This is a genomic window from Nocardia sp. NPDC019395, assembly GCF_040632335.1.
Lineage (GTDB): Bacteria > Actinomycetota > Actinomycetes > Mycobacteriales > Mycobacteriaceae > Nocardia.
This window is the reverse complement of the sequence record NZ_JBEYBT010000018.1, coordinates 1-98,989: the sequence shown is the minus strand read 5'-3', so window position 1 is coordinate 98,989 and position 98,989 is coordinate 1. Positions and strand designations below refer to the sequence as shown.

Below are 98,989 nucleotides of genomic sequence, written 5' to 3'. Positions count from 1 at the left end.
CCACACGGGGGTATGAAGAACCGAAACCAAATAAAATATTTGGCACTGACATTCATCAACACACTATTGAGTTCTCAAAGAACACACGCACACACAATCTCGCAGCATTTCGCTGGTTGATCCGTGAGGCAACTTCCAAAGCTTAGCTCAACCGATTTCCCGATTGCAAATCGGGGTTCCGGTCGAACCAGTGTGATCGCCAGGCGCTCCTCGTACAACCTCGTTGTCCCTGGTCCCTCCGGCTCGGCGTTTCCGCCTCGCTCCGGGCCCCTGGTCGGTGTCCGTGTCGCTCTGACTTGGATAAAGTTACGCGGCAACCAATTCGATGTCAAATCGCCTGGTCACGGTGGGTTCTCGGCGACATTTACTATTGTCCGCACGCACCGGATCCGCCGAGAATCCTCATGCTTCCGTTCCCACGCGCTTCACATCGGCGCCGAGCGCCTGCAGCTTTTCGACGAAGTCGGGATATCCGCGGTCGATGTGGAATACGTCGTGCACTTCGGTAACTCCGTCCGCGACGAGCCCGGCCAGCACCAAACCCGCGCCGGCGCGGATATCGGACGACCAGACCGGTGCACTGGACAACCGCGGAATGCCACGAACAACGGCGTGGTGCCCGTCGGTGCGCGCATCGGCGCCCAGCCGGATCATCTCCTCGACGAAACGGAACCTCGCCTCGAAGACGTTCTCCGTGATCATCGATGTGCCGTCGGCGATCGATGCCAACCCGATGGCCATCGGCTGCAGATCCGTGGGGAACCCGGGAAACGGCAGGGTCGAGAAGTTCACCGCCCGGGGGCGGTCGGGCTGCGTGACCCGGAAACCGTCCTGTTCGAAGGAGATACGCGCGCCGGCGGAACGTAGTTTGTCCAGGACGAGGGCCAGGTGTTGCGGGTTGACCCCGCTCACCCGCACATCGCCCATCGTCATAGCGGCGGCGATACCCCAGGTTGCCGCGACGATCCGGTCGCCGATCACCCGGTGGGTGATCGGCGAGAGCCGCTTCACTCCCTGGATGGTCAGGACCGATGTGCCGGCCCCCCGGATCCGCGCCCCCATCTGGGTGAGCATGGTGCACAGGTCGACGATGTCCGGCTCGCGCGCGGCATTGTCGATCACGGTCTCCCCTTGTGCGAGGACAGCTGCCATAAGGATGTTCTCGGTTGCTCCGACCGAAGGGAAGTCGAGCCGGATACGGGCGCCCTGCAGCTCGTCGGCGCGGGCCACCACACATCCGTGCTCGATCTCGCTCGTCGCACCCAGCAAGCGCAGGCCCGCCTGATGCATATCGAGCGGGCGGGAACCGATCGCGTCCCCGCCGGGCAACGCGACCACCGCACGTTTACAGCGCGCCATGAGCGGGCCCAGCACACAGACCGACGCGCGGAACTGTGTCACCGCCGGGAAGTCCGCGTGGTACTTGGGCTCGGCCGGGGTGTCGATGGTGACGACATCGCCGGTGATGGTGACATCGCAACCGAGTCCGCGCAGCACATCCGCCATCAAGGGAACGTCCAGAATGTCCGGGCAGTTCGTGATGGTGGTGGTGCCTTCGGTGAGTAAGGCCGCGGCCATGAGTTTCAGGACGCTGTTCTTGGCGCCGCCGACCGAGACCTCACCGACCAGCCGGTTGCCGCCAGATACCAAAAACCGTTCCATGCCGCCTCTCCGAGTATTCGGCGCACCAGTGAGTGCAAGGATAGAGCGCAGACGTGCCCGCCAATGCGCCGGTCGTGCGAATACGCCGGGCCGAAACGCCGGACGGTGACCCAACGGCCACAGTGGGCGAAACCGGACCCGCCTCAGTCTCCCGGCGGCCGGCCTCGACCAGAGCCGGCTTCGTCACGACCGTCGTCTCCGGGCTCGGACGGTGCGCCGTTCTCGCGCCCCCCGCCGGGCCGCCAGAGCACATCGCCCTCAGGGTTGGTGTACCGGCTGAGGATGAACAGCAGATCCGAGAGCCGGTTGAGGTACTTCGCCGGCAGGACACTCGTATCGTCGGGGTGGGCCTGTACCGCGGCCCACGCCGAACGTTCGGCACGCCGGACGACCGTACGCGCGGTGTGCAGCAGCGCCGCCAGCGGTGTACCGCCGGGCAGGATGAACGAATGTAGCGGTGCCAGTTCGGAATTGAATTCGTCACACCAGTTTTCCAGGCGTTCGATATACGGCTCGGTGATACGCAACGGCGGGTACTCCGGGTCTTCCACCAGTGGCGTGGACAGGTCGGCGCCGGCATCGAACAGGTCGTTCTGGATATTGCGCAGAACCGTGCGCAGTGCCTCGCCCGGATCACCGAGTGCGATCGCCACACCGAGCGCGGCGTTCGCCTCGTCGCAGTCCGCGTAGGCGACCAGCCTCGGGTCGGTTTTGCCGACCCGGGAGAAGTCGCTGAGACCGGTGGTCCCGTCGTCGCCGGTACGGGTGTAGATCCGCGTCAGATGCACGCTCACACGACCCACCATAAACGCTCGACGGCTCGACGACGGGGTTACCGGGTCTGCACTTTTGCGCCGCCGGACACCCGGCGCCGGGTTTCAGTGACCGCGGAGCCTGCGGGCACGCTCGGAAGGCCGTGATTCGACCCAGGACAGAAAAGCGGTGAGTGCGGCACGATCGAGCGCCAGCTCGTATGCGCCGTCGCGATCGGAGACGCCGATCACCGAGATCCCCTCGCTCATGATGTCGAACTCGTCACCCTGGGGGCTGCGACGGTCACCGATCTCGATTCCGCGGCGCCGGATCACCGAATCGGCGCCGAGCTTGAGGCTGGTGAGCTTGTAGAAGACGAGATGGTCTTCGTCGTAGCGGATGACTCCGTGCCGCCAACGCTCGCCACCTCGTGCCGGGAGGACGCGCAGGATTGCCGCGGTACCGCCACGTCGCAGCATGACCAGGCGATATGTGGAAACGAGAGCCAATGCGACCAGCACAACAACCAGAATGATCGCAAGCACCATTCCGGTCTGCAATGCCGCACATCCCTTCGTTCATCCGAGGCGATCGGCCGATTCGAACCGGCCGATGCACCCGACGCCATTCAACCATGAACCAGTTTACAAATGGCACGCGGATGTCTCGGAAATACGAGGTCATCGAACCGGAGGGGATGCGGTGACGGCGCCCACGCGACAGGCGCGGGCCCGGAAAGACCGACTCCGGCCGGTGACGAACAGCTGTCACCGGCCGGAGCCGAAATATTCTGTTGGATTCCCGTATGGGGATCAGGAGGACGCGGCCCGCTCGACAGCCAGAACCCGGCCCCGTGCGGCGAGTTGGTCCTCCGGCGTAGCCGCACCGTCGGACAGCACCTTGCGCGCCGCGTCGACGTCGACCTCCGAGGAGAACTCGGCGGTCTCGGCCAGGATCCGCACGGTATCCGCGGTCACCGAGAAGAAACCACCGTGCACCGCGGCGACAACCCGCCGGCCCTCGGTATCGACGATGGTCACCGTGCCGCCCTCGGCCAACTGGCCGAGCAAGGGCTCGTGACCGGGCATGATGCCGATCTGGCCCTCGCTGGTCTGGGCGCTGACGAAACTCGCCCGCCCCGACCACAGCCGCCGCTCGACCGCGACGAGATCAACTGACATATCCGCCATCGGTGACTACTTCCCGGCGATCTTCTTCGCGGCCGCCTCGACATCGTCGAGACCACCACAGCTGTTGAACGCCTGCTCCGGCAGGTGGTCGAACTCACCCTTGCAGACCCGGTCGAAGTCGTCGATGGTCTGCTCCAGCGGGACCACCGAGCCCTCGGCGCCGGTGAACTTCTGCGCCACGATGAAGTTCTGGCCCAGGAACTTCTCCAGGCGACGGGCGCGACCGACGAGGACCTTGTCCTCCTCGGAGAGCTCGTCCATACCGAGAATGGCGATGATGTCCTGCAGTTCCTTGTACTTCTGCAGGATCCGCTTGACCTCGTTCGCCACCGCGAAGTGCCGATCGCCGACGATCGAGGCCTCCAGGATGCGGGAGGTCGAGGTCAGCGGGTCGACGGCCGGGTAGATACCCTTCTGCGAAATCGGGCGGGAGAGCTCGGTGGTCGCGTCCAGGTGGGCGAAGGTGGTCGCCGGCGCCGGGTCGGTGTAGTCGTCGGCGGGCACGTAGATGGCCTGCAGCGAGGTGATGGACCGGCCGCGGGTCGAGGTGATCCGCTCCTGCAGTTCACCCATCTCGTCGGCCAGGGTCGGCTGGTAACCGACGGCCGAGGGCATACGACCCAGCAGGGTCGAAACCTCGGAACCGGCCTGGGTGAACCGGAAGATGTTGTCGACGAACAGCAGCACGTCCTGGTGCTTCACATCGCGGAAGTACTCCGCCATGGTCAGCGCCGACAGGGCGACACGCATACGAGTGCCCGGCGGCTCGTCCATCTGGCCGAAGACGAGGGCGGTGTCCTGGAGGACGCCCATCTCTTCCATCTCCAGGTGGAGGTCGGTGCCCTCACGGGTGCGTTCACCGACACCGGCGAACACGGACGTACCGGAGAACTCCCGGGCGATACGGGTGATCATCTCCTGGATCAGCACGGTCTTGCCGACACCGGCGCCACCGAACAGGCCGATCTTGCCGCCCTTCACGTACGGGGTCAGCAGGTCGATGACCTTGATGCCGGTTTCCAGCAGCTCGGTCTTGCCCTCGAGCTGGTCGAAGCTCGGCGGCTTGCGGTGGATACCCCACTGCTCGCCGTCCCGGCCGAGGCCGGGGGTGTCGAGGCAGTCGCCGAGTGCGTTGAACACGTGGCCCTTGACGACATCGCCGACCGGTACCGAGATCGGCTTACCGGAGTCGCGCACCTCGGCACCGCGGACCAGGCCGTCGGTGGGCTGCATCGAGATGGTGCGCACGATGTTGTCACCGAGGTGCTGGGCGACCTCGAGGGTCAGCGTTTTGGCAACCGACTTCAGGGCGATATCGGCGCTCAGCGCGTTGAACAGTTCTGGGATGGAGCCCCGCGGGAATTCGACGTCCACGACGGGGCCGATGACGCGGACCACGCGGCCCGTGGCGGCGCCGGTCCGGCTCGACTCTTCTCGAGTAACAGCTGCGGTCATTGTGTCTGGTTTCTCTTCCTGCGTCTCAGTCGCGTTCCGAGCTGGCCGCCAGGGCGTTCACGCCGCCGACGATTTCGCTGATTTCCTGCGTGATGTTGGCCTGCCGCAACGAGTTGGCCTGCCGGGACAGGGAACTCGCCAACTCGTTGGCGTTATCGGTGGCGGCCTTCATTGCGGTGCGCCGAGCCGCATGCTCGGATGCCGCTGCCTCGAGCAACGATGCGTAGATCCGCGTGTTGACGTACTTGGGCAGCAGCGCCGCCAGCAGCACATCGGCGTCGGGCTCGAATTCGTACTGCGCGTGCACATCGGCCGTGGGCGAATCGGACAGCATGTCCTTGCCCAGGTCGAAGTTCTCGTCGACGAAGTCGATCTGGATCGGCGCCATCCGGCGCACCTCCGGCGTCTGCGTCAACATACTCACGAACCGGGTGTAGACGATATGGAGCTCATCCACCCCTGCGATATCCCCGGTGCCGTCCGGTGCTTCGATCCGCCCGTCCGAGCCGGCCATGAAACTGTTCACCAGGTGCTTGCACGCGGCACCGGCATCCGCGAAATTCGGCTGCTGGGAGAACCCGGTCCAGGAGGCCACCGGCCGACGGTCGCGGAAGGTGTAGTACGTCAGGCCCTTGTTGCCCATGACGTAGAGCACCGGTTCCTTGCCCTCACCGCGCAAAATGGTCATCAGTTCCTCGGCGCGCTTGAGCACGCTCGAGTTGTAACCACCGCACTGACCACTGTCGCTGGTGATCACCAGCACGGCAGCGCGCCGCGGATTCGGACGTTCGGTGAGCAGCGGATGCGACAGATTCTTCGACGCATTCGCGAGCTCGGCAACCGCCTTGGTGATCTCCTCGGCGTACGGCTTGGCGGCCGCGACCCGGGCCTGAGCCTTGGTGATACGCGAAGTCGCGATCAGTTCCTGGGCCTTGGTGATCTTCTTGATCGAATTCACACCACGAATGCGGGAGCGCAATTCACGCAAGTTGGCCATCAGCGGTTCACACTCCCCTCGTTCGCGGCATTACAGGAAAACAGCGCATCGTTCGCCCGGCCTACTTCTCGACGTGCTTGCGGGTGACCGACAGCGACTCGACCTCTTCGTGAGCCAGCTCGCCGGCTCCGGCCTCGTTCACCACGCGGGTGCCGTCGGAGGCCAGGAAGCCCTGCTTGAACTTGTCGGTGGCAGCCTTGATCTGATCGGCGGCCTCGCCCTGGAGCACCTTGCCACCGGCGATGCTGGTGAAGGCGTCGGCAGCGTTGCTGTGCAGATCCTCGAGCAGTTCGGTAGTGAACCGGCGGACATCGCCGACCGGCACCGAGTCGTAGTAGCCACCGTCGACCAGGTAGATCGAGACGATCTGGTCTTCGACCGCGACCGGCGAGTACTGGTTCTGCTTGAGCAGTTCGACCCAGCGGGCGCCGCGCTCCAGCTGTGCGAGCGAAGCGGCGTCCAGATCGGAGGCGAAGGCGGAGAACGCCTCCAGCTCGCGGTACTGGGCCATTTCCAGACGCAGCGAACCGGCGACCTTCTTCATACCCTTGGTCTGCGCGGCACCACCGACACGAGATACCGAGGTACCGACGTTGATCGCCGGCCGCACACCCTTGTTGAAGAGGTCGGACTCCAGGAAGACCTGACCGTCGGTGATGGAGATGACGTTGGTCGGGATGAAGGCCGAGATGTCGTTGGCCTTGGTCTCGATGATCGGCAGACCGGTCATCGAACCGCCGCCCATCTCGTCGGAGAGCTTGGCGCAACGTTCCAGCAGCCGCGAGTGCAAGTAGAAGACGTCACCCGGGTAGGCCTCACGACCCGGCGGGCGGCGCAGCAGCAGCGAGATGGCGCGGTAGGCCTCGGCCTGCTTGGTCAGATCGTCGAACACGATCAGAACGTGCTTGCCCTGGTACATCCAGTGCTGGCCGAGGGCCGAACCGGTGTAGGGGGCCAGCCACTTGAAGCCGGCGGAGTCCGAGGCGGGGGCCGCGACGATGGTGGTGTACTCCAGGGCGCCGTGCTCCTCGAGGGCGGATTTGACGCCCGCGATGGTGGAACCCTTCTGGCCGATCGCGACATAGATGCAGCGCACCTGCTTATCGGGATCGCCCGAGTCCCAGTTCGCCTTCTGGTTCAGGATGGCATCGATGCAGACCGCGGTCTTACCGGTCTTACGGTCGCCGATGATCAGCTGACGCTGGCCGCGGCCGATGGCGGTCAGCGCGTCGATCGCGGTGATACCGGTGGCCAGCGGCTCCTCGACCGGCTGACGCTCCAGCACGGAGGCCGCCTGCAGTTCCAGGACACGGCGGTCGTCGGCCTCGATCTCGCCCAGACCGTCGATCGGCTGGCCGAGCGGGTTGACCACGCGGCCGAGGAATTTGTCGCCGACCGGCACCGAGAGCACATCGCCGGTGCGGCGCACCTGCTGGCCCTCTTCGAGATCGGCGTATTCGCCGAGCACGACGGCACCGATTTCACGGTCCTCGAGGTTCAGCGCGACACCGAGCACACCGCCCGGGAATTCGAGCAGCTCATTGGCCATGGCCGAAGGCAGGCCGCTGACATGAGCGATGCCGTCACTGGTATCGGTGACGACACCTACTTCCTCGATGGAGGTTTCCGGGGTGTAGCTCTGGGTGTAGCTTTCGATCGCGCTACGGATCTCGTCGGAGGAGATCGTCAGCTCCGCCATGTTCTTCCTGCTCTCGGTCTCTGGTCTGGAATGTCGGGGGGTGTGGTGCGGCCGGTGCGCCGGGGTTTCCGGAGGCGTACCGCTAGGTCAGCGAGCGGCGCAGCCGTTCCAGTCGGCCGATCGCACTGCCGTCGATCACATCGTCACCGATGCGTACGACGAGCCCGCTCAGCAACTCGGGTTCGACCTCGATATGCACGGTGACCGCCTTGCCGTAGATGCGGGCCAGGGCGCCGGCCAGCCGCTCCCGCTGGGGATCGGTCAGCGCGATCGCCGACCGCACATGGGCGACGATCTGCTCCCGCCGGGCCGCGGCCAGATCGGACAGTTCGTCGAAGGCCGGACCGATTCCGGAACGCTGCCTGGTCACCACCTGTTCGGCCAGGGCCTGGGTGATGGGCTCGGTTTTTCCGGACAGCAGCCGCTCGATCAGCTCCCGCTTGGCCGCGGGTGAGGCCCCGCGATCGGAAAGTGCCTGTTCGAGCTGCGGGTTGTCGTTGATGATCCGGCCGAACCGGAACAGTTCGTCCTCGACCGCGGTCAACCGGCCCTGTTCGGACGCTGCTTCGAGCAACGCCAGCTGCGCGAGCAGTACCAGGGTATCGACCAGGTCGCGGGAGCGGGACCAATCCTGGGCCACCGCGGTGGTCAGCACCGCCTGCGTGGCAGCACTGACCCGGCTCCCGAAGACCCGCTCACTCAGGTCGGCGCGGGCCGAACCGGGCACCGACACGTCCGCGAGCGCCACACGCAGCGGACGCTGATCGTCCAGTACGTCGACAACGGCGAACAGTTCGGACCCCGTCGTTGCCGCGACACCGTTGCTTCCGGTCAGCGCGGCCCGAAGAGCCTCCTTGGACCGGGAGCTGGCCTCACGGCTTGCTGCGTACATGGTTCTCACGCCTCCGTCGTTACCTTCCGACCCCGATACCGGCATCCGACCGGTCGATCTCATCGAGGAATCGCTCGATCGTCGCGGCCTGCTTGGCCTCGTCCGACACCGATTGCCCGATGACCTTCTCGGCCAGGTCCACCGCGGTGCGGCCGACATCGGCGCGCAGCTCGGTCAGGATCTGCTGACGCTGGGCTTCCAGCTGGGTATGCCCGGCCGCGACGATACGGTCGCTCTCGGCCTGGGCGTCGGCCTTCATCTGGGCGAGGATCTGCTGGCCCTGGGTACGGGCGTCTTCGCGGATCTTCGCGGCTTCCAGGCGGGCGTCGGCCAGCTGCTTCTGGTACTGCTGCAGCGTCTCCTGGGCTTCGGCCTGCGCCGATTCCGCCCGTTCGATGCCACCCTCGATCTTGTCGGCGCGCTCGTCCAGCACCTTCATCAGGCGCGGAACGGCGTACTTGTAGACCACGAAGGCGATAATCGCCACGCAGACCGCCGACCAGACGATGTCGTACGTCGCGGGAATGAGAGGATTCACATCCTCTCCCTCTTCCGCCGCGAGCAGTATGAACTCGTTCATCGGAATCAGAAGATGAAGCCGGCGACGAGACCGATCAGCGCCAGGGCTTCGGTGAACGCGATGCCGAGGAACATGTTGGTCCGGATGGTGCCCTGGAGCTCGGGCTGCCGGGCAATACCCTCGATCGCCTTACCGACGACGATACCGACGCCGATACCCGGGCCGATGGCGGCCAGGCCGTAGCCGACAGCGCCGAGGCCCTTCAGCGTGGATTCGTTGGTGGCAGCTTCCTGGGCCAAGTACGAGAGGCTCATGAGTCTTCCATTCCCTTTCTGTTGCTCACCCGCCGGTCGGCGCGGTGCAGCAGGTTCTTATCGGTTGTTCCGGTCGGTCAGTGATCGTCGGCGTGCTGGGCCAGGCTGATGTACACGGCGGTCAGCAACGCGAACACATAGGCCTGCAGGAAAATGACCAGCAGTTCGAAGAGAGTGAAGGCGAGCCCGCCCAGCAGCGAGAAGGGCGAGAAGACCTTCATCCAGTTGTCCGCGTCGAAGAGGAAGAACTGGGTCGCGCTGAAGAACAACACCAGCATGATGTGACCGGCGAGCATATTGGCCATGAGTCGGACGGTCAGCGTGAACGGGCGCAGGATGAAAGTCGAGACGAACTCGATCGGAATGAGCAGGACGTGCATGGCCGGCGGAACATTCGGAACGACAACGCTGCTGCGCATATAGGTGAAGAAGCCGTACTTCTTGATGCCCACGTAGTTGAACGCGATATACGCGATCGCTGCCAGTACCAGCGGCATGCCGATACGTGCGTTCGACGAGATGTTCAAACCGGGGATCACACCCGAGAAGTTCAGGAACAGGACCGTGAAGAAGATCGTCGCGATGAGCGGGAAGAACTTGCGGCCGGCTTCCTTGCCGAGGATCTCGTCGCAGATCTGCTCCTTGACGAAGACCATGCCCATCTCACCGATGTTCTGCAGCTTCTTCGGCACGATTCGCGGCGAGCGGAAAGCCAGGAAAAGAAAGGCGACCAGCACGGCGGTCATCAAAAGCCGGACCAGCATAAGCCGATCGAGTTCGAAGGGGGTCCCCTCGAACAGCACCGCCGGAGGGAAGAAGTCGGTTAGCGACGGCGCGTGAAACTCCGCGGCCAAAGTAGTGACGCTCAGCGTTCTCTCCCGTGTTCGGGCCGCGGGATGTTTTCGCTCCCGCGGTTCGATCGGACATTGACGATCAATGTGGGTCGACTGAGGTCGGCTCGAAGTTCGTCAGCAGCTGTAGCGGGGATCCGCGCTGGCGTCTGTACGTGTGTCGGCGACATCGTCGACATGCAGAACCGAACTCTCGACGAGCCCGGCACGGCAGTAGCATAGCGGCAGCTTGTGAGACCTGGTCAGGCCCCCTCACCGAGTCGCTTGCTTACCAAGACTTTACCAAGAGAACTACGACAACGTGTAGCGGGGGCGATGTTATCTACGACAGATTGTCGTTGACGCCGGTCAGGCGGTATCGGAATCGCTGTCGGAAACGTGTTCAGGGACGTTTACATACGGCACCTTCTGCCGTAATACGCCGTAAGTCTCCGCGCCCAGCACGATGATCAACGCACCCACAACGGTGAGGAACAACGCGATCCGGTCATAGAACTCGAATTGCTGGAGAATCGCAACGACAATCAGCGCGGCCAGCAGTTTCCCGACCCAACTGGCCAATATGACCAGCTGAGCGGTGGACGGCGGCAGCTTGGCGCCGAACAGCACCACCGCCGCCGTTGTCAGGATGAAACCGCCCCCGATCGCGGCACCGAGCAGCGCACCCCACAATCCCGGAACCCCGGCGGCCAGGGTCGCCACCACGATCGCGAGGACCGTGAGCACGGCCAGACCGATCAATCCGTACCGCAGGGCAGCCCGCAGCGGAGCATCGGGATCATTGGAGGTGCTGGGGGTGAGAGGGCTGCTCGACACGGCCCGAACTCTACCCGGACTCCGCAACGGACCCCGCCGCGTCCCGCCTCGCCTGGCGGCGCCACAACCCCGGCACGGCGGTCACCACCAGCGCGAACAGGAAGCCGGCGGCCATCAGCAGCACCACCACGCGCCGGTCCATCACCGACGTGCCGACCGCGCCGAAGGCGAGAATGCCGACCCACAGGTAGATCACCAGAACGACGCGGCGCTGCGAATGACCGATCTGCAGCAACCGATGATGCAGATGCATCTTGTCCGGCGTCGAGAAGCTCACTCCCGCCCGCACCCGGCGCACGATCGCCAGCAACAGGTCCAGTACCGGGATGAACATCACCGCGCCCACCAGCAGCAGCGGCGACAGCAGGCCGACGATATCGCGCGGGCCGTAACCCTGGAGCGGGATCCGGCCGGAGGCGCTCGTGGACACGGCCGCCAGCACCAAGCCGATCAGCATGGACCCCGAATCCCCCATGAAGATCCGGGCCGGTGAGAAGTTGTGCGGCAAGAATCCCAGGCAGGCACCGGCCATGGCGGCGGCCAGCAGCGCGGGCGGATAACTGTCCACGGATCCGCCCTGCTCGGTGAGCAGGCCGATCGCGAACGCGAACACGGCGACCGAGGCGATCAGGCCCAGACCCGCGGCCAACCCGTCCAGACCGTCCACGAAGTTCATGGCATTGATCAGGGTCACCGCCACGGCGACGGTCACCAGCCCGCCCTGCAAACCGTCCAGCACGACCGTGGTGTTGCTGAACGGGTCGTAGATCAGGTACCAGCCAAGGCCCATCACCGCCATCACACCCGCCGCGGTGACCTGACCAGCGAATTTGGTGAGCGCGTCCAGCCCCCAGCGGTCGTCCACGATACCGACGGCCACGATGATCGTGGCCGCGACCAGGACCGCCGCGATATCCGGCCGATAGTCGAACCCGCGGCGCAGCGCGGGGAGCTGATGGGCGAACAGCACTGCCGCCACGACCCCGATATACATCCCGACCCCGCCCATACGGGGAATCGGCTTCACATGCACATCGCGATCGCGCGGAATGGCCACGGCGCCGAACCCGATGGCCAGCGTCCGGATCCCACCGGTGGCCAGGAAGGTCACCACGGTCGAGATCAACAGGACCAGCAGGAGCTCGCGCAGCGGGACGACCGCACCGGACCCGCTCATCGTGCCGACCTCCCCGGCACCAGAACACGTTCCGTCGGCGAGACGGCATATCGACCGCGGAGGCCCGCGCGAAGCCGAAGATATCGCATCACCGCAGGTACCGCCCGTCCATCCGCACAGACCGGTTCACTCACCGCGCGCCTGATCCGATCAGCGTATCCGGGGTGGTACCGAGAACCTCGGCCACCGCTTCGGTGGCCACCGCACCCGCGCGCAGGATGCGCGGCTGATCACCGGTCAGATCGACGATGGTCGAGGCGGTGGCATGCTGCGCGGGACCGCCGTCGAGGTATGTACCGACCACAGAACCGAGCTGTTCGCGGGCCTCGGCCACATTCCCCGCGGCCGGCCGGCCGGACACATTGGCACTGGACACCGCCAGCGGCCCCACCTCCTGCAGCAACTCCAGCGCGACCGGATGCAGCGGCATCCGCAGCATCACGGTGCCGCGCGCGTCACCGAGGTCCCATGCCAGCGACGGCGCCTGCTGCACCACGATGCTCAACCCGCCGGGCCAGAACGCCCGAATCAGATCGCGCGCCTGCGGCCGCACAGAAAACACGAGCCCGTCGATGGTGTTCCACGACCCCACCAGCACCGGCACCGGCATATCACGCCCCCGCCCCTTGGCCGCCAGCAACGAGGCCACGGCCGCGGAATCGAACGCATCCGCGGCGAGCCCGTAAACCGTATCGGTGGGCACAACAACAAGCCGTCCCGATTTCAGAGCACTGGTGGCCGCGGCCAGGCCGGCGGTACGCGAATCAGGATCGGCGCAGTCGTAGACGGTACTCACGGCCCCAATCGTATGGGCTGTGTCTTTTGGCGTCGCCTCCGGCGCCGCGGGTTCGGGGCCCCTTGGTCTCGTTCTTCACTCCGCCGCTCCTCCGCTTCGCTCCCCCGCTCTGTCGCTCCAGAACGAGACGGGCCCCGAACCACCAACGCCCACCGACCGCATGCCGGGAAACAGGGCGGAGGTCGGAAGCGGACCGACACGGGTTCGCGAGGCAAGATGACCGTCCGTCAAGGTTGCTGTTTTTTTGGCGCCGCCTCCGGCGTCGCGGGGTTCGGGGCCCCCTTGGTCTCGTTCTTCACTCCGCCGCTCCTCCGCTTCGCTCCCCCGCTCTGTCGCTCCAGAACGAAACGGGCCCCGAACCACCAACGCCGACCGACCGCATGCCGGGAAACGGGGTGAGGGGCGGATGCGGACCGGCAGGCGGTAGGAGCATCAAACGCGCCTGGCGGCGACGGTGAGCCCCGCTTGTCACCTCCGCGGACTGGCCCCGCTTGCCACCGAAGAAGGCCCGCCCCGAAAACTACTCCCGCCCCGCCGCCGACACGGCCGCCACAAACCGCGGTTTCCCGGCCAGATCGGGATGCTCCTCGATATCGCCGAACCGCCCATCGCCCGCCAGCAATCGAGCCAGTTCACCACCGTTGCTGTCGTCGTGCTCGATCGCCGCTCCCCCACCGGGCCGCAGAAGCCGCCCGATCAGCGGTACCAGTGACCGGATCACATCCAGACCGTCTGTCCCACCGAACAGCGCGCGGTGCGGGTCGTGCCCGGCGACCTCCGGAGACAACTCCGCACCTTCCGGGATGTAGGGCGGATTGCTGACGACAATGTCCACCCGGCCGTTCAGCTCCGTGAGCAGCCCGGGGTCCGTGACATCGGCCTCGTGCAGCGTGATCGGCGTATCCCCCGCCGCGCCGCGCAGTTCGGCATTGCGGCGGGCCCAGCGCAGCGCGTCCGGGTCCAGCTCCACCGCGTGTACCTCGGCATCAGGCCGGGCGTGTGCGATCGCCAGCGCCAGCGCTCCCGAACCTGTGCACAGGTCCACGACGATCGGTGTGTGATCGTGCCGGACCGCCTCCAGGTGGGCGAGCGCCCACGCGAACAGCAGCTCGGTCTCCGGGCGCGGGACGAAAACTCCCGGCCCGACCTCGAGATCGATCTCACCCATCGACGACTGCCCTGTCAGATGCTGGAGCGGTACTCGTTCGGCGCGGCGGGCGACCAGGGCACGGTAGACGCCGAGTTGTTCCGGATCGATCAAGGGCGTGAGCAGCAACCGGCCGCGCTCCACTCCCAGCACATGTGCGGCGAGGTGCTCGGCATCGGCTCGCGGGCTCGCCACACCGGCTGCCTGAAGAGTTCCGATCGCCTCGACGAGCACGGGGCGCAGCTGTACACGGGTCATAGCTCGACTCTGCCGCAAAACCGGTGCCTCAGCTGCCGATCCCGTTATTCCCGCTCCATCCGGGCAGCGCGGTCCGCGGTGGCGAGGGCGTCCAGCAGCGCGTCCATTTCGCCGTTGAGCACCGAGTCCAGGTTGTGCGCCTTGTAGCCGATGCGGTGGTCGGCGATACGGTTCTCCGGGAAGTTGTAGGTGCGGATCCGTTCCGAGCGGTCGACGGTGCGGATCTGGCTCGCCCGGCCCTCGGCCGCCTCCTGGTCGGCCTGTTCCTCGGCGAGCGCCTGCAATCGCGCGGCCAGCACCTGCATGGCGCGGGCCTTGTTCTGCAGCTGCGAGCGTTCGTTCTGGCAGGTCACGACGATACCGGTGGGCAGGTGGGTGATCCGGACCGCGGAATCGGTGGTGTTCACGCCTTGGCCGCCTTTACCGGATGAGCGGTAGACGTCGATGCGCAGATCGTTCTCGTCGATCTGAACTTCCTCGACCTCGTCGGGTTCGGGATAGATGAGGACACCGGCTGCCGACGTGTGCACCCGGCCCTGCGATTCGGTCACCGGTACCCGTTGGACCCGGTGCACCCCGCCTTCGAATTTGAACCGCGACCACACCCCGTCGCGCGCGGCATCGCGGCTCTTGATCGACAATGTCGCTTCCTTGTATCCGCCCAGGTCCGATATCGCCGTATCGAGGACCTCGACTTTCCAGCCGTGTCGTTCCGCGTACCGGATGTACATCCGGGCGAGGTCGGCGGCGAAAAGCGCCGATTCCTCGCCACCCTCACCGGATTTCACTTCCAGGACCACGTCGTCCCCGTCGTGCGGATCGCGCGGCGCCAGCAGATCGGCGAGCTGGTTCTCCAGTTCCTCGAGTTGTTCCTCGAGTCCCGGCACCTCCGCCGCGAACGCCGGATCATCGGCCGCGAGTTCACGCGCCGCCTCCAGATCGTCACGGGTCGCGGCGAGTTTCTTGTACGTGGTCATCACCGGCGCGAGTTCGGCGAACCGCTTCCCCACCCGCCGGGCCGCCCCCGGATCATTGTGCAGCGCCGGATCCGCCAACTGGGTCTCCAGCCCGGCGTATTCGGCCAGCACATCGTCGATCGCCGACGGTGCGGTCTTCTCGGCCATTGCGGTCTCCTACCAAGCAACTGATTCCGATGGAGTATCAAGCGGATCGGCCCCGATCCGAACTGAACGTGTCCAACCCCGCGCGCGCCAGCGCGCCAAAAACACAGCGCCCGGCCTGCGTGGAGCAGGGCCGGGCGCTGGCGGAAAAGCTACTTGCTGTCGGCTTTCTTGGCACGCTTGCCGTAGCGGGCCTCGAAGCGGGCCACACGACCACCGGTGTCCAGGATCTTCTGCTTGCCGGTGTAGAACGGGTGGCACTGCGAGCAGACCTCGACGGTGATATGCCCGGATTCCTTGGTGGAGCGGGTCTGGAACGTATTACCGCAGCCGCAGACCACCGTGGTGTCGACGTAAGCCGGGTGAATTCCTGCCTTCATGGGTGTCCTCTCGATATTGGTCGCCGGGTCGTTCGGATATTTCGCCGAACGTGAACCGGAACCGACTAAGGCGGGAGTCTGCGCGATTCGCAGACGCACGGCGATCCAGTATGCCAGACCTACCGTCGCCAGCTGAAACGCACCTACCCTCGACATTGTTCCCGGGCGAGACAGCACAAAAACGGGGGTCCGCCCGTCGGCGAACCCCCGCTCCTGTCATTCGTCCAGGGCTCCCGGCGCGGTCTTGGAGACCTGCATCAGGAATTCCAGGTTGTTCTTGCTCTTCTTCAGGCGGTCGATCAGGAGATCGATCGCCTGATGTGAATCCAGGCCGGACAGGACGCGGCGCAACTTGTGCAGGACCGCGGCCTCGTCGACATTGAGCAGCAGTTCGTCCTTACGGGTACCGGACGGGTTGACGTCCACCGCGGGGAACACCCGCCGCTCGGCGATCTTGCGATCGAGTTTGAGCTCCGCGTTACCGGTGCCCTTGAACTCCTCGAAGATCACCGTGTCACCGGTCGAACCGGTTTCCACCATGGCGGTGGCGATGATCGTCAGCGAGCCGCCGTTCTCGATATTGCGGGCCGCGCCGAGGAACCGTTTCGGCGGATACAACGCGGTCGAATCGACACCACCGGACAGGATGCGCCCGGAAGCCGGCGAGGAGTTGTTGTACGCGCGACCCAGGCGGGTGATCGAGTCGAGCAGGACGACGACGTCCTTACCCATTTCGACGAGGCGCTTGGCCCGTTCGATGGCCAGCTCCGCGACCGAGGTGTGATCCGACGGCGGCCGGTCGAAGGTGGAGGCGATGACCTCACCCTTCACCGAACGCTGCATATCGGTGACCTCTTCGGGACGTTCGTCGACCAGGACAACCATGAGGTAGCACTCGGGGTTGTTGATCGCGATCGCGTTCGCGATGTCCTGCATGATCGTGGTCTTACCGGCCTTGGGCGGCGACACGATCAGCGCGCGCTGACCCTTACCGATGGGCATGATCAGGTCGATCACCCGGGTGGTCAGCTTGTTCGGCGTGGTTTCCAGCCGCAGCCGCTGGTTCGGGTACAGCGGGGTCAGCTTGTTGAAATCGGGCCGCCGTTTGGCCGAATCAACCTCGGCACCGTTGACGGTGTCCAGGCGCACCAGCGGATCGAACTTCTGCCGCTGATTGGCCTGTTCGCCCTCACGCGGGGCCCGCACCGCACCGGTGATCGCGTCACCGCGGCGCAGACCGTTCTTGCGCACCAGGTTCATCGAGACGTACACGTCGTTCGGGCCGGCCAGGTAACCGGAGGTCCGCACGAACGCGTAGTTGTCCAGGACGTCGAGAATGCCGGCGACCGGCTGCAGGACGTCGTCCTCGCGGATCTCGGGCTCGCGGGCATCGCCACCGCCGCCTTCGCGGTCGCGGCCGCGCCGCCGCTCGCGGAACCGGCGACCCCGGCGGCCGCGGCCGCCTTCGTCATCGTCGCCGCCGCCGCGGTTGCCGCCGGAGCCGCGCTGATCGCCCTGGTTCTGCTGACCCTGCTGATTCCGGTCACGCCGGCGATCACCCTGGTCGGAGTCCTTGGTGTCCTGTTTGGCATCGGACTTACCACTGTCGGACTTGCCACCGTCGGCCTTGGTGTCGTCCGAACGGGCATCGCCGGCATCGCCGGTGTTCTTGCCCTGCTGGTCACGACCGCGACGCTGCCGGCCGCGGCCACGCTGACCGGAATCCCGGCCGGTGTCCTCGGAGTCCCCGGATTTGTTATCGGGCTTTCCTTCGCCCTTCGAATCACCCTTGGAGTCGGTTTTCGAATCGGCTCTGGCCTCGGCCTTCGCGGTGCCGTTGGCGCTCGCCGCGACGTTGGCGCCGTTCTGCTTGTCCGCCCCCTTGGCGTCGCCGGGCACATTGTCGGTGCCGGCGGCACGATCGGTCTCGGTCCGCACGGGGGCGGCCGCGGGCGCTTCGGCCGGGGCGGCGGAAGCGGCGGCGGGCTTACTCGCGGCGGGGGCGGCAGGCGCGGCCTCGGCGGGCTGATCCGCGGATTTGCGCTCCTTGGCAGCCTTCGCGCGGGTGCTGCGCTCCGCAGCGGCGGGTCTGCCGGCCTGATTTTCCTTGATAGCAGTGATGAGATCACCCTTGCGCATACCGGAGGTGCCCCGAATTCCGAGTTCCCCTGCCAGTGCGCGCAACTGCGGCAACAACATTCCAGTCAGCCCCGATCCGATGTCGGTGTTTTCGCTCATCTTCGAAATCTGTCCGGAGTCACTTTCGCGGTTGCCCGAGGGTTCGGAGTCGGATGCCACCCCGGGTGTCGCGAGCAGGTCCGTATCTGTCACGGAGATCCTTTCCTTCCCTCGATTGCCGTGTGCTGTGTCGAGGGTTTCGTTCCGTAGCCCGATCTCGCTGCCGGACTCGGATTTGTAGCCGTATCGCCTGCCCCTCCGGGAACCGGGTGCTTCGCCACCGCTGGAAAATGGTGGAAGAGATCATTCCAGTTCAGAGGCTGCGCGGCACCCCCATGGCATGAGGGCTCGAGCCTGGAGCCTGCTGGAGCGATTGCCCTGATGAAGCACCGGCGTCTGATGCGCGCGATGTACGGACTTGCCCAGGATAGCGGGCAACTACGAACCTCGGCAAGGCGGACGCGCCCGTCAGGCGATCCGGACGCCTTCCGCCAGCCCCGGCTCGAGTACCCGCAGGCCGTCCGCGGCGGCACGCGCACGCAGCTCGTCGGGGAAAGCGCTGGTCCCGAGTGCGAGCACGGTGGGGCCGGCGCCTGAGACGGTAGCCGCGATCCCGGCGGCCCGCAACCGTTCGATCCAGGTGGTGGTCAGTGGGAGGGCGGGAGCCCGCTGGGTTTGGTGCAATCGATCCGCGGTGGCGGGGAGCAGCAGGTCCGGGCGCTGGGTCAGCGCGACCACCGCCAGCGCCGCCCGGCTCACATTGAAGGCCGCGTCGCGATGCGGAACCGACTCCGGTAGCAGACCCCGGGTCTGCATCGTGGAAGACCGTTCCTCGGGGATCAGGACTACGGGACGCAGATCGGCATGCCCGTCCAGGCGGACGGCACGGTAGATACGCTGCGGCGCAGCGATATCACCGATCGAATCGGGACCCGGCCCGGTTTCGGTCCAGGAGACGACGATACCGCCGAGGACACTGGCCGCCGCGTTGTCCGGATGACCCTCGAATTCGGCGGCGAGCTGCACCATCCGATCGGTGTCGACGGCCAGAGCCGGGTCGAATTCCGCGGCCAGTGCGCAACCCGCGGCGATACCACCGACCACAGCCGCCGCCGACGAACCCAGCCCACGGGAGTGCGGAATAGTGTTCCGGCACAACACGTCCAGGCCGTCCGCCCAGACCCCGGCCGATTCCAGACCGCGCTCGATCGCACGGACCACCAGATGCTGCGGTCCCCAGGGCACCTCGTCGGCACCCTCGCCTTCCACCCGGATATCGAGCCCGGAATCGGTGCTGCGTACCTCGATCTCGTCGTAGATACCCAGCGCCATCCCCAGCGAATCGAAACCGGGACCGAGGTTCGCACTCGATGCGGGCACCCGGACCGAAACAGTGAGCCCGGCGGGCAGGGTGGGTGCGGTCAGCCGGCTCTCGCGTGTATCCAAGGTCAGGCCAGCTCGAGTCGGGTGGCCACGGCCACCGGGTCGACCGGGATGGCCTGCACTTCCGGCATGCCGAGGAGTGCGGTATCGGGATCCTTGAGACCGTTACCGGTCACCGTGCAGACCACGCGCAGTCCCGGTTCCAGCCAGCCGTCGGCACGCGCGGCCAGCACCCCGGCGACGCTCGCCGCCGATGCGGGTTCCACGAAAACGCCCTCCTTGGCGGCGACCAGCCGGTACGCCTCCAGGATCTCGTCGTCGGTGGCCGCGCGGAAGGCGCCACCGGACTCCTCCTTGGCCGCGACCGCACTGTTCCACGAGGCCGGGGCACCGATCCGGATCGCGGTCGCGATGGTTTCCGGTTCCTTCACGGGAGCACCGTTGACCAGCGGCGCGGCTCCGGCGGCCTGCACACCCAGCATGCGCGGCAGCGAGGTCGTGACCCCGTCGGCGTGGTATTCGCGGTAGCCGCGCCAGTAGGCGGTGATATTGCCGGCGTTACCCACCGGCAGCGCGTGCACATCGGGGGCGGTGCCGAGGACGTCACAGATCTCGAACGACGCGGTTTTCTGTCCTTCGATACGCGCCGGGTTCACCGAGTTGACCAGACCGATCGCCGGGAAATCCGAGGTCACCTTGCGGGCCAGTTCCAGGCAGTCGTCGAAATTACCTTCGACCTGGATCACCTTGGCGCCCAGCATGACGGCCTGCGCCAATTTGCCCATGGCGATCTTGCCCTGCGGGATGAGCACCGCGCAGGTCATTCCGGCCCGGGTCGCGTAGGCGGCGGCCGATGCCGAGGTGTTCCCGGTGGAGGCGCACAGCACCGCCTGCTGGCCTCGGTATTTGGCGTCGGTCATGGCCATGGTCATACCGCGGTCCTTGAACGAACCGGTCGGGTTGGCGCCCTCGACCTTCAGGTACACCTCACAGCCGGTGAGTTCGGACAGATACGGCGCGGGAACCAGCGGGGTACCACCCTCGAACAGGGTCACCGGCTCCCACTCGGCCGCGCCGGCAAGCCGGTCGCGATAGGCGGCGATCAGTCCCGGCCAGCGGGAGTGCACCCCGGCCTGCGGGGCCACGCCGGCGGGCCCGCCCGGCACCGAATCGCTCCGCGATGCTGTTGTCATTCTTCGGTGCCTTCCAATCTCAGAACGCTTGTGACAGATGTGACGGATTCCATACCCGAGAGAGCGGCCACGGTTTCGGCCAACGCCGACTCCGTAGCCAGGTGGGTGACGACGACGAGTCGTGCCCGGTCATCGTGCCCCTCCTGCCGGACGGTGGAAATACTGACCCCGTGATTGGCGAATTCACCGGCCACCCGCGCCAGCACGCCGGGACGGTCCTCGACCTTCAGATTCACGTGGTATCGGGTGGGTGTATCGCCGATCGGCGCGATCGGCAGCGCGGCGTACACCGATTCGCCCGGGGCCCGGCCGCCGAAGAATTTGTTCCGCGCGGCCATCACCAGATCGCCCAGCACCGCCGACGCGGTGGGTGCGCCGCCGGCCCCCTGCCCGTAGAACATCAGCCGGCCGGCGTTCTCGGCCTCCACGACCACCGCGTTGAACGCCCCGTTGACCGCGGCCAGCGGATGTTTGCGCGGGATCAGCGCCGGATAGACCCGCACCGAGACCCGTTCCTTGCCGCCCTCGGCCGGGCTCGGTTCGCCCGGGCCCGCGGGGACCCGCTCGCAGATGGCGAGCAGTTTGACGGCACAGTTCACCGCCGCCGCGGTTTCCAGATCCTCCGAAGTGATCGTCGAGATGCCCTGCCGGAACACATCGGCAGCCGTGACCCGGGTGTGGAACGCCAGCGAGGCCAGAATGGCGGCCTTCGCGGCGGCGTCGTAACCCTCGACATCGGCGGTCGGGTCGGCTTCGGCGTAGCCGAGGCGCGTGGCTTCGGCGAGGGTTTCGTCGTAGGCCGCTCCGGTTTCGTCCATCGCGGAGAGAATGAAATTGGTGGTGCCGTTGACAATGCCCACCACCCGGTTGACCCGATCACCGGACAACGACTGGATCAGTGGCCGCACCACCGGGATCGCCCCGGCGACGGCGGCCTCGAAGTAGAGGTCGGCGCGGCTGCGTTCGGCGGCGGCGGCGAGTTCCCCGGTGTAATCGGCCAGCAGGGCCTTGTTCGCGGTGACCACGGATTTCCCGGCATTGAGCGCCTTGAGAATCAGTGCACGGGCCGGATCGATACCGCCGATGACCTCGACCACCAGATCGACATCGGGCCGGGAGACGAGTTCCTCGGCGTCGGTGGTGAGCAGTTCGGCGGGCAGGCCGCGGTCGCGATCCAGGCTGCGCACCGCGACGCCGCGCAGGGTCAGCGGCGCGCCGACCCGGGACTGCAGATCGTCGGCGTGATCGCGCAGGATCCGTACGACCTCACTGCCCACATTGCCCATACCGAGTACCGCGATACCGATCGGGCGATCGGGACCCCACTGGCCCGGTACGACAGCGGTCACCTCGGGCACATTCGCACCTTTCGTCGCATCCATTCAGACCTCCAGACCGAGCAGATCGGCGACGGTTTCCCGGCGCAGTATCAGTCGTGCCGCGCCGTCACCGACGGCGACAACAGCGGGCCTGGTCAGCATGTTGTACCGGCTCGACATGGAATAGCAGTAGGCACCGGTGCCTGCCACGGCGATCAGATCGCCGGGCCCCGCATCGGCCGGAAGCCAGGTGTCGCGGATGATGATATCGCCGCTCTCACAATGCTTTCCGACAACGCGGGCAACGACGGGCCCCGCTTCGGAGCCGCGGGAGACCAGCTGACAGTGGTAGTCGGCCTGGTAGAGCGCGGGGCGGATATTGTCACTCATCCCACCGTCGACGCTCACGTATCGGCGGCGCAGTCCACCGTCCAGCGATACGTCTTTGACCGTGCCGACCTCGTACAGGGTCACCGTCCCGGGACCGGCGATCGCCCGGCCCGGTTCGACCGCGATCCGAGGTACCGGCAATCCGGCCATTTCGGCTTCCCGCGCCACCAGCGCGCGCAGTTTCTCGGCGAACAGATCCAGCGGCGGCGGATCGTCGGAGGGCAGATAGGAAATACCGAGGCCGCCACCCAGGTCGAGCAGTGATATCTGCGAGGTGCGTTCCACGCCGAATTTGTCGACGGCCTCGCGCAGGAGGCCCAGCATCCGGTGCGCCGCGATTTCGAAACCGTCGATTTCGAAAATCTGCGATCCGATATGACTGTGCAGGCCGACCAGGCGGAGATTATCGGCTTCGAAAACCCGGGCCAATGCCTCCATGGCATCCCCGCCCGCTATAGAGAATCCGAATTTCTGATCCTCGTGCGCGGTGGAAATATATTCGTGCGTATGTGCCTCCACGCCGACGGTGACGCGGACCAGCACATCCTGTACGACGCCGGCCGCCCCGGCGACGGCCTCGAGCCGTTCGATCTCGATCAGCGAGTCGACCACCACATGCCCGACACCCGCCGCGACCGCCGCTTCCAGTTCGGGGACGGATTTGTTGTTGCCGTGCAGGGCGATGCGCTCGGCCGGGAATCCGGCGTGCAGCGCCACGGCGAGTTCACCGCCCGAGCAGACGTCCAGGGACAGTCCCTCGTCACGGATCCAGCGCGCGATCTCACCGCACAGAAAAGCCTTGGAGGCGTAGTGAACTCGCGAATCCGATCCGAAGGCACGCACCATATCCCGGCAGCGGGAACGGAAATCGTCCTCGTCCACGACGAACAGCGGGGTGCCGAACTGGGCGGCGAGTTCGGTGACCGGAACGCCGCCGAGCCGGACCACATCGTCGGCGTCGCGGGTGGCATTACGCGGCCATACCTGGGCGGGCAGGTCGATCAGCTGTCGCGGATCGGCCGGACGTTCCGGCAGATTCGGCGCGTGCGGGATCTCGGCGTGCCGGGGCCCGGCCGGATGGACACTCATCGGTCTCCCTTCCTCACCCACTGCCGGAACAGTCGGTCGATGCGATAGTGGGTGGCGGTCACATCCGCTCCGGTGCGGTGACGCCGAGCAGGCGCAACCCGTTGGCGAGGACCTGCCGGGTCGCGTTGACCAGCACGAGCCGGGCGGCGTTGACCGGGCTCACGGGTTCGTCACCGAGCGGCAGTACGCGCAGGGCCTTGTTGGTCTGGAACGGGTGGTAGGCGCCCGCCAATTCCTCCAGATAGCGCGCGATGCGGTGCGGTTCCCGCAGGGTTGCCGCGCTCGCCACCACCCGGGGGAACTCGCCCAGCGTCCGGATGAGCGCGCCCTCGAATTCGGAGTCCAGCAGCGCGAAATCCGGTGTCACCGTGTCGTATTCGAATTCGGCGGCATTGCGGGCGATCGAGGCCGCGCGGGCGTGCGCGTACTGCACGTAGTAGACGGGGTTGACGCTGTCCTGCTTCGCCCACAGGTCCAGGTCGATATCGATACTCGAGTTCACCGAACTGCGCACCAGCGAATACCGGGCGGCGTCCACGCCGATGGCCTCGACCAGATCATCCAGGGTGACGACCGTGCCGGCGCGTTTGCTCATCCGCACCGCGACACCGTCGCGCAGCAGGTTCACCATCTGCCCGATGAGTACCTCGACACTGTCGGGGTCGTCGCCGAACGCCGCGGCGGCGGCCTTCAACCGGCCGATATAGCCGTGATGGTCGGCGCCGAGCATATAGATGCAGAGATCGAAACCGCGTGCCTTCTTATCCTGCAGATAGGCGATATCACCGGCGATATAGGCGGCGTGGCCGTCGCTTTTGATGACCACCCGGTCCTGATCGTCACCGTATTCCGAACTGGCGATCCACCAGGCTCCGTCCTTGGAATACAGATCGCCGGAATTCTTCAGGGTTTCGACCGCGCGTTCCACCGCGCCCGAGGCGAACAAGGAACTCTCGTTGAAATACACATCGAAATCGGTGCCGAATTCGTGCAGCGTTTTCTTGATATGGGCGAACATCAGTTCCACGCCCTCGGCGCGGAATAGTTCCAGCCGCTGGGCGGGGTCCAGTTCGAGCACCCCGGGATGTGCGGATACGATCCGGTCCGCGATTTCGCCGATATAGGCGCCGGCGTACCCGTTCTCCGGGGTCGGCGCGCCGGTCGCGGCCGCCACCAGCGATTCGGCGAACCGGGTGATCTGCCCGCCGTGATCGTTGAAGTAGTACTCACGGGTGACCTCGGCACCCTGCGCGGCGAGAATCCGGCCGAGCGCGTCACCGACCGCGGCCCAGCGGGTCCCGCCGAGATGCACCGGACCGGTCGGGTTGGCGGAGACGAACTCGAGATTGATCGCGGTACCGGCCAGGACGTCGGCGGTGCCGTAATTCACACCGGCCGACAGCACCTGGTCGAGGATCGCAGCTTGCGCGGAGGCGGCGAGCCGGATGTTCAGAAATCCCGGACCGGCCACTTCCGCCGAAGCCACGGCGTCGGTACCACTCAGCGCCGCGGCCAGCCAGCCGGCCAGATCACGCGGGTTCGTTCCCGCTTTCTTGGCGACGCGCATGGCCACATTGGTGCTGTAATCACCGTGTTCCGGATTGCGCGGACGCTCCACATCGACCTTGTCGGGCAGGACCGAAGGGTCCAGACCGCGTTCGGCGAGTACCTTCGCGGCCGTCGCGTGAAGGAGATCTGCAAGGTCGGCTGGAGTCACGGGTCTCTATCCTATGGTCCGAGTAGGTGCGCGCCGCGAGTGGGCACCGCAGCCATGCACTGTTCATCACGTGGGAAAGAGCTAGGACCGGTATGCCGAACAGGACCAGCGCCAAATCGGCGAAAGCCGTCAAGGCGGCGGGCAAAGTCGCACCCGCCCGAGCAGGCGGCGGTAAGAACAGGAACAAACCACCCATTCTCCAGCGAATCCCGTGGCTGACCGTCGGCGCGGTGGTGCTACTCGTCGCACTGGTCGGGGCTCTCACCGCGAGCATCCTCCCGAAATACCAGGAGCAGGCCGCCCTGCGGGAACGCCAGGAACACGTCCGGCAGCTGCGGGATTCCTTCGGTCAGAAGTTCGCCCCGACCGAGCAGAATCAGGACCCCTCCGCGCAGATCGAGGGCGTGGTTAAACAGGAATATCCGGCAGGCCTGCATATCGATGCCACTCAGCGGGTGGCCTACGACAAGACCCCGCCGTTCGGCGGCCCGCACGATGCCTCCTGGGCCGACTGCATGGGCACCGTCTACGACACCGCGCTCCGCGAGGAGAACGCGGTCCATTCGCTGGAACACGGTGCGATCTGGATCAGCTACAACCCGGCCAAGGTCGACGACGACGGCGTCGACACACTGAGGGCCTGGGTCGACGGTGAGCAGTACATGCTCCTGTCGCCGCATCCCGACCAGGAAGCACCCGTCTCGTTGCAGTCCTGGGGTCATCAGCTGGCCGTCCCGAACGCCGACGACGAGCGCATCGGCCAGTTCATCACCGCCCTGCGGCTGAACTCCTTCGCCTATCCCGAGGTCGGCGCCGACTGCGCCACCATGGGCTTCGACAAGGAGAACCCGCCGCCCTACGACCCGAGCGAACCCGGCCCCGACGCGGTGCCGATGAACGGTGCCGGCCTGCAGCCGGATCAGGGCGAGATGAGCGGCGCGCCCGGCGGCCTGCCAGGTGGTGGCCTGCCCGGAGGGGGCCTGCCGGGTGGTGGTCTGCCCGGCGGTATCCCGGCGATCCCGGGTATGCCGGGCACCCTGCCGGAACAGCAGGCTCCGGGGTCCGGGCAGTAATGCCGGAAGAGACCACACCGGAGTCCACGGAGGCCACCCCGCACTCGGCGGGGTGGCGCGCCCAATTGCGCGCGCAACGCGTCCCGTTGCTGATCATCGGCGCGATCGCGCTGCTCGTAGCCGGCTTCGGCGCCGGGGTGCTGCTGGCACCGGACAGCGCCGACGGCGATACACCGGCCGGCCCGGTCGATATCGGGTTCGCGCAGGATATGTCGGCGCACCACGCGCAAGCCGTGGAGATGTCCGGTATCGCGCTCACCGGATCGACCGACCCCGAGGTCCGGCGGCTGGCCTACGACATCCTGACCACCCAGCAGAGCCAGATCGGGCGGATGCAGGGCTGGTTGCAGATATGGGACGCACCGGCCCGCGCCACCGGCGGATACATGGCCTGGATGCCGCAGGACGAGCATGCCGGTCACGGGCACGATCACGGCCCGGCGGGAATGGCCACCATGCCGGGTATGGCCAGCACCGACGACCTCCGCCGACTCCGCGCCGCCCAGGGGCCGGAACTGGACACCCTGTTCCTCCAGTTGATGCTGCGGCATCACCAGGGCGGGGTCCCGATGCTCGAATACGGCGCGGAGCACGCGGAAACCACCGAGATCCAGACACTGGCCGGCCAGATGCTGCCGGCTCAGGCGGGCGAATCCCGGCTGATGACCAAAATGCTCACCGACCGCGGGGCCGAGCCGCTGCCCCTGAACTGACCCGTCACCACACGTTTTGGCCTCATCGGCGGTGATGCGTTACGCTGTGGTCCGCCCGATCGACCGGACTCCCGGTCCACCGGGCGGATCCCCGCCCTCGTAGCTCAGGGGATAGAGCGTCTGCCTCCGGAGCAGAAGGCCGCAGGTTCGATTCCTGCCGAGGGCACCACGAAGAACGGCCCCCCGACCAGCTGGGTTCTGGTCGGGGGGCCGTTCTCGTTCGCGACCCTTCCGTCACCGCCGGATGCCGTCACGGGAGGCGGAACGGCACCGCCGCGGCACTGTCCGGATCCCGGTGCGGGACAGTCGCGGCGATCTCCTGCCGCCGGGGAACGACCGGCCCGTCCTGCACGCAGCCAACTGCGCCGGGCTTGTCGTAGTCTTCGACAGACATCCCGGGAAACGGAGAAAAGCATTGACTCAGCCACCGGCAGGCCCGCCGCCGTACGGACAGCAGCCGCCCGACGGCCCGCAGCCGGGTCAGGTACCCCAGGCCGGTTCACCACAGCCCGGGTACCCACCACAACCGGACCATCCGCAACCGGGGATGCGACCCCAACCACGTAAGCGCCGGACAGGGCTGATCATCGGCGCGGTGGTGGCGGTGCTCGTCGTGGCCGCCGCGGTAGCGGCCATGGTGGTGTTGACCTTGCAGGGCAAGACCCCCCTGTCCTCCGATGAGCAGCAGATCGAGTCGACGCTCAGGGAGTTCTACGGCACCTTGACCGACGACGGGTTCGAGGCTGCCAGTCAGTTGGCCTGTAAGGCCGACCGCGACGAGTTCGCGGCCATGCCGGACGCGGACAAGGCGGAGGCCGAGAAGCTCGCATTCGCGGTCGATATCAAATCGGTGGACGATATCGTCGTCACCGGCGACAAGGCCAAGGCGAAGATCACGGGGACATTCACCTTCGCGATGCCCGGTGACTCCGATGACGAGTCGGACGACAGCTCGGAGGAGAATCTGGTGAAAGAGGACGGCGAGTGGCGAGTCTGCTCGTCGGCAGGCACCGGAACCTGACCACCGCCCGCCGCATGCCCTCGGGACCTTCGCCCACCGCAATCATGTAGTCCGGCACGATTTCCCGGAACTCAGCGCAGCGGCACCCTGCCCGGTGCCGGCCTCGTAAGGCCGGCGCCGGTGGCAGATCGAGCGAGCGGCGGGAATCGAACCCGCGTGAACGGCTTTGCAGACCGTTGCCTCAACCACTCAGCCACGCCCGCGTGACCGGATGATCATCGCCCGGGTGCGGCGCGGCGGGCCAGGGTTCGGATCGCGAGGATCGCAATCGGTCGCGGTGCGCCGCCCGCCCCGGCGCCGGTATGCGTCGATGTGCGGCGATCGGCGCGGCGTGGGGCCGGTCCGGAGATCGCCACGGAGGGGTCCGTCTGTGCGCGCACGGTCGGCTCGTCCCATGTGGTGTCGTGCGATGATCGAACACATGTCTCGCCCCCGGCCGCTACCGCTCGACCCGATCCAGGAGGCCCATCGGCAATGGGTCGGCCACGGATGGGGTGCGGTCGCCGACGGGATGGCGGCCGTGACGTCGCTGGTCCGCGCGCAGCAGATCGTTATGGCCCGAGTGGACGAAGCTCTGCGACCCACCGGTCTGACCTTCTCCCGCTACGAACTGTTGCAGCTACTGAACTTCAGCACCACCGGCGCGCTGCCGATGGCGGTGGCCAGCGCGCGGCTGCAGGTGCATCCGACCAGCGTCACCAACTCGGTGGACCGGCTCGAGGCCGCCGGGCTCGTGAAACGGGTGCCGCATCCGAACGACCGGCGTGCCACGCTGATCGAGATCACCGGCGCCGGAAGGTCTCTTGTCTCCGAGGCCACCGGATATCTCAACGAGCGAGTCTTCGCCAGGCCGGAGCTACCACCCGAGGGGTTGCGGACACTGTTGCAACTGCTCACCGAGTTCCGGCACACAGCGGGTGACTTCGACACCGGGGAGGAACCGGCTCGCTGGAGCGAGCCCTGACCCCCGGCACATCGGGCCCTGCAAATTTCTCCATGATTCGGCTTGGCAACACCGCTACCGCGGCGCACCATATGTTTATGGTGCTGGTGCTCGGGGTATCTGTAGGCTCCTCCGGAGCGCGCGCCGTACTCACTCATTCCGATCAACCACACCTGCCACCGATCGATCGTTGCCATATCCCCCGCAGGGCCCGTAGCCCACTCGTCGAACCGGTACTCACCGCGGTCCGGCGGATGCATACCGCGGCCCGCCGGCGCGACGAGTACATCACCGGCACCGCCGTGACCTGCCAGGACCATACGCAGGCCGAGCGAATCGGCGACGCCCTCGGCGCCGGCCGGATCACCGTGGTGGACGAACCCCTGGCTCAAGTGCGGTATCTCCGGTTCACCGAGCAACTTCCCACGTCCGGTTCGGTGATGCTGTTCGACCTGGGTTCCGCCGGCCTCACCCTCACCCAGGTGGACTGCCGCACCGATACGGTGCTCGCCGCGAGCAACTGGCCCGGTCTCGGCGGCGATATCTACAACGACCTGCTCTGCGAATGGCTCGACCGGTTCGGTGTGTGCACCGACGAAATCGCGGCCGGCCGGTACCGGGAGGCGCTGAGCAGCGCCCGGGTGGTCACCGCCGCGGACCCCGCCACCGCACGGCGAGCGGTGATAACCCGCAGCGACCTCGTCGAACTGTGCACCGAACCGCTGGCGACGGCGGCCATGCTGGTCCGGCGGGTCAGCGAGCATTCCGAGGTCCCGGCGGAAACGATCGCGTTGCTGGGCGGCTGCGCCCGTAATCCCGCGCTCCGCGCCCGCCTCGCCGATCTGCTCGGACTCCCCCTGGTCTGCGATCGCGAACCGGAGTACGTTTCGGCGCGCGGAGCGCTGCTGTTCGCGGCCCAGCGGCCGGTCGCCGGGACCCGGACCGCCCATATCCGCGCCGGCGGCCAGGTGGTGCCGCTGGCACCGCCGGTCGTCGGACGCCGCAAGGTGTACGCGGCGGCGGCGGTGACCATCGGTTTGGGTGCGACCGTGGCCGGCCTGCTCACCGCGCAGAACGGAACCGTGCAGCCGGCGCATGGCCACTTCGTGCCGACCGATATTCTCGACGCTCCGCCCGAGCCCTGATCGGACCCGGGCCGCGCCCGCGATTCAGCGGTTGGTGAACTCGGCGGACCGCTTGTCGACGAACGCCGCCATACCTTCCTTCTGGTCCGCGGTGGCGAACAACGAGTGGAATACCCGTCGCTCGAACCGCAATCCCTCGCTCAACGTGGTCTCGAAGGAGCGGTTCACGGCTTCCTTGGCGATCATGGTCACCGGCAGCGACATGGACGCGATGGTGGCGCCGACCTCGAGCGCGGTATCGAGCAGTTCCGCGGCCGGCACGATCCGGGAGACCAGTCCGGCACGTTCGGCTTCCTCGGCGTCCATATTCCGCCCGGTGAGCACCAGATCCATCGCCTTGGCCTTACCGATCGCCCGGGTCAGCCGCTGCGAACCGCCGATGCCCGGGATAACACCCAGTTTGATCTCCGGCTGCCCGAACTTGGCAGTATCGGCGGCGATCAGCAGATCGCAGATCATCGCCAGCTCGCAGCCCCCGCCCAGGGCGTATCCGCCGACCGCGGCGATCGTGGGCTTGCGGAACTGGGCCAGCCGCTCCCAGCGGGCGAAATAGTCGTCCATGAACATGTCCATATAGGACTTGGGCTGCATCTCCTTGATATCGGCGCCCGCGGCGAAGGCGCGGTCGGAGCCGGTGATCACCACCGCACCGATCTCGTCATCGCGTTCGAGTTCGTCGAGTGCCACGATCACATCGTCGAGGACCTGCTCGTTGAGCGCGTTCAATGCCTTCGGCCGGTTCAGGGTGATGAGGCCGACCTTGTCTTTACGCTCCAGCAGAATCGTCTCGAAATCGGTCACGGCGCATCCTCTGGGTCGAAATGGTCATGAATATCGGTGACGATACCGTGCGGACCGGTACGGCAGCACAGTCGCGGTATCGGTCCACCGGACGGGGGAACGATGGTTATTCGGCTTCCAGACGGGCCGTGATCTGGGTGATCCAACCATCGATCCACCCGGAAAGTTCCCGCCGGCCCACTCCGGTGACCGTGGAGCGAGGCCCGTCCGACTGGATCAGATACCGGCCGTCGCCGGGCAGATCGCGCCACACCGCGGAGGTCTGCACGATTCCGGGCAACCGGAAGTGCAATCGACTCTGGAGTACCCGCAGATAGCCGGTACCGGCCGCGGGAGTACCGAAGAACGCCGAACTCTGCGCCGCGTGATCACCCGCGCGAGGCGCGGTCGTCTCGCTCTCCACGGTGAATCCGGGCTGAGTGCCGGGACCCATGGGCGGCAGCAATCCGGCCACGGAATCGGCCAGCACCTGTGCCGTGCATTCGACTACGTCGAAACCCCTGCTGTGCTGGACGGTTTCACCCGGCCGCTGGGTTATCACATAGCCGCGTGCTCCCTGCCGTACGGCGTGTACGAAGGTACACGCTTCCGGCATCCGAGCGTCGCCCTCATCCCAGCCTCGTGCGACGACGATGAGTTCCGGCCTGGAGATCGCGCCGACCATCTCCTCGAACGCGCGATCCGACCGGGTGCGCAAGGCCCGGCGTATGCGTTCACGCTCGGCGTCGTAGTCGGCGGCGAATCTGATCCGGCTGGTGAAGGTGAACGGTTTGGGCAGCTTTCCGCGCCGGAATTCGTCGCAGAGGACCTTGAACTCCAGATCGGTGAACGTCCAGCGGCGCCGGGGCACCGGTTCACCGGATATGACATCCGGCGCATCGCCCGGCCGGCGCGGACCGCCCCCGGTCACGAGTGTCATTCCTCGGTTTCCATATTCCGATCGAGCCGGGCCACCACCGAACCTATCTGCTCGTCGACCCATTCGATCAACTCCGGTGTCCCCATTCCCGTCGCGGACGGTGACGGATGCTTCAGCGGGATCGTGTACCGGCCGTCATCCGGCAGGTCGCGCCACAGCACTCCCATTTCGATACGACCGCGTGGCCCATATTTCGAACGACCCTGAAACACCCGGATGGTGCCGCTGCGGACCGCGCCCGTACGTAGAAACGCCAGGGCATGGTCATAATCGTTGCCCCCTTCGTCCTCGTCCTCGTCGTTATCGGAGATCATCGATCCGGACGTCGTATAGCCGGGTTCGAATCTGGGGTCGCGCGAGGTGTCGGGGATCGCGGTAGCGGGCGATCGCCCTGCCCGGGAAAACGGAACACGGGAGAGAACGATCTCGGCCAGTGCGTGCGGATCGCATTCGACGATATCGAAACCGGCAGCGTGGTGCACCGTTTCGCCGGGCCGCTGGGTTATCACGAAACCGCGGGCCCGCTGCCGGAAGGCATGGACGCGGGTACGCATCCCGGGGTCGTCGAAATCCTGATCACCACCGAATGCCTGCAAGCTGACGAATACGTCGGGTTTGGCGAGTGCGGCACCGAACGCGTCCAGCTCGCCGCTGTAGCGAGCACGTAGCGCCCGGCGGGTCTCGGCGAGCTCCCATTCGTATTCGTCCGCCCATCGAATGGAACTGGTGAAGACCAGCGGTCTGGGCAACCTACCCTCGGTGTGATCCTCACACACTGCCCTGAACTCCAGATCGGACAGCTCCCAGCGCCTCACGGTTCGATCACCGGTTTCACCCGATCAGGGACGTCCCACACATCATCCAAATTCTCTCGGCCCTGCAGGTATTTCGACGGCTTGTAGTCGTTGCTCTGCCCGCCGGAATTTGCGGCGCCGGCGCCCGGCGCCCCGCCCATCGGCGCTCCGCCCATCGGCTGCGAAGAGCCCGTGGGCGATTGCTGGCCGCCGGCGGGGTCCATCCCCGGACCCGCCACCGCCGCCCGCGGGAACAGCTGCGACTGCTGCTGTTCGGGATAGGGCGACATGGATTGTTCCGGTGTGACGTCGCCGCCCGGCAGGCCGGCACCGGGCCCGCCGCCGGCGCTGGCACCCCCGCCGAGGGCACCGGCCAAGTGATCGAGCTGCTCGCGGGCCGGATCCAGCATGCCCTGTAGATGCTGTTGAATCCGGCTGGGATCCAGCATCCGAGCCAGCTCGTCCATTCCCGGGAGTCCGTTGCCGAGCTGGGTGAACGCCTGAATACCCTGGGTGAGTAGGTTGGACAGCATTCCCAACGGGTCCTGGCTACTGCCACCGGTTCCGCTCCCACTGCCGCCGGAGCTGTCGCCGCCGCGTCCGGTCCCGCTGTTGCCCGTGTTGCCGTCACCGGTTCCGTCCCCACTGCCGGAGCCGGAATCGTCACCGAACAGCGTATCCGCCGAACCGTAGGGCGAATTCTTGTCGTACAGCGACGAGAGTGGAGTGTTCTTCAACTCCTCGGGCATATCCTCCACCGGAACACCGGTGAGTTGTGAGAGCGCATCCGCGAGAGTGGGCTCGCCCGAACCGTCCGAGGCGGTGATCTTCCGGTTCTTCAGGGCATCCGGCATCTCGGATGCCGGGATACCGGTGAGTTTGCTCAGGATATCGGCGGCTGTGGGGTTCTCCGGCATCCCGCCGCCACCGCCGGTGGAATCCGAGCCGCTTCCACCTTCCGAGCCGAGACCGCTGCCGCCGCTCGAGCCGAGCCCGTCCCCCTTGTTGGACACCTCTTCGCCGGGCGAGTCGCCGCCCAGCAAGTCCTCGGCAGAAGGCATTTCCGGCATCGACGGGGTCTGCTGCTTGCCGGTGTAGGCGGGGTTGCTGCCACCGCCGCCCTTCTGGCCCGAACTTCCACCGCCGGACCCGGTACCGCCCGAGGACGCCGTTTCGGGCATGGTCGGCATAGATCCGCCCCCGCCCTTGGATCCGGTGGGCGTACTGCCGATCGGACCGCCACCGCTGCCCGAACCGCCGCCGGTGCCGGACGAGCCGGCGTCGATGGGCGAACTGTTTCCGGTCGAACCATTGCCCAGACCGGCTCCGTTTCCGGGGCCCTGCCCGCTGCCCGAACCACCGCCGCTACCGGTGCCTTCCTGGCTGTTCTGACCGTCTTCGAAGCCTTGGTCGTAGCCGTCGTCGAAACCGGATTGGTAGCTGCTTCCGCTTCCGCCGCCACTACCGCTGCCCCCGCCGCTTCCGCTTCCGCCACCACTACCGCTGCCCCCGCCGCTTCCACTTCCGCCACCACTACCGCTGCCCCCGCCACTTCCACTTCCACCGCCACTGCCGCTGCCCCCGCCACTACCGCTTCCGCCGCCGTCGCCGCCGCCCTCCGGCTTGGTAACGGGCCCGTCCAGGACGGGCATCACCTTCACTGTTTCCTTCATCGGCTCGAGGTAGTACTCGTTGAGATTCCAGCGGAAATCCCCCAGGTCGGGTTCGTGACACCCGCCCGGCTCCGACGGTATGCCCGGCATCTCCGGTTTCGTATACGCCAGGAATGTGGCCGTCCACGCCATGCTGTCGCGCACCTGCTCGATGGAGTCGATCAGCGGCTGGACACCGTTGCGGTAGTTGCGTACCGCGTCCTGCGCCCCCGCCGAGCCCTCGCCCTTCCACGAATCGGCCAGTGGGAAAATGGTGTCCACCAAGCCGTTCAGCTTCGTGCTCAAATCGCTCGCCAGTGAACCCCAGGTCGCCGAACGGTTCATCACGGCCTGTGCGTCGATGTTCTGGCCGTGGTCGTACATCTCCCGCCAGGACACCGCGTCCTGAGCCTCGACCTTGATGGCATCGCCCGGATCCTTGTTACCGGCGTAGTTCTTCACACCGCTCGGAATATCGGGGCTCGAGTTGTTGAGAACAAGCATGAAGTCACGTGGCTTCATGTCCTCGGCCACTGTCTTGGGTTTATAGTCCGCCGAGCCCTCGCCCGGCTTTATCCCGTTCAACTCGTCCTTCGACGCCTGGTCGACATCCTCGTAGGCCTTACCAGCGGCAATGAACAGCTTGCTCATACCGTCGAGCACCGTGGCGTGCTCACGCAGTATCTCGTACAAACGGCCGGCTTTCTTGCTGTAAACCCCTGCCAGCTGATTGCCGGAACCCAGCGCCCCGAACATCACCGGATCGAGCATATCCAGCTTGTGCTCGCCGATGGCATCGGCCATACCCCGCAGATCATCGACCAGATCGGCGGCAGCCCGGGCCGCGGTGATCGCGTCCTTGGGGCTGAACTGCAGATGCCCATCGTTCGCTTTGGTCGTGAGATCGGACAGCGTATTCGGGTCCAATGCCATGAGCGTTCACTTTCCGTCGTAACCGTCGACCGGAGCCTGCCGCGGTACGGCGACCGGGCCCATCGAGATCGGTGTTGTCAGTCTCGGTCCGCGACAACCGAAGTCGGCCCCGAATCGTCGGGTTCATCCGGTTTGTTCCCCGGCCAGTCCGGCGAATCCGGCGATACGGTCGGTGTTTCCAGCGGCTGGGGAATCAAGCCGGCCAGATCGGGCGCACCCTCGATCATCTCGGAAAGCTTCGGCAGCGAATTCCGATGCTCCAGCAGCGGATCCATGAGTTCCCGCGCCTTCTTCTGCACCTGCGCCGCGGCATCCTGCACGGCCTTGGTGATGGCCGCGGCGATCTCGTCCATCGTCAGGTCGAGGATATCGTCGGCGAATTTGGTGTCGATGAGCAGACCGTCGGCGTTCACCGTCACCTCGATCCGCTTCTCCTCGGCGAGGACCGTGGCGGTGAGGAGGGAGCGCTTCTTCTGCACTTCCGCTATACCGCGCATCTGATGGGTCAGGCCGGACAGCATGGTCGCCATATCTTCCTGCAGGCGTTCGTTCACCACGGCGCTACCTCAGTCCTTCCGGTCCGGCGATGGGGTGCGACTCCGCGAAGACCACACCCCCGGGATTACAGCGCAAAATGTTTAATACCCGGTGGCGCGCACGCAAATTCGATGCGATACCCACCACCGGGCGGCCTCAGAACTGGCCGTCCATCGAACGCAGTTGATTCACGCCGTCGCGCTGCCCGGCAGCGAAGGATTCGAAGGTGTCGCCGATCCCGTCCACCCCGTCCAACAGGTTCGGTTTCGAGGACCCGTAGCCGTCGTTGTTCTTACCGTTGATGAACTTCTCGCCCATGGAATCGTTGCCCCACGGCTGCTTGGTCGAATCGTTCTCGATACCGGCGAGCCGCTCCCGGACTCGATTGCCGACCCCGTGTACTTCGTCGGCCAGATCCTGGGTGAGATTCGCGGCTGCCTCCAGCTTGTCCGGGTCCACCTCTACGCGGTCTGCCATGACTCTCTCCTCACTTCCGGCAACTTGCCGGATCATGTCAACGTGAACGGCACATCGACCGAGGAACCGTTCCCCGCGCCACCGCCCACCACTTGCCCCGGTTCCACCACCGCGCCCTCCGGCACCACCGCACCGGGCAAGATCACCGCCCCTTCGTGCACGACCGCCCCCTTCCCCACTACGGCGCCCTCGTGGACGACCACACCAGGGCCGATGACGGCCCCGTTGCCGATCGAGGCACCCGGTTCCACCACCGCACCCGGGCCCAAGGCGGCTCGTTCGCCGATCGAAGCGTCCTTGCCCACGGTGGCACCCGCATCCACCCGCGCCCCCGGGCCGACCGTCGCGCTGGGGTCGACCACGGCATCGGGATGGATGACGGTGGGCTCCGGGTTATCCGAGGGTTCGTCGTCCGGCGGCTGATCATCCGGGTCGGCTTCCGGTGGTACGGCACCCGCGGGCAGCCAGCCGTCTCCCGCAACATCCGGTGCCGTGAACTTGTCGATCGGATAGGGCACCTTCATCGGCCAGCGCTGCGGTCGCGGTTTTCCGCGCACATCCTTGCCCTCGCCGATGAAATGGTGATTATCCGGATCGTTGGCGAACCGCTCCCGAGCAGCCGCGTAGTGCTCCCGGGAATTACGCTCCAGCCCCTGGGCTTCCCACCACGGCCGCAGTGTCCCCGGCGGCGGCGGAGGCGGCAGTGCGGGCGGCTGACCGAGCGGCGGAGCGGGCGCCGGGCGCGACGGAGTCAACCATGCAGGATCCTCCGGCCCCCGATTCACCACCGGCCCCTGACCCACCGGCGGAGCAGGCGCCGGACGCGACGGAGTCAACCACGCAGGATCCTCCGGCCCCCGATTCACCGGCCCTTGAACCACCGGCGGCTGACGCAGCGGCGAACGCTCGGGAACCGGCGGCGGACGCAACGGCGACCGCTCCGGAACCGGCGGCGCCTCCTGGGACGGCAGGGTCCTGGAGAAGTTCGGGGGCGGTTGCGGCGGTGCCGGTGAAGTCTGCGGCGTCGGCTGCTGGGTAGACGGGTTGTGTTGCGTGGGCGACGGGGTCTGTTGCGATGCGGAGATCGACCCGTCACCCGTTATCGCAACCCCGATCGGTGCCACACCGCCACCTGGTATCGGGCGGGAGAAGTTCGGCGGTGGCTGCTGTTGCGAATGCTGGTGGGCAGCAGGCTGTTGCTGGGCAGGCGATGAGACCTGTTGCGCGGCCGGCTGTTGCGATGTTCCCGGCGGAGGTACCTGTTGCTGCGTCGTTGGGGTCTGCTGCGGAGTAGGCGCGGGTTGCGATACGGGGGTGGAACCATTGTTGCTCCCCCCGAAGCCGGACTGCCCCGCTATGTCGCCGTGTGCCGGATCGATCCCGTGATCCTGGGACGGCGACAGCGTGCGATCGTAGATGCTTTCCGAATCGGATACCGGCGACAGTGGACGATCGTAAATACTGTCCGATTCCGACAACGGCGACACCGGACGCTCGATGAAACTTCCCGCATCCGAATCCGACCACCGCGATACCGGCGGGTCGTAGCCACCATCGGAATACGACAGCGGACGTTCGCCGGTACTCCCCGTATCCGAGTCCCACGTCGTGTAGCCGAACGTAGGATCGAAGCCCCCGTTCTGCGGCGCGGTGGCTCCGAGACCGCCCCCTTGCCCAGGTGACCAGTTCGCTTCGCCCCCGAAGTTGTTGCCCCCGAGATTCGGCGTCTCCCCGGCCGGCGTGAACCACTGACTCTGCGGCATGGTGCTCGCCCAGTTCTGCGCCGATTGCGGGACCACGGCCGGACCGCTCTGGCTGCTGCCGCCGTTGTTCTGGACACCGCCGCTGTTCTCAACACCGCCGCTGTTCTCAACACCGCCGCTGTTCTCAACACCGCCGCTGTTCTCAACACCGCCGCTGTTCTCAACACCGCCGCTGTTCTGGACACCGCCGCTGTTCTGAGCGCCACCGTTGTTCTGGACACCACCGTCGTTCTGGACACCGCCGTTGCTCTGGCCTCCAGTACCACCGTTCCCGCCGCCGGTACCACCATCGGTTGTGTTCTGCGGAGGAGTGTTTCCGCTTGTTCTGATAATGAATTTGCTATCGGGACGGACAGCGAACGACCCCGGCCCGTCGTACTTGGGGAAGCGCCAGGCATTGCCGCGCAACCAATGGTCTTTCCGGAAGGCCGACATATCGGTGAACCCGTCGCTGGACTTCGGCACATAGCTGTTGAACGCCGAGGCACCGCGGGCACCGCCCACCAGACCGCCTTGCGCGAAGTTTCCGACCCAGCCCGGACCGTTGCTGAACGCGGAGAAATCGCCGCCGGCCGCCAGTGCGGTGGCCAGGTTTCCGAATACTGCGCCGACTCCGTCGGACATGGCGCCGATGAACATACCGTTGGCCGTCCGGCCGGCGAAATTGTTCAGATATTTGCCGGCGACCTTCTCGATCGCTTCGCCCAGGTACCGTCCGAATTCACGAGCCGGGACAGCGCCGGCGGCACCACCCAGGGCCGAAAGACCGAACTCCTGGCCGTTGAACGAACGTCGTTTCCCGTCCGCGATCTGGCCCGCTTGGATACTGCCGTTGATCGCCATCGGAACGACGGCACCCTCCGCGGCGCGGGCGCCGTATACACCCCAGCCCTTCGCTGTGGGCGCAACCAGATTGCCTTTTGCGAGCTCTTTCCAGAAATGCCGTTTCGCCACCGGCGCGCCTGCGCGGGTAGCAATGTTCGCGATGGTCTTCTGCACGAAATCCTGAATGATCTTGAGGTACGAACGGGTGGAGGCGATCGCCGCCGCCTCCACAGCCGGCGCCGTCGGCGGAAACAACCATGCCCAGGCGATCTCGACCGCCAGCCAGCACAGCGTGACGATGATCGTGAGTTTTGTGGCCTGCAACTCGGTACCCATATCGAAGGTCGAACCGTATTGGGCCTCCATCGATTTCGCGAGCTGTTCCAGCGACTGGTCACCGCTGCGCAGGAGGTCGTACCGCGCACCCATTTCGTCGCGGGCCGCGCCCTCCGGGTACGCCGCCATTGTGGCCTGCTTGGCCTTGTCGATCTCGGCGAGCAGGGTGTACAGCTCGTTACTACCCTCCTGCCAGACCGTGGCGACTGCCCACGCCTGGTCCTCGTCCCCGTCCGGCCATTGCGCACCCGCTATCCAGCCCAGCCAGCGTAGCTCCGGAGGCAGGTACAAACTCATAGCGGCACAGCTCCGACGGTTCGGGAACGCGGACCAGGGTCGTGTAGGCCGTGTCGATTCTGCCGCTCATCGCTGAATTCCCGGTGGCCCCCGAGCGAATTCGGCGCCATATTCCGACGAAACCGGCTGGTACACCGCGGCCGCCGGCACCGGGCTGTGCTCGCGCCCGTTCCGGTGGATCCGGGCCTGCCGACGATCACGCACCGGGCAGCCGGACCCCGGGATCGTTCAGGCGCGCAGGATTCCGGTGGCCGGCCAGGTTCCGTCGCGACGCAATCGCGATTCGGACCAGGTGACCGTATGACTGCACGTCACGTGGATTTCCGCCGAATCGGTGTGGTAGTGATACGTTCGCTTGTCGATGGTCAGCAGATGCTCCGTCGGCGGCTCTTCGGGTGGTTCGGTAAGTGACCGGCCGCGGACCCGATATTCGACCATCTCCGGTGTGTCGCGCACCCGGTCGACGTGGATCTCCCAGGTCGGCGGGTACACCTGGTAGCCCTGGACCGGTTCGCCGGACCGGATGTCCTCGTCGTACATTTCGCCGATCATTATCGGATGCAGGCTGCCGTGCGCGGTGATCACTCCGGTCTGCCGGTTCACCACATAGTTGCCCTGCCCCATCCCGGCCTCGGGGTCGTCATCGTCGCGCTCCTCCCGGCACACCCAGCCGAATTCGGTGGGATATACCGCGAATTCACGGTCTGTGTCGAAAGCTCGGGCGATGTACCCGCGTACCTGCTCCGGAGTTTCCCATTGATCGGGCATATCGCCTCTCCACTTCCCCGCCGGGGCCCGGTGGCCCCGCCGCTGTCGATCACTTCAACGTGAACGGTTTATCCACATCCGGTGGGTCCGGCCGGCCGGCGGCTCCGTCGGTATCCACCGGATCATCCGCACCCGGCCCACCGGATTCCAGGATCCCGTCACCGTCGTCCGCCACTGCGCCTTCAGGGAGCCACGGGTGGTCCGTGGGCTCGGGCGGGTGGAAATCGCCGGGCAGTGACCACTCCTTCGGGCGTACGCGTTGCGGCCGACCGTGCCCGTGATACCAGATCTGCCGATGGTCCGCGGACTCGCCGCCGGGCCCGCCCTGCGGGATACCGGCTGCCCCGCTGTCGGCCGCCTCGGGGCTGTCGTCGATTTCGACGATCGTGCTCCCTGGATCGTCGCCGAGCGTAGTTCCGGACCTATCCGCCGATACCGCCGGTATACCGGAGGCGGGGACCGCCGGGCGCGCCGATCCGGCCGCGGGGTTCGCCGGCGCCGTGCCCTGGATCGCGACGAAGGAAATCTCTTCGGCGCCGGGAGCGTAGTCGGTCAGCGCCTCACTATGGGAGAACGTCTTCTCCGCCAACGTATCCCACCACACCGGCTCACTCGCCGAATCCGGGTAGATCAATAGTAATTCTGATACGGGCTCACCCCGGGAGCCGTCGGCGGGCCGCGATATCTGGACCAGTCCCCTCGCCCCGGTACCCAGTTTCCCGACGTGATCGAAGGCCTCGGTGAACTGCTGCTCGACCGTTCGGTTGTTCGTGGCCAGAGAGGTCGGTGGCGCCCCGAACTCTTGCGTCGCCAGATAGGAACGTAGCTCGGACAGACCAGTGTCCGCGGCCGGACGGCCGGCTTCGTTCAACCGATCCCAGTTCGGGACGGCGATACGGGGGCGACCGGCGTAACTCGCCGCCGACGCGTACACCGACCGCAGTCGGTTGTGCCGCCCCCCGGCCGGGAAGCCACCGCCGAGATGGATCAGCTTCCCGAAAGGCCTGCCTCCGGGCACCGAGCTGTACGAGCCCGGATGCTGGTGCTCGACAAACCCACCCTTCCCGTCGCTCAACGCATCCTCGAGTGCGCGGCGCTGCCGTGCGGCGGCCGATATCAGATCGGGCGTGCCGATCCGGAACACAACGGACGCCGATTTCGCAAGGAACTTCCCGGGCGGGCCATCGGTCATATTCCGGTGCTGCGCATCTGCCCACACCGGCCCGTCGGCACCTTCCGTATACAGAACGGCCGTCGCGTGAGCGCCATCGGTTATCGGTTCACCGTTGTTGTACAGCGGCGTGCCGCCGGCGTCCGTTTTGTGCCAGGTAGTGCTGACATACACAAGCGTGCCGGGCCCCAGCGCACGGATATGGTCGTGCGCGGCTCGGTATTGGTCGGCAACCGACCGGGAACCGTTGTCGAAGGACACTTCGCCGTTACCCAGGAACCGCGACGCCTGCTCTGCTCCGCACGCGAAGTAGTCCTCCGCGAACGCGCGCGACCTGGGCGCCGCGACCTGAGGCTTACCCGCGACCGTGACCAGCAGTGAAAGCGTCACGTCCTGGCAGTTGTCCGTACGACCCCATACGCCCATGCCCAGGCGTGTGTTGATGAGCGACCCGAAAGCCGGGCCGCCCCGCACCATCGTGAAGGTCGCCGGATTCTGGAACTGCGCGAAACTTCCATCGCGAAGGCGCAGCGCATCCTTCAGATCGGTATGGAACGACGGCAGTTCGATCGCCCCGAAGGTCCGCGTGCGATCGTCGGAAAGTTGCGGAATGATCTCCAGTTCCTCGGGCGTGAAGCGTCGTATCACCCCGGCCTGCGGGACCACCGCAGCCTCCGGGGCCGGTGCAGGCTGCTCCGGCTGTGACCGCACCACGTTGCGGAAACGATCCCGCAAGCGGAAAGGCGAACCGGTTTCGGCGAACAGCCGCGGCACGGCCCGTGAGCCGGTTTCGAATGGGCGGGCCGGCGGTTCCTCGGTGGCCTGGGTGGTCTCGGAATCCGGCCCGCTCTCGGACACCTCGGTAATTCGCGGTTCGAGTTCGTCGATCTCGCGGATGAAGCCGCTCGCCCCACCGCTCTTGGTGGCCTCGAAACGGGCCAGCATGTCCGCGGCGGTGGTGGTGATGACATGTAGCTGGGCGCCGGGGGGAGCGTAATGAGCCAGGTCCGGAAGTTGCGAGAATGTCTGCCGGGTCACCGGGTCCCAGTACACCGGCCGGGTGGCGGTGCCATCGAGCGGTTTCGGATAGACCACCAGTAGCCCGGTTCCGGAAGGGTGGTCCGGGCCGGGCACTGCCCACTCGGCGAAAATGAAACCCACTGTCCCGGGTCCCGAATTCGCGACCTCGTCGTATACGTCGAGGTATTTCTGTTCGGATGGACGGCCGTCCGCCAGGTGGATGAACGGTTTTCCGAAGAACTGTTCCGCTTCTCGGGCGGCGCCGGCGAAGATTTCGGCGTAAGGGGTGGGCTTTCCATCCTTGTTCAGGTGATCCCAGTTGGGCACCGTTATGCGTGGCAGACCGAGGAAACTTGTGGTTGCCGCGAACGCCGCCTCGAAGAAGCTGAGCCGGCTCGGCAGCCGGGACCCGCCATCGAGAACGATCAGTTCTCCGAACGGCTTACCTCCGGGTACCGAGGTATAGGTTCCCGGATCCTGGTAGGCGACGTAACCACCGTTACCGTCGCTCAGCGATTGTTCGAGCTGCCGCCGCGCCGCGGCGGCAGCGAGGACGAGTTCGGGTGTACCGATGATGAACTCGACATGTTCCGTTTCGTCGCGCAGCTGCCGCAGATCCGTGCACTCGCCCCACTGCGGTTCGTAGAAGACCGGGGAGCTGTCACCCTCTGGATAGACGATGGTGCTGGCGTGGCCCCCGCCGATTCTCTCTTGCCAGAATATTTTGATGTATGCCGCTGTTCCCGGCCCGAGCGCCTGAATCCGCCGGAAAGCGGCGGCATACTGCTGACCGGGGGTTCGGTGGTGGCCGGTGCCGTCGTCTTCGAACGAGACCGGCCGGCTACCGAGCAGGCGCGTCGCCTTCCAATGACCGGCGTGCAGGAAGCGCACCACAGCGTGCGGACCGATTCTCGGCGCGGCTACCTGCGGCTTGGCGTAGAAGCTGGCCAGTAGCGACAATGCGGTGTCATCACAGTTGGTACTACGGCCGGGCACCCGCCCGAAGGGACCGTTGATGAGCCGGCCGAAGGTCATACGGTCGCCCGGCCGCACAGTGAATGTGTCCGGGTTCTGGAACTGTGCGAAGGAGCCGTCGCGCTTGCGCAGCGCCTGTTCCACCCGGATCTGGTGCGTTTCCTCTTCGATGGGCCCGTACACCTTGGCGAATCGGTCCGCGGCGGGTTGCGCAATCAGCTCCAGTTCCTCGGGCGTGAACCGCCGGACCGCCGGTCGCGATGTGGAGCCGGCCGGCCGATTCTCGCCGCGGAGCCGGTACAGCGATCGGAAAAGACCACCCGTCTCCACATCCGGACGGCCGGCGCGCCACGGCCCGCCGCGCTGCACGGACCCACCAGTGGCCGGTACGAGCCGAGACGACGGATCGGATCCCGCGGACTCCGGCGCCGGCCTCGGTGTCAGTACTCCGTGGTCCCGATCTCCGGCCACGTTCCGCGCTGCTCCTGGCTCCAGCTCGCCCACGCCGCGGCTACCATCGCGTCGCTCCTCGTCGGCTGCGGTAACCGGGTCTGTTTGTCGATCACCATCGAGAACTGTTCCGGAGGTTTCACTTCGGACTGCACGTTGACCCGGTATTCGATCCGGTCCGGGCTCTCCTCGATCCGCAGCAATTCGATCCGGGTCTGCCGCGGATAGATCTGCCGTGCCGACGGAGCCCGGCCGGTCGTTGCCGACTCGGTGTAGTCCTCGGTGATCATCCGGCCCGACCAGCTCGGATACTCCAGGATCACCCCGGTATCCGCGTTCACCACCAGACTCGACATCCCGATCGACCGGCCCGTCTCCCGGTCCTGCCGGCTGATCTCCGGCTGGATCAGCCATGCCCCGATCGGCATCCGGCCGATCAGGTACGCCCGGCCCGGAAGTGCCTCGCGGAGGTACTCCCGAACTTGTTCCTCGTTCTCCAGCGGCAGGTTCATCGCCGACCCCTTCATCCGAAACTCCCTTCTTGCCAGAGTGGTCACCGGCGGTGGGTTCCCGCGGCGATGGAACCGCGTCGTTCCGGGAGCTCCCGGCAGCACCCGCCGGGCCGAGACCCGCGAAATCCTCGGCAGCCCGCCCCGGATCCGTGGCTACGGAACTCACGGCGGGCGATTCCTGGCGCGAATCCTGATTCCGCGGCCCGGTGACAACCGGTTGTGCCGGGGCAATACCAGCCCCCGGTGGCGGGCTCGTGGCCGGCGCGACAACCGTACCCGGCCGGATCGGAACGAAATTCAATACATCCGTTCTCCGCGCCAGCGCTTCGGGGGCCTCGGTAACCCACTGCCCGGTTACCGCATCCCACCACAGCGGCCCCGGCGCAGACGGCGGATAGACCATCGCGAAGGGCAGCGCCTCCCGGATGACCGGCTTGCCGTCGGCGCCGAGCACCACTCGGCCCTGCGAATCCTTCTCCAGTCCGAAACTGAGGCCCATTGCCGCCGAACCGGGACCGGAATTCTGCACCAGTGTGCCGAGTTCTTCGAACTGCCGCGCCATCGGTAGATCGCCCAGGAATTCGGACGGCTGGGTCCCGAGCCAATGAATGGCGCGCTTATAGCCGTCTATTTCATCCCGGGGGCTGTAGGTACCGTCGGCATCCGTATGGCGGGACGCGGCGGACAGCGGAGCACCGAGGAATGTCGACAGCGACGCCATCATGGCATCGGTATGGTTGGTCAAGCGGTCCGCTGTCCCCGGGCAGCCGGCGTTGACCATGATTCCGATCGGATTATCCGGTGTCGGGAAGGTACTGGGGTCCGCACCCACCAGGAATCCGCCATCGACGCGCAAAGCGTCCTCGAGGCTTTTCTGCTCGGAGGGGTGCTGCACCGGATCCAGGAAGCCGGGGCCGAAGCGGCGACTGTCCGCAGGGTTCGGCACGTGCATCGGCGCATGAGTGGCCCCGCTGGTGCCTGCCGCCGCCGGTTGCGTTGCCAGCGTATTCGACTGTGCCGCAGCATTATTCGTCGCCGGCGCGGAGAACGGCTCGAGAACGCCGCTCCCCGGGGGGATCGGCAGGAATCCGACCGAGATCGAGTCGCGAACCATCTTCTCCGGCGGCCGGTCGGACCAGTCGCCGCTCTGCGCATCCCACCACAGGGGTTCGTCGGCCCCCTCCGGGAAGACAACCGCTGTCGCATGCCCGTCACCGGCCGTGGGAAGACCGGTCACCGGGTCGTTCTCGGACCAGGTGTTACGGATGACCGCCGACGACCCGGGGCCGAGACTCTTGATGTAGGCATGGATCGCCTGGAACTGGTCCGCTATCGATCGGCCGTCTCCGGCGTAGCTGTCGAAATCGGTCCGGAACATCTGGCGAATCCGGCTGATACCGGTCGCCCCTTCCGCCTCCACACCGACGGCGACCCCGTCCACGATATCGGGATAGTGCGGAACTGCCAGCAACGGCAATCCGAGGAACGTCGAAATCGCCGCCAACGTACAGTCGATGCAGTTCTTCTGCCGTCCCGGCAGGGTGGGATCGACATTGATGACCTTGCCGAGGGGCTGACCGTCGATCAGGAAGGTGCGCGGATCGGCGTACCGCACCGGTTTCCCGTCGACCCCCCGCATACTGTCTTCGAACTGCCGTTGCAGATCCGGAACCTCCAGTGGTGCAAGCAGTCCCGGACCATATACCCGGCTGCTCGCCGGGCTGGGCACCTTCGACGGCGGGAACCGCTTCTTGTCCGGCGGAGCGGGTGCCAGGGACTGCGGCGCCGGGGACTGTTCAACCTGCTGCTGCTCCGGCACCGGATGCTGTTGGTCCTGCTGCGGCTCCGGCGACGAATCGACATCCAGCATTTCCGCATCGTCATCGGCGGTATCGCCAAGGGCGGCAGCCGCATCGCCCATCTCGATATCGTCATCGGCGATATCGCTACGGGCGGTAGCGGCATCGCTCATCTCGATGTCCCCATCGCGACCCACCACGTCCGGCTCCGAGGGCACGTTCAACGGCGTCGCATCGAGCTGTAGCTCCGGATCGGACCGCGGCTCCGGATCGGACTGCGACTCCGAATCCGGCTGCGACTCCGGATCGGACTGCGACTCCGGATCAGAATGCTGTGCGGACCGGAGCTCCGATGTCTGCTGCTCCGGACCCGGTCCTGGGTCCTTCAGCGTCAGTGATTCGAACGCGCTGGTCAGCGCTTCGATCTCGGCGTTATCGAGCGCCGCGGCCACAGGTGGCTTCGTATCCGCACCGGACGTGGCGGGGAGCGGACCGAAAAGCCCGACCGGCCTCGTAATGCCCTGATCGCCGGTAGCGGGCCGGCGTGCTGGAGACGAAACCGGGGCATCGGGGGAAGGATCAGCGAGCTCCCGAGCCGGCCCCACCATCACGACCTGCTGTGCGTCCCGGCCGTCGCGTGCGGGCGGATCCCGGCGCGTATCCGGCGCCGACCGGTCGTCCGCTGTCTCCCGTCGCGGATCCGCCTCAGTGGCATCCGGTTTCACCTCGGTATCCGCAACCAGCTTCGCCTGAACCAACCACTCCGGCCCACCCTCGTCGATGCGGCCGGCCCGGGTTACGCCGGTGATCTCGTAGTGCATCCCCCGCGGTAGCAACAGCTCACGTTCGCCGTCGTGCGCGCCGGTACTTCCCATCCACAGTGCGGGAGATCCCTCGGGAACCACCAGATCAAGCCAGACGGGTGCTTCTTCGAAGGCCGGTGTCGATCCCAGTGAGGTCGACAGATAGGCCGGGTCCCGCTGCCGCGTACCCGCCAGCAGCGTGGGGTCGCGATCGCCCAGTGGCGCACCGTCGCTCGCGACCAGGTATTCGACTGTGCGTAGCGCACGGATCGTGTGCACAGCCTCCGGTACCGGATGCGAAACAGCCGCATCGATCTCGGCTATCCGCTGCTCGAACACCGGCCGCGAAGGTTCGTCGTCCAGCCAGGCACGCAGCCGGTTCAGCATCCGATGCCCCTCCCGTATCGAACGCATATACGCCACCGGATCGGGCCGGCCCAGCACCTCGTCCACCAGATCCTGCTGCTGCGTGGTCAGGTTCGAGCGATCGGCATTCGACAGATCACCACTGTCCGGCCGGACCGGATCGGTCAGTTTCGACAGGACCTGCCACGAAGCACTCTGCGCATACAACTCCGTGAAGTACGTGTCCAGGTCTTCGTGCTCGGCCCGCAGCACCCGGTTCACCGAGATCGACGCATCGGTGTACATGAATGCCGCGTCCTGTTGCGACCGCGGCAGTTCGGGATAGATATGCCCCAACCGCTCGTCGCCGTACCGCTGGCCCTCCTCGTTGTCGGTGAACCGGCGCGGCGAGCCGATCGGTGTCTCGGGGACGCCGTCGGACTCGGCAGCGGGCTGCGTGGCCGAGTCCGGGGGCCGTGCCTCCGGGGCGGCCGGTGGCGGTGGCGGCAGCTCGGTCGCGGGTTCGGAGTCCTCCACCGGCACCGGCTCCTGCGCAACGGGTGCCGGTGACGGGTCCTGATGCGAAGTGAACAGCCGGCGGATACGCTGCCGCAGGTGCCACGGCGTACCGGCGGGATCCGCGGGCAGCACGGGGCCAGTGCTGGGTGGCGACGAGGGGCTCGTGCTCGGTGGCGGGGTGGAATCCACCGCGCGTCCGGGCGGGATCGTGATAAAGCCGACCCCGGTACTGCCACCGATCACATCGTCCGTCGGCCGATCCCAGGTTTCTCCGGTCACCGGGTCCCACCACACCGGGCCGGGCGTGGTGGCCGGATCCACGGCGGTCGGGTAGACGACGACCATCGGGTCGATGCGGGAAAAGACGGGTGCGCCCTGGCGATCCCGCACCGGCGCTCCGGTTCTGGGATCGAGCGTCGGTATTCCACGAAGCGCCAGAGCCGCCGACCCCGGCCCGAGTCGCTTGATGCGATTGTGCAGCCCCAGGTACTGCTTGCGCACCGGGGTGGAATAGCTGTAATTGTCCGGCAAACTCTGCAACCACGTGAAGGCGCGGCCGGGTCCGTCCCGCTCATCACGGTTGTCGTACGCCCCGCGAGGCCCGTCGGGATACCGGCGCAGGGCAACCTGCGGGTTCCCGAAAAAGGACGACAGCGCCGAGATCGCGGCATCGAATTTGTTGGTGCCGCGCCCCGATATCAACGGCCCACCGGGATTGATCATCGCGGCGACCGGAGTCTCCGGCGTCGGATAGGTTCGCGGGTCGAAACCGGCTACGAAACGTCCGTCGCTCCCCCTCAGCACATCCTCCAGCGACTTCTGTAAACCGGGATGTTCGAGGGGCCGCAGGCCGCCGGGGCCGATGCGGCGTGTTCGCGACGGGTCCTGTAGCCGTTGCGGCGGATCCGGGCGTTTGTGCACCGGTTCGAGCACCGACCCCGGTAGCAGTTGGACCGGCGCCGGCGGCGGCACCGGAACCGTCGGCGCGACGGTAGCGGTGGAGGTGCCGGCCACGGAACGGCCCGGCGGGATCGGCGTGAAATCGACTTTGGTCGAATCCTGGATCATCCACTCGGTCGGCCCGACCGACATTCGGCCGGCCTGCGGATCCCACCAGATGGGTTCTGTGACGCCGGGATCATCCGGGAACACCACCAGCGTGACATGTGAGGGGCCGTCGACAGGTTTGCCGTCCTTGAACAGTGGCATCCTGGTGCTGCGATCGGCCGCCTGCCACGTGTTGTGGATCACGGCCGCCGACCCCGGACCCAGTGCTTTCACATACTCGTGGATGGCGGTGAACTGTTCGGGGACGGTCCTGTTCCCGGTGCGGAAGTTATTGGGAACGGTCCGTAGCATATGGAGCAGCCGGCTGTCACCGCTGGCCTCACCGCTGCGATTATCCAGCTTGCCGTCCACGATATCGGGATGCCGTGGCAGGGCGACCCGCGGCAGGCCCAGGAAGCTCGACAAGCCGGCCATCACACAGTCGAGGCAATTGTTGCGCCGGCCGAGCGCGTCCGGCCAGCCGGGGTTGATCTGGTCGCCGTACCGCTTACCGTTGGCCATCACTGCGCGCGGATCAGCGTATTTGCGGAATTTCCCGCCGGAATCCCGCAAGGTATCTTCGACGGCTTGCTGTAGCGCCGGATCTTCGAGCTCCGCGAGCAGCCGCGGCCCCAGCACCCGGGTACCCGCCGGGTCGGACAGTCGCATCGGCGGTTCCGGTAGCCGGTACTTGGGCTCCGGCGGCTGTTGCGCCCCCGGAACCTGCTGGGCGGGATTCCGTGACGACCCGGGCGCCTGCGGACCCGACCGCGGGACCGGGCTCGGTGCCGGCGCATTCTGCGCAGCGGTGGTCACCGGAACCGGAACCGGCCCCTGCTGCGTGACCGGGCCCGGGGGCTGCGGTCCAGGCGCGGTCCGCGCTTCCGGCTGGTTCGGCACCGGTTTCGGCGAATCGTCGGTTCGCATCCTTTTCGGCGGGGGCGCTTCGGATTCCGATTCCGCGAACGACCGCTTGGGCCGCGGTGGCTCGGAATCGTTCGGCGCCGGCCGAGGGATGCTCTGATCGGACTGCGGATGTACCGGGTTGCGCGTCGGTGAGACGGGGTCGGCGACCGTGGTATTCACTTCGGGTACAACGGGATCGGTGCCCATGCGCTCGGTTCGCGAGGCCGAGATCTGTGCGTCGTTCCCGTCCGACCCGTCCGGTGCACCCGGACCGGCCGTCCCCGCCCGAGGTTGCTCGTCGGATCGCGGCCCCCCGGAAGTGGTGCGTTCCGACGCGCTCCGCGGCCCCGGATGAGACCCGGACTGCGCGCTCGATCTCGGACTGGACTGTTCCCCGGATGAATCCTTTCCGGTGGCCGAATTCGTGGCCACAGTCGAATTCGATCCGCCCGTGGTGCTCGAATTCGGGGCACCGGCAGCCGGGGAATTCGGCCCGGTAGCCGCTGGGCCGGAGGTGCCCGGACCCGCTATACCGGGAGTCGCAGCGCCCGGCACGACCGAAGTGGGCGGGCCCGCCGAGATCGACCCGACCGGCGGCGTCCCAGGCGGAACCGACGTTGTCGAATGGGTTTCATCCGGCTGCGTAACCGAGTCCAGCGGCCCGGGAACTCGCTGACCGTCCGTCCCACGCCATCCATTGTCCCCTGCGGCCGGTTCCGAGTTATCCTCGCCGGTAACAGCTTTCGGATCGCCGTCCGGGGAATTCGGCCCGCTGCCGGTTTCCGGCTTCGCCACCGCTTCCTGTCCGGCCGCGGAGTCCTGCTCATCGTGGCCGCCGCCTCGAGATTCTGCCTCTTCGCCACCGGCCGGAGACTGTGGGCCGTCCTGGCCGGTAACCTCCGATTCGGACGTCTCCTGACCACCGCCGCGCTGATCGGTCGAGCTCTGCTCGCTCCCGCCCGGATCGGCCGGCGTCTCGCCACCGGCCGCGGTGACCGGCGTGGAGCTCGGTTGCTGCTGATCACCGGGCTGCCCGGTCTCGCCCGGCGTGTTCGGCACCGGCGCGTCACCGTTGCCCGAATTCTCCGGAACTTGCTGCTGTGCCGGGTCCGGAGTCTCGGTGGTGGACGGCTGCTGCGACGGCCCTTGCCGCGATTCGCCGTTTCCGTGGCCGGCCGGATCCGAAGTCAGCGGGGTGCTGTTGTCGCCGGGCCGATCGCCGTTCGGGCCCGAACGCGAAGAGTTCTGGTCTCCCGGCCTTTCGTCGCCGCCCAAGGGAGACCGACCGGCCGGGGACCCTACTTCCGCGCCGGTCCACGTTTCCCCGGACGACTGCCGGCCGCCCGGCGGCTGCTGATTGTTCCCGAAGGGTGATTCCCCGGAGCTCGGCCGGGTAGCCGGACCGCCCGGAGAATTCTGCCCCTCCTGCCCGCCCGGTGGGGAGGAAGCCTGATTCCCACGGCCTCCGTCTTCCGGCGGAAGATTCCGCGGTACCTCCCCGGGCGCGGAACCGTCGCCGGGTCCGGGAAGGAATTCCGAGCCGATCTGCCCGCTGCCGCCGCCGGGGAACCAGTCGCTCGACGCCGACCGCCCGAACATGCTCCCGCCGTGGAAGGTGGACGGGTCCGCCGCCCCGACCATGCCGCCCTGGATGAATCCGCCGGCCACCCCGATACCGGTGATGCTCTCGCTCAGGCTCTGCCCGGAGACACCGGCGACGAGCAGGCTGCCGAAAATCCCGGCGACACCGTCCGCGCTACCGCCCACCACCGCGTTCCGGGCCATCCGCCCCCACACGTTCGTATCGAAGGTATTGCCGAAGCCCTTGCTGATGCTCTTGTTCATCCCCCGGGCCACCAGCGACCCGACCGGTTCCGCGGCGCCACCGGCGAGAACACTCAGGCCGAATTCCTCACCGTTGAACTCGTCCCGCTTTCCGTCGGCCATCTGGCCGCCTTGGACCGCCCCGTTGATCAGCCCTTCCTCCGCCGCGCCCTGGAGCACCTCCTCGCCCAGCTGACCCCAGTCGGCGGCGGTGGGCTTCGTCGGTTTGCCGTTGGCCAGGTTGCGCCAGAAACTCCGCTCGATCTTCGGGGCACCCAACCTCGCGGCCAGGTTCTGCAGTGTTCGCTGGGTCGCCTGACGGATGGTCAGCATGATCCCCTGCGTCGTGCCGACGGCCGCTGCCTCGGCCGCGGGCGCGGTGGGCGGAAAAAGCCAGGCCAGCGCAATTTCGACGGCGAGCCAGCACAGCGTGATGATGATATTGAGTTTCGCTGCCTGCAGTTCGGTACCGAAATCGAAAGTGGTATCCGAGGTTTCGAGCATGCTCTGCGCCAGCGCCTCGAGCGACTGATCGCCGATGCGGAGCTGGTCGTAGAGAGCCGCGATCTCATCCCGGGCCGCACCCGCCGGATATGCCGCGACAGCAGCTTCCTTGGCCGCGGCGATAGCGGCGAGCAGGCCGAATGCCTCATCGGAGCCGTCTTTCCAGGCCTCCGAGACCGCCCAGGCCTTGTCCTCGTCCCCGTCCGGCCATTCGGCGCCCGCGATCCAGCCCAGCCAGCGCATATCCTCGGGCAGGTAGAGCGTCATCGAAGCAGCGGGTCCGAAGTCACTGTGCTGATCACCCAAATCGTCTCATGATCGACAGGGCCAGATTACCGCGAGCCGGGTTAACAGCTGGTGTCGCGCAAGGGAATTCGACATCCATGAATTGCCTTCCCGAGCTGGATTCGCCCCGGAGAGTGAATTCGGCTCATCCGTATGTCGAACATCGAGTTTCCGCTCGCCGAACAGTGTTGTGTCCGGCCTGGATCGCCTCCGGATCAGGTTTCCGCGCGCGGGCCCGGACGGATTCTCGGCGGTACGGTTGATTCGATCACGGTGTTGCTGGAAGGCGGAAAATCGAAATGGATCCCTCGCGCTGTGTTGTCCTGGTTCCGGTCGCCCATCACATCGAACGCGACTGTGATGCGGCTCTGAAACAACTCGAACGGCGCGGCTATCGGGTGTGGCGCAGGTACGGATCCGCCGCGATCGATCAGGCGCGCAGCCAGATGGCCACCGAGGCGCTTGCCGAGGGATTCGACGAGTTGATGTGGATCGATTCCGACACCGGATTCGAACCGGAGATGGTGGAACTGCTACGGGCCCACGATCTTCCGCTGGTCGGCGGCGTATGCGTCAAGAAGGGCGCACGAGCATTGGCTTGCCATATTTTGCCCGGTACCGAGAAATTCGTCCTCGGCGACGGCGGCGGTCTCACCGAGGTGCGCTACACCGGAACAGGTTTCCTGCACACCAGGCGGGAGGTCTACGAGAAGATCGCCGAACACGAGGAACTTCCTGTCTGCAATATCCAGTTCGGCACGCCCACCGTCCCGTACTTCCTTCCGATGCTGATACCGGAGAACGGCGATCACTGGTACCTCGGCGAAGATTTCGCCTTCGCCGAACGAGCTCGGCGCTGCGGATTCGACGTGTACGTCGATACCAGCTTCCGTCTGCAACATATCGGTACCTACGGCTACACCTGGGAGGATGCGGGTAGCGATAAGCCCCGCTACGCGAGTTACAACTACAACTTCCGATAAGGGTGCGCCGGCGTGGTCGCCGACGCACCCCTACGGTCCCGGGTGGAGGCGAACCTAGGCCGGGGATTCCCCGCTGCGCGCTCTGACCTCGGTCACAATCGCGGAAAAGTCGCGGTCCGCTGAGGTCTCGTTGAACCGCCGGTAGATCTCGGCGGCCAACTGCCCGATCTGCCCGTCGATCCCGTTCGCCCGCAAAGCTTCCGCGGCCAGCCCCAGATCCTTGTTCATCAGTGCCGTCGCGAAACCCGGCTGGTAGTCGTTGTTCGCCGGGCTGGTCGGCACCGGACCCGGAACCGGGCAGTAGGTGGTGAGCGCCCAGCTCTGGCCGGAGGCGGTGGACACCACATCGAAGAACGACTGGTGGCTCAGGCCCAGTTTCTCGCCCAGCACCAGCGCTTCCGACAGGCCGATCATCGAGATGCCGAGCAGCATGTTGTTGCAGATCTTGGCTGCCTGCCCGACCCCCGACACACCGCAGTGCACCACCTTCGCGCCCATCACCTCGAGCATCGGCAGCGCCTCGGCGAAATCGGGCTCCTCCCCACCGACCATGAAGGTCAGCGTGCCGGCGGCCGCACCGGTGACACCGCCGGAGACCGGGGCGTCCAGCGCCCGGTGCCCCGCCGCCACCGCGGCTTCGGCGGCCGCTTTGGCATCGGCGACGTCGATGGTCGAGCAGTCCAGGAACAGCGTCCCCGGCGTGGCTACCGGCAGCAGTTCGGCATACACATCGCGCACCAGTTTTCCGTTGGTGAGCATGGTGATGACGACCTCCCGGCCGGTGGCCGCGGCCACGCCGGAATCGACCAGGGCGACCCCGTCCTTCTCGGCTTGCTCACGGGCAGCCGGTGAAGGGTCGAAAGCGCGCACGTCGTAGCCGGCCTTCACCAGGTTCGCCGCCATCGGCCCACCCATATGGCCGAGGCCGAGGAAACCTACAGTCTTGCTCATCGTTCTTCCTCCGGAATAGTCAAACCCAGTTCCCGCGAACCCAATTCGGCGAAATACGCCTCGACCCGATCGGCGGTCACGTCGGCCGCGGTCGCCGGCGACCAGTTCGGATTACGGTCCTTATCGATGACCTGGGCGCGGATACCCTCGACCAGATCGTGCGAGGCCAGCGACGCGACCGAAACCCGGTATTCCTCGTTCAGCACCGCCTCCAGGCTGCCCGCCTTACGGGCGGAGCGCAGCGAGCGCAAGGTGACCTGAAGTGCCACGGGCGATTTCGACAGAATATCGGTTGCCGCCTTCTCCGCTTCCGGATTTCCGGCGCCGCGTAGCCGGTCGACGATCTCGGCAACGGTCTCGGCGCTGTAGCAGGTGTCGATCCAGTCGCGCGCGCCGAGCATTACCGATTCCGGTGCCGCACCGGCGAATTCGGCGATAACGTCGGCGGCGGCTGCGGTCTCCAGGCGGGTGAGCAGCGCCGGGATCTGCTCGGCGGGTACGAAATGGTCCGCGAAACCGGTGGCGATCGCATCCCCGGCCTTCATCCGAGCGGTAGTCAGCGCGATATGGGTACCCAGTTCGCCCGGGGTCCGGGCGAGCAGATAGGTACCGCCGACATCGGGGATGAACCCGATTCCGACCTCCGGCATCCCGATCGTGGACCGCTCGGTGACGATCCGGTGACTGCCGTGCGCGGACAGCCCGACCCCACCGCCCATCACGATCCCGTCCATCACCGCGATATACGGTTTCGGATAGCGGCCGATCAGCGCGTTGAGAATGTACTCGTCGCGCCAGAATTTCCCCGTCGCCGAATCGGCGGCCGATCCGATATGCCCGGCGGCCTGCTGTTCCTTGGCGTCGTGGTGGATGGCCACGATATCGCCGCCCGCGCACAGTCCCCGCTCACCGGCCCCGGTGATGGCCACGTGCCGGATCGAATCATCGGTGGCCCAGGCCCGCAACTGCTCGGTGATGGCGAGCGTCATGGCATGGTTGAGCGCGTTGATCGCCTTCGGCCGGTTCAGGGTGATCAGCCCCAGGCCGCCACGCTGTTCGAGCAGAACTTCGGGTTCGTCGCTCATCTACTTCCTTTCATACCGCACCCGCCTGGGCCGACGCGGTCATCGACCGGGCGACCACCATCCGCATGATCTCGTTGGTGCCCTCGAGGATCTGGTGTACCCGCAGATCACGGACGATCTTCTCCAGTCCGTACTCCGACAGGTAACCGTAGCCACCGTGCAGTTGCAAGGCGGCGTTGGCGACCGAGAAACAGGCATCGGTAGCGAATTTCTTGGCCATCGCACACAGCTCCACTTTGTCCGGGGCATCGGCGTCCAAGGCCGCGGCGGCCCGCCACAACAGGGTGCGGGCAGCCTCCAGATCAGTGCGCATATCGGCCAGTTCGAACTGCAACGCCTGGTTGTTCAGCAGCGGCGCGCCGAACGCGTGACGCTGGGCGAGATAGGGCACGGTCTTCTCGAGCGCGGCCTGCGCCCCGCCCACCGAACACGCCGCGATATTCAACCGGCCGCCGTTGAGACCGTTCATGGCGATCCGGAAACCGTCACCCTCGGCCCCGAGCCGGTTGGTCACCGGCACCCGGGCGTCGGTGAGAATCACCTGGCGGGTGGGCTGGGCGTTCCAGCCCATCTTCTTCTCATTGGGACCGACCTCCAGCCCCGGCGTATCGGCGGGAATGACCAGTGTCGAAATCCCCCGTGATCCGGTATCGCCGGTGCGGACCATCATCACGTACAGGTCGTTGCTACCCGCACCCGAGATGAACTGCTTGGCACCGGTGACCAGGTAATCGTCGCCGTCACGGACCGCCTTGGTGGAGAGGGCGGCCGCGTCCGACCCGGCCCCGGGTTCGGTCAGCGCATAACTGCTCAGCAGATCCATCGAGGTCAGGCCGGGCAGCCAGCGGCGGCGCTGTTCGTCGTCGCCGTAGGCGTCGATCATCCAGGTCGCCATATTGTGGATGGAGATATAGGCGGCCACCGCCGGGCAGCCTGTCGCGAGTTGTTCGAAGATCCGGACCGCGTCCAACCGGCGCAATCCGGACCCGCCGAACTCCTCGCGGACATAGATCCCGCCGAGCCCGACCGCCCCGGACTTCTTCAGCACATCCACTGGGAAATGCTTGTTCTGGTCCCAATCCAGGGCGTTCGGCGCCAGGTATTCGTCAGCGAACTCCCGGGCGGTATCGCGGATTGCCCGCTCGTCGTCGTCGAGAGTGAACATCGTCATTCCATCGTGGGGATGACGAAGCTGTTGCTTTCCTTCAGCCCCGCCGGCCAGCGCTGGGTGACCGTCTTGGTCTTGGTGTAGAAGCGGATCGAATCGGGGCCGTGCTGGTTGAGATCACCGAACCCGGACCGCTTCCAGCCGCCGAAGGTGTAGTACGCGATCGGCACCGGGATCGGGACATTGATCCCGACCATGCCGACCTGCACCCGGGCCGCGAAATCGCGGGCGGTGTCACCGTCGCGGGTGAAGATCGCCACGCCGTTGCCGTATTCGTGGTCGTTGGCCAGCGCGAGACCTTCCTCGTAGTCCGCCGCGCGCACGACACTGAGCACCGGGCCGAAGATCTCGTCGGTGTAGATCGACATCTCCTTGCCGACCCGGTCGAACAGGGTCGCGCCGACGAAGTAGCCGTTCTCGGCGCCTTCCACGGTCGTACCGCGACCGTCGACCACCAGTTCGGCGCCTTCGTCGATGCCCTGCTGGATGTACTTCTTCACCCGGTCCACACCGTCGAGACCCACCAGCGGCCCGTAGTCAGCGCCCGGATCATCGGATTTGCCGATATTCAGCTTGTGCACCCGCTCGGTGAGCTTCTCGACCAGCCGGTCGGCGGTCTCCTCACCCACCGGCACCGCCACCGAGATCGCCATGCAGCGTTCACCGGCCGAGCCGTAGCCGGCGCCGATCAGTTGGTCGGCGACATCGTCGAGATCGGCATCCGGCATGACGATGGCATGGTTCTTGGCGCCGCCGAAGCATTGCGCGCGTTTGCCGTTGGCCGTGGCGGTCTCGTAGATGTACTGGGCGATCGGGGTGGAGCCGACGAATCCGACGGCCTTGATCCGGGGATCGTGCAGCAGCGTATCGACGGCCTCCTTGTCACCGTTGACCACGTTGAAAACGCCCGGGGGCAGACCGGCCTCGAGGAACAGTTCGGCCAGGCGCAGCGGTACCGAGGGGTCGCGTTCGGAAGGCTTCAGCACGAAGGCGTTACCGGTGGCCAGCGCGGGGCCGGCCTTCCACAGCGGGATCATGGCCGGGAAGTTGAACGGGGTGATCCCGGCGACCACGCCGAGCGGCTGGCGCATCGAATACACATCGATCCCGGAGCCCGCGCTCTCGGTGTACTCACCCTTGAGCAGGTGCGGAACACCGACCGCGAATTCGATGACCTCGAGGCCGCGCTGGATATCGCCCTTGGCATCGGCGATGGTCTTCCCGTGTTCGCTGGACAGCAGCGCGGCGAGCGAATCCATCTCGTCGTTGACCAGGGTCAGGAACTTCATCAGCACCCGGGCCCGGCGCTGCGGGTTCGTCGCGGCCCAACCTGCCTGTGCGGCTTCGGCATTCGCGATAACGGATTCGACCTCGGATTTACTCGCCAGCGGCACCCGGGCCTGCACCTGCCCGAGGTTCGGGTCATAGACGTCGCCGAACCGGCCGGACGCGCCGGGGACATGCTGCCCGCCGATGAAATGTGTGAGTTCTCGAACCATGGCGATTCCTTGCCTCGTGTCGGGGGTGGCGGGCGCGGCGCTGCGGCCGTCCGTCACACGAAGATCATTCTTGCGGGCATCCAATAGTTGGACGTCCAAGCAAAACGATACACCCGGCCCGACCAACAAACCAGGCTTACCCACAATATGCCCGCCAGCTGCGAAAACACGCCGCTGGACAGGCGCGACGGGTACCTAGACCGCGTTCTTCGCCGACCTGGTCAGCAGGTAACTACCGATCCCGAGCACAACCGCGCCGACCACCAGAATCGCCCCGGACGCACCCGCCGATTCGCCGGTCCAGTCCGCGACCGCCTCCACCGCCGCCAGGGTCAGCGCGGCCGCACCACCCAGACTCAGCACCCAGGACCGGTCGGTGGCGTAGAGCGCGAAACACACCGCCGAGACCACCGCGGTGAGCACATACGCCAGCCGCATCTCACCGAACATATCCACGGTCTGCGCCCCCACGACCGCCAGCCCGACGCCGACCACATAGCCGGACCACACCTCGAGCACGACCCGCAACCGGGACAGCCCCAGCCACCCGAGGCCGAGAACCAGCACGCCTAGACCGGTCAGATCGTCGTCGATGCCCAGCACCTCGTCCAGCAACCCCGATACGGCCGCCGCGCCGAAACCCGCGCACAGCAGTAGCCCGAGTAACGACGGCAGCGCGGCATACCCGGCGGCCGCGGCCACGAGCCCCGCCGCGGCGGCGTACACCCAGGTGACGTCCCGGGTGCTATCCCCGTCGTCGAAAACGGCGCTCGCCGCACCGGCGATACTCACCGCCGCCAGGGCGAACAGGACCGCCGCCAGACGCGTCCGCGCTGTATGACCGGCGACCGGCAGCCGGCGCCAAGCCGCACGGAACAGCACCGACCGCCCGCCCGCGGTCGCGACCCCGGCCACCGTCAACCCCAGCGCGACCAATACGAACAGCACGAACCGGCCGACCTTCGCCATATCGTCCCAGGATTCGGCCAGGATCAGCACCAGACCGCTCAGCAGCAGCCCGGCACCCGCATACGCGGCTATTTCGGCGAGCAGCCGCGCCGGTGTCGGGCGCGGAGTCTCCTCCGCCAGTGCCGTCACCACCGCACCCAGCTGGGATTCGTCGAGCACACCCCGCCGCACGAGATCCACCAGAGCGGCCGGAGCCCGCTCGGGTGCCTGCCCCACCGCCGCCGGCTCACCGCCTGTCCGGGCTGCCGCGGCACCGGCCGGCGACTGGTCACCACCGGTTCCGGCCGAATCCTTATCTGCGACGGTCCGGGCCGGTAATCTACCGCGACGCCGGCGAGCGGAAGCACCCGAATCACCCTTCGGCGGTGTCTCCGGCGCAGGACGCGACGACCCGGACTCCGCGGGGCGCGACTTACCCCGCGAGATCTGCTGCGACGCTTCCGGCGCCGAATCCTGTTCGGCCACAGCACCCAGTATGCAGCCGCGGACGCCGGCTTTCCCGCCATGAGATCAAACCAGCCGGTGCGGGGTACGTACGCGCCGCTCCGGTGCGGGTACATACGCGCTACGCTCGGGCCCGCGATCCGAGGGCGGTCGCGGAAAGGAGCCGGCAGCGCAATGGCCATCGGCGATATCCGGATCATCGATACGCATATCCACCAGTGGGACCCACTCACCAACCCGAGTGAATTCAGCCGGCCAGCGAAACTTATGCGAGCCCTGCCGCAGCTCCTCGGGCTCACGACTCGGCTGGCCCCGCGTAGAGACCGGGAATTCGTCGGCGAACTGTCGGCGTATCTGAACCCTTATCTGCCCGCCGACTATCAAGCCGACGCCGGCGGCCTTTCGGTCGAATCGGTGGTGCATATCGAGGCCGGATGGGCCGGGCCGAAATCGGAGGAAACGCGCTGGGTCACCGCGCTGCCGTTCGGTGTGGACACCCCGGCCCTCGCCGCGGTCAGCGGCGGCGGATTTCCGGCCGATCCCGGTTTCGCCGAACTCCTCGACGCACATCTATCGGCGTCGCCGCTGGTACGCGGGATCCGCAGTGCGGTCTCGCACCACCCGGACACCGGTATCCGCAGTTTCGCCCCCGGCCCGGACGTATTGCGCGGCCCGGCGTTCCTGGACGGTTTCGCTGCCCTGGTCGAACGCGATCTGGTGTTCGAGGCGTGGGTGTACTCGCATCAGCTCCCGGACGTCACCGCACTGGCCCGGCGCTACCCGGAAGCGACGATCGTCCTGAACCATCTGGCCACGCCCGCCGGAATCTTCGGGCCGGTCGGAAAGCACACCGGACGCGACGCGCAGGCGCGCAGCGAGATTCTCGAACGCTGGCGCGCCGATATCGCCGATCTCGCCGAAAACCCGAAGGTGGTCGCGAAGGTCAGTGGCCTGATGATGCCCGTCCTCGGCCATCCGGTCCCACGCCCCGGGGCCTCGACACCTGTTCCCGAACTCACCGACCGGATCGGACCGCTGCTGCGGCACGCGGCGGACGTCTTCGGTGCCGACCGGCTGATCTGGGGGTCGAACTTCCCGGTGGACCGGCCGATCACCTCGATCACCGGCAGCGCCGAGGCGGTCTCGTCTGTCCTGGCCGAGCATCTCGGTGACACCGCGCCGCTGGAAAAGGTCTTTCGAACGAATGCCCAGCGGGTCTACCGGCTGGAGTGAGGTTCCGCGACCCGAACCTGCCCGCTACCGTCCCGTCATGGCGGTGTACATACCGACCAGGGCACGGTTCGCGGCCGCGGCGGTGGACTCGTCGGCGGACAGCATGCGTAACGCTCGCCGCAAAAGTGCCGGGTCCAGATCGTCGAGCGCGGGGCCACCCCGTGGGGCGGGCAGCGCGGGCAGTTCCAACGCGTCACCGTAGGGGTCGGCGGCCTCGTCCACCTCCGCGGTCGCCGTCTCCACTCCGCCGATCAAGGCGTCGATACTCAGACCACGCACCGTCAGCAGATCGCGCGGATGTTCGTCCAGGCGTTCGGCCAGCAGGCACATGACAGCGACAGCGTGTTTGCACGGCCAGCCCGGATCGGGGCAGCTACAACCGAAGTCGATATCGGCGGCCGTCTCGGGAACCAGATGCGGTGCCAGTTCGCGTGGCAGATCCCCGGAGACGATCCGGGCCAGCATCCCCGGCGCGGACCGGATCACCTCGACCACCAACTCCACTTCCTCCGCCCGCAACCGGCGGATTTCGCAGGTGGTGGTGAAGGGTCGCGGCTGGCTGCCCTGCACCTCGGCAACGACGGCCCCGGGTTCGATTCGGTAGCTCACCACCTGACCCGCCCGTGCGTAGGTGCGGCCGCGCGCGAGCCGGCCGGGATCGGTGAGCCGTTCCATCACCTCGAGCAATGCCTTGCCCCAGAAGGTCCGGGCGAATCCACCCCGGCGGCTACGCGCCGTGACGCCGCCGGAAACCGGTCGGCGCTTACCGAATTCACTGAAATCGGCCATCACTCACCCACCGCTTCGGCACCGAGGGTGAACAGGCGCGCCAGATCGTCGTCCCCGAGTTCGGTGATCCAGTTCTCCCCCACCCCGACCGCGAGATCGGCGAGTTCGCTTTTACCGGTGATCATTTCGTCGATCCGTTCCTCGATCGTATCGACGCAGACCAGTTTGCGGACCTGCACGGCGCGCTGCTGGCCGATCCGGAAAGCGCGATCGGTGGCCTGGTTCTCCACCGCCGGGTTCCACCAGCGATCGAGATGCACCACATGGTTCGCGGCAGTCAGGTTCAGGCCGGTACCGCCGGCTTTGAGCGAGAGCAGCATCAGCGGCGGACCGCCGGCCTGCTGGAACGCCTCCACCATCCCGTCGCGCCGTTTCTTGGTGACCCCGCCGTGCAGAAAGGGGATCCGGCTGCCGAACCGTTCGGCGAGGTACGGGACGATCAGCTCCCCGAATTCACGGAACTGGGTGAACAGCAGCGCTTTCTCCCCTTCGGCGAGTACCGCGTCGAGCACATCCTCGACCAGCGCCAGCTTCCCGGAGCGATGCGAACCCCGGCGCAGTACGGCAGAGGAATCACCGAGGAAATGGGCGGGATGGTTGCACACTTGCTTCAGCCGGGTCAGCGCGCCCAGGACGGCGCCTTTGCGGGCCATCCCCTTGGCATCCCGTAGTTTTTCGAGCATATCCTCGACCACGGCCTGGTAGAGCGCGGCCTGTTCGACAGTGAGATTGGCTCGGACCGTCATCTCGAGTTTCTCGGGCAGATCATCGATTACGGCCGGGTCGGTTTTCACCCGGCGCAGCAGGAACGGAGAGGTGACGGCGCGCAGCCTGGTTACCGCGTTCTGATCGTTCTCCCGTTCGATCGGCACGGCGAAACGGGCGCGGAAGGTCTGCGGGCTGCCCAGCAGTTTCGGTACGGCGAAATCGAACAGAGAACGCAGCTCCTCGAGCCGGTTCTCCACCGGTGTGCCGGTGAGCGCCAGCCGGTGCCGGGCCGGTAACGCCCGCGCCGCGCGCGCCTGCCGGGTGGCGGCGTTCTTGATGTGCTGCGCCTCGTCGAGCACCACCCGCTCCCACCGCTGCCGGGAAAGATCGCCGATATCGCGGGCGAGCAGTGCGTACGTGGTGATCACCAGATCCGCCCCGGCCACGGCCGCGTCCAGATCCCCACCCTGGGCCCGGCCCGGCCCGTGGTGCACGAGCACCCGCAGGTCGGGGGCGAACCGCTCGGCCTCGCGCTGCCAATTGCCGACCACCGACATCGGGCACACCAGGACAGTCGGCCGCGGCGCGGTGTCCCGTTCCCGTTCGTGCAGCAGCAGGGCGAGGACCTGGATCGTTTTGCCCAGCCCCATATCGTCGGCGAGGATCGCCCCGCAATCCAGGCTGTTCATCGTCGCCAGCCACGTCAGGCCGCGTTCCTGATACGGCCGCAACTGCGCCTTCAGCCGAACGGGCGCGGCCACCGGTTCCTGCGCGCGACCCGAGTCGAACAGTGCGGCCGGCCAGCCCTCGGCGGTGACCTCGGTGAGCGGCACCCGGCCGACCGGATTACCGGCGATCTCACCGATCAGATCGGCGAGCGTGATCTCGTCGTCCGCGCTGTGCAGCGCGACGAATTTCGCGGCGGCGGCGAGCACGCTGTGGTCGGCCTGCACCCACTCCCCGCGCAACCGCACCAGATCCGTTTGCGCCGTGATCAGCTGCTGCATCTCGGGCTCGGACAGCACGATATCGCCGAGGGCGAGTTCCCAGCGGTAGGACACCAGCCCGTCCAAACCGACCGCGCTCTGCGCGGCCGGTACCGCCGCCCCGCTCACCCGCAACCGCAGACTCGGTTCGGTGATATTCCACGCCCGGGGCAGCAGCAGCGGAATCCCGGCGGCCGAGAGCGCCTGCGCGCCGTGCGCGACCAGGTCGGCGACCACCTCGGTCGGCAACAGCAGGTCGAGACTCTGCGGGTCGGCCGGTACATCGCGCAGCCGGGGGTAGGCCCGCTGGGCTTTCCCCAGCCATTCCAGCCCGGTACGCACCTCGTCCGGAACGCCGGGCACGGGGATCGGCCGCGGTGCCGTACCGTCGGCGCGCAGACAGACCTCGAGCCGCCACAGCGCGGAATCCCCCGCGGATCCGGCGAACTCCTCGTCCGGCTCGCGCAACCGCAGCACCAGTTCGGATTCATCCGCCGAGCGCGTCTCCCGCCACCGCCGCAGGACCTCGGCAGCCTGATGACTGCCGGTTTCCACCGGAACATCGGCGGCCAGCGCGTGTACCAGCGGATGCGGATGGGTGTCCGGGGGTAGAAGTTCGCGCACCATCGGATCGGTGAGTTCGGTGACCATATCGTCGAGCACATCGGCCGGATCACCCGCGATACGCAGTGCGGGCGGCACCAGCGCCGCGAGTTCGGCGAGCCAGGCGCGCTGGCCCGAACTACCGGCCGTGCGCCAGCGGGCCCACCACTCACCGTCGTCGCGCCGCAACTCGGGTACGACCAGCCCGGCCCGTATCCAGCGTTCGAGGCCGAGCGCGATATGCGCCAGAAACCGCAGATCACCGGCTACCGCCGCGGACGGCAGCCGCTGCCGCAGCGCGGCGGCCGCCGCGGCGGGCGCGAGCGCGTGGGCCCGGACGACCTCGCGGCGGGCGCCGGCCTCGTCGACGATCAGCACCTCGGCGCGATGCCGGAAACGCGACTCCGCCAGGACCGAGCCGAGCAGACCCCCGACCGGCGCGCTCTCGACCCCCGGGGCACGCCACAGCAGTAGCCCGGACCCGGGCGACCACAGTCCGTGCAACATCGTCCCATCCAATCAGTCCGGTCCGACACGCGGAAACCGCTCCCCCGCGAGCTCGCGGACAACCGGACCCACACCGCCCCGGCACACCCGCGTTATGTCTGGATTTATCCACCCGAACGGCACATACTGGGAAATATCCGCTGGTCACCGCTGATATCCGCGATGCATGCCCGCCGGGCGGAGCCCGCGCCGGGCGAATTGCGCTGCCACCACCGGCGGCCCCGCGTCCCAGGTGGCGCATACCGGCCCGGGCACAGCGGTCCCACAGTACACAGCGGCGTCATCGAACAGCGGAGGGCAGCAGTATGACGATTCTGCTCCAGGTTCTCGAGCAGAGCTACACGCCGACCACACCCTGGGAACGGCGCAAATTCACCTTCGTGGATGCCGGCAAGATCGTCGGTATGCGGCTGGACGGACAGTGCGGTGTGTGGCTGGATCTGTCCCGGCCCGGTGAATCCCAGCGCCTCGCGCGAACCGACCGGCCCGAGGACGCCATCGCGTTTCTCCTCACGACATTCGCCAAGATCGCCGAATGTACCGACAGCGGCGGTTCCTGGGTGATCGGTCACGACGGGGTACGTATCGAGTCGCTGGCCGCCACCCGTTTCCCACCGCGCGGCAGCGGTGTCGACAACGACGATCTCCTGGCCCGCGCCTGGCTGTGATATCCGGCGATAGCTGTCGGTGCGGTCCGGTATACCGGTAATCGTGATGACACGGGGGAAGATTCACGCGGTTTCCGCACTCCTCACCGCCTGCGTTCTGCTGGCCCCGGCCGGCGGCTGCGCGCTGGTCGACAGATATCGGCCCGCACCGGGCAGTCCCGGGCGGGCCCAGCTCGAACAGCTGCTGGCCGCGGTGCGGGTGGTGCCCGAACGCCCGCATACGCGCGGATACGAGCGGGACTGCGGGGCCGGGCAGGGCTGCGTATTCGGGCCCGCCTGGTCCGACGATCACGACGGTCCGGGCGGTCACGACGGTTGCGATACCCGCAACAATGTGCTGGCCCGGCAGCTCACCGGCGTCGGATACCGGCCCGGAACCGGCGGCTGTGTGGTGCAGTCGGGCACCCTCGCCGATCCGTATACCGGCAGCCGGATCGTCTTCAGCAGGCAGAACGCCCAGCAGATGCCCGTGGACCATATCTATCCACTCGCCGCCGCCTGGGATATGGGGGCGGCGGCCTGGCCGCCGGCGCAGCGTATCCGCTTCGCCAACGATATCGATTACAACCTGCAGGCCACCGATCGCGCGACGAATACCGCCAAAAGCGACAGCACACCCGCCGAATGGCTACCGCCGTCCCGGCCGGGCCATTGCTATTACGCGGGGAAATACCTCACCGTCGCGGTGCGCTACCGGCTACCGGTCACCGGCGCCGATCACGCGGCGCTACGAGATATCGCGGCGCGCTGTGGCTGAATCCCGCGATCAGGCGCCGGTGGCCACCGGGCGTTTCGTATCGTGCGCCCACTGCGACCACGAACCCGGATACAGCGCCGCCTCCACACCGACCACCGCGAGAGCCGCGATCGCATGGGCGGCCGTCACCCCCGACCCGCAATACACCGCGACCTGTCCCCCGCCCAGTTCACCGTATCGCCGGCGCAGCAGTTCGGCGGGCAGGAAACATCCGTCCTCGTCGAGGTTCTCGCTGGTCGGAGCATTTATCGCACCCGGGATATGCCCGGCGCGGGGATCCACCGGTTCGTGTTCGCCGCGGAAACGCTCGGCGGCCCGGGCATCCAGCAGCACACCGTTCCAGCGGGCGGCGGCATCGGAGTCGATCACCGGCAGCCGGCCGGGTTCGAGGTCGATATCGCCGGGTTCGGGATCCGGTTCCACGCCGGTCGCCAGTTCACCACCGCCGCGCACCCAGGCGGGAAGCCCGCCGTCCAGGATGCGCACATCGGTGATTCCGGCCCAGCGCAGCAGCCACCAGGCCCGCGCCGCCGACATACCACCGAGAGCGTCGTAGACGACGACCGGATCGCCCGCGCACAACCCCCAGCTGCGGGCACATTTCTGCAGCTGCTCGGGGTCGGGCAGCGGGTGGCGGCCCAGCGCCGGAGAAGGTAACGCGGCGAGTTCGGTATCGAGGTCGACGAATACCGCCCCCGGGATATGGCCGCTCTGATATTGCTGCGGGCCCTCCGGATCACCGAGTTGCCAGCGGACATCCAGCAGCCGCATATTCTTTTCCGTCGATTCCCGGAGCTCTTCAGCCGAGATCAGTACCGCGTTCAACGCAGCTCCTCGTCCAAGATTCTGGAACAGATTTCGTCACCGTACGCGGCGTAGCAGGCGACGTCCACGCCGACCCGGGAAATTCGCCGGGTCGTGACCGGCTCAGATCCGGGCGAGCAGGGTCAGCGGATCCTCCAGCAATCCGGCCACCGCGGCCAGGAACCGGGCCGCCAGTTCACCGTCGATCATGCGATGGTCGAAACTCAGCGTCAGCGTGACCACAGAGCGAACGGCCAGTTCACCGCGAAAGACCCACGGCCGCTCCGTAACAGCTCCCACGCACAGAATCGCCGCCTCACCCGGGTTCACCAGCGGTGTTCCCGAGTCGACCCCGAAAACACCGACGTTCGAGATGGTGAACGTCCCACCCCGTAGGTCGGGCAGGTTCGCCCGGCCGTCGCGGGCCGTCTGCGCCAGCCAGCCGATCTCCCGGCACAATTCGCGCAGGCTCAATGTCTGCGCGTCCTTGATGTTGGGCACCAGCAGACCGCGGGCGGTGGCGACCGCGATACCCAGGTTGACGTAGTACCGGGTGATGATCTCCGAATTCGCCTCGTCCCAGAAGGTGTTGATGCCCGGGTATTCGGACAGGGCGGCGAGGACCGATTTCGCGACCAGTGCCAGCGGGGTCGGGGTGAGCCCCTCGAATGTCTTGGTGGCGCGCAGATGTTCCAGCAGTTCCAGCGAGGACGTGATATCGACAGTGCTGGATGTGGACGCCTGTGGAATGGTGCGGGCGCTGGCCAGCATGGCCGCCGCGGTCCGCTTCCGGATCCCGGAGATCGGCGTCCGCTCCTCGCGGGCCGCCCCGCCGGCCCGCTGCCCGCCCGGCACGGGCTCCTCGGTGCCGCGATCGCGCGCATCGGGTTCCGATACCGGGACAGCACCGCGGACATCCGCGACGGTAACTGCCCCCTCCGGCCCCGAACCGGCCACGTACCAGAGGTCTATCCCCAACTCCCGCGCCAATTTTCGCGCACCAGGGGTAGCGGCGACCCGGCCGCCGCCGGGACCCGGTTCGGCCGGCGTGATACCGCCGGACTCCCGCTGCGCACCGGAACCCTCGGTGCCCGGGCCGGCCGCGCCCGCGCCGATGACCCCGTCCTCGTATTCCACCGCGGCAGCGGTTCGCTCGTCCCCGGTATCGGGACGCTCACCCGACGGTTCCCCGGCTCCGAGCAGGCGACCACCCCGGCGGCGCCGCGACGGTCGATCCTCCCCCGTCGGCCCGTACCCGACCAGTACCGCGCCGTGACCGTTACCGTCCGGCCCCGGCGCGGCGGTGCGGATCCGCAGCAGGGGCGCGCCGACCTCGACGGTCGCGCCCGGCTCGGCGAGCAATTCCACCACCGTTCCGGCGAACGGGGACGGCAGGGCGACCACCGCCTTCGCGGTTTCCACCTCGGCGATGGTCTGGTTCAGTTCGACCCGGTCGCCGACGGCGACGGTCCAGTTCTGCAGTTCGGCATCGGTGAGTCCCTCGCCGAGGTCCGGTAGCCGGAACTCCAGGATCTCACCGGATTCGGCAGTTGGGGCGTCGTCCACGATGGGCACCTCCGGCTGGCGTCTGGGTGGCAGAGCACCTCAGGCGGCAAGCGTTCGATCGACCGCCGCCAGGATGCGGTCCGGGTCGGGCAGATGATGCTTCTCGAGCTTAGCCGGAGGGTAGGGAATATCGAACCCACCGACCCGGAGAACCGGGGCTTCGAGGTGGTAGAAACAGCGCTCGGTGATCCGGGCCGCGATTTCCGCGCCGATCCCACCGGTAACCGGTGCCTCGTGCACCACCACCAGCCGGCCGGTCCGGCCCACCGATTCGGCGATGGTGTCGATATCCAGCGGCGCCAGACTGCGCAGATCGATAACCTCGAGCGAAATATCTTCCTCGGCCGCGATTTTCGCCGCGGACAAGGCGGTCGCGACGGTTCCTCCGTAGGCGACGACAGTGGCATCGGAACCCGTGACGCACACCCGGGCCCGGTCCAGCGGTAGCGGTTCCGGGGCCGCCGGGTCGAATTCGGCCTTGTCCCAATAGCGGCGTTTGGGTTCGAAGAAAATGACCGGATCGTCGAGCGCGATCGCCTGCCGGAGCATCGTGTACGCGTCGGCCGGGTTACTCGGCGAAACAACCCGCAGACCCGCGGTATGCGCGAAGTACGCTTCCGGCGATTCGGAGTGATGCTCCACCGAACCGATCCCACCGCCGAACGGGATCCGGATCGTGAGCGGGGCACGCACCTTTCCCCGCGTCCGGTAATGGATCTTGGCCACTTGCGAAACGATCTGGTCGAAGGCCGGGTAGACGAATCCGTCGAACTGGATCTCACATACCGGCCGGTACCCGCGCAGCGCCATACCGAATGCCGTGCCCACGATGCCGGATTCGGCCAGCGGCGTATCGATGACGCGGCGGTCGCCGAAATCCTTCTGCAGCGTATCGGTCACCCGGAATACACCACCCAGCCTGCCGATATCCTCGCCCATCAGCACCACCTTGGGGTCGTCCTCCAGGGCGTTGCGCAACCCGGCATTGAGCGCCGCGGCGAATGTGGTGATCATGAGCGCACTCCTTCCTCGCGCGGGATGGGCGCGATATCACCGGTATCGGCCGGATCCGCGGCCAGGTAGTCGGCGTAGTCCCGGCGCTGGGCGTCGATGACCGAGTGCGGGGTCGCGTAGACGTGTTCGAACAGCTCCAGCGGGTCGGGATCGGGCATGGCGAGGGTGGCCGACCGCACCCGGTGCGCCACCTCGTCCGCGCGCTCGTCCACTCGCCGCTGCGCGTCCGCGTCGAACAGATCCTCGCGTTCCAGCAGCCGGCGCATCCGGAGGATCGGGTCGCGGCGCGCCCATTCCTCGGTTTCCGCCGAGGTGCGGTAGCGGGTGGGGTCGTCGGCGGTGGTGTGCGGGCCCATCCGGTAGGTGATGGCCTCGATGAACGACGGCCCCCCGCCACCGCGGGCACGTCCGGCCGCGCGGCGGGTAACAGCGAGGACGGCCAGCACATCGTTCCCGTCCACCCGGCATGCCGGGATCCCGTGCCCCACCGCACGCTGCGCGATCGGGGTCGCGCTCTGCAGTTGCACCGGTTCGCTGATCGCCCAGTGGTTGTTCTGGCAGAAGAACACCACGGGAGCGCTCCAGGTCGAGGCGAAGGTCAAGGCCTCGGCGATATCGCCCTGGCTGGTCGCACCGTCACCGAAGTAGGCGATGGTGGCGATCTCGGCGCCGTCGAGATGGGCGGCGTAGGCGTATCCGGTGGCGTGCAGACCTTGCGCACCGACCACGATCGCCGGATTGGTGATGTTGAACTCGTCGGGGTCCCACGACGAATGCGCCACCCCGCGCCACATCGCGGTGAGCGCCCCCGGGTCGACCCCACGGCAATAGGCGACAGCTGTTTCGCGGTAGCTGGTGAACACGTAGTCGTCGGGTCGCAGGGCGTGCGCCGAACCGATCTGGGCGGCTTCCTGCCCCTGCAGCGGCGCCCACAACCCGAGCTGCCCCTGCCTTGCCAACGCCACCGCCTCGGCGTCGATACGCCGGCTGACCACCAGATCTTCGTAGAGTTGCCACAGTTCGTCCGGTCCGATATCGGCGACCAGGGCCTGATATTCGGGGTTGTGCACTCGTGCACCGTCGGGCTGGATCAACTGAACCGGATACTCGGTTGTGCCGGGCATCGGCCTCGCCTCCTCACGCGGGTCACGCGCTGATGTGGCCTATAACACAAAGCATCCACGCTTATGCGAGCTGCGCAAGTCTCGATCCGGCAACTGATCACAATGCACAGTTATAGGGGCTTTCGAGCTGTCATACTGCGCTATATGACCAGCCGAGAAGCCGCCGAGCCGGTATTGGACGCCACGGACGCGCGGCTCCTCCTGGAGCTGACCGCCAACCCCCGGGCTTCGGGAGTGGAACTGGCCGCCCGGCTCGGACTCTCTCGCAATACCGTGCAGGCACGGCTCGCGCGCTGGGAAGCCGCGGGAGTGCTCGGCAGCTTCGAACTCCGGGTGCGGCCACGCGCGCTCGGCTACCGACTCTCCGCGTTCGTGGCGGTGGTGGTGGACCAGCACCGTCTCGACGCGGTGGTCGACGAACTGGCCGAGATTCCGGAGGTCACCGAGGTCTGCGGGATGACCGGCCCCACCGACCTCACAGTCCGGGTGGTCGCCCGCGACGCCGACGACCTCTACCGGATCACCGGACAGATTCTGCGAGTACCCGGCGTGGTCCGGACGAATATGGCCCTGGTGATGCAGGAACTGGTGGGTCCACGGACAGCACCGCTGCTCGAACGGCTGGCCGAGCCCGACTGACAGCAATACACGAACAACCTGCAATTTTCGCCATATTAAGCGACATAAATAGCCTTGTGTCGCATCAAGGGATAGGGTGCCGATATGGAGCTTTCAGGCGCAGTAACGGATACGTTCGCGGGGCGGACGGCCATCGTCACCGGCGGCGGATCGGGTATCGGCGCGGCACTCGCCCGCCGCTTGGCCGATAACGGCGCGCAGGTCGTCGTGGCCGACCTCGTCTCCGCGGCGGCCGCGAAGGTGGCCGGCGAAATCGGTGCCGCCGCGGTATCGGCCGCCGGCGACGCCGGAGATGCCGAGGTGATCCAGCAGTTGATCGATACGGCCGAATCGTCCTTCGGCCCCGTCGACCTGTACTTCGCGAATGCGGGTATCGGTGGCGGTGCGGGTCTGGACAGCACCGACGCTCAGTGGTCGGCCGGGCTCGAGATCAACACCATGGCGCATATCCGCGCCGCCCGCCTACTGGTCCCGGGCTGGCTGGAACGCGGCACCGGCTACTTCGTGAGCACCGCCTCGGCGGCCGGGCTGCTCACCCAACTGGGCTCCGCACCGTATTCGGTCTCCAAGCACGCCGCCGTGGGTTTCGCGGAATGGCTGTCGATCACCTACGGCGACAAGGGAATAGGAGTCAGCTGTGTCTGCCCGATGGGCGTGGATACCGCACTGCTGAGGGAGGGGATGATCCCGGAGAACAACGCCGAGGCAGGGCGCCTGGCGATCAACGCGGTGAAATCCGCCGGTGCGGTACTGAGCCCCGAGGAGGTCGCCGATACCGTCCTGGCCGGCGTCGCGGCCCGGCAGTTTCTTATCCTGCCGCATCCGGAAGTCCTGCAGATGTACCAGAACAAGGGCTCGGACTACGACCGCTGGATCCGCGGTATGCGCCGCTTCCAGACGGCCCTCGAAAACCCCGACGCCTGACGCCTGGGCTTTTGTTATGTGCTACCGGGCGCCCAGTCGATGCCATTTCATTCCGCTAAACATACTAACGAGACACCAAATTAGCATGTTTAGTGGATTGTCTTGGTAGGTTCGCGGGTTGGCCTGGCCCCATCGGCAACCGAAACCCGAGGCGAACACGACCCGGCTACTGCTCGGGGTTCCGGCGGCCCGTGCTCCAGCCGGCCTGGTCTTCAGCCAGGGAAGATACGCCTGAGTACGACGCGGTGAGACGCTGGGGTCAGAGAACCAGTTCCGACAACCGAGTCCAGTCCAGTTCGACTCGCACCGGCACCTCGATGAGGGAAGCGGCATCCGGCGCGATACTGCGGTGCAGCCGGTATTCGCCCGAGGCATGATCCAGGACGTGCACATCGATCGCGTCGACTCGGTTGTCCCTGATCCACACGAGCCAATACCACGGGATTCCGGCTGCTGCGTACTCGGCCTTCTTCTCGGTGGTGTCGACCTTCTCGGTGCCCGGTGAGACGACTTCGACCGCGAGCTTGACCAACCCCGCCGGCAGTGGGCGCATATCGTCCGGCGCGCAGTCGAAAAGGGCGATATCGGGACACCGAATAGTGGCTCGTGGAAAGTCCCAGAGCAAGACGTCGAAGTCGGTATCGACGTCGAGGCAGCCGCCGAATCTGCTGGTATGTTCACGTGCCGCGGACTCGATCATATCGGCCAGCCGGCGGGCGGCCTTCTGATGTGCGCGTCGAGGAGACTCGGCACGGACGATATCGCCGTTGACCACTTCGACCTGACGGCAGTAGTCCTCCGGAAGTTTGCGCCAGATCTCGACTGTAACCGGCTCGGGCTGCAAGTTGTCGGAGGTAGCCCAGTCGAAGATGGCTGACATGCCTCGATGGTAGCCGCAACTGCTGGTCCGGGCGTCGGTCACGACTCCTGTGGTCGAAGCCGGAGTCGTGCCACCGCGCCGCGCGGATCCGTTGCGACCGCGGCGCGAGGCGCGCTCGACCAGCGCGCCACTGATCAGCTGGTCGCCGCTACGTGAAGTGGCCCGGCAGGCGGACTCACTGCGCGAATCCGTCCTGTGACGGCAGCAGCTACTACTCGGTGTCGCCGGTAACCAGCGTCTGGGCGGCCGTGCGGATGGCCTCGGGAATCTCCACCGGTTTGCGGGTCGTCTCATCCACGTAGACGTGCACGAACTTACCGGTCGCGGCCAGCTCCAGATCCTCGCCTGCTTCCCGGAAGATCGCCAGATCGTAGGTGATGCTGGACCGTCCGAGCCGGGCGATCCGCAGCCCTACCCGAAGCTGGTCGGGGAAACTCAGCGAGGCGTGAAAACGGCAGGAGGTCTCCGCGACGATCCCGATCGCGGGAAGCTCACGGATATCGGTGCCGGTCGCATCGATCAGCCACGCGTTCACCGCGGTATCGAAGTACGCGTAGTAGGTCACGTTGTTCACGTGCCCGTAGTGGTCGTTATCGGCCCACCGGGTGGGCACCGGCCAGAGCACCGGATACTGCTGAGTCACCCGGCCGACGATACCGGGTAGGTCGATCGGCAGTGCCGTGGAGACGTCGCGGCATCCGGCCGGCCAGGGCCACCACGGCTGCGAACCGGCTACGTTGTTGCAGGCTGTGTGCCCTCTTGGCTGAGGGAGCCCACCCAGGAGGTGATCGTGGGCATCAGGGCTGTGAGGGCCTTGGCGAGCGGCTCCCGATATGTATCGAAGCTATAGATTATGTCCTCGAGCTTCTTCAGGTAGGTCATCGTATCCAGACTGCTCTTTGCGAGCTTCGCCAGGAACGAGGCGATGACATGCCCCGCGGCAGCGCCTGCGGTGACCGCCAGTTCTATCGTGTATCCGATCGCCGCGCCGAGCAGAGAGGCGATGATATCGCGCACCAGATCTCGGACGATCGCAACGACTTTCGCCGCCAGCTCCATACTCTTACTGAGCGAAGCGGCCGCGGCCGCAGCCGTGTCGATCGCGGTGAGAATGTCTTTGGCATGGTTGCGGTACGCATCGCCCGCACTACCGGACCATGTGCCGATGTCCTTCTCGATCGTGCCGGGCCAAGTGTTCTTCACGGTGGACAGTTCATCCGAAATCTTCTGCCACGACTTCGAATACCCATCCACGATCGTGGGATTTCCGGACAGCTGCTCGTAGGCCTGCTTGAGCGGCTCGATATGCTCCAGCATCCATTTGGCGACCTGGGTTCCGGCGAATGCGAACGGATCCTTGATCGCATCGGCAACACTCACGGATAGACCTACCGCACCGAAGAGCGCCTCGACATTGTCGCCGGCACGCAGGTTTCCGTAGACATCCCACGCGTCGCCCGCGAAGGTTCCTTTGAGGACGCCCAGACCGCCGGTCTTCTGATCTCCTTCGAGTCCCACATTGGACAGCCAGGAGACATCCTCTTGGAAGTAGGTGTTGGAATAGTGGGAATTCTGGTCGATGAGCGAATTCTCGGGCAGTGCGGCGTCGTCGAATTCGCTCATTCGGTTTCTCCGATCGTCGCCTGCAGTCCCTGCAAGGTCGTCGACAACGACCCGTCTGTGTCTTCGAAGGACGTCGCCGTCGCTTTCAGCTTCTCCGATACCTGGGCGGCGCGTTCAGCGACTGCGCGGATCACCTCGATAGTCGACCGATGGTTGTCATCCAAGAACCAAGTGATCAGTGGCCGTGGCCAGGCACCGTATCCGTCGTCTGCCGCGCCGAGATAGTTCGCGGCTTCCAAGCATTTGTCCAGGCTCCCCATGAGCGCCTCGACGTTGTTCGCGTGATTTCGCACTTCATCGGGATCGACCGACACGGCGTCGGGATCGGTGGTCATCGATTTACACCAGCCACGATTTCCGCCGGTAGTACTCATCCTCTTCGTCGGGTTCATCCGGAGTGACAACCCGATCGCGATCGTATTTGCGTGGCCGCGGCTCCGGGGGCGATCCCGCCGAACCCCATACCGGCGGGGCCGCAGGATCCTGGTGGCGAGGCGGAGTGGTAACGGGAGGCGGAAAACGGTCGGCCTGCGGCAGGCCGAGATCCTGTGCCGTCGTCGTCGCAGTCGCCTCCGGCTCCGGGAAGCGCTGGTTGAACCCCTCGACGAGCGCGGCTCCGGCCGGGTCCTCGCCGACTACATCCTGGACCAGTCCGGCAACACCCGGCCGAAGTTTTCCTTGTGCCCGCCGCATACAAGACAGGATCTCGCCGACAGCGCACGCGAATCCATCTCCCGTGCACTCGGCGCGAGATCGATCGCCGTCGGAATCCCGCTGCTGTCCACAGTGACGCTGACTCGACCGCCGGCCCCCGACTCGGTCGCCGTCAGAGAGGTCATCCGCTCCTGCAACTCGGCGAACCGCTCGCTTCTCCGCTCCGCGTCCGCGGCCATCTGCGCGAACCCCTCTATGGCACGGTCCAGATCGGCTGTCATCGACACCCCCTAGCAGAACTTCTCAGGTCGCTCGATCTTTCGGCAAATGAAGTCGAGCGCGCATCACCCCGGATCCTATCCAGGGCAGCAGAACCGGTCAATTCCGGTGAGACAGGCCATCTCCCGTAGTAGCAGGGCGGACGAGTGGTCCTGGTGTAGTGGCGATGTGCTCGATTGCGGAAGGTGTGTCATGATCGACCGATGAGATCGGGGGATGCCTTCGGCCTGACGAATTCGCCGAATTTTTTGCCGGAATATCATGGGGCCGACGGTGATACACGGTATCCGTCATCACGGGAACTACGCGCCTTCGGTGCCTCGTCGATCAATTTTGTCCTGCAATCCTGCTCCTTCGTCGCGGCGCTGGTTGCAGTGTTCGGTCTGATGCTGGAGACGAAGTTTTCACCGCCGGTGGCGGCACTCCTTGCTTTCCTGGCATTGCTCATACCCATTGTCTTCTTCGTCGGAAACAGGATTCTTCTGCCGAAACTGGTGCATGCGAGTATCGGGGAGTCGATCTTCGGACTGGTGGAAATTCGCAGTAGCGACGGCGCGTGGCCCAGTTGGCGCGATCTTTTTTTCAGACTTGGGAGCCGCGGGGATGGAGTACCTGATCTCGTTTCCGTGCGGCGCTGCGACGCCCATCGCAATTGAACCTGCGAACCTGTGGTCTGCGGCGCGCGCTGGGTTCCCGGGTCCTCGGTGACCAGTGTCCGGGCAGCGCTACGGATGACCTCGGGGACATCAACTGGCCGAAGAGACCGCAGCCGCGCTGCCGGCCCGGTGTTCCCGCGGGCTGACTCCGAAGTGCCGCTTGAAAGCGGTGCTCAAGGCGAACGCGCTGCCGTAGCCGACCTGGCGGGCGATGGCCTCCACCGTGTCCTCGGTGCCCTGTAGCAGGTCGGCGGCCAGGTCGAGCCGCCATTCGGTGAGGAATGACATGGGTGGTTCTCCGACCAGTTCGGTGAACCGGCGGGCCAGCGCCGCCCGCGACGCACCGACCTCCTGTGCCAGCGCGGCCACGGTCCAGGCGTGGGCGGGGTTGTGCTGCAACAACCGCAGTGCCTTGCCGACCAGGGGGTCACCGTAGGCGTGATACCAGGGTGGGGCCGCGGCGCCGGAGAACCAGGTGCGCAGGGTCGCGATGAGCAGCAGGTCCAGCAGCCGGTCCAGCACCACGCCCTGGGCGGGGAGTTCTTTGACGGTTTCGTCCGTCAGCAGGTCCAGCAGCCGATCATCGGACCGGCCTGGCGGCACCACCAGCATCGGTGGCAGAGCGCGCAGTAATCGCCGGCTGACCGCACCCGCGTATTCGTAGGATCCGGTGACCACAACCGTTTCCCCGTCCGGGTCATTACCCCACTGCCGCACACCCAGACTCATCGTCTCGCAGAGCACTTCACCGTCCAGGGTTGTGGTGACCTGCCCCGGGTTGATGAGGATCTGCGGTTCGGTCGCGGGATCATCTGCGACGATATAGGGCTCCGGACCCCGCAACACCGCGATATCGCCGGCCGCGATCCGGCGCTGCTCGCCGTCGGTGGTGAGCACCCACGCCGACCCCCGGACCACTGCCACGAGCGTCAACGGCGATTCGTCTTGGATACGCAGGGACCACGGTGGGCTGAGCACCGAACGCAATACGAAGGCACCCCGCGCCCGCGGGCCCTCCAGCAGTGCCGCCAATGCATCCACCCCGTCAACCCTAATCGGCGTGCACGTCCGCGGGCTACGGGGTTGTTCCTCGCGGAGACGGGACGGCCCGGAACTCGCTAGAGGTACATCCCACCGTCGGTGTATTCCGTGCGCACCGCGATACTCTCGGCGCGGTCCCGCAGTGCGACGAGTTCGGCGAGTGTGGCCCCCGCGGCCGGCACATCGGCAGGGGTATCGCCCAGCCAGGACCGTGCCTCGGCCGGGGTCAGTTTGCCGATCTCCACCTGCGCCAGGCAGCGGCCGGGCCGGGTCACGGCCGGATGCAACCGCGACAGATCCTCGTTGGTACTGATCGCGACCAGCACGTCACGGCCCTGGCCCAGCATTCCGTCGGTGAGGTTGAGCAGCCGGGAAAGCCCCTGCCCCGAGGAAGATTTGGCTTCGGCGTGGATCAGCTCGTCACAGTCCTCCAGAATCAGCAGCCGCCAGCGGTCCGATTCGTCGTCCTCGCCTTCGGCGCCCATTGTCGCCCGCATCAGGTATCCGGGTTTGGCGAACAGCTGTTCCGGGTCGAGTACACAATCGGCCTGACACCACGGCGACCAGGTTCGGGCCAGCGACCGCAGGGCCGTGGTCTTACCCGTCCCGGGTGGGCCGTGCAGTAGCAGCAGCCGGCCGCGAATATCCTTCGGCCCCGATGCCATCAGCCGGTCCAGCGCGCCCGCCACGGGGGCGCTGTAGTTACCCCGGATCTCCGGCCACTCGGGCGTCGTGACCGGGAGGGCCCGCCGGACGGGCCCGCGGTCACCTTGATGCCAGAAACCCATTTTGACCGAGGTCTGGTCGGTATCCGTTGCCACCTCGGCATCACGCGCAGATTCTCCGATGATCCGTTCGGCCAGTTCGTCGCTGACGGCGATAACCTCCAGCGTGGCCGATTTATCGGCCCACCGGTCGGAGCGCAGCGTCCACCCGTCCCCCAGTACGAGGATCGACTGCGAATCGGATTCGATCACCGAGCGCGCGATCCGCGAGTCCGGTGGCCGCAGTGGCGCGTCCGGCCGCACCCGGTCCAGTTGCTGCTTCCGGTAGTAGGGCTGCACGCCGCGACCGAACAGGCTGAGGGTCAGCATGTCCAGGAGGTCGCGAGGCGTGGAATAGGAATCGAGGGCGGCCGACCACGGCATGGAGTCCGCCGGGTCGGCGGCGGTGGGGTCGAATTCGATCAGGCGAAGTGGTTCGTTGCGTTCGGGCATCGCCGCCAATGATCTGCCCGCCGGCACAGCAGCGTCCACCGGTTTTCCGGGAGTTCAGGAGCGTAGCGACAGCTCGACCATGGGGACGGACTCGATATCCCGGCCGGTGGTCTCCTCGATGATGCCGCTCAGTTTCCGGTAGGCCTTCGGGTGGCGGATACGGTATCCGGCCAGCACCTCGGCCGTCTCCTCACGGTCGAGCGGCCGGGCCACCGCGGATGCCCGGTGGCGTGTCCCGACGCTCACCCGGCAGCTCGGATCGGCCAGCAGGTTGCGGTACCACTGCGAGGTCTCGCCGAAACCGGAGGCGATGATCACCGTATCGGGGTCGGGGCGGTCCACCGATTCCAATGCCACGTACCGCGTTTTCCCGGAGGTGCGGCCGGTGTGCTCCAACAGCAGCAGCCGGCCGCCGAACAGGAATCCCAGCCGGGCCCGGAACGCCCAGATCGGGGCTCGCACGAACCACCGCGTTCGCAACAGCTTTGCGCCGAGATCCATTCGCCGACGGTAACAGGAGAAAGGCCCCGGCGCGGGCTCGGTATCGGACCGAACCCGCGCCGGGGCCGCACGGTATTCCAGGTGGTTACAGTGCTTTGAGTTCCTCGGTCACCGCACCCACCGATTTCTTCGCGTCACCGAACAGCATGGCCGTGTGGTCGGCGTAGAAGAGCGGGTTGTCGATACCGGCGAAACCGCTGTTCATCGAACGCTTCAGCACGATCACCGATTTCGCCTGGTCGACGTTGAGGACCGGCATCCCGTAGATCGGGCTGGCGGAATCCTCGCGGGCGGCCGGGTTGGTGACATCGTTGGCGCCGATCACCAGGGCGACATCGGTGCGGCCGAATTCGCCGTTGATATCGTCCATTTCCTTCATGGCGTCGTAGGACACCTCGGCCTCGGCGAGCAGCACGTTCATATGCCCGGGCATCCGGCCGGCCACGGGGTGGATGGCGTATTTGACCTCCACCCCCTTGGCCTCCAGCAGCCCGGCCATTTCCTTCACCGCGTGCTGCGCCTGGGCGACGGCCATACCGTACCCGGGCACCACGATCACCTGGTTGGCGTAGGCCATCTGGATCGCGGCATCGGCCGCCGAAGTGGCCTTGGCCTGCTTCTGTTCGCCGTCACCGGACGCGGCGACAGCGCCGCCACCACCGAAACCACCCGCGACGATCGCCGGGATCGAACGGTTCATGGCCTTGGCCATCAGGTTGGTGAGGATGGTGCCCGAGGCGCCGACGATCATGCCCGCCACGATCATGGCGGTGTTGTTCAACGCCAGGCCGGCCGCCGCCGCAGACAGACCCGTCAGCGCGTTCAGCAGCGAGATGACCACCGGCATATCCGCGCCACCGATCGGCAGCACCACCATCAGGCCCAGCACACCCGCGGCCAGCAGCAGCAGAATCATCCACGCCTGCGATACTCCGCCGTCGGCGGCACCCAGACCGATCACCACGGCCGCCGCGACAGCGACGACCAGCAGCAGCAGATTCACCACCTGCTGGAGTTTCCCGAGTCCGATCGGACGGCCGGGCAGGATCTCCTGCAGTTTCCCGAACGCGATGAGCGAACCCCAGAACGAGATGGAACCGATGATCGCGGCGAACAGCGACCCGACGATGATGTGCACCGTCGGCTCTTCACCGTGATGGAACACCGAGAAGCCGGTGGTATCGATGAATTCGGCCCATGCGATCAGCGCGACCGTACCGCCGCCGACACCGTTGAACGCCGCCACCAGCTGGGGCATCGCGGTCATCTTCGTATAGCGGGCGGGCGGCACACCCAGCAGCACACCGACCACGAGACCGGCGACGATGATGATCCAGTTGTTCGTATCGCGGACCGCGATCAGCGTCGCCACCACGGCGATCGCCATACCGGCCGCCGCGATCCAGTTACCCCGGACCGCGGTCTTCGGGCCGGTCAGCCCCATCAGGCCGTAGATGAAGAGGGCGAAGGACAGGATGTAGAGGATATCGACCAGATTGTCCATGGGTCACTTACCTGCCTTCTCGGCACCCGCACCGGGCTTCTTGCCTTTGAACATGCCCAGCATCCGGTCGGTGACCACGAAACCGCCGATCACGTTCAGCGTTCCGAACACCACGGCCACGAACAGGATGATCTGCACCCCGATCGACGGGTCCTCCATCCGGCCCAGGGTGACCAGCGCACCCAGGACGACGATGCCGTGGATCGCGTTGGTCCCCGACATCAGCGGGGTGTGCAGGGTGTTGGGGACCTTGGAGATCACCGCGAAACCCACGAATCCGGACAGCACCAGGATCGCGATATTCGCCAGCAGCTCGCTGTACATCATTCGGCTTTCGTTGTCGGTTCGGCGTCACGGGTGACGCAGGAATCGGCCAGCACCTGATCGGAGAAATCCGGTTTCAGCTCACCCTCGACGAGCATGAGCTCCAGCAGCGCGGCGATATTCTTCGAATACAGCTCGCTCGCGTGCTCGGGCATGGTGGCGGGCAGGTTCAGCGGCGAGCAGATCGTCACCTCGTGCTTCACCACGGTCTCGCCGGGTTCGGTGAGTTCGCAGTTGCCGCCGGTCTCACCGGCGAGGTCGACGATCACGCTGCCCGGTTTCATACCCTCGACCGCGGCGGCGGTCACCAGGCGAGGTGCCGGGCGGCCCGGTACCAGCGCGGTCGTGACGACCACGTCGAAACCCTTGATCGCGTCTTCCAGCGCCTGCTGCTGTTTCGCCTTCTCCTCCTCGGTGAGTTCGCGGGCGTAACCGCCCTCACCGGCGGCGTCGATCCCGAGATCGAGCCACTGGGCGCCCACCGAGCGCACCTGATCGGCGACCTCCGGCCGCACGTCGTAGCCGGTGGTCCGGCCGCCCAGGCGTTTGGCCGTGGCCAGCGCCTGCAAGCCTGCCACCCCGACGCCGAGCACCAGGACCGTCGCCGGTTTCACGGTGCCGGCGGCGGTGGTCAGCATGGGAAAGAAACGGGTCGATTCCGACGCCGCCAGCAGCACTGCCTTGTATCCCGCGACATTCGCCTGGGAGGACAGCGCGTCCATCACCTGCGCCCGCGAGATACGCGGAATCGCCTCCACCGCGAACGCCTGGACCTTTGCCTTCTTCAGCGCGTCGATCTGGTTGTCGGCGTTGCGCGGGGCCAGGAATCCGATGAGGGTCTGGTCCGCGGACAGCTTCGCGACCTCGGCATCGGTCGGCGGCGCGACCTTCACGACCACATCGGCCGACCAGGCGTCGCCGATGGTCGCACCGGCCTCGGTGTAGGCGGTATCGGGAATGAGCGCGCCCAGTCCGGCTCCGGCTTCGACCACGACCTCCACACCCTGTTTCACCAAGGTCGGAATGATCTTCGGTACCAGGGCGACCCGCCGCTCGCCCGCGGCGGTTTCGCGAACGACACCGACACGCGCCCCGCGCGGCGACGAATCGCTCACGGTCTGCGTTGTCTCCACTTGTCTGTCTTCCCTCTCCTGCAGTCCGGCCGCCGATCACGGCGCCGGGCGGGGTGTTCGCGAACACACCCGCCCGAAAATCCTCGCCACCGTACATCGGCCCGAGTGAGATTAGCTGAGATGCCCGTCACATTCGCATCCGCGGGTCGCCCATCTTCACATCGGTAAATGCAGATCAGACCGAATATCTGGACAACCCTGCCCACCGGTCTGAAAAGTTTGCCAATCCGATTCGCCCGCACCGGGACCAGCCGCCGCCTTACGCCGTAGAGTCGCGAGGTGTGAGCGACTGCGTTTTCTGCCGGATCGTGGCCGGCACCGCGCCGGCCCACCGGGTCTACGAGGACGACACCGTCTGCGCGTTCCTCGATATCCGGCCGATCACCCGGGGACACACCCTGGTGATCCCGAAACGCCACGCGACCGACCTGTCCGAACTCGATACCGAGGCCGGTGCGGAACTGTTCCGGATCGGCCATCGGATCGCGCGAGCGGTACAGGGCCCCGATTTCGCGGCCGACGGCGCGAACCTGCTGATCAACGACGGTAAGGCGGCGTTCCAAACGGTCGGCCACGTGCACTTGCATGTGTTGCCCCGCAAACATGGGGACAAGTTCCGGTTCGCGAGCGGCCTGCTGCTGCGCCGCCCGAACGAACCGGAGCGGGTCGCCGCCGCACTGCGCGCCGGTTTGGCCGCCCTGGACACCTCGACCGCCGAAACCGATACCGATCCGCGCTGAGCACGAACGGTTCGGCCCGAATTCCGACCAGCCCACGGAAGGCACCGCCGATGAACGACCTCCCCACTCGCCCCGAACTCACTGCCCTGCTGTCCGGCCAGTTCGACGCCCTCACCGATCTGGTCACCGGGCTCGACGAGAACCAGTGGCGCACCCCCTCCCCCCTGCCCGGATGGACCATCTTCGATGTGATCGGCCATATCATCGGCACCGAATCACTGCTGCTGGGTGAGAAACCCCCGGCTCGGGATGCGCAGACACCCGATATCGACGTCAAGACCCTGCCGCATGTGCGCAACGACATCGGGGCGATGAACGAGATCTGGTTGCAGCGGCTGCGGTCACGGACCGGTGCGGAACTGCTCCGGATGTATCACGAGGTGATCGACCGGCGCCGGAAAGCATTGGCCGCCATGGACGATCAGGCTTGGCTGGCTCCCTCGCAGTCGCCGGTCGGCGAGGTGCCCTACGCGCGGTTCATGCGGGTCCGGCTGTTCGACTGCTGGATGCACGAACTCGATATCGCGGACGCCCTGGGCGAGCGGGTCGACGAGGGCGGAACGCGGGGCGCCGCGGCCTTCACCGAATTCGCGCAATCACTGCCGCGAGTTGTCGCGAAACGCGGGAAGGCCCCGGCCGGTTCGCTGATCACCTTCGAACTGTCCGGCCCGCTCGCCCGGACCCTGCACATCGAGGTCGGCGATCGCGCTCGCTATGTGGACACGCCCGGCGGGGACTCCACCGTCACAGTGGCACTGGACTCCGGCCTGCTGGTCCGGCTCGGCGGCGGCCGGGTGGACCCCGAGGCGGTCCTGGACCGGATCACCTTCCGCGGCGACGCGGAACTGGGCCGGCAGATCGTCCGGAACCTGGCGTTCACCATCTGACCCGTACTATCCGGGCTGTGCGCCTTTTTCTCTCCAGCTACCGGTTCGGCGACCACTTCGATGTGTTCGCCGAACTGGCCGGCGCACCCGGCCCGGTCGCGGTGATCGGTAACGCCTGTGACGCCTGGCCGCAGGCCCGCGCGGGGGCGATGACCAGTGAACTGGTGCCGCTGCGCCGCCTCGGCTACACACCGCGGGAGCTGGATCTGCGCGAATATATCGGCCGGCCGGCAGAATTGGCGCGCGAACTGACGCAGTACCCCGTGGTTTGGGTGCGCGGCGGAAACACCTTCGTCCTGCGCGCCCAGTTCGCTCGCAGCGGCGCCGACCGGGTCCTGCCCGACCTGCTGGCCGCCGACACTTTCCTCTACGCGGGCTACAGCGCGGGCGCTTGTCTGCTCAGCCCCGACCTGTACGGGATGGAAACCGCCGACGACCCGGACGAAGTACCGCCCACCTGCGGTATCGAACCCCTCTGGTCCGGTCTCGGGCTCATCGACCGGCCGATAGTGCCGCATATCGACTCCGCCACCGACCCCACCGGAGCGGGCAGCACCCTCGCCGCGCGGTACCGCGCCGACGGTATCGCCCACTGGGCACTCACCGACGCGGACGCTGTCGTCCACAATGCCGGCGAAACCCGCTGCCTCACCGGATAAGCGGCACGGGCGGGCGGCGGTCGAGTGACGTTGCCGGCAGGTCCCGGGGACCGTGATGTCCGGCCGGTGCGGCGATCATGACGGTCGTTTGCGGAAGACCACCCAGCGCATCGCGGAATACATGTATACCGCTTCGCAAGCACCCGCCAGGATCCTGGACACGTGGTACTGCACGCCCCACCCGGCGAGCCCGGCCCCCACGCCGAGGATGAAGGCGAGGTAGTTGATCACCACCACCACCGTGTAGACCACGGCTTGCCGTCCGGCGGGGGCGTGGGAGCGGAAATTGAGGGTGCGATTGAGATAGAACGCCAGCGCGAACGCACAGGCATAGCCGACCGTCACCGACAACCAGCCCGGCAGGCCGAGCCCGCTGCGCATCACAGTCAGGATCAGCAGATCGACGCCGAAGGTGAAACTGTTGATCAACGCGAAGCCGAGAAAGGTCGGGGGGACTATCCGGTCCAGACCCCAGGGCAATCGCGCCACCACGGCCGCGCACCACCGGGCGAACCGGCTCGCCCACGTTTCAGCGTTCGTCGCCAGTCCCTGCACGCGGTCAGCGTCGCAGGGATAGGTGACGAGCAGGTGAGCGGCCGGCAAACCCGGAGATCACGGACCATTTCGGGCACTCCCGCGGCGGCGGGATGCGAACGGTTGACCACTCGACGCTTTGCAGTATCGGCAAATTTCCTTGCCGATATGACAGGAGTTGCGGATAGTCGGCACCGAGGAGGTGGTCGAGTTGACCGGACAACTGGAGAACAGCTACGACGTGGTGGTGGCCGGCGGTGGAGCGGCCGGACTGAACGGGGCACTGATGCTGGCCCGCTCACGGCGAAGGGTGGCGGTGATCGATGCCGGCCGTCCACGTAACGCCCCCGCCGAAGGAGTGCACGGCTTACTGGCCCGCGACGGGATGCCGCCCGCGGAACTACTGGAGCGAGGCCGCTCCGAAGTACGGCACTACGGCGGTCATATCGTTTCCGGCGAGATCGTCGGAGCGGTCCGGGAGAACGACAGCTTCACCGTCACCTTGAGCGACGGGCGCTCGGTCCGGGCGCGACGACTGCTCGTGACAACCGGCCTGATCGATGAACTACCGGATATCCCCGGCCTGCGGGAACGCTGGGGCAACGATGTCGTGCACTGCCCCTACTGCCACGGCTGGGAGGTACGCGACCGCGCCATCGCCGTACTGAGCACCGGCCCGATGGCCCTGCACCAGGTCCAGTTGTTCCGCCAGCTCAGTGACGACATCGTGTTCTTCACCGACGACCGCCCCGAACCCACCGCCGAAGAGGCCGGACGGCTGGCCGCCCGTGGTATTCGCGTGGTACCCGGAAAGGTCACCGGAATCGAAGTGGGCGGCAACGGGATCACCGGGGTGCGCCTCGCGGACGGGACGGTAGTCGCGCGGGAGGTTGTCGCGGTCGGTACGCGGATGGTCGCGCGGACGGATTTCCTGAACGACCTCGGGCTGGACGCGACCGAACACCCGGCCGGAATCGGCAGCTATGTTCCCACCGATGCCACCGGACGCACGGAGGTCGCCGGAATCTGGGCCGCCGGCAATGTCACCGACCTTTCGGCTCAGGTCGGCGCCTCGGCCGCGGCGGGCGCCGCCGCCGGAGCACAGATAAACGCCGACCTGGTCGAAGAAGACGTTCGCGCGGCGCTCGCCGCCCGGGACACCGCATTCGACGCGGAATCGGAAGCGCGACTCGCGGAATCGGTGAACAGCACCCGCGGCCGAGGAATCTGAAACTCTCCTGGCCGCCGGTGGCCGGGGAGAAGACCGTCCGCTCCGGCAGCGAAGACGCGGAAGCGCGCCTATGGGCGCGCTGAAGGGCGGGCGCGGTAATTCCGCGCTGTCACGCGGCACAACGATCCGGGTCCGGGCGCTACCGTTGGCAGCGTGGACCTGCGCGCATTGACCGACCGGCTGCCTGCCGGTGCCGTCGTCACCGATCCCGATATCGTCGCCGGATATCGGCAGGACCGAGCACTGGATCCCGGTGCCGGTAACCCGGCCGCTGTCGTCCGCGCGACCGGTACCGCGGATGTGCGTGAAACCCTGCTCTGGGCCGATGAGCACCGGGTCGCGGTGGTGCCGCGCGGCGCCGGTTCGGGGCTGTCCGGCGGCGCCACCGCGCTCGACGGCGGAATCGTGCTCAGCACCGAGCGGATGCGCGATATCCGGATCGACCCGGTCACCCGGACCGCCGTGGTCCAGCCAGGGCTCCTCAACTCCGAGGTGAAGCGGGCCGCGGCGGAACACGGACTGTGGTACCCGCCGGACCCCTCGTCGTTCGAGATCTGTTCCATCGGCGGTAACGCCGCCACCAACGCGGGCGGGCTGTGCTGTGTGAAATACGGCGTGACCACCGACTACATACTCGGCATGGAAGTAGTACTGGCCGACGGCAGCGCGGTGCGGCTGGGCGGGCCGCGGTTGAAGGATTCGGCCGGGTTGTCGCTGACCAAGATGTTCGTCGGCAGCGAGGGCACGCTCGGCGTGATCACCGAACTCACCCTGCGCCTGCTGCCGGCACAACCCGCGCAGTGCACCGTCGTCGCCTCGTTCGGCACGCTCACCGCCGCCATCGAGGCAATACTCGCCATCACCGGCGCACTGCGGCCCGCCATGCTGGAGTTCATGGATTCCGTCGCGATCAACGCGGTGGAGGACGAGATGCGGATGGGACTGGACCGGACCGCCGCGGCGCTGCTGGTCGCACGGTCCGACGCGCCGGGCGAGCACGCCACCCAAGAGGCCCGGGTAATGCTGGAAGCATGCCGGGCCGCGGGCGCGACCGAGGTATTCGAAACCGCGGACGCCGAGGAGGGCGAAGCCTTCACCGCCGCCCGCCGTTTCGCAATCCCGGCGGTCGAGCGGATCGGCCGGCTACTGCTCGAGGACGTCGGGGTGCCGCTGCCCCGTCTCGGTGATCTGGTCACCGGGGTCGCCGAGATCGCCCGGCGCAACGAGGTCACGGTGTCGGTGATCGCGCACGCCGGCGATGGCAACACCCACCCGCTGATCGTTCACGATCCGGACGACCCCCAGGAAACCGAACGCGCCCACCGCGCCTTCGGCGAGATCATGGACCTGGCCATCGCCCTCGGCGGCACCATCACCGGTGAGCACGGGGTCGGGCGTTTGAAGAAGGCCTGGCTGCCCGATCAGCTGGGTCCCGAGGTGATGGCGCTGACCCGCCGGATCAAGGACGCGCTCGACCCGCACGGCATCCTCAACCCCGGCGCTGTCCTCTGAGCTGTGCCGGCGGGAAATCGACCCGGCCCCGCCGTTCGATCACCACCGCCCGGAACAAACCCGGTACGACCGGCCGTTCCAACTGAGGTGACCACCGAACTCCGACACAACGCCGCCGATACCCGCTTCGAGATCTATCTCGACGGCTCGCTGGCCGGCTATGCCGACTACGCGGAAACCGCGAGCCCGAAGGTCCGCAATTTCCATCACACGATCACTTTCCCGGAATTCCGGGGTCGCGGGGTGGCCGCCCAGGTGGTGAAGTACGCGCTGGACGAGTCCCGGGCCGCGGGCTACGAAGTGCTGGCCACCTGCTGGTACGTCGACGATTACATCGGCGCTCATCCCGAGTACGCCGACCTGGTGCACCGCTGACCGGTTCCGTCCCGGCCGGCCGGGCGCGGTGGATGCTCAGCCGGCGGTCTCGTCCAGGATCCACTGCCCGTAGGCGGGATTCACGCCCACGATCGGCACCGCGACGACCTGAGGTACCTCGTCGAGGTGCTCGGAGTTCGCGCGTTCCACGATCTCGGGAACCAGCGCGGCCCGGGTGTGCAGTACGACGATCGCCTCCGAAGCATCCTCCACGGCCCCCTCCCACCGGTAGATCGACCGCACCTCCGGGATGATGTTGCCGCACGCGGCCAGCCGGTCCGATACGAGCCGATGAGTGAACTCCGCCAGCCATTCTTCATCCGGTCCGCTGATGGTCACGTCCACGAGATCGGTATCGCTCACCGCTCCATGATCCACGACATCGGCCGGTACCGCCGCACGGGCCCACTCACCGGACAGCGGGTGTGGCCCGCAGTTGCGCAATGGACATATCGCGCCGGCGACGCACCAGATTGCGCTATATCGTCGGCGTCGCGCGCGGACGGCCGGTCATTCCCGTGCGGTGAACGGCCCCGCGACCGTACGACTGTCGGTGATCGACTGATCGGAGTCGAAATCGCATTCGACGACCGCGCTGGCAGATCGGGTGGACGGCTCGTAGAGCGAAGGCAGGTTGCTGTCCAGCCAATGCGCGACACCGTGCGAGCCCGCGCCCGTCATACCCGCGATATGGACGATAACGCGCCCGTCCTCCTCACGGCGGCCGAGGAATCCGATATCGGTACGACTCGCCGGGTCGGCGCGGACGGGCGATATGTACCGGCGCCCGGTGGCCTTCTCGACGAGACACCATTCGCCGTCGACCTTGTCCAGCCTCAGTGCGTCGTCATCGGCCATCAGCCGCTGCCCCACCCGAGCCGAATCGGGATCACAGATCACCACGGTGTCCCCGGGCGGCACTTCCTCGGTGCCCGGGTCTATCTCGAATCGTGACGAGGCCAGGGACAAGCGGCTCAGGACTTTCTCGATGAGTTCCCGGGCCGCCCGATCGTTGATATCGGCGGAACCGTTCCGGCCGTCTGCCGTATCTCGCCGGGGGATCCCGACCGCGACGGGACCGACACCGAAGAAGGCGCGCTCCGCCGGCGGCGCCCCTGATTTGATCTGACTGATCCGCCCCTTGGTGATCCCGAGCAGATCCGCGATTTCGGTATAGCTCAACCCGTTCCGGTGGGCCTCCTCGATCGCCTCCTTACGAAGCCGCGCCAATTCGAGGGCCCGCTGCTGGTAGAGCGTGATCAGTTCGGTCGCCCGCCGTCCACGGCGTACCGGATCCGGATCGGAACGGACTTGCTCGAACTCGCTTGTGCCAGCCACACCCTGAGTTTAGAGAGCCCCTCTTGACCTCATCGGCCGGTCGACGTAATATCCGTGTTTATTCCCCCTAAATACCACTCGGCGCACTCCGGTCCGAAGGTTTAGGAAGCATAAACCACTAGTTCGACGCTCGTACGCCGATTCCGCGCGTCCGGGTCCCACGAATCCATGAACACATGAGGTCACCCCATGCCCCAAAAGAACAGATCCGGGTGTCATTGCGGAAACGAACCCTGGATTCATCTCGAAATGCTGTGCGCGACATCGGTTTCCGGCCGTTACCGATGCCCGGAAACCCAGCACTGCCTCCGCGGCACGACCATAGTGAACGGGCGGATCGCCGAGCACTGGAGAAACGTACCCGGCGAATGCCCATGGGTGGGTATGAAAGTCACCGACCACCCTCGGTGCGAGTGCGGCCAGGGCCCATGGATCAAACTGCGGCAGTTACGCATATTCATCCGCCGGAACCTGACCGGACCGGTGGTTGCCATAGCCTGCCCGGGCCTGTGCCCCGGCCCGCACGCCACCGTCCACGACGATCGAGTATGCGACCACCCACTCGACAGTCGCACCCGATGCCCGTGGTCCGGTACGAAAATCGCCCCGGTGGGCATCGCCCCACCACTGTTCGTCCCGAATCCGAATTCCCCCTGACCTCTCGCTCCACGACCGGACGGCACGAGCCGAACCATCAACAGTTTCGTCGAGCCGATGGTGTTTCGGTTCCGGGTAGCGTCGATCACGGTTGCCGGTTACCAGGCGCTGCCGCAGAGTTGATTGATATGAACGCAGGTATGTTGCATATCCGTCTGGGCGATGTCGAATGGTCCGAGATCGCCCCCGGTGTCGAACGTGGAGAGCTACCGCCGGATATGGCCGGAGCCGGGGCAGCGCTGCTGCGATTCGCAGCGGGTGCGAGGAGCGGAGCCCATCGCCACCCCGAGGGAGAAGAGCTGTTCTTGCTCAGTGGCAGTCTCCGGGTCGGGGAAGTGGTGATGGGAGTCGGCGACTATCTGTACACACCCCCGAACGGGGTCAACGACGCTGAGGCATACGAAGACACAATCGTGTTCCAGCACCAGAGCGCCCCGATCGAGTTCATCTGATCGTCGTGTCGGACCCGGCGAGATGGTAGCGGCCAAACGTGCACACAGCTTGCGGCCGAACGTGCACATTATGGCCGACAGCGACTCAGCGCCCCGCCGACGGATAGATCGCTGATGGGGCGCTCGCCGGGGCGGTCAGCCCTTGAGCAGGGCGCGGGACATGACGACCCGCTGGATCTGGTTGGTGCCCTCGTAGATCTGGGTGATCTTGGCGTCGCGCATCATCCGCTCCACCGGGAAATCGGTGGTGTAGCCCGCGCCGCCGAACAGCTGCACCGCGTTCGTGGTGACCTCCATCGCCACATCGGAGGCGAAGCATTTGGCGGCCGCCGAGATGAAGCCCAGGTTCTTCTCGCCGCGTTCGGCGCGGGCCGCGGAGGTGTAGACCATCAGCCGCGCGGCCTCGATCTTCATCGCCATATCGGCGAGCATGAACTGCGTGTTCTGGAAATCGGCGATGGCGGTGCCGAACTGCTTGCGGTCCTTGGTGTAGGCCAGGGCAGCGTCCAGGGCGCCCTGTGCGAGACCCACGGCCTGCGCGCCGATGGTGGGGCGGGTGTGGTCGAGGGTTTGCAGAGCGGTTTTGAAACCGGTGCCCGGTTCGCCGACGATCCGGTCGCCGGGGATCTTGCAGTTCTCGAAGTACAGCTCGGCGGTCGGTGAACCCTTGATACCCAGCTTGTGCTCGAGCGGACCGACCACGAAACCTTCGTCGTCCTTGTGCACCAGGAACGCCGAGATCCCGTTGGCGCCCTTGTCCGGGTCGGTGACAGCCATCACGGTGTACCAGGAAGATTTGCCGCCGTTGGTGATCCAGCATTTGGACCCGTTGAGGATCCAGTCGTCACCCTCCTGCCGGGCGCGGGTGCGCATACCGGCCGCGTCCGAACCGGCTTCCCGCTCGGACAGCGCATAGGACGCCATCTCGCCGTTGACGATATCGGGCAGCACCTGCTGCTTGAGCTCCTCGGAACCGTTCAAAATCATGCCCATGGTGCCGAGCTTGTTGACGGCCGGGATCAGCGAGGAAGAACCACAGACCCGGGCGACTTCCTCGATCACGATGCAGGTCGCCACCGAGTCGGCGCCCTGGCCGCCGTAGGCCTCCGGTACGTGCACGGCGTTGAAGCCGGCGGCATTGAGTGCCGTCAGCGCCTCCTCCGGGAAGCGTGCGTGCTCGTCCACATCCTTGGCGTGCGGGGCGATCTCCTTCTCGCACAGGGCGCGGATGGCCGAACGCAACTCGTCGTGGAAATCCTCGAGCTTGAACAGATCGAAATCCGGGTTTCCCGCCATTGGGGTTCACTCCTGTTTGCCGGTGCGGTGCCACTGGTCGGCACTCGGTGTCAGATTTCTTCCCACTATACCGCCTGCAAGGCACTGCTATCCCAGTACGGTCTGGCACCCAGTGTCAATCAGTGGGGGTCTCCGCCAAACTGCCGAGACGCTGGTGCAGCAGTTCGGCGATATGCCGGGCGGGAAGGTCGCGACGGAAAACCGCGAGCACCAATTCGTCCTCGCCGGCCGGACGCCGATCACCGCGCGGGATCGTGCTCAACTCCGCGCGCAGATCGGCGGGCCCGGCCGCCGACTCGCCGCGGACCATCCGGCGCAACAGGTAATTGTGCGTGGCGGTCACCGCGGCCGTGAACTGCACGCGCGCCAGGTCCGAGGAATCGGGCAGCCGCTCGCGCAGATAGTCGGTGAACAAGCGCTCGTACCGGAACACCGTCACGATCTCGCGATCGCGCAGAGCCGGCACCCGGCGCACCACGTGGTAGCGCCGCTCGGCGATATCGCGCCACCGCGTGAATCGCTCGAAAACCTGCACGACTGCCTCGCAGACCGCCTCCCACGGATCGATCTGCGCCTGCTGCAGATACTCCTGGGCCGCGGCGAGCTGCGCCTCGTGATCGGCGAAGATCACATCTTCCTTGGACCGGAACTGCCGGAAGAAGGTGCGCCGCGAGATACCGGCCGCCTCGGCGATCTCATCCACCGACGTCGCCTCATAGCCCTGGTCCGCGAACAGGCGCAACGCCTCGTCCACCACGCCCAGCCGGAATCGGACGAGCTCGGCCCCGCCGGGCCGGCGCGCGGTTTCCTCGTTGTCCATGGCGCCACCGTATCGAGCGGCGGGCCCGGGCCGTCAGACTCGCCGGTCGCGGGCGAGGCGCACCCGCGCACCACTGAACAGCAGGTCGGGGCCGGGACGCGGATCCGGCGGGCCGGCGGCGAGACGAGCTTCCGGGACCAGGGCGTGCAATTGGTGCAGGAAAACCTCCACCGCAAGCGTCGCGCATTGTTTGCCCGGGCAGGTATGCGCGCCGAAACCGAAGGTCAAGGGCATTTTCCCGCCCCGCCGCAGACTCAGGCAGTCCGGAAAGGCAGCCGGATCGCGGTTGGCCGCGGCGAACATCACCAGCACCGGCCCGGCCGGCAACTCCGTACCGCTGGCGAGCGTGACGGGCCGCAATGCCCGTCGCTTCCAGGCGACCAGGCCCGGATCCAGTTGCAGCATCTTGGCGGCAACCCGCCCGGCCGTGTCCGGCTCGGCCAGCATGTCCCACCAGATCCGGTCGGGGTCACTGAGCAGCCGCTGGACACCTTGCTGGATCGTGCCGCTCACCGTGTGAACCCCGGCCGCCAGGGAGTTCGCCATCGCGGAAACCGCCACCCGGCGCGGTATCCCGGCATCCCGCAACCGGGTCGCGAAACCGACGGTCCCGCTGCGCAGATTGTGATCGACGGCCCGGCCGCTCACCGTGAAAAGCTGGCCCAGCGCCGCCACCGCCCCGGCCAGTTCGCGACCACGCATCCGCCGCCCCAGCAGCCCGGACTGGGCTCCGCTCCATACCGCGACACGGCGCCACTCCGCGGCCGGCAGACCGACCATCGACCCCGTCACCCGCGTGGCGTAGGCGATCGACAGTGCGGTCAGATCCAATTCGCCTGTGCCGGTTTCGAGTTCGTCGAGTGCGGCGTGGAAATGCTGCTCCATCGCCGCCGCCTGCCGCGGCCTGTCCGCCGCCGGGATCCGGAAATGACCGGCCGGCCCGGACATCGTGTCCCATACCTTCTTGTGCAGCCGCCGATCGGTGAGGTCGGCGGTCGCCTTCGCCGGCAACGGCACGAGATGGCGGACCAGGTGCGGAATCGCACGCGGAGTGGCGGCGACCCGCGGATATCCGACCAGCGGCTCCAGTGCGTTGGCCGGGGTTATCGCGGCGGAGGCGGCCTCCAGCACCTCGCGGACATCCTCGTACTTCCAGATCATCCGCAATCCGGAGGAGTGCCGGTACGTCGGCTGCGGCCAGTCGTGCAGCCGGCGATACCGCTCGTCCCGTTCAGCGAAAGACAACTCGTTCGCGGTCACCGTCGCGAAAGGGAACTCCGCCACCGACACCTACCTGACCCACAATCCGACCCGACGGTCCGAGCGTAAGGCGACGGCGGGACACTCCCCAGTGGCGAGAGGTGTCAGCCCAGCAGCCGCTTGCGCAACGCCTCGTCCTTCTCGCGGACCATGGTCTCCAGCCCGGCCTGGAACTGTTCCATCCGCTCCCGCAGGGCGGGGTCGGAAGCACCGAGTATGCGGGCGGCCAGCAGACCCGCATTACGGGCGCCGCCGATGGAGACAGTGGCCACCGGGACCCCGGCCGGCATCTGGACGATCGACAGCAACGAGTCCATACCGTCGAGATATTTCAGCGGAACCGGGACGCCGATCACCGGCAACGGGGTCGCCGAGGCAACCATCCCGGGCAGATGAGCGGCACCGCCGGCACCCGCGATGAGAACCCGCAAGCCCCGGCCGGCGGCTTCACGGGCGTAGTCGAGCATCCGCTGCGGAGTGCGGTGCGCGGAGACCACACCGACCTCGAACCGGATCCCGAACTCCGCCAGCGCTTCGGCCGCGGCCTCCATGGTGGGCCAGTCGGAATCGCTGCCCATGATCAACCCGACCGCGGGGGAACCCGGAATACTGCCTGCCACCACGTCACTCATGCGGATCCCATCCGTCGGTCCATACCGCGTGCGACATCCAGTGCGCCGCGCGCTCGGCTCGTTCCCGCACCGCGGCCACCTCGTCGCCCAGCACGTTCACATGCCCGATCTTGCGGTCCTTACGTTCGCCCTTGCCGTACAGATGCACTTTGGCATCCGGCATCCGGGCGAACAGATGATGCAGCCGCTCGTCCATCGACATCGCGGGCGCCTCGGGCGCACCGAGGATATTCGCCATCACGGTCACCGGGGCCAGCGGGCCGGTATCGCCCAGCGGATAGTCGAGCACCGCGCGCAGATGCTGTTCGAACTGACCGGTGCGCGCACCGTCCATCCCCCAGTGCCCGGAGTTGTGCGGGCGCATGGCCAGCTCGTTGATCAGCAGTTCCCCGCCGTCGGTCTCGAACAGTTCGACTGCCATCGCCCCAACCACCCCGAGATCTCGGGCCAGCCGCAACGCGAGTTCCTCGGCCTCGGCGGCCAGGTCCTCGGACAGGTCCGGTGCCGGAGCGATCACCACGGCGCACTGACCGCGCCGCTGCACGGTTTCCACCACCGGCCAGGTCGCCGCCTGACCATAGGGCGAGCGGGCCACCATCGCCGACAGTTCCCGCTTCAACGCGACCCGGACCTCCGCGAGCAGCGCGACGCCGGCGCCGAGCTGCTCGGCGGCGATCTTCGCGGCTTCCTCCGCGTCGGCGGGCATCCACACGCCGCGCCCGTCGTATCCGCCGCGGATCGCTTTCAGCACGATCGGCCAGCCGTGTTCGTTGCCGAATCGCACCGCGTCCGCCTCGGCTTCGACCACGGTGAACGCCGGTACCGGCAGGCCCCGCGCGGACAGCTCGGTGCGCATCGCCAGTTTGTCCTGGGCGTAGCGCAAGGCCTGCGGCGGCGGGAGCACCGCGACCCCCTCGGCGACCAGCTTCTCCAGATGCTCGGTGGGGACGTGCTCGTGGTCGAAGGTCAGCGCGTGCGCTCCGGTGGCGGCGCGGCGTAACGCGTCCAGATCGGTATGACTTCCCAGTACGACATCGGGGCTGACCTGGGCGGCGGGATCGTCGGGCCGTTCGGCCAGTACCCGGAGCCGCTGCCCCAGCGCGATGGCCGCCTGATGCGTCATCCGGGCCAGCTGGCCGCCGCCGACCATGGTGACGGTCGGCATCGCCGCGGAATCGAATCTACGAGCGTTCACGTCGGTCAATACTGTCACGTCCTGCGCGAACACCGGCTAGCGGTATGCTCTGGCCTTGTGTCATTCGTCGACGGCGTGGTGCGCGTCCTACCGCAACCCCTGCAGGATATCGCCTACCGGCAACGCGAGCTGATCAAGTTCGCCATTGTCGGGGCGACCACGTTCGTGATCGATGGCGGTATCTTCTACGCCCTGAAGTGGACGGTGCTGGAGGAGAAGCCTGTCACCGCCAAGATCATCGCGGGCGTTATCGCGGTTATCGCCTCCTACATCCTCAACCGCGAATGGTCGTTCAAGAATCGCGGCGGGCGGGAACGCCATCACGAGGCACTACTGTTCTTCGCCGTCAGCGGGGTGGGCGTGGTGCTCAGCATGCTCCCGCTCTACGTCTCCCGGTATGCCTTCCAGCTGCACCAGCCGACGGTCAGCTTCATGGTGGAGAACATCGCCGACTTCATCGCCGCCTACCTCATCGGCAACCTGCTGCAGATGGCGTTCCGGTACTGGGCGATGCGGCGCTGGGTCTTCCCGGACGAGGTCGACCAGATGCTCGAGCAGCTCGAGGACTATGTGGAGGAAGAACACCACCGGCGGCCGCTGGGCCGCTGATCGCGCACACTAGCGCGGTTCGCCCACCCGCCGGCCCTCTGTCCGCGCTGCCAGCGGTTTACCGAGGAAAACCGCGAACAGGGCGGGACGTCGGCGTTGCAGCTCCAGCCGGCCCCCATCGGCCTCGATCAGCGCACGTGCCAGCGCCAGCCCCACCCCGGTGGATCCGGCGCCGGAGAAACCGCGATCGAAGATATGCGGTGCCAGTTCGTCGCTGACCCCGACCCCTTCGTCGGCCACCTGGACACACACCAGCGGATCGCGATCGCGGCCCGGACGCACCGTGCGGACCGACACCGTGCAGGTACCACCGCCGTGCATCAACGCATTGTCGACCAGTACCGTCACCGCCTCCCGCAACCGCGAACCGGTGATCGGGGCGCGCAGCGATTCGTCACCGGTCAGATCCAGCATCCGGCCGGCCTCCCGGAAGGGATGCCGCCATTCGGCGACGATGCCGCGCAGTTCGTCCATCACCGGAACCGGATCGCGATCGGTGGCGTCCTCGTCCCGGGAAGCCCGGACCAGATCGTCGATGGCCTCGGTCAACCGGTCGACCTGAGCCATGGCCTCCTCGGCCTCGTGCACCACGTCCGGATCGGAATGGGTGGACAGTTCGTCCAGCCGCAACCGGACAGCGGTCAACCGGCTCCGCAGCTGATGCGAGACATCGGCCACCAGCGCATGCTCCCGCTGCAACCGGCCGGCGATCTCGACGGTCGCCGAATCGAGCACATCGGAGACCCGGTCGAGCTCGGCGATACCGTGCCGGCGCGGATCCGCACGGAAATCGCCCATGGTGAGCCGGGCGGCCCGGGCCGCCACATCGCGGATCGGGTCGGCGACCCGGCGCGCGGTGACAATGGCGACAGTTATCGCCGCCCCCAGCGAGATCACCACGGCCAGCCCCACACCGGCCACCGCCTGCCGCTGCCGGGCCTGCATCGGCGTCGCGGGAACCTCCAGCCGCAGCGAACCGTCGGTGCCCATCGACAGGGATTCCACCAGTGGATCGTCGATCGTGACGGCCCCGATCTCCACCTTCACGGCATTGTCCTCCGGCGCCGGATACACGATCGTGAGGCGGCCACCCGCTGGGACGAGCGGTTCCACGGTGCGCAGATCCAGCCCGCCCTGGATCACCCCCCGGCCGTGTTCCTGCCCGATGACCTCGGCGGAGATCTGCTCCAACCGGCCACGCAGATCGTTGCGGGTGATGTCCTCCACCCACAGCCACGCGGTGTATGTGAGCGGCAGGCCGAGTACCACCGTGGTCAGCATCAGTACGGTCAGCATCGACCGCAGGATCCGGCGCCGCACGTCAGTCTGTGTTCAGCCGGAAGCCGACCCCGCGCACGGTGACGATCCGCCGTTCCGCCATCGGGCCCTCGTCGCCGATCTTGCGGCGCAACCAGGACATATGCATATCGAGCGTTTTGGAACCGCGGAGCTCGGCGTCACCCCAGACCTCGCGCAGAATCGTCTCCCGCGCCACCACCTGACCGGCCCGATCGATCAGCACCTTCAGCAGTTCGTATTCCTTGTTCGCCAGCCCGACTTCCACCCCGTTGACCAGTACGCGCCGAGCCGCCGGTTCCAGCCGGATACCGCCGACCTCCACCGTGTCGTCACCGATCCCGCTGCGCCGCAACAGGGCACGCACCCGGGCCAGCAACTCGGCCAGACGGAACGGTTTACCGACGTAATCGTCGGCGCCGGCATCGAGGCCGACCACGAAATCCACTTCGTCCGTGCGCGCCGTGAGCATCAACACCGCCATCTCGGCGCCCCGTGCCCGCACCTGCCGGCACACCTCCAAACCGTCCATTCCCGGCAGCCCGAGATCGAGGATCAGCAGATCATGATGTCCTTCCAGCGCCCGGTCCAGCACGGTGGGACCGAAACTCTCCACGGTCACCGAATATCCCTCGCGGCCCAGCGCCCGGGAGAGCGGCGCGGCAATGGCCTCGTCGTCTTCCCCCAGCAATACGGCGGTCATGCGACCAGATTACGGTCCACCGGCCGGATACCCACGCTCCGGCAACGGAGCGCGCACGAGACACCGCGGCGGCTCAGTGGATACCGTGCCGCGGCGAGGCCTCGAAAACCTGGTGGTACAGCAAGGCATGCACCCGCTCCACATTCGGAATATCCGAGTATTCCAGCGGCTCCTCGGACGAGGACCCGATGATCAGCTCCCCGGTCCCGAACATCCGATCCACGAGGCCGTGCCGGAACTGGACACTGGAGATGCGGCTCATCGGGATATCGATACCGCTGTGGGTCAGCACACCTTCCCGGACGAGCACCCGGCGGTCGGTCACGATGAAATGGGTCGACTTCCAATCCATGATCGGCGCGATACTGCGCCAGATCAGGACCGCCAACCAGATCGCCAGAATGAGCAGCAACAACACCGAGCGCATCATCTCCTCGGTGGTACGCCACACCAGACCACCCAGGAAACCGGCCAGCGCGGTTCCGACGATAAGCGTCGCCACCGGCCACAACAGCATCTTCCAATGGGGGTGGGTATGCAGGATCAACTCCTCATCGGGCGCCAGCGCATCCTCCGGATAACCCATGCACGCACACTACTGGATTTCCCGCCCCGTAATTTCTCGCCGCGCCCGAACTCTCCGCCGCCCTGGGCGCGTTTCCCCCTCCGAAACTCCCCGCCCGCCCGAACTCGCCGCCGCCCCCGGGCGCGTTTGACCCCTACCGCCCGTCCGTCCGCATGCAATCCCCCCGTTTCCCGCATGCGGCCGGTCAGCTTTGGTGGTTCGGAGCCCGTCTCGTTCTGGAGCATCCGCCCGAATTCGCCGCCGCCCCCAGCGCGTTTGATCCCCTACCGCCCGTCTGCCCACATGCGACCTCACCCCCGTTTCCCGCATGCGGCCGGTCAGCCTTGGTGGTTCGGAGCCCGTCTCGTTCTGGAGCATCCGCCCGAATTCGCCGCCGCCCCCCCGGGCGCGTTCGATCCCCCTACCACCCGTCTGCCCGCATCCGACCCCCACCCCCGTTTCCCGCATGCGGCCGGTCCGCCTTGGTGGTTCGGGGCCCGTCTCGTTCTGGAGCGACCAGAGCGAAGGAGCGCAGCGACTG

General features: G+C 66.7%; 86 protein-coding genes and 2 tRNA genes. 21 read left to right on the top strand and 67 right to left on the bottom strand.

All coding sequences use genetic code 11. The annotated features are described in order from the left end of the window. Positions 1 to 402 precede the first annotated feature (402 nt). The 23 genes from murA to argS all read right to left on the bottom strand — a co-directional run bounded on the left by murA (position 403) and on the right by argS (position 25,297). Entirely contained in the window at positions 403 to 1,662 is a 1,260-nt protein-coding gene (murA, locus tag ABZ827_RS27005; RefSeq protein WP_357242293.1) for a UDP-N-acetylglucosamine 1-carboxyvinyltransferase, read from the bottom strand. 143 nt (positions 1,663 to 1,805) lie between these two features. Further along, on the bottom strand, positions 1,806 to 2,456 hold the full coding sequence (locus ABZ827_RS27000) for a cob(I)yrinic acid a,c-diamide adenosyltransferase (RefSeq protein WP_357242290.1): 651 nt from the start codon (positions 2,454 to 2,456) through the stop codon (positions 1,806 to 1,808). Positions 2,457 to 2,540: 84 nt separating this feature from the next. Further along, entirely contained in the window at positions 2,541 to 2,963 is a 423-nt protein-coding gene (locus ABZ827_RS26995) for a DUF2550 domain-containing protein (RefSeq protein ID WP_357242288.1), read from the bottom strand. 264 nt (positions 2,964 to 3,227) lie between these two features. Then, positions 3,228 to 3,605, bottom strand: coding sequence for a F0F1 ATP synthase subunit epsilon (locus tag ABZ827_RS26990; RefSeq protein WP_357242285.1), 378 nt, complete (start codon positions 3,603 to 3,605; stop codon positions 3,228 to 3,230). A gap of 6 nt (positions 3,606 to 3,611) precedes the next feature. Beyond that, a complete protein-coding gene (gene atpD, locus ABZ827_RS26985) occupies positions 3,612 to 5,060 on the bottom strand; it encodes a F0F1 ATP synthase subunit beta (RefSeq protein ID WP_357242282.1) in 1,449 nt (482 codons plus the stop codon). A 25-nt stretch (positions 5,061 to 5,085) separates the two neighbouring features. Continuing rightward, a complete protein-coding gene (locus ABZ827_RS26980; RefSeq protein ID WP_357242279.1) occupies positions 5,086 to 6,057 on the bottom strand; it encodes a F0F1 ATP synthase subunit gamma in 972 nt (323 codons plus the stop codon). A 61-nt stretch (positions 6,058 to 6,118) separates the two neighbouring features. Further along, the gene (gene atpA / locus ABZ827_RS26975) at positions 6,119 to 7,756 is read right to left on the bottom strand and encodes a F0F1 ATP synthase subunit alpha (protein WP_357242276.1); all 1,638 of its coding nucleotides are present in this window, start codon (positions 7,754 to 7,756) and stop codon (positions 6,119 to 6,121) included. Positions 7,757 to 7,838: 82 nt separating this feature from the next. Further along, positions 7,839 to 8,648 (bottom strand): F0F1 ATP synthase subunit delta, encoded by an 810-nt coding sequence (locus ABZ827_RS26970; protein WP_357242273.1) that lies wholly within the window; start codon positions 8,646 to 8,648, stop codon positions 7,839 to 7,841. Positions 8,649 to 8,667: 19 nt separating this feature from the next. Further along, the gene (locus ABZ827_RS26965; protein ID WP_357242270.1) at positions 8,668 to 9,228 is read right to left on the bottom strand and encodes a F0F1 ATP synthase subunit B; all 561 of its coding nucleotides are present in this window, start codon (positions 9,226 to 9,228) and stop codon (positions 8,668 to 8,670) included. Between the two features lie 5 nt (positions 9,229 to 9,233). Then, a complete protein-coding gene (locus ABZ827_RS26960) occupies positions 9,234 to 9,482 on the bottom strand; it encodes an ATP synthase F0 subunit C (protein ID WP_033247481.1) in 249 nt (82 codons plus the stop codon). Positions 9,483 to 9,559: 77 nt separating this feature from the next. Continuing rightward, a complete protein-coding gene (gene atpB / locus ABZ827_RS26955) occupies positions 9,560 to 10,285 on the bottom strand; it encodes a F0F1 ATP synthase subunit A (RefSeq protein WP_357242267.1) in 726 nt (241 codons plus the stop codon). A 396-nt stretch (positions 10,286 to 10,681) separates the two neighbouring features. After that, on the bottom strand, positions 10,682 to 11,149 hold the full coding sequence (locus ABZ827_RS26950; RefSeq protein WP_357242264.1) for a hypothetical protein: 468 nt from the start codon (positions 11,147 to 11,149) through the stop codon (positions 10,682 to 10,684). A gap of 10 nt (positions 11,150 to 11,159) precedes the next feature. Then, entirely contained in the window at positions 11,160 to 12,326 is a 1,167-nt protein-coding gene (locus ABZ827_RS26945) for an MraY family glycosyltransferase (protein WP_357242261.1), read from the bottom strand. 130 nt (positions 12,327 to 12,456) lie between these two features. After that, positions 12,457 to 13,122, bottom strand: coding sequence for an L-threonylcarbamoyladenylate synthase (locus ABZ827_RS26940; protein WP_357242258.1), 666 nt, complete (start codon positions 13,120 to 13,122; stop codon positions 12,457 to 12,459). Between the two features lie 520 nt (positions 13,123 to 13,642). Further along, complete coding sequence (prmC, locus tag ABZ827_RS26935) at positions 13,643 to 14,527, bottom strand: peptide chain release factor N(5)-glutamine methyltransferase (RefSeq protein WP_357242255.1); 885 nt, start codon at positions 14,525 to 14,527, stop codon at positions 13,643 to 13,645. 44 nt (positions 14,528 to 14,571) lie between these two features. Further along, positions 14,572 to 15,651, bottom strand: a complete 1,080-nt coding sequence (prfA, locus tag ABZ827_RS26930; RefSeq protein ID WP_357242252.1) for a peptide chain release factor 1 — start codon at positions 15,649 to 15,651, stop codon at positions 14,572 to 14,574. Positions 15,652 to 15,800: 149 nt separating this feature from the next. Further along, positions 15,801 to 16,028 carry a 50S ribosomal protein L31 gene (gene rpmE / locus ABZ827_RS26925; protein ID WP_357242249.1) on the bottom strand — a complete coding sequence of 76 codons (228 nt, stop codon included), beginning with the start codon at positions 16,026 to 16,028 and terminating at the stop codon, positions 15,801 to 15,803. A gap of 216 nt (positions 16,029 to 16,244) precedes the next feature. Further along, positions 16,245 to 18,359 (bottom strand): transcription termination factor Rho, encoded by a 2,115-nt coding sequence (gene rho / locus ABZ827_RS26920; RefSeq protein WP_357242246.1) that lies wholly within the window; start codon positions 18,357 to 18,359, stop codon positions 16,245 to 16,247. A gap of 315 nt (positions 18,360 to 18,674) precedes the next feature. After that, positions 18,675 to 19,652: a homoserine kinase gene (gene thrB, locus ABZ827_RS26915; RefSeq protein ID WP_357242243.1), complete on the bottom strand. Its 978-nt coding sequence runs from the start codon at positions 19,650 to 19,652 to the stop codon at positions 18,675 to 18,677. Positions 19,653 to 19,654: 2 nt separating this feature from the next. Further along, positions 19,655 to 20,782, bottom strand: coding sequence for a threonine synthase (gene thrC, locus ABZ827_RS26910; protein ID WP_357242240.1), 1,128 nt, complete (start codon positions 20,780 to 20,782; stop codon positions 19,655 to 19,657). After that, positions 20,779 to 22,164: a homoserine dehydrogenase gene (locus ABZ827_RS26905; protein WP_357242237.1), complete on the bottom strand. Its 1,386-nt coding sequence runs from the start codon at positions 22,162 to 22,164 to the stop codon at positions 20,779 to 20,781. The genes thrC and ABZ827_RS26905 overlap by 4 nt, the downstream gene beginning before the upstream one ends. Continuing rightward, complete coding sequence (gene lysA / locus ABZ827_RS26900; protein WP_357242233.1) at positions 22,165 to 23,580, bottom strand: diaminopimelate decarboxylase; 1,416 nt, start codon at positions 23,578 to 23,580, stop codon at positions 22,165 to 22,167. Positions 23,581 to 23,638: 58 nt separating this feature from the next. Beyond that, on the bottom strand, positions 23,639 to 25,297 hold the full coding sequence (gene argS, locus ABZ827_RS26895; RefSeq protein ID WP_357242230.1) for an arginine--tRNA ligase: 1,659 nt from the start codon (positions 25,295 to 25,297) through the stop codon (positions 23,639 to 23,641). A gap of 92 nt (positions 25,298 to 25,389) precedes the next feature. On the opposite strand from argS, the gene ABZ827_RS26890 reads away from it, so the two are divergent. From ABZ827_RS26890 to ABZ827_RS26880, 3 genes are all read left to right on the top strand, one after another. Beyond that, on the top strand, positions 25,390 to 26,370 hold the full coding sequence (locus ABZ827_RS26890; RefSeq protein ID WP_357242227.1) for a DUF3105 domain-containing protein: 981 nt from the start codon (positions 25,390 to 25,392) through the stop codon (positions 26,368 to 26,370). Continuing rightward, positions 26,370 to 27,083, top strand: a complete 714-nt coding sequence (locus tag ABZ827_RS26885) for a DUF305 domain-containing protein (RefSeq protein ID WP_357242224.1) — start codon at positions 26,370 to 26,372, stop codon at positions 27,081 to 27,083. Before ABZ827_RS26890 ends, ABZ827_RS26885 begins: the two co-directional genes overlap by 1 nt. Positions 27,084 to 27,176: 93 nt before the next feature. Then, positions 27,177 to 27,252 (top strand) — tRNA-Arg (locus ABZ827_RS26880). Between the two features lie 81 nt (positions 27,253 to 27,333). Here ABZ827_RS26880 and ABZ827_RS26875 read toward each other — a convergent pair. After that, positions 27,334 to 27,477, bottom strand: coding sequence for a hypothetical protein (locus ABZ827_RS26875; RefSeq protein ID WP_357242221.1), 144 nt, complete (start codon positions 27,475 to 27,477; stop codon positions 27,334 to 27,336). Between the two features lie 21 nt (positions 27,478 to 27,498). Here ABZ827_RS26875 and ABZ827_RS26870 point away from each other — a divergent pair, with 21 nt between their 5' ends. Continuing rightward, a complete protein-coding gene (locus ABZ827_RS26870) occupies positions 27,499 to 28,104 on the top strand; it encodes a hypothetical protein (RefSeq protein ID WP_357242218.1) in 606 nt (201 codons plus the stop codon). A gap of 131 nt (positions 28,105 to 28,235) precedes the next feature. On the opposite strand, the gene ABZ827_RS26865 is transcribed toward ABZ827_RS26870, so the two are convergent. Further along, positions 28,236 to 28,307 (bottom strand) — tRNA-Cys (locus ABZ827_RS26865). A gap of 218 nt (positions 28,308 to 28,525) precedes the next feature. Between ABZ827_RS26865 and ABZ827_RS26860 the strand changes: the two genes are divergently transcribed. Beyond that, positions 28,526 to 29,068, top strand: a complete 543-nt coding sequence (locus ABZ827_RS26860; RefSeq protein WP_357242215.1) for a MarR family transcriptional regulator — start codon at positions 28,526 to 28,528, stop codon at positions 29,066 to 29,068. A 77-nt stretch (positions 29,069 to 29,145) separates the two neighbouring features. Continuing rightward, a complete protein-coding gene (locus ABZ827_RS26855; protein WP_357242212.1) occupies positions 29,146 to 30,192 on the top strand; it encodes a hypothetical protein in 1,047 nt (348 codons plus the stop codon). Positions 30,193 to 30,216: 24 nt separating this feature from the next. Here the strand turns inward: ABZ827_RS26855 and ABZ827_RS26850 are convergent, their stop codons facing one another. The 9 genes from ABZ827_RS26850 to ABZ827_RS26810 form a co-directional block, all read right to left on the bottom strand. Then, entirely contained in the window at positions 30,217 to 30,993 is a 777-nt protein-coding gene (locus ABZ827_RS26850) for an enoyl-CoA hydratase (protein WP_357242210.1), read from the bottom strand. Positions 30,994 to 31,099: 106 nt separating this feature from the next. Beyond that, on the bottom strand, positions 31,100 to 31,912 hold the full coding sequence (locus tag ABZ827_RS26845; protein ID WP_357242207.1) for an ESX secretion-associated protein EspG: 813 nt from the start codon (positions 31,910 to 31,912) through the stop codon (positions 31,100 to 31,102). Beyond that, complete coding sequence (locus ABZ827_RS26840) at positions 31,909 to 32,727, bottom strand: ESX secretion-associated protein EspG (RefSeq protein WP_357242204.1); 819 nt, start codon at positions 32,725 to 32,727, stop codon at positions 31,909 to 31,911. Before ABZ827_RS26840 ends, ABZ827_RS26845 begins: the two co-directional genes overlap by 4 nt. Continuing rightward, complete coding sequence (locus ABZ827_RS26835; protein ID WP_357242201.1) at positions 32,724 to 35,291, bottom strand: hypothetical protein; 2,568 nt, start codon at positions 35,289 to 35,291, stop codon at positions 32,724 to 32,726. The genes ABZ827_RS26840 and ABZ827_RS26835 overlap by 4 nt, the downstream gene beginning before the upstream one ends. A gap of 77 nt (positions 35,292 to 35,368) precedes the next feature. Beyond that, positions 35,369 to 35,848 (bottom strand): YbaB/EbfC family nucleoid-associated protein, encoded by a 480-nt coding sequence (locus ABZ827_RS26830; RefSeq protein ID WP_357242198.1) that lies wholly within the window; start codon positions 35,846 to 35,848, stop codon positions 35,369 to 35,371. Between the two features lie 136 nt (positions 35,849 to 35,984). After that, positions 35,985 to 36,305 (bottom strand): hypothetical protein, encoded by a 321-nt coding sequence (locus ABZ827_RS26825; protein WP_357242195.1) that lies wholly within the window; start codon positions 36,303 to 36,305, stop codon positions 35,985 to 35,987. A gap of 32 nt (positions 36,306 to 36,337) precedes the next feature. After that, a complete protein-coding gene (locus ABZ827_RS26820; protein WP_357242192.1) occupies positions 36,338 to 39,526 on the bottom strand; it encodes a hypothetical protein in 3,189 nt (1,062 codons plus the stop codon). Between the two features lie 228 nt (positions 39,527 to 39,754). Then, positions 39,755 to 40,294, bottom strand: a complete 540-nt coding sequence (locus ABZ827_RS26815) for a hypothetical protein (RefSeq protein WP_357242189.1) — start codon at positions 40,292 to 40,294, stop codon at positions 39,755 to 39,757. Positions 40,295 to 40,343: 49 nt separating this feature from the next. Then, complete coding sequence (locus tag ABZ827_RS26810) at positions 40,344 to 52,436, bottom strand: toxin glutamine deamidase domain-containing protein (protein WP_357242186.1); 12,093 nt, start codon at positions 52,434 to 52,436, stop codon at positions 40,344 to 40,346. Between the two features lie 317 nt (positions 52,437 to 52,753). Between ABZ827_RS26810 and ABZ827_RS26805 the strand changes: the two genes are divergently transcribed. Beyond that, positions 52,754 to 53,437 (top strand): hypothetical protein, encoded by a 684-nt coding sequence (locus tag ABZ827_RS26805; protein ID WP_357242183.1) that lies wholly within the window; start codon positions 52,754 to 52,756, stop codon positions 53,435 to 53,437. Positions 53,438 to 53,491: 54 nt separating this feature from the next. On the opposite strand, the gene mmsB is transcribed toward ABZ827_RS26805, so the two are convergent. The 5 genes from mmsB to ABZ827_RS26780 all read right to left on the bottom strand — a co-directional run bounded on the left by mmsB (position 53,492) and on the right by ABZ827_RS26780 (position 59,325). Beyond that, complete coding sequence (gene mmsB / locus ABZ827_RS26800) at positions 53,492 to 54,388, bottom strand: 3-hydroxyisobutyrate dehydrogenase (protein ID WP_357242180.1); 897 nt, start codon at positions 54,386 to 54,388, stop codon at positions 53,492 to 53,494. Beyond that, the gene (locus tag ABZ827_RS26795) at positions 54,385 to 55,473 is read right to left on the bottom strand and encodes an enoyl-CoA hydratase/isomerase family protein (protein ID WP_357242177.1); all 1,089 of its coding nucleotides are present in this window, start codon (positions 55,471 to 55,473) and stop codon (positions 54,385 to 54,387) included. Before ABZ827_RS26795 ends, mmsB begins: the two co-directional genes overlap by 4 nt. A 10-nt stretch (positions 55,474 to 55,483) precedes the next feature. Beyond that, positions 55,484 to 56,638, bottom strand: coding sequence for an acyl-CoA dehydrogenase family protein (locus ABZ827_RS26790; protein ID WP_357242174.1), 1,155 nt, complete (start codon positions 56,636 to 56,638; stop codon positions 55,484 to 55,486). Between the two features lie 2 nt (positions 56,639 to 56,640). Beyond that, a complete protein-coding gene (locus ABZ827_RS26785) occupies positions 56,641 to 58,140 on the bottom strand; it encodes a CoA-acylating methylmalonate-semialdehyde dehydrogenase (protein ID WP_357242171.1) in 1,500 nt (499 codons plus the stop codon). 195 nt (positions 58,141 to 58,335) lie between these two features. Next, positions 58,336 to 59,325, bottom strand: a complete 990-nt coding sequence (locus ABZ827_RS26780; RefSeq protein ID WP_357242168.1) for a DUF2157 domain-containing protein — start codon at positions 59,323 to 59,325, stop codon at positions 58,336 to 58,338. 402 nt (positions 59,326 to 59,727) lie between these two features. Here ABZ827_RS26780 and ABZ827_RS26775 point away from each other — a divergent pair, with 402 nt between their 5' ends. Next, entirely contained in the window at positions 59,728 to 60,786 is a 1,059-nt protein-coding gene (locus ABZ827_RS26775; RefSeq protein WP_357242165.1) for an amidohydrolase family protein, read from the top strand. Between the two features lie 24 nt (positions 60,787 to 60,810). Here ABZ827_RS26775 and ABZ827_RS26770 read toward each other — a convergent pair whose 3' ends face one another. Further along, positions 60,811 to 61,575 carry an SWIM zinc finger family protein gene (locus ABZ827_RS26770; RefSeq protein WP_357242162.1) on the bottom strand — a complete coding sequence of 255 codons (765 nt, stop codon included), beginning with the start codon at positions 61,573 to 61,575 and terminating at the stop codon, positions 60,811 to 60,813. Next, complete coding sequence (locus ABZ827_RS26765; RefSeq protein WP_357242159.1) at positions 61,575 to 64,379, bottom strand: DEAD/DEAH box helicase; 2,805 nt, start codon at positions 64,377 to 64,379, stop codon at positions 61,575 to 61,577. The genes ABZ827_RS26770 and ABZ827_RS26765 overlap by 1 nt, the downstream gene beginning before the upstream one ends. A gap of 305 nt (positions 64,380 to 64,684) precedes the next feature. Here ABZ827_RS26765 and ABZ827_RS26760 point away from each other — a divergent pair, with 305 nt between their 5' ends. Together ABZ827_RS26760 and ABZ827_RS26755 are read left to right on the top strand one after the other, a co-directional pair. Beyond that, entirely contained in the window at positions 64,685 to 65,047 is a 363-nt protein-coding gene (locus ABZ827_RS26760) for a hypothetical protein (protein WP_357242156.1), read from the top strand. A 46-nt stretch (positions 65,048 to 65,093) separates the two neighbouring features. Next, positions 65,094 to 65,804 (top strand): HNH endonuclease family protein, encoded by a 711-nt coding sequence (locus ABZ827_RS26755; protein ID WP_357242301.1) that lies wholly within the window; start codon positions 65,094 to 65,096, stop codon positions 65,802 to 65,804. 9 nt (positions 65,805 to 65,813) lie between these two features. Here ABZ827_RS26755 and ABZ827_RS26750 read toward each other — a convergent pair whose 3' ends face one another. The 4 genes from ABZ827_RS26750 to pdhA all read right to left on the bottom strand — a co-directional run bounded on the left by ABZ827_RS26750 (position 65,814) and on the right by pdhA (position 70,312). Continuing rightward, positions 65,814 to 66,629: a sulfurtransferase gene (locus ABZ827_RS26750; protein WP_357242153.1), complete on the bottom strand. Its 816-nt coding sequence runs from the start codon at positions 66,627 to 66,629 to the stop codon at positions 65,814 to 65,816. A 102-nt stretch (positions 66,630 to 66,731) separates the two neighbouring features. Next, positions 66,732 to 68,174 (bottom strand): dihydrolipoamide acetyltransferase family protein, encoded by a 1,443-nt coding sequence (locus ABZ827_RS26745; protein WP_357242150.1) that lies wholly within the window; start codon positions 68,172 to 68,174, stop codon positions 66,732 to 66,734. Positions 68,175 to 68,213: 39 nt separating this feature from the next. Beyond that, positions 68,214 to 69,188: an alpha-ketoacid dehydrogenase subunit beta gene (locus ABZ827_RS26740; RefSeq protein WP_357242147.1), complete on the bottom strand. Its 975-nt coding sequence runs from the start codon at positions 69,186 to 69,188 to the stop codon at positions 68,214 to 68,216. Then, on the bottom strand, positions 69,185 to 70,312 hold the full coding sequence (gene pdhA / locus ABZ827_RS26735; RefSeq protein ID WP_357242144.1) for a pyruvate dehydrogenase (acetyl-transferring) E1 component subunit alpha: 1,128 nt from the start codon (positions 70,310 to 70,312) through the stop codon (positions 69,185 to 69,187). Before pdhA ends, ABZ827_RS26740 begins: the two co-directional genes overlap by 4 nt. Positions 70,313 to 70,456: 144 nt before the next feature. On the opposite strand from pdhA, the gene ABZ827_RS26730 reads away from it, so the two are divergent. Both ABZ827_RS26730 and ABZ827_RS26725 read left to right on the top strand, forming a co-directional pair. Then, a complete protein-coding gene (locus ABZ827_RS26730) occupies positions 70,457 to 70,951 on the top strand; it encodes an Lrp/AsnC family transcriptional regulator (protein WP_357242141.1) in 495 nt (164 codons plus the stop codon). A gap of 84 nt (positions 70,952 to 71,035) precedes the next feature. Then, the gene (locus ABZ827_RS26725) at positions 71,036 to 71,875 is read left to right on the top strand and encodes an SDR family oxidoreductase (RefSeq protein ID WP_357242138.1); all 840 of its coding nucleotides are present in this window, start codon (positions 71,036 to 71,038) and stop codon (positions 71,873 to 71,875) included. A 259-nt stretch (positions 71,876 to 72,134) separates the two neighbouring features. Here the strand turns inward: ABZ827_RS26725 and ABZ827_RS26720 are convergent, their stop codons facing one another. From ABZ827_RS26720 to ABZ827_RS26700, 5 genes are all read right to left on the bottom strand, one after another. Further along, positions 72,135 to 72,755 carry a Uma2 family endonuclease gene (locus ABZ827_RS26720; protein WP_357242135.1) on the bottom strand — a complete coding sequence of 207 codons (621 nt, stop codon included), beginning with the start codon at positions 72,753 to 72,755 and terminating at the stop codon, positions 72,135 to 72,137. A gap of 211 nt (positions 72,756 to 72,966) precedes the next feature. Beyond that, positions 72,967 to 73,398 (bottom strand): thioesterase family protein, encoded by a 432-nt coding sequence (locus ABZ827_RS26715; protein ID WP_357242133.1) that lies wholly within the window; start codon positions 73,396 to 73,398, stop codon positions 72,967 to 72,969. An 89-nt stretch (positions 73,399 to 73,487) separates the two neighbouring features. Beyond that, positions 73,488 to 74,378, bottom strand: a complete 891-nt coding sequence (locus tag ABZ827_RS26710; protein ID WP_357242130.1) for a hypothetical protein — start codon at positions 74,376 to 74,378, stop codon at positions 73,488 to 73,490. Then, positions 74,375 to 74,713 carry a type VII secretion target gene (locus tag ABZ827_RS26705; protein ID WP_357242127.1) on the bottom strand — a complete coding sequence of 113 codons (339 nt, stop codon included), beginning with the start codon at positions 74,711 to 74,713 and terminating at the stop codon, positions 74,375 to 74,377. Before ABZ827_RS26705 ends, ABZ827_RS26710 begins: the two co-directional genes overlap by 4 nt. 300 nt (positions 74,714 to 75,013) lie before the next feature. Further along, a complete protein-coding gene (locus ABZ827_RS26700) occupies positions 75,014 to 75,313 on the bottom strand; it encodes a YbaB/EbfC family nucleoid-associated protein (RefSeq protein ID WP_357242124.1) in 300 nt (99 codons plus the stop codon). 201 nt (positions 75,314 to 75,514) lie between these two features. Here ABZ827_RS26700 and ABZ827_RS26695 point away from each other — a divergent pair, with 201 nt between their 5' ends. Beyond that, entirely contained in the window at positions 75,515 to 75,967 is a 453-nt protein-coding gene (locus ABZ827_RS26695; RefSeq protein WP_357242121.1) for a hypothetical protein, read from the top strand. Between the two features lie 90 nt (positions 75,968 to 76,057). On the opposite strand, the gene ABZ827_RS26690 is transcribed toward ABZ827_RS26695, so the two are convergent. From ABZ827_RS26690 to ABZ827_RS26665, 6 genes are all read right to left on the bottom strand, one after another. Next, positions 76,058 to 77,008 (bottom strand): AraC family transcriptional regulator, encoded by a 951-nt coding sequence (locus ABZ827_RS26690; protein WP_357242118.1) that lies wholly within the window; start codon positions 77,006 to 77,008, stop codon positions 76,058 to 76,060. 77 nt (positions 77,009 to 77,085) lie between these two features. After that, the gene (locus ABZ827_RS26685; RefSeq protein WP_357242115.1) at positions 77,086 to 78,225 is read right to left on the bottom strand and encodes a DUF5925 domain-containing protein; all 1,140 of its coding nucleotides are present in this window, start codon (positions 78,223 to 78,225) and stop codon (positions 77,086 to 77,088) included. A gap of 54 nt (positions 78,226 to 78,279) precedes the next feature. Continuing rightward, on the bottom strand, positions 78,280 to 78,726 hold the full coding sequence (locus ABZ827_RS26680; RefSeq protein ID WP_357242112.1) for a nitroreductase family deazaflavin-dependent oxidoreductase: 447 nt from the start codon (positions 78,724 to 78,726) through the stop codon (positions 78,280 to 78,282). An 85-nt stretch (positions 78,727 to 78,811) separates the two neighbouring features. Then, complete coding sequence (locus ABZ827_RS26675) at positions 78,812 to 80,230, bottom strand: NAD(P)(+) transhydrogenase (Re/Si-specific) subunit beta (protein WP_357242110.1); 1,419 nt, start codon at positions 80,228 to 80,230, stop codon at positions 78,812 to 78,814. 3 nt (positions 80,231 to 80,233) lie between these two features. Then, complete coding sequence (locus ABZ827_RS26670; RefSeq protein ID WP_357242299.1) at positions 80,234 to 80,554, bottom strand: NAD(P) transhydrogenase subunit alpha; 321 nt, start codon at positions 80,552 to 80,554, stop codon at positions 80,234 to 80,236. Then, positions 80,554 to 81,687 carry a Re/Si-specific NAD(P)(+) transhydrogenase subunit alpha gene (locus tag ABZ827_RS26665; protein WP_357242108.1) on the bottom strand — a complete coding sequence of 378 codons (1,134 nt, stop codon included), beginning with the start codon at positions 81,685 to 81,687 and terminating at the stop codon, positions 80,554 to 80,556. Before ABZ827_RS26665 ends, ABZ827_RS26670 begins: the two co-directional genes overlap by 1 nt. Before the next feature lie 281 nt (positions 81,688 to 81,968). Here ABZ827_RS26665 and ABZ827_RS26660 point away from each other — a divergent pair, with 281 nt between their 5' ends. The 3 genes from ABZ827_RS26660 to ABZ827_RS26650 are packed head-to-tail and all read left to right on the top strand — an operon-like array spanning position 81,969 to position 83,973. After that, positions 81,969 to 82,427: an HIT family protein gene (locus ABZ827_RS26660; RefSeq protein ID WP_357242105.1), complete on the top strand. Its 459-nt coding sequence runs from the start codon at positions 81,969 to 81,971 to the stop codon at positions 82,425 to 82,427. Between the two features lie 50 nt (positions 82,428 to 82,477). Beyond that, on the top strand, positions 82,478 to 83,314 hold the full coding sequence (locus tag ABZ827_RS26655; protein WP_357242102.1) for a maleylpyruvate isomerase family mycothiol-dependent enzyme: 837 nt from the start codon (positions 82,478 to 82,480) through the stop codon (positions 83,312 to 83,314). A gap of 17 nt (positions 83,315 to 83,331) precedes the next feature. Further along, the gene (locus tag ABZ827_RS26650) at positions 83,332 to 83,973 is read left to right on the top strand and encodes a Type 1 glutamine amidotransferase-like domain-containing protein (protein WP_357242100.1); all 642 of its coding nucleotides are present in this window, start codon (positions 83,332 to 83,334) and stop codon (positions 83,971 to 83,973) included. 75 nt (positions 83,974 to 84,048) lie between these two features. Here ABZ827_RS26650 and ABZ827_RS26645 read toward each other — a convergent pair whose 3' ends face one another. After that, positions 84,049 to 84,519 carry a GtrA family protein gene (locus ABZ827_RS26645; protein ID WP_357242296.1) on the bottom strand — a complete coding sequence of 157 codons (471 nt, stop codon included), beginning with the start codon at positions 84,517 to 84,519 and terminating at the stop codon, positions 84,049 to 84,051. 199 nt (positions 84,520 to 84,718) lie between these two features. Here ABZ827_RS26645 and ABZ827_RS26640 point away from each other — a divergent pair, with 199 nt between their 5' ends. The 3 genes from ABZ827_RS26640 (at position 84,719) to ABZ827_RS26630 (ending at position 87,625) form a co-directional block, all read left to right on the top strand. Continuing rightward, complete coding sequence (locus ABZ827_RS26640; RefSeq protein WP_357242097.1) at positions 84,719 to 85,738, top strand: NAD(P)/FAD-dependent oxidoreductase; 1,020 nt, start codon at positions 84,719 to 84,721, stop codon at positions 85,736 to 85,738. A 153-nt stretch (positions 85,739 to 85,891) separates the two neighbouring features. Beyond that, entirely contained in the window at positions 85,892 to 87,250 is a 1,359-nt protein-coding gene (locus tag ABZ827_RS26635) for an FAD-linked oxidase C-terminal domain-containing protein (protein WP_357242094.1), read from the top strand. Between the two features lie 87 nt (positions 87,251 to 87,337). Beyond that, a complete protein-coding gene (locus ABZ827_RS26630) occupies positions 87,338 to 87,625 on the top strand; it encodes a GNAT family N-acetyltransferase (RefSeq protein ID WP_357242091.1) in 288 nt (95 codons plus the stop codon). 36 nt (positions 87,626 to 87,661) lie between these two features. On the opposite strand, the gene cutA is transcribed toward ABZ827_RS26630, so the two are convergent. After that, positions 87,662 to 87,988, bottom strand: coding sequence for a divalent-cation tolerance protein CutA (cutA, locus tag ABZ827_RS26625; RefSeq protein ID WP_357242088.1), 327 nt, complete (start codon positions 87,986 to 87,988; stop codon positions 87,662 to 87,664). Positions 87,989 to 88,135: 147 nt separating this feature from the next. Further along, positions 88,136 to 88,963 carry a sigma-70 family RNA polymerase sigma factor gene (locus ABZ827_RS26620; protein WP_357242085.1) on the bottom strand — a complete coding sequence of 276 codons (828 nt, stop codon included), beginning with the start codon at positions 88,961 to 88,963 and terminating at the stop codon, positions 88,136 to 88,138. Positions 88,964 to 89,748: 785 nt separating this feature from the next. On the opposite strand from ABZ827_RS26620, the gene ABZ827_RS26615 reads away from it, so the two are divergent. Beyond that, complete coding sequence (locus ABZ827_RS26615) at positions 89,749 to 90,072, top strand: cupin domain-containing protein (RefSeq protein WP_357242082.1); 324 nt, start codon at positions 89,749 to 89,751, stop codon at positions 90,070 to 90,072. 135 nt (positions 90,073 to 90,207) lie between these two features. Here the strand turns inward: ABZ827_RS26615 and ABZ827_RS26610 are convergent, their stop codons facing one another. From ABZ827_RS26610 to ABZ827_RS26590, 5 genes are all read right to left on the bottom strand, one after another. Then, positions 90,208 to 91,368, bottom strand: a complete 1,161-nt coding sequence (locus ABZ827_RS26610; RefSeq protein WP_357242079.1) for an acyl-CoA dehydrogenase — start codon at positions 91,366 to 91,368, stop codon at positions 90,208 to 90,210. Positions 91,369 to 91,483: 115 nt separating this feature from the next. Beyond that, the gene (locus tag ABZ827_RS26605; RefSeq protein WP_357242076.1) at positions 91,484 to 92,188 is read right to left on the bottom strand and encodes a TetR family transcriptional regulator; all 705 of its coding nucleotides are present in this window, start codon (positions 92,186 to 92,188) and stop codon (positions 91,484 to 91,486) included. Positions 92,189 to 92,221: 33 nt separating this feature from the next. Then, positions 92,222 to 93,472, bottom strand: coding sequence for a hypothetical protein (locus ABZ827_RS26600; protein WP_357242073.1), 1,251 nt, complete (start codon positions 93,470 to 93,472; stop codon positions 92,222 to 92,224). A gap of 80 nt (positions 93,473 to 93,552) precedes the next feature. Then, positions 93,553 to 94,080, bottom strand: coding sequence for a 5-(carboxyamino)imidazole ribonucleotide mutase (purE, locus tag ABZ827_RS26595; protein WP_357242070.1), 528 nt, complete (start codon positions 94,078 to 94,080; stop codon positions 93,553 to 93,555). Further along, the gene (locus tag ABZ827_RS26590; RefSeq protein WP_357242067.1) at positions 94,073 to 95,275 is read right to left on the bottom strand and encodes a 5-(carboxyamino)imidazole ribonucleotide synthase; all 1,203 of its coding nucleotides are present in this window, start codon (positions 95,273 to 95,275) and stop codon (positions 94,073 to 94,075) included. Before ABZ827_RS26590 ends, purE begins: the two co-directional genes overlap by 8 nt. A gap of 57 nt (positions 95,276 to 95,332) precedes the next feature. Here ABZ827_RS26590 and ABZ827_RS26585 point away from each other — a divergent pair, with 57 nt between their 5' ends. After that, positions 95,333 to 95,884, top strand: a complete 552-nt coding sequence (locus tag ABZ827_RS26585; RefSeq protein WP_357242064.1) for a GtrA family protein — start codon at positions 95,333 to 95,335, stop codon at positions 95,882 to 95,884. Between the two features lie 9 nt (positions 95,885 to 95,893). Here ABZ827_RS26585 and ABZ827_RS26580 read toward each other — a convergent pair whose 3' ends face one another. From ABZ827_RS26580 to ABZ827_RS26570, 3 genes are all read right to left on the bottom strand, one after another. Next, the gene (locus ABZ827_RS26580) at positions 95,894 to 97,204 is read right to left on the bottom strand and encodes a HAMP domain-containing sensor histidine kinase (protein WP_357242061.1); all 1,311 of its coding nucleotides are present in this window, start codon (positions 97,202 to 97,204) and stop codon (positions 95,894 to 95,896) included. 1 nt (position 97,205) lies between these two features. Then, positions 97,206 to 97,883: a response regulator transcription factor gene (locus tag ABZ827_RS26575; protein WP_357242059.1), complete on the bottom strand. Its 678-nt coding sequence runs from the start codon at positions 97,881 to 97,883 to the stop codon at positions 97,206 to 97,208. A 73-nt stretch (positions 97,884 to 97,956) separates the two neighbouring features. Then, positions 97,957 to 98,469: a PH domain-containing protein gene (locus ABZ827_RS26570; protein WP_357242056.1), complete on the bottom strand. Its 513-nt coding sequence runs from the start codon at positions 98,467 to 98,469 to the stop codon at positions 97,957 to 97,959. Positions 98,470 to 98,989: the final 520 nt, after the last annotated feature.

Excerpts from the sequence above, each read along its gene's own strand:
- murA (WP_357242293.1), bottom strand. The coding sequence starts at position 1,662 with ATGGAACGGTTTTTGGTATCTGGCGGCAACCGGCTGGTCGGTGAGGTC.
- ABZ827_RS26995 (WP_357242288.1), bottom strand. The coding sequence starts at position 2,963 with ATGGTGCTTGCGATCATTCTGGTTGTTGTGCTGGTCGCATTGGCTCTC.
- ABZ827_RS26990 (WP_357242285.1), bottom strand. The coding sequence starts at position 3,605 with ATGGCGGATATGTCAGTTGATCTCGTCGCGGTCGAGCGGCGGCTGTGG.
- atpD (WP_357242282.1), bottom strand. The coding sequence starts at position 5,060 with ATGACCGCAGCTGTTACTCGAGAAGAGTCGAGCCGGACCGGCGCCGCC.
- ABZ827_RS26980 (WP_357242279.1), bottom strand. The coding sequence starts at position 6,057 with ATGGCCAACTTGCGTGAATTGCGCTCCCGCATTCGTGGTGTGAATTCG.
- atpA (WP_357242276.1), bottom strand. The coding sequence starts at position 7,756 with ATGGCGGAGCTGACGATCTCCTCCGACGAGATCCGTAGCGCGATCGAA.
- ABZ827_RS26970 (WP_357242273.1), bottom strand. The coding sequence starts at position 8,648 with ATGTACGCAGCAAGCCGTGAGGCCAGCTCCCGGTCCAAGGAGGCTCTT.
- ABZ827_RS26965 (WP_357242270.1), bottom strand. The coding sequence starts at position 9,228 with ATGAACGAGTTCATACTGCTCGCGGCGGAAGAGGGAGAGGATGTGAAT.
- ABZ827_RS26960 (WP_033247481.1), bottom strand. The coding sequence starts at position 9,482 with ATGAGCCTCTCGTACTTGGCCCAGGAAGCTGCCACCAACGAATCCACG.
- ABZ827_RS26945 (WP_357242261.1), bottom strand. The coding sequence starts at position 12,326 with ATGAGCGGGTCCGGTGCGGTCGTCCCGCTGCGCGAGCTCCTGCTGGTC.
- prmC (WP_357242255.1), bottom strand. The coding sequence starts at position 14,527 with ATGACCCGTGTACAGCTGCGCCCCGTGCTCGTCGAGGCGATCGGAACT.
- prfA (WP_357242252.1), bottom strand. The coding sequence starts at position 15,651 with ATGGCCGAGAAGACCGCACCGTCGGCGATCGACGATGTGCTGGCCGAA.
- rpmE (WP_357242249.1), bottom strand. The coding sequence starts at position 16,028 with ATGAAGGCAGGAATTCACCCGGCTTACGTCGACACCACGGTGGTCTGC.
- thrC (WP_357242240.1), bottom strand. The coding sequence starts at position 20,782 with ATGACAACAGCATCGCGGAGCGATTCGGTGCCGGGCGGGCCCGCCGGC.
- ABZ827_RS26905 (WP_357242237.1), bottom strand. The coding sequence starts at position 22,164 with ATGGATGCGACGAAAGGTGCGAATGTGCCCGAGGTGACCGCTGTCGTA.
- lysA (WP_357242233.1), bottom strand. The coding sequence starts at position 23,580 with ATGAGTGTCCATCCGGCCGGGCCCCGGCACGCCGAGATCCCGCACGCG.
- ABZ827_RS26890 (WP_357242227.1), top strand. The coding sequence starts at position 25,390 with ATGCCGAACAGGACCAGCGCCAAATCGGCGAAAGCCGTCAAGGCGGCG.
- ABZ827_RS26885 (WP_357242224.1), top strand. The coding sequence starts at position 26,370 with ATGCCGGAAGAGACCACACCGGAGTCCACGGAGGCCACCCCGCACTCG.
- ABZ827_RS26875 (WP_357242221.1), bottom strand. The coding sequence starts at position 27,477 with ATGTCTGTCGAAGACTACGACAAGCCCGGCGCAGTTGGCTGCGTGCAG.
- ABZ827_RS26860 (WP_357242215.1), top strand. The coding sequence starts at position 28,526 with ATGTCTCGCCCCCGGCCGCTACCGCTCGACCCGATCCAGGAGGCCCAT.
- ABZ827_RS26855 (WP_357242212.1), top strand. The coding sequence starts at position 29,146 with ATGGTGCTGGTGCTCGGGGTATCTGTAGGCTCCTCCGGAGCGCGCGCC.
- ABZ827_RS26845 (WP_357242207.1), bottom strand. The coding sequence starts at position 31,912 with ATGACACTCGTGACCGGGGGCGGTCCGCGCCGGCCGGGCGATGCGCCG.
- ABZ827_RS26835 (WP_357242201.1), bottom strand. The coding sequence starts at position 35,291 with ATGGCATTGGACCCGAATACGCTGTCCGATCTCACGACCAAAGCGAAC.
- ABZ827_RS26825 (WP_357242195.1), bottom strand. The coding sequence starts at position 36,305 with ATGGCAGACCGCGTAGAGGTGGACCCGGACAAGCTGGAGGCAGCCGCG.
- ABZ827_RS26820 (WP_357242192.1), bottom strand. The coding sequence starts at position 39,526 with ATGAGTTTGTACCTGCCTCCGGAGCTACGCTGGCTGGGCTGGATAGCG.
- ABZ827_RS26815 (WP_357242189.1), bottom strand. The coding sequence starts at position 40,294 with ATGCCCGATCAATGGGAAACTCCGGAGCAGGTACGCGGGTACATCGCC.
- ABZ827_RS26810 (WP_357242186.1), bottom strand. The coding sequence starts at position 52,436 with ATGACGCTCTACCTGCCCGAGGATATGCGCTGGCTGGGCTGGATCGCG.
- ABZ827_RS26805 (WP_357242183.1), top strand. The coding sequence starts at position 52,754 with ATGGATCCCTCGCGCTGTGTTGTCCTGGTTCCGGTCGCCCATCACATC.
- mmsB (WP_357242180.1), bottom strand. The coding sequence starts at position 54,388 with ATGAGCAAGACTGTAGGTTTCCTCGGCCTCGGCCATATGGGTGGGCCG.
- ABZ827_RS26795 (WP_357242177.1), bottom strand. The coding sequence starts at position 55,473 with ATGAGCGACGAACCCGAAGTTCTGCTCGAACAGCGTGGCGGCCTGGGG.
- ABZ827_RS26790 (WP_357242174.1), bottom strand. The coding sequence starts at position 56,638 with ATGTTCACTCTCGACGACGACGAGCGGGCAATCCGCGATACCGCCCGG.
- ABZ827_RS26785 (WP_357242171.1), bottom strand. The coding sequence starts at position 58,140 with ATGGTTCGAGAACTCACACATTTCATCGGCGGGCAGCATGTCCCCGGC.
- ABZ827_RS26775 (WP_357242165.1), top strand. The coding sequence starts at position 59,728 with ATGGCCATCGGCGATATCCGGATCATCGATACGCATATCCACCAGTGG.
- ABZ827_RS26770 (WP_357242162.1), bottom strand. The coding sequence starts at position 61,575 with ATGGCCGATTTCAGTGAATTCGGTAAGCGCCGACCGGTTTCCGGCGGC.
- ABZ827_RS26765 (WP_357242159.1), bottom strand. The coding sequence starts at position 64,379 with ATGTTGCACGGACTGTGGTCGCCCGGGTCCGGGCTACTGCTGTGGCGT.
- ABZ827_RS26760 (WP_357242156.1), top strand. The coding sequence starts at position 64,685 with ATGACGATTCTGCTCCAGGTTCTCGAGCAGAGCTACACGCCGACCACA.
- ABZ827_RS26755 (WP_357242301.1), top strand. The coding sequence starts at position 65,094 with ATGACACGGGGGAAGATTCACGCGGTTTCCGCACTCCTCACCGCCTGC.
- ABZ827_RS26740 (WP_357242147.1), bottom strand. The coding sequence starts at position 69,188 with ATGATCACCACATTCGCCGCGGCGCTCAATGCCGGGTTGCGCAACGCC.
- pdhA (WP_357242144.1), bottom strand. The coding sequence starts at position 70,312 with ATGCCCGGCACAACCGAGTATCCGGTTCAGTTGATCCAGCCCGACGGT.
- ABZ827_RS26730 (WP_357242141.1), top strand. The coding sequence starts at position 70,457 with ATGACCAGCCGAGAAGCCGCCGAGCCGGTATTGGACGCCACGGACGCG.
- ABZ827_RS26725 (WP_357242138.1), top strand. The coding sequence starts at position 71,036 with ATGGAGCTTTCAGGCGCAGTAACGGATACGTTCGCGGGGCGGACGGCC.
- ABZ827_RS26720 (WP_357242135.1), bottom strand. The coding sequence starts at position 72,755 with ATGTCAGCCATCTTCGACTGGGCTACCTCCGACAACTTGCAGCCCGAG.
- ABZ827_RS26710 (WP_357242130.1), bottom strand. The coding sequence starts at position 74,378 with ATGAGCGAATTCGACGACGCCGCACTGCCCGAGAATTCGCTCATCGAC.
- ABZ827_RS26705 (WP_357242127.1), bottom strand. The coding sequence starts at position 74,713 with ATGACCACCGATCCCGACGCCGTGTCGGTCGATCCCGATGAAGTGCGA.
- ABZ827_RS26700 (WP_357242124.1), bottom strand. The coding sequence starts at position 75,313 with ATGACAGCCGATCTGGACCGTGCCATAGAGGGGTTCGCGCAGATGGCC.
- ABZ827_RS26695 (WP_357242121.1), top strand. The coding sequence starts at position 75,515 with ATGAGATCGGGGGATGCCTTCGGCCTGACGAATTCGCCGAATTTTTTG.
- ABZ827_RS26685 (WP_357242115.1), bottom strand. The coding sequence starts at position 78,225 with ATGCCCGAACGCAACGAACCACTTCGCCTGATCGAATTCGACCCCACC.
- ABZ827_RS26680 (WP_357242112.1), bottom strand. The coding sequence starts at position 78,726 with ATGGATCTCGGCGCAAAGCTGTTGCGAACGCGGTGGTTCGTGCGAGCC.
- ABZ827_RS26675 (WP_357242110.1), bottom strand. The coding sequence starts at position 80,230 with ATGGACAATCTGGTCGATATCCTCTACATCCTGTCCTTCGCCCTCTTC.
- ABZ827_RS26670 (WP_357242299.1), bottom strand. The coding sequence starts at position 80,554 with ATGTACAGCGAGCTGCTGGCGAATATCGCGATCCTGGTGCTGTCCGGA.
- ABZ827_RS26655 (WP_357242102.1), top strand. The coding sequence starts at position 82,478 with ATGAACGACCTCCCCACTCGCCCCGAACTCACTGCCCTGCTGTCCGGC.
- ABZ827_RS26615 (WP_357242082.1), top strand. The coding sequence starts at position 89,749 with ATGAACGCAGGTATGTTGCATATCCGTCTGGGCGATGTCGAATGGTCC.
- ABZ827_RS26610 (WP_357242079.1), bottom strand. The coding sequence starts at position 91,368 with ATGGCGGGAAACCCGGATTTCGATCTGTTCAAGCTCGAGGATTTCCAC.
- ABZ827_RS26605 (WP_357242076.1), bottom strand. The coding sequence starts at position 92,188 with ATGGACAACGAGGAAACCGCGCGCCGGCCCGGCGGGGCCGAGCTCGTC.
- purE (WP_357242070.1), bottom strand. The coding sequence starts at position 94,080 with ATGAGTGACGTGGTGGCAGGCAGTATTCCGGGTTCCCCCGCGGTCGGG.
- ABZ827_RS26575 (WP_357242059.1), bottom strand. The coding sequence starts at position 97,883 with ATGACCGCCGTATTGCTGGGGGAAGACGACGAGGCCATTGCCGCGCCG.
- ABZ827_RS26570 (WP_357242056.1), bottom strand. The coding sequence starts at position 98,469 with ATGGGTTATCCGGAGGATGCGCTGGCGCCCGATGAGGAGTTGATCCTG.